We start from the raw sequence: 112,768 nt of genomic DNA, 5'->3' as shown, positions 1-112,768 counted from the left end.
GGGCTGCGCGGGAACGGCGCGAGGTCTGCACGGAACCCGCCCGACCCACTCCGCCCCCCGGCCGTTGGGCTTGGAGAAGACGCCGCTAGGGTCGAGCCGACCCGCCAGCGTTTTCGGTGGCTGCACTGGACGGTCGGCGTTGTGCTCGCGCTGGCCGTCGTGGTGGCGGTCCAGTGGCTGGTGGGCTGGGCCGAGATCTGGGCTGCCTGGCGCGGTGTGCCGCCGCAGCTGCTGGCGCTGGGGGGCGGGCTTGCGCTGCTGAGTTACAGCCTGCGCGCGATCCGCCTGGCCACCGTGGCCGGCGGGCTCGAGGCCCGGGCCACGCCGCTATCCTGGTTTCGGATCACCGCATTGCACCTGGCGGCGATCAACCTCGTGCCGGCCCGTGCCGGCGAGGCAGCTCTCCCGCTGCTGATGCGCCGCCATTGCGATGTTCCGCTCGGGCGTGGCGTGGCCCTACTGGTCGCGATCCGTCTGCACGACCTCGTCGCGATGGCGACGCTGGGGCTCGCGGCCCTGACATGGTTGCTGTACGGCCCCGCGCTGGCGGCGCTGGTGCTCGCGGCCCTCGCTGCGGCCGGGTGGGCGGGGCTTGCTGTCGCGCCCCGGGTGCTGTTGCCGTGGGCGGCTGGCGGTGCCGCCTGGCTGAGGGCGGTGAGCTGGCCGCTGCGGCTGCTGCCGTCCCGGCTGGGGCGGGTGTACCTGCTGACGCTGGCGGCCTGGAGCGCCAAATGGCTTTCGCTGGCAGTCATTGCCGGCGCCGTCGCCGGCCTCGAACCGCTGCAAGCGCTGGTGGCGATCGGAGCCGCCGAGATCGCGGCCCTGTCGCCGATTCAGGGGGTGGCCGGTGCCGGCACCTTCGAGGCGGCGGTGGCCGCGGCACTTGCGTTTACCGGGCTGGATGCCGCAGCGGCGCTGCACGCGGCCGTGGTGCTGCATCTGTTTCTGCTGGGCGTGTCGGTGCTGCTCGGCGCGGTGGCCGCGCTGTTGCCGCACCGCGGGGTCCGATCGTCGCCCAGCGAGTCCTCCCTGTAGCGGTCGGCTGCGTATAATCGGCGGTTCCTCCACGCCGAACCCCTGCGCATGTCCGAACCCGTCCCACCGCCAGCGCCTTTCCTGTCCGTGATCGTGCCGTTCTTCAACGAGGCGGAGAATGCCGAGAAACTGGTGGAAGAAGTGACCACGGTGCTCGGCGACTACCGCGGTATGTGGGAGTTGCTGTGCGTCGACGACGGCAGCGACGACGGTACCGCGGAGCGGCTGGAACGCAAGGCGGCAACAGTGCCGGAGCGCATCCGGGTGTTGCGGCTGCGCCGCAACTTCGGCCAGACGGCCGCCCTGCAGGCCGGAATCGACGCCAGCCGGGGCGAATTGATCGCGATGCTGGACGGCGATCTGCAAAACGATCCGGCCGACCTGCCGCGCATGGTGGACGAACTGCTGGAACGCGACTTGGACCTGCTGACGGGTTGGCGCCGCAACCGTCAGGATGGGTATTTCCTCAGGTTGCTGCCCTCGAAGATCGCCAACGCGCTGATCCGTCGGGTGACCGGGGTGCGTATCCGCGACTATGGCTGTGGCACGAAGGTCTTTCGCGGCGAAGTGCTGCGGCGGATCCGCCTGTTCGGCGAGATGCACCGCTTCATTCCGGTCTGGATCGCGGGCGTGACTGCGCCGTCGCGAATCGGCGAGACCCCGGTCCATCACCGCCCGCGCACCGGCGGGCGTTCCAAGTACGGGCTCTCGCGCGCCTTCCGCGTGCTGCCCGACCTGCTGGCCGTTTTCTTTTTCCTGCGCTACCGCGCACGTCCCGGCCATTTCTTCGGGTCGATCGGCATCGCTTTCGGGGTGATCGGCACTGCGATCATGGCCTGGCTGCTGATCGCGAAGCTCGGTTTCGGGCAGGACATCGGTGATCGGCCGCTGCTGCTGTTCGGGGTGCTGGCACTGGTGTTCAGTATCCAGTTTCTGACCACCGGGGTTCTTGCCGAGCTGCTGGCGCGAACCTATTTCGAGTCGCCCCGTGCCCCGTCGTACCTGCTGGCCCCGGGCAGCGAGCCCCCCGGCCAACACGGCGAGCGGCCTTCCAGCGGCGGCGGCAGCCCGCCGGGTGCGGCCGATGCCTGAGCGCCGGCGGCTGCCGGCCCTGCCCGGCGAGGTGGGGTGGTGGCTGGCGGTGGCCGCTGCGATCCTGCTGGCATTCTTTTTTCGCCTCGGGGCCTGGCCGCTGTTCGACCTCGACGAGGGAGCCTTTGCGCAGGCCACTCGCGAGATGATGGCGAGTGGCAATTACCTCGCGACCTGGCTCGACGGACGCCCGCGCTACGACAAGCCGATCTTCAGTTACTGGATGCAGGCACTCGCGGTGCAGCTGTTCGGCGCGCGGGAGTTCGCGTTCCGCCTGCCGTCCGCGCTCGCCGCCTCCATCTGGGTCGTCGCGGTCTTCGCGTTTGCCCGGGGCCGGCTCGGCACGCCGGGTGCCGCTGCCGCGGCACTGCTCATTGCGCTCGCCGCCGGTTCCATGGTCATCGGCCGTGCCGCAACGGCCGATGCCTGGCTGAACCTGTGGCTGGCGCTGACCTTCCTGGAGATTGCCCGCTGGCAGGAGGCTCCGCGCCGTTCGATCCTGCTGCGTGCCTACCTCTGGATGGGCCTGGGCTTCCTCACCAAGGGCCCGGTCGCAGTCGTGATCCCGCTGCTGGCGAGCCTGGCATTCTTCGCATCCGAAGGTCGGTGGCGGGAGTGGCTGCGCGCCGCGTTCGACTTGCGCGGGTGGGCGGTGTTCCTGGTGGTCGCGCTGCCCTGGTATCTGCTGATCCTCGCGCAGGAAGGTGCCGACTTCTTCTACGGTTTTTTCGTGGAACACAATCTGCTGCGCTTCCTCGAGACCCGCGAGGGCCATGGCGGCAGTGTGTTCTACTATCTAGTGGTGCTGCCGCTGGTGCTGTCCCCGTTCGCCGGCTGGATGATCTCGGCGCTGCGCCGCTGGCGTCAGCGGCCCCGGGGCCTGGAACGCCTCGCCTGGATCTGGTTCGGCGTCGTATTCGTTCTGTTCTCGCTTTCCAGCACCCAGTTACCGCATTACATCCTCTATGGAGTCACGCCGCTGTTGCTGGTGCTCGCGATGCACCGGGACCAGCTGCGCAGCCAGTGGCTGGCGTTCCTGCCCGCACTCCTGCTGTTCGCGCTGATGCTCGCCATGCCCTGGATGCTGGCATTCGCCGCCGGGCAACTGGACCGGGCTTACGAGGTGGAACTCGCCGAGCGCGGGCTGGCGATTCTCGACGGGCGTTACCTGGTGTCGATTCTGGCGTTCACGGTGGCCGCGTTCACGATCGTCTGGGTGCGGCAGCTGCAGATATGGCACCGATTGATTGCGATTGCGGCGCTGCAGGCGCTCGCGTTGACCACGACCTTCATTCCCGCGGTGGCCGCGATCCAACAGGGTCCAGTGCGCGAAGCGGCAGAGATCGCGCGCGACCTGCAGGCCGACGTGGTGGCCTACAGCATCAACATGCCGAGCTTCAGCGTGTACCGTGGCATGGCCACCGAGCGCCGGATGCCCGTACCCGGCGAGGTCGCGGTGACGCGGTCGCACGCGGTGGCCGACATTGCCGCGGCATATCCGGATTGTGAGCTGGACATTCTGTATCACGAGGGCGGGATCGTGCTGCTGAAAGTGCTTCGGGAAGGAGGGCGCTGTGACGGCGCATGACGTTCGCGGAATCGAGCGCATGCGTCGGGAACTGGACCGCCTGTGGCCCGAACCAGGCGGCATGCGGTCGGCGTCCGGAGACCGCTGGTTGCTCGGTGGCGGGGCGGTGGCCATCGCGCTCGCGGCGGTGATCTGGTACCTGGGCGGCCCCTTCGCAGGTTTCCTGTTCCTGAACGGGGCGCTGGAGTGGTTGCCCGACGCCTTCTGGGGGCTGCTCAGCAGCGCCGGGGATGGACTGGTGCTGGGGGTGCTGGTGCTGTTCGTCGCGCGGCGTCACCCGCAGATCCTCTGGGTTTTCTTCCTGGGCGTGATTGTGGCCGGCATCCTTACCCACGTGCCAAAGGGGCTGCTCGACCTGCCGCGTCCGGCCGCGCTGCTCGAATCCGGCAGCTTCCGACTGATCGGGCCCGAACTGCACTCCCAGGGACCGCCGTCCGGGCACGCGCTGGCGGTGTTTCTGGTCGCCGGTGTCGCCATGTATTTCCTGCGCTCCGGGCTTCTGCGCCTTATGGTGCTGGCGGGCGCGGCACTGGTGGCGATCAGCCGCGTCGCTGTCGGTGCCCATTGGCCGCTCGACGTAGTGCTGGGCAGCGGCCTCGGCCTCGTGGGCGCATGGTTGTCGATCCGGATCGCCGAGCGGTTTCCCTGGGGGCGCCATCCGTGGGTCTACCTGGCCACGCTGGCATTCTTCGTGGGTGCAGCCGGGGTATTGCTCGTCGTTTTCGATCCGGGGTATCCGCTGGGGCGGGAACTGAGTGTGTTCGTGGCCGCGAGTACCCTGGTCGTTGTCGTCCGGCATCACTTGCTCGAGCCTGCATTGCTTGGAGCCGGAGTGCCCAGGGGTCCGCACGGGCCATCGGCTTAGGCACAGCAGCCCCTGGCTGCAGGCGCCTCGACGGGAACTGCTGCCGCAGGAACCGGGGACCTGGATCGCGGGGAATCTGGGCCGGGGGGCATCAACGCCCCTGGCGAGAGAAACACGGACCAGTGTTGCCAGATCAGCACTCGGTACGTTCTGCCATCTTCAGCGCGTCATCCACCTTGATGCCAAGATACCGGGCTGTATCTTCAAGCCTTTCTGTGACCCATCGGGAGTTGTACGGCCCGCAGGTTCTGGGTCCTGCGGTAGACCAGTGTCGCCTTGGCCCGGCCTCTGCATGGTCGGGTGGGAAGGTCGCGCCTCCTGCACCATAGACTCTGGTCACGACGGTTCCGGCAGCCTGGTGATGATCCCGTCCGGAATGGTCTCGCTGGCCGACGGAGCGGCACTCAAGGAGGGACTCCCGGCCACCGGCACGTTCAGCAGCAACGCGGACGCGCCCCCCGAACCGTAGCTGCGGTAAGTTGACGGGGACCACTCGAGGGGTGGCGCTCCACGCGCCGCCCCTTGTGCGTTACGGATTTCGGCAGCCGCCTCAGCGGGTTTGCTCGCCGTATGCCTAAGCCGTGGGTCGGTAACCCGAGTCCGATCCCGAGCTCTCAAATCCACTCGAAACGACGAAGAACCTCCTTACACGACCTGCATTTCATGCACCCTCTACGCACAGTGTGCGCATGGCGCAAATCATGGCTCATGCTGCGGGCGCAACTCTCAATCTGCACCGTCGTCGGCCCGTCGCATACCGGTCAGATCACTTTGGGCGTCACGTACGCGCTCAGTCGGAGTCCCTCACTCATCCGGAACGCGCTGCTCCTCAGGGCCGTTGGCTGTCTCTACCCGACCCTGAGCGGCCTCCCCGGAGCTCGGTGTGAGCGGCTGAAGTCCACCCAGGCCAGTCAGCGGTGATGGGAGAGTGGCTGGAGTCGGACGTAAATCTGACGTTCGGAACCAGTTCTCTGGATCTATATGCGGTCCTGCCGGACCTGCCGTGGAGCCATACGGATGATTGCCTGCATCGAGGATCTGACGGTGATCGAAGAGATCTTTCACCCATCTCGATGCGAAAGCCCTGAAGCTGGACGCTTTGATACGCCCTCCCTGCTGGCTGCCGTCTATTGGGCCGACCGGGTTTCCCAACGATCACCTCAAGGCTCCGATGCCGGCGGCGCGGCCACGGGTTCGACTGGCCACGGTGCCGGCATGCACCGAAGAACAGCGCGGCGAACACGCGGGTTCGCGGGATTCGTGCCTGGTGCGACGCTCCGTGGGGCGTCTCAGACCAGATCGACGCCCGACCGGACGGGCCAAGGCATGCTAGAACCGACTGGCAGGGCCGGACTTGCGCCGAGCCAAAAGGCGATCCATTCTTCCTATACTCCGCATTGCGGTAGATATCGAAGTGCGCCTCGAGGAGCGCATTGCCGGGGCGCCCCGTCAAGGCGACCACGCAGCACATTGACGAATGCGCCGGCGTATTCTCCAGGGAAGCCTTGCCGTAGGGGTCAGCCGCCGGCTTCGTCGCCCCAGATTTCTTCAAGGCGATCGTCGCGACCGCAGCGCCAGCGATAGAACTTGTAGCGCACCGGGTTTTTCCGGTAGTAGCCCTGGTGGTAGTCCTCGGCCGCGTAAAAGTTCTCGAACTCGAGAATCGGTGTAACGATGGCTTGGTCAAAGCGCCCGGACTGCTCGAATCTTTCGAGTGAGCCGCGGGCCTGTTTCATCTGCTCATCGCTGTGGGCGAAGATGGCGGTACGGTAGGCATCGCCGCGGTCGCAGAACTGGCCACCATCATCGAACGGGTCCACGTTTCGCCAGAAGACGTGCAGCAGCTCGGCGTAGTCGATGACCTCGGGATCGAAGACGACCTGCACCACTTCCCGATGCCCGGTGCCGCCTCGGACCACGTCCTCGTAGGCTGGGTTCGATACGTGCCCGCCGCTGAAGCCCGAGATGGTTTCGACGACACCACCGAGGTCGTCGTAGGGCGGTTCCATGCACCAGAAGCAGCCGCCGGCAAACGTCGCCCGCGCCAGGTTGTCCTCGGCGTCATTGGCTGCGCCGGCGAGCGACGCCGCGAGAAGAAGTGAGCCGGCGAGGGCGGCCAGGACAATGACGCGATGGCCCAAGCGAACGGTTGCGAGATGAAACAGGGTTGGCATCATTACTGCGTCTCGACGTGGGTTGGTGTCAATTTCAGTCGAGGCGACAGCGCTTTCCGGAGCGCCCGGCGCAAGCGCCATCAGGCCTCGCGAAGCTCCGGCAGGGGGTTGCCCTTGGGGACGAAGTTCAGCGCCACGCCGTTGTTGCACCAGCGCTGGCCGGTCGGATCGGGCCCGTCGTTGAAGACATGGCCCTGGTGCCCGCCGCAATGCGCGCAGTGATACTCGGTGCGCGGAATGATCAGCTTGAAATCACGTTGGGTGCCGAGGTGCTCGTCATTGATCGGCTGCCAGAAACTCGGCCAGCCGGTGCCGGAATCATACTTGTGAGCGCTGGCGAACAGCGCCAGGTTGCAGCCGGCGCACACGTAGGTGCCGTCGCGCCACTCCTTGTCCAGCGGGCTGGAGAAGGCCGGTTCGGTGCCGTCGCGGCGCAGTACGCGGTATTGCTCCGGGGTAAGGATCTCGCGCCATTGCCGGTCGCTCAGATCCAGCGGCTCGAAGGGGCGGTTGTCTTGCGCGCCGACCGGCTCTCTCCGACAGCCGCCCAACCATAACGCTGGCAGGGCAAGGGACAGTCCTGCCAGCAGGCGGCGGCGCGACAACGCAGGGTAACGGTTTTTCATACCTCTATTGGAGCAGGTTTCGCGGCGTTGGTTCGTGAACACGCTTGCCTGGCCGGGCACGAAGCAGTGGGCGAGTGCGGCGGGGTCGTGAGTTCCGACCAAAAGGGTTCGCTGGTGCCCGGGAAGCTCGCCGACCTCGTGATTCTCTCGGAGGATCCGACGGCGATGGACCCTGAAACCCTCGACCAACTCACCGTCGTCGAGACGATCAAGGAAGGCAGGACAATCTACAACGCGGGGGAATTCGGAAATACGGACGGTCTCGCTTTTCGTCCCCCCCGCGACGGGTCCGATCCGTTCGCCGCCTTCCTCCGCCAGGCCGCCGTTGCGCGCGACATGGAGGGCGCCGGCAACGGTCCGATGATCCGCGCCATGCGCCGGATGGCGGCCGAGGCCCCGCATGATGGGACGCGCGGTGCGTCGCAGACGTGCTGGTCTCGGCCGTGGCGCGGATGTCCGAGGCACGATGACGACTGTCGCGTGGCGACCCTGAGCCGTCCGACGGACGTGAGTCGTCAGCGACCGGACAAGATCAAACTCCGGACGGGATTCGCGCGCATGCGTTTCCCAGGGGGCAATGGCCAGTCCTGAGACGACCAAGCTTCCGGCAGTACATTAGACGGACGTCATAGTCATGCTCGCTATCGCGTTATCACCGTCCATGTCCGGATGGCTTGGGAGTGGACACTAGAAAGCAAGGGTGCCACACTTTGTCAAGCGTGGAACATAAGGAATGCATATGGCAGTCGCTGAGAACGAGGTTCAGGTTGGCGCCCAGGGCCGGATCGTGATACCGGCCGGCCTGCGCAAGGCGCTGAAGCTGAAGCCCGGAGACCGATTGGTCGCCCGAACGGTCGGTGAAAGTCTGGTACTGGAGCGTCGAGAGACCGTCGAAAAGAGATTGCGCGACCGGTTTCGGCACATACCTGGGGATGTTCGACTGGCGGAGGAACTGATCGCCGAACGGCGTGCGGAAGCAGCGCGGGAAGTCCGGGAGCAGTGAGCGCGGTTCTCGATGCCTCGGCTCTTCTGGCGTTCCTGCATGATGAACCGGGTGGGGAGGAGGTCTCTCCAGCTCTGGAGGGCGCCCGCGTCTCTGCCGTGAATTGGTCGGAGGTCCTGCAGAAATCGCTACAACGGGGCGTGGATGTCGCAGGGATGCGGCAGGAATTCACCGAGGTGGGGGTGAGCTTCGAGCCCTTCACGCCGCAGCAGGCCGAGACGGCTGCATGGCTCTGGTCCCATACCCGGAATCATGGGCTGTCGCTTGCCGATCGGGCCTGTTTGGCGCTGGCGATGGACAAGGGGTTGCCGGTGATCACCGCCGACCGGGCGTGGGTCCGGCTCAATCTCGATATCGAGATTCGGGTTCTTCGGTAGGAAGTGCCGGTAAGATCCAGGGCAATCCCGCGCACTGCGCCTGCGGGGCACAGCTGCGGCGGAGCCGCCCCGGCCATCGCGAGCCCGGCGACTAACATCGCGGCCCCGGTTCAGGTCTCGGGCGAGACGACGATGTCCCGGGCAACCGATTTCGTGGCGCGCTGCGCGGTGTCGCCACAGTGCCGCGGGGGGGCGCGTTCGAGCAGGTTGCGGACAGAACCGTGCGCGCGGTTGTTGCCCGCTATGAGCCGACCCCTGCCAGTGGCTGTCTCTTGGCGACCCAAACCGGGCAGTCGCCGAGGAGGGATCGGAGGCGGCAATCAGGCGCCAAGCCGACCGGTTTCCCTCAATCGGTGTCCGATGGCATCCATTGCGTCCACGGGAACGGGCGCTCATCGGACTCGCCGGTGAGGAAGCGGGCCGTCACCGCCAGCCAATGTGCGATGCCCTGACCGAAGCGGGCGATAGCGGCGTTCCGCTCCTTCGCGAACAGCATCCAGAGGAACTGGAGGATTGCGCAGATCCCCAGCACGGTCTGCGCGAGATTCACCAGCATCACGAGAACCAGCATGATCAGGCCATGCAGCCAAAGCTTTTCCGGGCGCGGCAGCGCGGGGTGTTGGGTCGAATTCATCGGTCTTGCTCCTGGGCGCGAAGGGCAGGGAAGCGGCGCATACCTGTGCCAACGGTAGTCCAGCGGCGAAGTGGTGTTCCAGGAAGATCTGGTCCAGAGGTGGCAAGTACATCCTCGCATCTAGGATCTGCTGTCGCCTGCAGGGGGTGAGGCACCAACGCAGGAATGCGCCGGGATGTGTCGCGATTCACCCCGCGTTCCCTGATAGGCTTGGCAACATGGCGATCGAGGTTCGACCCGCGACCATGCAAGAGCAGGGCAGCGCTTTGCCCGGACCAATGGGTGTGTTGTCTGCGAGTTGAGATCCCCGGCCGCGCTGATCGTCCCCGCTGGGATCGACTGGTAACAGTTGGAGGCCACTATGAATCCGCTCAAGAACGCGTGTTTGGGAGCGCGTGTGCTTCGGGCCGTCGCGGTTCTGCTCCTGTTGCTGCCGGCGCATCTGTCCCTCGCAGGCGAAGAACGGGAAATCGCCTGGCGGGAGGCCTTCGTGACCGTTGATGCGTCACTCGAGCCGATCGAAGGGCATGATGGCCATGCCGTTGGGCTGATGCGCCAGCGTGGCTTCGCGTTCTATGACGACGGTGACCTCGCGACGGTGAGCGCATGTATCACTTTAGCTGCCTGAAAAAAGTGGCACAGGGGGCTGGCGTCACGGCGCATCTGCTGGTAGCGTGTGGTGCCCATGGGACAGAGCGACAGGGTGCTGCTGCGTTACCGAGGCCGCGATGTGCGTGCCGAGGATCTCGCGACGATTCGCGCGCAGATCGCGCAGGCGGCCACGGCACAGGGAGCGGCCCGCGGTCGCAGCGCGATCGCCCGACGACTGTGTGAGGGGTGGGACTGGCGGCAGGCGAACGGGGCGCTCAAGGAATACGCCGCGCGGGATCTGCTGCTGCGCCTGGAAGAGGCCGGGCACATCCAGTTGCCGCCGCGGCTGCAAGAGAAGAACAATCACGCGGTCCCGGATTATCGGCAACGGCCGCTGTTCGAGGAGCGGCCGCTGGCCGGGCGGGTGGATGCCTATGGGGTGCTCGAGATCCGCACGGCTGAGGGACCTGAGCGCTACCTCTGGGATTATCTGGTTCATCACCACCATTACCTGGGGCGTCCCAAGCTAGTGGGCGCGTACCTCAAGCAATTGGTGTGGCTCGACGGGCAGGTGGTGGCCTGCCTGGGTTGGCCAGTGCCGCCTGGAAGGTCGATTGTCGGGACCGCTGGATCGGCTGGACGCCCGAGCTGCGGCGCCAGCGTCTGGTCGGGGTGGTGAACAACGTCCGCTTTCTGATCCTGCCGTGGGTGCGTGTAGAGCATCTGGCCTCGAAGGTGCTGGGGCAGTCGCTGCGCGGGCTTGCCGCCGCGTGGCAGGCCCGGGTGGGGCAACGCATCGTGCTGGCGGAGACCTTCGTCGATCCGGCGCGCTTTGCCGGCACCTGCTATCGGGCGGCCAACTGGCAGTGCCTGGGCCAGACCCGGGCCATGCCAAGCGCGGCAATGCCTACCGGGCACATGCCGTGTCCAAGGACGTCTGGGTGCGGCCGCTGACGCGCCGCTGGCGGCCGGCGCTGCTGGAACCATGACCCGCGAGGAGGCCTGTGCGCTGCTCGACGGGCCGCGCGAGGTGGCCGTGGCCAAGATCCTCGAACTCGCGCACAAGGCCGAGCAGTGGGACCGGCAGTCGGCCCCCGACGCAGACCCGCTGCAACCCTCGGCGACGATCGCCTCGTTCCAGAAGCCGGCGGCGCCACGGCGCCGACGCAAGCCCGGGCGCAAGGCGGGTCATCACGGGGCTTGCCGGCCGGTACCGCAGACCATCGACGCGCAGGTGGAACACCGGCTCGAGACCTGTCCTGACTGCGGACACCCGGTCGGGCCCGCCGTCCGCTCCCACACCCGCCTCATCGAGGATCTGGAACCGGGAACCGTCAAGACCCATGCGCACACCGTCCACGGCCACTGGTGTGGTCACTGCCGCAAGATCGTCACGCCCACGGTCACTGCGGCGCTGCCGCGCGCGACGCTCGGCCTGAACCTCGTCATCTACAGCGCCTGGCTGCATTACCGTCTCGGCATCAGCGTGGGCAACTTGGTCACCATTCTCCAGCAGCTGTTCGGGCTGCGCGTCAGTGCCGGCGGACTCACCCAGTCCTGGATCCGGCTCGGGGAGACCCTGGCGCCCTACGGGGTGCAGCTGGAGCAGGCCATCCGCCAGGCCGGTGTTCTGCACGCCGACGAAACCGGCTGGCGGGTCAACGGCACCACCCACTGGCTCTGGGCCTTCTGCACCGAAGACCTGGCCTATTTCCGGATCGAACGCCGGCGCAATGCCGCGGTGGTCTTGGCCGTTCTGGGCGAAATCTTCGACGGTTTGCTGGTCTGTGACTTCTACGCCGCCTACAACGCGGTCGAGACCTGGGCCAAACAACGCTGCCTGTTCCACTTGTTCGCCGAACTGCGCCGGGTCGATCAACGCAATACCTCGATTCCCTGGCGCGACACCCGGCGCCGCATCCAACGCCTGTTCCAGGATGCGATCCGGCTGAAGCTGCGCCGCCCCGAACTGGAACCGAGCGTCTACCAACGCCGCAAACGACGCCTGCACCAACGCCTCGACGAACTGATCGCCACCTCGTTCCAGGATAAAGATGCCATGCGCTTGGTCAAACGCCTGGGCAACTTCCGCGGCGAACTGCTGACCTTCCTGGATCATGATGACCTGCCGCCCACCAACAACCGCGGCGAGCAAGAGATGCGCAAGCCCGTGCTCACCCGCAAGGTCTGCCAGCAGAACCGCTCCGAAGCGGGTGCCGAAACGCACGCCCTGCTGCTGTCCCTGTTCCGCACCGGCGAACTGCAAGGACACGAGCCGCTTGCCTTCGTGCGCCGTCTGACCGAGGCTGCCATCGCTGGGAAACCCCTCGAACTCGTCCGGCCCGCACCGGCCGCCCAGGCCGCCTGAGACACCCCACCCCTCGGCGCATCCGGCGCCAACCGTTTCAGGCAGCTAAAGTCATACGAACGCATGGATCACGTTCGAGCGAAGCGGCACCGAAACGCACTACCGCGGATACGCGGTCTACCGGTTTCCTGATGGCACCACCAAGGTCGGACGATTCACCGGTGGCGGCGACCCGGCGGGACGCCAGACCGGTGAGTTCATACTCGAGGCCGGTACCGGGCGGTATCAGGGTATTGCCGGCAGTGGCACCTTTGTCGGCCAGGGATTCCCGCCCCATGGTGACATCGTCCTCGACGTCAGCGGGACCTACTCAATCGCGAAATGATTCGGGTGCGTGTTGGTCGGGTGGCCGCCGGACGAAGCTTTGCGCCGGGTCGCGGAAAGGCGCGTGATGCGAGGGTCTTGAGTCGACCCAGAGCGGACGGGTGCCGTGGGGCGCATGTGGGTCGGCTGTCGAGCGGGTGGCCGCCATCCGCATGCCATTATCCAGTAGGTCTCCCCGCCGGCTCGGAGAAGACTCTTGCTTGCGATGCGAACCGGTTGGGAGCGTACGGGGATCTATTGACTTGCCGGTAACGCCTGCCGTGGCGATACTGCCGCTCGGAAACCACATAGGCAGCGCGCCGGGTCCAGCGAATGGCGATCAGCGAGCAACGGCGCCAGAAGAAACTGGCGAACAAGAAAAAGAAACGGAAGCTGACGGCCCGACCCGCGGGGGATGTTGCAGCCGCGATGCCGGTGGCGTCGAGTTACGCCCAGTTCCCCGTGCACGAATGCCTGGTGCCTGACGCTTTGTTCGATACCGGTTTGGGCTCCGTCATTTGGGCGCGACGGACACCAGAGGGAATGATCGCAGCCAGCGTGTTCCTTGTCGATGTCTTCTGCCTGGGAGTGAAAGACGCGTTATTCGACGTCAGGAGCGCGCTCGACTACGAACGCAGGCTGAAGTCCAGGTTCATCGAAATAAACGGGCTCCAGGAGTTCGAAAGCCTGCACCCGGCGTGTGTTCGAAAGCTGATCGAGGGCGCCGTGCGCTATGCCGATACGCTGGGGTTTTCTCCCCATGCCGACTATCGGAACGCGAAGGGAATCTTTTGCGACGTCGATGCCCAAGCCTGCCCGACAGCGTTCGCCTATGGACAGCATGGGAAGCCCTTCTATATTCGTGGGCCGAGCGAGTCGGTTCCGCAGGCGACGCGCATCGTCAAGCAGCTCGACCGGGTATGCGGCACCGGAAACTTCAATTTTCTTGTGGCATCCGATGAGTAAGAACACGGTAACGTTTCGTTTGCGCTCTGCGTCGCTTTCGACGACTCCAACCCCTCGGGCGGTGACGTGACGGAGGTAGATACCCTGCTGGAAGGGATGCTCGTCGATGCTCATGGCGACGATGAGCAGCTATGGGCGTTGCGTGAAGGCATTGAGGAGGGCCTTAATCTGCCGATGGATGTTCACGTCGTCGGGGAGCCGCTCTCGCTCATCGCCGTCGACTACGATGGCAATCCCCGCCGGGGTCTGACTGCCCGCTGCCTTCGCGAGGACGGCACCGAGCATCGCGTCACCTTTGCCGATATCCAGCTCGCACCCGACGCCGCCGGCTATCCCTATTTTGCTGCGTACTGCGCCTGGCTCGGTGTGCAGCCAGCCGGGGCCCAGCAGCCAGCAAGCGGCTCAGGGTTGAAAGTGCGGCGCCACAAGGCGAGCGACGAGGACATCGACCTCGCGAAGCCCGTGGATCTGGTCGTGGTTGCGGTGAAAGAGCGGGCTGCGCGCTGCCGGCTTATCGGGAGCGAACGGGTGATCACCCTGCGCGTGGGATCCCTGTACGGGGTGGTGCCCGGCCAGGTCGTCACGGTGCAGGCGAACAAGTACTGGCGCCACAACGGCCACCCGTACCTGTCCGGGAAGATCATTTCCGCTCGCATCGACGCCGCCGCTCTGGGCCTCATTCCCCTTGCGCTGAACGACTTCGGAGCCTGGAACCCAGCCGAAGCGTACTGGGGCGAGGGAGACCAGCCCATCGACGACTGGGCCAAGCCGATCATCGCGCGCGGACCGCGACCGATGTTTGAGATGGAGCAGGTGCTGCCGGGCCGCAATCCGGATGACTTGGACTCCGACCCGATCCTTGCGGCGAATGACCTGAAGCAGGCGGGCGACACGGCCGGAGCGCAGGACATTCTCGCCCATCTGCTCGAGGTGGATCTTCGCTGCCTCGACGCCCATGCGCATCTGGGCAACCTGCATTTCCAGAGCAGTCCTGACTGGGCGATCAACCACTACGAGGTCGGTGTTCGCATCGGCGAGGCGTCGTTGGGCGCGGACTTCGACGGTGTGCTCGCCTGGGGCCTCATCGACAATCGGCCCTTCCTGCGCTGCATGCAGGGCTACGGGCTATGCCTTTGGCGGCTCAAGCGCTGGGAAGAGACCGAGCAGGTGTTCGAGCGCCTGCTCTGGATGAACCCGTCGGACAACCAGGGCATCCGTTTCCTCCTGCCCGACGTCCGCGCGCGCTCGGCATGGGTAATTGATGAAGACTGAACTCTGGCTGCGTTGCCCATGACCAGGAAGATGAAGCCGACCGCCAAGAAGGCCGCCACACGCCGGCCCATCGCCGACCGGCTCATCAGGAAGATGCGCGGCTACGCTGGAGCGAAAGTCGTCGATCTCAGTGCCGTAAGGGAAGGCAGTAAGAACGCCGAGGCCCTGCAGAAGACCGTCGCGAGTCGTGAGACGCTGGCTGACTACCATCCTGCCCACGCGATCTACGTGTACGCCCAGAATCAGACCTCGGTGATGGCAGAACAACTCATGATGCTGCCCGAGATGGACCGTTTCGCCCGGCTATTCGAAAACGCCCAGGACGAGTACGCGCCGAGCGGCCCACCGATGAGCCCGCTCACCCTCTCGTTCTTCACCTGCTGGGCGTTCTTCGACGCCGGTATCGGGCTGGGCCGGGAGACCCTCGGGACGACGACCATGGCGGTCGGGAAGATGTTCGGCATGCACGAGGATCTGCTGCGGGTGATCGGCCTCATGCAGGACTCCCGGATGGCGGTATACGTCCACGAGGGTCTCGACAACGACAAGATTCTCCTGCGCGAGCTGGTGACCAACCGCATCTGCAAGGCTATCTGTCCGTCGGGTTATCAGGGACGGTTTGGGGAACTCTGGTATGCGCGTGTGTTCCCGCCCCCGTTTGCCGGCTTGGACGAACACGTCGTCTTCACGACTCCCTACGTGTTGATCGACCCGGGCGAGCGCGACTGGCTGGCCTACTTTGAGCGGACGTTGCCGCACGAAACGGCCGAGAAGCGGACCGCCGCCTACGAACGGCACATGAAGTGGGGTCCCGCGCGAGACTACTGGCCCGAGTTCGTGTTCGAGGCGTACGTCAACCACCGCCACGATGTGATCTTCCTCAGGGGCTTGCCAGATGTGCCCGAGAGCCGACCACACTCCGAGGCAAACAGCTGACAGGCGTGTAATTTCGGTGGTCGCCGTGTCGCCTTGCCCCGTATGACGACGCGGGCGCTGGTATCCGCGTGCCGGCACCTATGTGATGCAAGAAGGGGTCTCTATGACCTCTCCGAGCTGGTTTAGTCGATAGGGCGCGACGCGGCGGAACCGACCCACACCGGACGGTCGCCGGGGACGCCCGAGTGCCCCCTTTCCAGCGGAGAGCAGACCGCTACGGCGTATCGTCTTCATAGACGGCAGGGGCAAACCCGCCGTCCCGGCCCCCATCGCCCAAGCGCACGGGCCTTCGGGTTGGTCCGAGGATTCGGGATCGCCATCGACGTCGAGGCATGCTCCGCCGGCAAACCCTACGCCCAGCCCGCGCCGGAGTACGAGTACGACCAGTGCTGGTAAGGGGTCTCCGATGGATTCTGTCCGGACATCGGCTCGCTCGGGACACCGTTCGTGGCAGCGGGGATCGGGTTCCCCCTGTATGACGGCTTAAGAGCGGTCCAGGCGCAACGATCCGTTGCCACCCTGTGCTCGCGAACCTCCAGGGGCGCGGCTGCGGCGCGCTGCCACGGCAAGGAGCGACGGTCCCATTCCCTCTCCCCTGCCGAACACAGTTCGTCTGGGCTCAGTCCCTGGGCCTGCGGGCGAGTGCAGGCGCCGCGCGATCGGGTCCATTCCCACCGGAAGCGTTCACCACCAGGTGTAGCGCGCGTTGACCCCTGCAGGCCGAGAGCGGATGCGTCATGGAGGCCGTCGAACGCGTTCCCGGACGGGCCTCGCAGGTTCCCGATGGTGCCGTTGCCGGAGGCGCGGCCGCGAAGCGTTGGTTCGCACTGCGAAATCTCGCTTCTGAGGACAAATCTTTCAGGAAATCCGGGGCTTAATCGGGACAGCCGCGAACAGGCGGGACACGAGAGCCCTGCCCGCCATTTCGTGGAAGATGGTAACTGATTGTTTGTACAGAAAAAGCCATCCTGGCGCGCTGATTGCTTGAACCTTGGGCACGGGGCGCAACCGATTGCGTACCGCGGCAGAAGAATTCACCCGGGAGGAAGCACTGATGACGACATTGAAAGAGCAACTCACGGCGCGAGTCGACGAATACACCAAGTGGGAGAACCGCCGTCAGTATGGAGCCGAGGGGCCCAACATGCGGCGCCTCTGGGTGCTTGCCTGCATGGACGAACGTTTGCCCGTCGACGAGGCGCTGGGAATACGCGCCGACACGCCGGTCGGTGGCGGAGATGCGCATTTGTTTCGCAACGCCGGTGGCATCGTGACCGGTGATGCCATCCGCTCCGCGATGCTGACGATCAATTTCTTCGGCACCAGGGAGATCGTGGTCCTGCAGCACACGGGGTGCGGAATGCTCTCGGCCAACGGCAATGACCTTGTAGCGGCACTGCAGGCCAAGGGGATCGATGTCGACAGCGTGCCGGTCGACCCGTCCCTGCCCGAACTGAGCCTGGCACCGGGAGCGTTCGGAAAGTGGATCGGCATGATGGACGACGTCGATGAGACCTGTCTGAAAACGGTCGAATACCTCAAGAACCATCCGCTGATTCCGGACGACATCGTGATCAGCGGCTGGGTCTGGGAGACCGAGTTCCGGCGGCTGCGCGCACCCACCACCGACAAGGAGGCAAGGGCGCGCACCCAGTACTCGACCGGCACCATGGGGGTCCAGGGCGCACAGCCGCCACGCTGGGCCTGAACCACGTTCCCATTGTCCGGCCCGGCGCCTCGCGCGACCGGGCCGTCCGGTCGACGAACCGCCTGTGGGAGGGCTGCTGATGCCGACCTACGACTATCAATGTTCAACCTGCGGGAATCGTCTCGAGGCCACGCACGCCATCCTGGCGCCCGCCCCGCCTTGTCCGCTGTGCGGGTCGAGAACCGGGCGTGTCATTTTGGCCGCGCCGGCTGTACACGGTGCCATGGCACGTGGCCGAGAGCGGGCGGCCCGGTCCTTGCCGCAGTGTGGCAAGGGCTGCCGCTGCTGCCCCTGACCGATGGCGGCTCTCGCCGTCGACGACAGAAACCATGAGGGAGAATGTTCGTGACTATACTCGTAAGCGAAACGTTGCAACGCCGACCGTGGGACCTGGCCGGTATCGGCGCATCCACGCTGTGTGTGTTGCACTGCTTGGTGACCCCGGCACTGGTGGTCTTCCTGCCAGTACTCGGGGCTCTCGAAGAGCCGACGCACGCCCTGCTCGCGCTGGCGATCCTTGGCATTGGCCTGTTGGCCTTCTGGCCCGGGTATCTGCGACATCGGCGGTGGCAAGTGGTCGCGACGGCCATCGCGGGTTTCGTGCTGATTTCACTGGGGGTGACCACGCCTGACGGTCTGTTGAGTGAATCTGCCGAGATCATCGCAACTGTTGCGGGCGGGGTGGTTCTGGTTGCCGCCCATTCCGCGAACGCCTACTTCTGTCGCTATTGTCGACACTGCGGTGAAAACGGCTGCACGACCAGCTGAGATCGGCTTTCCGCGCGCCTGCACGGGGTCGGATGCGGCAGGTGTTCTGTAGATCGAGGGTCTTCTCGAAGCGAGGTCAGGAACGTGCCGAAGCAGAACTCGCCGACGCTCAGCCCGGTCGGTTTTCTCCAGATGTTTGTCACCCAAAGCCTGCGGACCGCAGGCCAGATGGGTTGCCGTGAATGTGAGACCAGCGTGGGCTACGTCGAGTCGCTGGGGCTGACGGCGGGGCCCTGCCTCGAGCAGATCTGTCGCCAACAGCTCGGCCTTGATGGCCCGATCGACTTCGACGGGTACACCGACATTATCCTCGGCATCAAGAACCAGATCGGCGGCAACTTCTCGCGGGCGTCCGGCGATCCGGGCATGGTGCGCGTCGTCAATTCGCGCTGTCCATTCGGTACCACGGTTCAGAATGCCCCGGAGCTGTGCCGCATGACTGCGAGCGTTTTCGGTGGAATCGCTGCACGGAACTTCGGCTACGCCAAGGTGGACCTGCGCCGTCGGATCGCCGTCGGTGATTCGCACTGCGAGGTCTGCATCCATGTCGATCCGACCCGGTCGGCCGACATCGAAGGCGACGAGTATCGGTACGAGGAAGGGGTTCTGGTCAGTCGACCCAGGAGCGGCAAAGCCCGCGTCCAGGCCACCGCCCATGCCGCGCAGACCTGGTGTGCCACCACCTCTGCGGAGCAGCCTCGGACGGATGCTCGTGGCCAGCAGATCGTCGCCGAGAGCGCGGCGATGCAGCGCGCGATCGACGTCGCTGAACTGGTCGCGCCCACGCTGGCGACGGTCCTGATCAGCGGCGAGACCGGTGTCGGCAAAGAGGTGATCGCGCGCCTGGTGCACACGCTGAGCGACCGGAACGCCCATGAACTCGTTGCCGTCAATTGCGGCGCCATTCCGCAGGAGCTGATCGAAAGCGCGTTGTTCGGACACGAGAAAGGGGCCTTCACTGGAGCATACGATGTCCACCACGGCTATTTCGAGCGTGCGGAGGGGGGTACGCTGTTCCTCGACGAGATTGACAGCCTGCCGATCTCCGCACAGGCGAAGCTGCTGAGGGTTCTGCAGGGGAACGAGTTCGAACGTGTCGGCGGCCGACACACGATGCGCGCGAACGTACGTATCGTCGCGGCATCGAACCAGGAACTCGCCGATCGCGTGGCCGCTGGCCAGTTCCGGCAGGACCTGTATTACCGGTTGAACGTGGTGCCCATCGTCATTCCCCCGTTACGAGACCGGCGTGACGACCTGACGGCACTGACGCAGAGTTTCCTGCGGCGCCTGGCGGCGCGCTATGGCGGAACCCGCAAGATCCTGGGGGAGCGGGCCTGGACACAGATGATGGTGCATCCATGGCCGGGCAACGTACGTGAACTGGAAAACGTTCTGGAGCGCAGCTTTCTGTTCTCCCGGGGTCGCGTGATCGAGTCCCTGGCGCTCGATGGACAGCCGGCACGCCGTCGCTCGCAAGGTGCAGCCCAGGTGGTCAGTCTGAGAGACGTTACGAAGCAGGCAGCCATGCATACCGAGGGGCAGCTGATCCGGCTGGCACTCGAGGAAAATGGCGGAAACGTCAGCGCAGTCGCGCGGCAGATTGGAATCAGTCCTCGTGCAGTGCATCAGAAGCTGAAGAAGCACGGAATCGATCCGCAAAGGTTCCGCGTCGGCCGCGATTGACGTGACAAAACCCGTGTCGCGTGCCGGGTAACCCGTACGGAAGAGCGCAGCGTCATCCGCCACGCGGCGTTCGCGCCTCCCGGCGCCTGCGGAAACCCCGGCGCCGGATGGCGGATGGCGGCCTGCGGCCCCTTCCGCTGCAGCGGACTGGTGGTCTCGAGCATCGCCGGCCGCACGATGCCGTCGCCGAAATCGGTGATTCGGCTGTAGCTGTTCTTGGCCACACCGGCGATTCGCCCAGCCGAGCGTCCACAGCAGACCCAAACACAGTTCGTCGAGGTCGGGGGGCGCCATGCCGCCGGGGACCTTTCTGTACCAAGATACCCCTGTGGGGGACCCCGGTAGATCCAGGACCTTGGGACAGCATCGGACCCCGAGCGGGCAATTAGCCTAGACGGTTGAGCGGCTGCAGCCCAATACAAAGTGGACCGCCATGATCGGGTCGAGAGCCGGCGTTTCGCTCGAGCGTGATGGTGCCACTGGGGCAGGTCCGATGACCAGAGGCTTTCTGGATCTCGGCGAAGTGCCGTGTTTTAGGTGGCCACATTACCCAATACCGCTTCACGTCCCTGGGATCATTCAGCGGTGCCTCTTTCGGGCGCTCGATCGTCTAGGATTCGAGTCAGACAAGGCCAGAAAACGAGAGGGGATTCCCATCATGCGCCGCTTATTCCTATGCCTCGTTGTTCTGTTCATGCCGTGTGCCCCAGCGATGGCCGATGAGGTTGCGGATGCGCTGCGCTCCGCGCTTGAGGCATACGAAGCGGGTGACGTCCCCGCTGCGCGCGCGGATGCCGAATACGCTGTGCAATTCGTCGCCCAACAGAAGGCGGCCGGGACGTTTCTCAGGGTGGCGCTGCAAGACGCCGGGATCGACGGTGCAGACAAACAGGCCAGGTTTGCGCGGTTGTTCCAGCAGCATCGGGCCTTGACACCGGAGTTTCTGGCGGTCCTGGAGCAGGCCCCCACTTTCGAGGTCGCAGAGGTTGCGGACCTGTGCGCCTCAAATCAACTGGCTGACTTGACGCGGGGAGACTTCTCCGTGGTCAGAATGATCAAGGAGGTGTTCAATGTCCGCCGGCCGGAGGATATCCGCACGCTCACCAAGCGCAGCACGCACGAACGAGTGGATCTGGTCCAGCGCAAGCACCAAGCGCGCGAAGTGACACTCCCGCTTGACCTCAAGGATCCGACCGGAACGGAGGTCCCGGAGGCAGAGATCTCCGCGAAGATGCTGGAGCGCCAGTTTCGCGAGGCGTTCCCCACAGCGGCTTTCGCCGGCGGGCTTGAGCGGGCGCTGGCCAATGAACAGGTTCGTGGCATCAGGCATGCCAAGGAACTGGGACGAATAATCGAAAAGCAAGCGGAGTTCGACCTGCTGCGCACATCGGTGGACGAGTTTCTGAGCGAACGCGAGGATGAGTTTGGTTCGCTCGCGAAGGATCCGTCCTTCCGGACCGAACTCAAGGCGGTCCAGCGTGTCTTCAGGCTGACCCTCACTTTCGAGGCGACCGATGCCTTGCTGGCCGACGGTCTGCACTCGGCAAAGATGGTCTACCGGCTTGGTGAGCGACGAATTCGTCCGCCGGTATGGTAAGGAGCAAGGGTTCACCCCGGAAGCTGCGCGCGCGGCTTGGAATCGCGCCGCCAACACCCATGCCGCCGGGTTGGCACAGTTCCTTCCGGAAGCGCTTCCGGAGTGGACCCGAACGCTCGGTGAAACCCAGACACACGCGGCGATGATGTTTGGCGGCGGCATGACCGCCGAAGCAACGTACGCCAGCCCGGACGGGGTGCAGGTCGACATCCAACTGCTGGCGGAAAGTCCGATGGCGGCGATGTTCGCGAATCCCGCGTTGACGGGGATGATGGGCCAGGTGCGCCGGATCAACCGAGTCAACTTTGCAGTTAGCCCGGATGGGGAGATTCAGGGCATGGTGGGCGGCGTACTGGTGCAGGTCTCGGGATCGGCAGCCGAGGTCGAGAAGATCGCCTATCTGGAGAAGATGGACCTGCGCGGGCTGGCCGCCTTCTAGGGAAAGACTGACATATGAACCATCGTTGTTACGAGTGGCGGGCATCCTGCCCGGAAATCGCTGTCGCGCTTCAGTGCTATGCTGAATCGGCCGCTCAGACAATCGGCCGCGCGAGCACTGTTACCAATACTGACGACGCGGGCTAATATGCCGTTGGGCCTAACGACATGACAGGCACCTTTTATTGCGGCAAATGCGGCGACCTTCTTTTCGATTCAGAGGGAGACACCCGTCGTTTCGTGGCCGCAGAGCACCAACCATGTCCGTCCTGCGGCGGCTCTGGCATTCGCGCCGAGGTTACCGTTGAGAAGAAGGTTACCTGTTTTGACCAAATGTCGATGAAGGCAAAAGATGCAAGGGGAACCAGCTCAACTATGAAGGTGGGCGGGAGCCTGAGCGTAGACGGAACGGTTGCTCATATCGAGCAAGTGGTTGATAAACGTGCAAGGACCTACAAGAAAAAGGTGACACTTACCGACGGCACTGTGGTTAAAGACGTCGAGGGCCCTCTTGACGATCAAAGCCTCCATGGTCCGCAGAAGAAAGATGATTAGGCCCAACAACGCGCACCGGCGGGACGGCCTCTACGCGGCCGCCCCTGAGCGCGAGCGTTATGCGGAAGCGCGGGATGAATTGGACGGTTGAAACCGCGATCAAATTTGGTTCGTGGGCTGCTTTGGGCGTGTCCGGAACGGTATTCGGACCGGTCGCTCAGGATGAGGGGCTGGGCGGCGGCTCAGGACCGCCAGCGGTCAGCGGGTGTCTCGACCCGCCCCGAAGGGGGCGGTCAGTGGGAATGGAGGGGTGGCTGGAGTCGGTCGCAAACCTGACGTCCGAAGTCGGTCTTAGGCATCGACATCCAGTCCTGCGCAGCCTGCGGCGGTGCGGTGCGGATCATCGCCTGTATCGAGGATCCCGACGTCATCGAGACGATCCTCACCCACATGGAGAAGAACACGACCGAAGCCAACGGCCCATGGCGGCCGCCTTGTCGGGCGCCGCCGCAATCTAGTTTGTTCGATTGACGGGATGATCCCGCCCTCAGGAGTGTGGCACGCATTCTGTGCGCCGGACCAAGGCGACACTCCTCTACCGGCGTACGAAAAACTTGCGCGCCGTGCAACTCCTGCTTGGTCACCGCAAACTTGAGAGTACCGTCAGATACCTTGGCGCCGAGGTGGATGACGCGCTCGAGAGGCCCGCGCGTACCGAGTGCTGATCCACCAACGCCGGTCGCCCTGTCAGCCAGTCGTGATCCTGCCGCCGATCCATTCACTGCTTGCGGCATGCCCTACGACGCGGCATTACCTAAATCGTCTCCACAGGCTCCGCGGCGAATATCCGCGGGTTTCCGTCAGAACCTACACGGATGGCTGGCCCATCGCCTTCCTTGCATTGGCCCTATATCCAGACGAGAAACGCGCGTTCTTTTGTTCTATGCTTTCGGTAAACGGTTCAGTCTGGGTTTCCACCCCGGCGGCTCGGCTGCACGATGGCTGGTTTCTAGCGTGTCAACCATGGAACGGCCCCGGTTGACCACCTCAATGTCTCCATAACATTGGTTCTGGGGAAGGTATCCATCGGACCCGAAAGCATCCCAGCGAGTTGAATAGGATTCAAGGAATCGAGACCTGGGTCCCGGGAACGTGACCGCGAAGTCCGGGCCAACGCTATAAAACGTTCATCTTACAACGAAATCACCGATGACGGTCAGGCGGAATAAAATGTCGTGTTGGCGCGGAATATGCCACTGTCCCGATCGAGGCGATTCCACTTATCGGAGTGATAAAAATGGTCTGGAAATGGATTAAGGAAAACATAATTGATACAGGGAATAGTATTGTCAACGGTATAATTAATTTGTTTAAGAATGATCCTAAATGCGGTATTTTCCTCACGAGTCCAAATTTTTGGCGGGTAGTAACCTTACTTGTATTGGCGAGAGAGCGCGGATTAATAACAAGCGGCCAAGACTGTCTGTCCAAGCGTCAATGGGCCTCCGAGAACTTGCCGGGCATGAGTCAGATCCCGTTAAGTACGCAGATGTTCCAGTGCGCATGTGATTTGCGCGTTTTCAGGAGATTTTAGTTCTGATCTAGTTCCGATCGCAGCAGCCGCTGCGGGTCTCTCAGTTGCTGAGAGGGAGCCATTGTATACAGCGATCTGGAGCGAGAGGCGCGGCCGAGACTATGCGATCTACGGATGGACGCGGGACGACTTTTGGTCTAAATATCTTGAGCTTCGCGAAAAAAGTATGCGATTACAAATTGTCCAGGCTCACATTTCGCGGTTTGGGGGGGGGGAGCAATGGACGGCAGTGTGGCGTCCGGGAACCTGGAGAGAAACTGCCGTTTTTGGATGGGAACGAAAGGATTTTTTGGCAAGGGATGCAGAGTTAAGGTCTGGGGATATGCGGTTACATCTTCTTCAAGCCTACCGTGCTCCTGATGGGAGGGAACTTTGGAACGCTGTTTGGCGGGGAAGCAAAGTCGAGGAATACGGTGTATTTGCCTGGAAGCGAGACGATTTCTTTGCAAAGGACACGGAACTACGTACAAAGACCTGGCGACTGCACTTGCTTCAAGCCTATATGCATCCTAATGGTGGCGAGCTGTGGAATGCGGTCTGGCGAAAAAGCGCTGTCGCCGAGGATCGTGTTTTCGGATGGACGTATAACGATTTTCGAGAAAAGTATGGGCAGCTATGGGAACAAGGTTGGCGCGTCCATTTACTACAAGCATACGTAGAGCAAGATCGGATATTATTTAATGGAGTTTTTAGGATAGGCAGGCATCAAGAGTTTGGTATTTATAACTGGGAGGGAAGCGATTTCGAAAGAAAGAGTGAAGAAATTCGAAAGGAAAGGAGGATGTGGCTTCAGAGCCTGTCTATTTATTGAGGCTCCTCGTCATCGGGAGTGGAAATTGATCAGTTGCTGACCCATGCTCGGCACCGTCGTCTGGAGCGCGATCCTTACCTGTCGCTCGCGAATCACGTTCGAGTGACAGCTCAGGGCCGACTACTGCCATCGGCGGTCATCGGGTGTCTCAACCCGACCCGAAGCGGGCAGCCAGCGTGCGCCGACGAGGGTCTGCTGCAATGTGAGGAGCCGCCACCCCTTGGCAACCCTCTTGCTCAGCGTTGATCTTGCCCTGGAGAGGCTGGATACGCGGGGTCCAATATCCCGCGTGAGCGCACCGTCCTGTCCTCGGAAGAAGGTCCTGCTACGGCAGGCGCAGCAGGCGTTCGCTGCGCCAAACCCTGACGATACGGACTGATTCCTGATCCCTCCGGTAGACGATTCGAACCGGTGGGCGGATCAGTTCGCGCAGAAAGGGTTGGCCGAACTCCGGAACCACACGCCCGGCATCGGGGTGGTCGGCAAGCACCTCGATTTGCTCGAGGATATCGCGGACCAACCGGTGGCCGACGTCGGGGACGTTCTGTTCAACATGCCAATCGATGATTCCATGCAAGTCGTCCAACGCCGATTCGGCGAGGTGGATGCTGGCCGCGGCCATACAGCTATGGCAACCCCAGTCTGTTTCTGGCCTCCGCCAGGGATACTTCGCGTCCCGTATCCAGATCCGCCAATCCCGCAACCACGGCCCGCATGAAGGCGCGTTCCTCCTCTGCCAGTTCGTAGTCGCTGATGGACTGAACGACCGCCACACCGCGGCCACGACTGGTGAGGAGCAGTGGGCGGCGTGCCTCGTTGACGTGTTTGATTACACGACCCGGGTTGACCTTGAGATCGGTCAAAGGAACCACGTCCTCGGAGAATTTCACGCGCATCAGGAGACGACTCCGTGCTGTTTCGACCAGACCAGAGTACCACTTAATCGACCTGACAACAGTGCGCGTTCAATCTGCACCGTCCCCTGCCCAGCCCCTGAAGACTGTCGATGCTAAACGCGCAGGAAGCTAGTCGTGGTCGCCCATCGAATCCCCGTCCCGAACCTGCTGTGACAGTGGAACGGACCGCGGTCGACCCCTTGCGGCCCCGTGTCGTGGGGCGCAGAGCCGACGTTCCCCACGGGTACGCTGACGACATCGAATCCTGCCCAATCTGTACCCGATGTCGATTCCCCCGATTTCCGTTCGTCTACAGTTCAAAGGGACTGGTTGACCGGTCCCGTGCGCCCCATCCAGCCACAGGAGATATCGTCATGGCCGCCAACCCAGTCGTCTGGTTCGAAATTCCGACGCAGGACATCGCCCGCGCCCGCGCGTTCTACCCAGCCGTGTTGGGCGTGACGCTCACGCGCGCCGATACCAGCGCCTTCGCGCCAACCGCCGAGGTTTGGATGTTTGCGATGGACGAAGAGCTGCCCGAGTGCGCCGGTGCGCTGGTGCAGGGGCCGGAGAACCCGGTCGGCCCCGGCGGCAGCATGGTCTACTTCGCCTGCGACGACTGTGGGGTCGAGGCCGAACGCGTCGCCGGCGCCGGCGGCTCGATCGAGACTCCAAAGGAAGCGATCGGAGAATACGGCTTCTGCGTCGTCGCGCGCGATCCGGACGGCAATCGCTTTGGCCTGCATTCGATGCGCTGAGGACACCCCCGATGAATTTCCTGCTGCTGATCCTCGAAGAACACAACGACCGCGACGCCCGCAGCGAAGCGGAAGGCCAGGCGCTGTACGCCGAAATGCTCGCCTTCGGCGCTGAACTCGACGCCCGTGGCCAGTTGCTCGCCAGCGAATCGCTGCGCCCCGACCGCCACGGTGTGCGCGTCCGCAGCCGCGAGGCCAAGACCCGCTTCATCGACGGTCCGTTCGTCGAATCCCGGGAGATGATCGGTGGGTTCTTCCTGATCGACTGCGCCGACCGCAACGAAGCCATCGAGTGGGCCGCGCGCTGCCCGGCTGCACGTTTCGCGACGGTCGAGGTGCGCGAATGCGCGCCCTGCCACCTGCGCTGAAGGCTGTGCCGTGATCGCTCCCGTCCGTCATCCGAACCCGGAGGAAATCTGTCATGTCTACTGGCACCACTGATCGCAGCGTCCGCCTTCATCGCATTCTGCGCGCGCCGCCCGAGCGCGTGTATCGCGCCTTTCTCGAACCCGACGCCTCGCGGAATTCTCCGACGCAACTCACGGCAGGCCCCCGCGCCAACCGCCCGAGTGACCAAGCCGCCCGCACGGCGCCCTGTACCCGCGATCAATCATTGGGACAAGGAGCAAGACGATGACCGAGATGCAGCAAAAGATCATCCCACACCTCTGGTTTGACCAGGAAGCCCGGGAAGCCGTCGGCTTCTATTGCTCGGTCTTTCCCGATTCCGGTATTGCGAACGTCACCACTTTGCATGACACACCGTCCGGAGATTGCGACGTGGTGTCGTTCAGCCTGCGGGGATACGCGTTCATGGCGATCAGCGCGGGACCCCTGTTCCGCTTCAACCCGTCGATTTCGTTCATGGTCAACTTCGATCCTGCACAAGACGACGACGCGGGAACACGTATCGACGAGGTCTGGGCGAGGCTCTCCGAGGGTGGGAAGGTATTGATGCCACTCGACCGGTATCCGTTCAGCGAGCGCTACGGCTGGATTCAGGACAGATTCGGGCTATCGTGGCAACTCGTTCTCACCAACCCGGAGGGCGAGGAACGGCCACCGATCATTCCGTCGCTGCTGTTTGTCGGGGATGTCTATGGCCACGCGGAGGCAGCCTCCGAGTTCTACCTCTCGCTGTTCGGGAATTCGCGCCGAGGGCAGATCGTTCGCTACCCCGCCGGCGCGGAGCCAGACCGGGAGGGCGCGGTGATGTTCACCGACTTCATGCTTGAGGACCAGTGGTTCGCCGCCATGGACAGCGCCCACAAGCACGATTTCGCCTTCAACGAGGCCATTTCGTTCGTGGTGAACTGTGCCGATCAGAACGAGATCGATGCGCTCTGGGAAAGGCTTTCGGCCGTCCCGGAGGCCGAAGAGTGCGGATGGCTCAAGGATCGATACGGGCTTTCCTGGCAGATCGTTCCTGAGGAACTATCCACCATGATGCAGGACCCGGATCAGGAGCGGGTGAACCGGGTGACCCAGGCCGTTCTCGAAATGAAGAAGTGCGATCTCGCTGCCCTGCGAGGTGCCTACGATGGCCGGTAGGCAGGCCAGCAACGCCGTTCGACGCCCGGCGCTGTTCTGGGGCGGTTTCGGAGTACAGGTGGAGCGGTGACCGGCAGCGACCACATCGATCCTCCCGGCGATTCCTCCCACGATCCGATTGGCGTGCACCAGCTCCGCCGCCGGATCGAGGCGATCTGGCGTCTGGATGCGGGCCGCATCGTTACGGCGCTCGTGCGCTGGACCGGCGACTTCCAGCGCGCCGAGGACGCCGCCCAGGACGCACTGATCGCCGCGCTGGAACACTGGCCAACGCGCGGGGTGCCCGAGCATCCGACGGCGTGGCTGCTGCGCACGGCGCGCAACCGTGCGATCGACCACCTGCGCCGCGAACACCGGGGCGACGCACTGATCGGCGACTACGGCCGCGAGATCGCCCGCAGCCATATCGCCCGCTCGACTCCACAGTTCAACGACGACGCCCGCCACGATGCGCTGGCCCTGCTGTTCATTGCCTGCCACCCGGTCCTCTCCGCCGACACCCGTTGCGCACTGGCCTTGCGCACCATCGGTGGGTTCAACAACGCCGCGCTGGCGCGCGCCTTTCTGGTTCCCGAAGCGACCATCGCGCAGCGTATCGTGCGCGGCAAGCGCAAGCTCGCCGAGGCGAACATCCGTTTCGAAAAACCGTCCGTCGCCGAATGCCGCGAGCGCCTCGGCTCGGTACGCGAGGTCATCTACCTGATTTTCACGGAGGGCCACGTGGCCAGCCAGCGCGACGACTGGATGCGGCCCGACCTTTGCCATGTGGCCCGGCGCATGGCGCGCGTATTGGCGCAGGCCGCTGCGGATGACGCCGAGACACAGGCGCTGCTCGCCTTGATCGAACTTCACGGTGCGAGGCTGGCCGCGCGCATGGACGAACACGGTCACCCGGTGCTGCTGAAGGATCAGGATCGCCGAAAATGGGATCGTGGCGGGATTCGCCGTGGCCTCGCCGCACTGGCGCGGGCCAACACGCTCGCCCTGGCCCAGGATTCCGGGCCGGATGCCGTGCCGGGGCCGTTTCGCCTGGAGGCCGCGATCGCCGCCTGTCATGCGACTGCGCCGACGTTCGCTGACACCGACTGGCGCCAGATTGCGGCGCACTACGCGACGTTGTTCGCGACCACCGGATCATTGGCCGCGCGTATCCACGAAGCCCAGGCGGCCGCCCAGTTCGACGATCCGGCTCGGGTGCTGGCCGCCCTAGACGACGCCGTCAACGCCCAGAAACTCGACAGCTACGTACCGTTGCACGCGGTGCGCGGCGACCTGCTGGAACGTTGTGGCAAGCGGGCGGCTGCTGCGACCGCGTTCCGACTGGCCGCCGAACATTCCGGTAACGGGGCCGAACAGCGCCTGCTGCTCGCCCGCGCGCGACGGGTAGGGGCGGGACCAGATTCACACAACGGTAGCCTGCCAGGGTGACCGACTCGATCGCGGGGGGCAAGCGCGCGCTCCGTAGATGACTCGGGTCGCCCCGGCGCAGCCGGCAAAAACATGGGCCCGGAAGTCCGCAACCCGCCGGTCTGCCGACACCTAATGGCAGCCGCACAGGACGGGGAAGGTGCCGCTGCACACTTGTGACATGGTTCTCGAGAAGCGACCACGCAACCTCACCTTCGTGGGCATCTACGCCGTCCGCGATGCCGTGGGGCTCCGACCAGCCTGAGCTGCCCCCCCATTCCGTGCGCACGTCGCACAAACGCAAAGCGGTTGGGCGTTACCCGCTGTCGATTTCTCCGACTCCCCTTCGTCTACTTGATAGGTCCGAGGCGAGCCGGCAAGGCGGTCGGTAGCCCGGGACTGCAGAGCTGGTTGAATGGAGACCTGAGATGAGAAGGATCATAGCGGCGCTGGTTGTGTCGGTGGACGGATTGATCGAGGGACCGAACGGAGATTTGGATTGGATAGAGACATGGGAGGATCCCTTTGATCTTCTCCCTCAGATCGACACGTGCATCCTGGGCCGCAGGATGTACCCAGGTTATGAGCAATACTGGCGGGCCATTCTTGCCGACCCCGCGGGCGTGTTGCCCCTGACCGGCCGGGTGGCTACGAAGGGCGAGATCGAGTATGCGCAGTTTGCCGAGCAGACACCCCATATCGTCCTGTCCCGGACATTGGACCGGGTCGATTGGAAGAACACGCGAATCGTTCGGGACGTGGAGGAAATCCGCAAGATGAAGCAACAGCCTGGCAAGGATATGCATGCCGTCGGCGGTGCGACCCTGGTTTCCAGCCTGATGAACGCAGGGATGGTCGATGAGATCCGGCTAGTCGTAACGCCCATTGTTCTGGGGGAAGGAAAGGCGCTATTCAAGGCCGTAAAAGAGCGTCATGCGCTGAAGTTCATTGAAGCCAAGCCGCTGAAATCGGGCATGGTTCGTCTGACCTACGTAACGTAGCCCGGCTTCTCGATGCCGCCCAACAATGGCCTGCTAGGGACGGCGCGGCGCGCTGCCGTTGAGTCTGAGCGTGGGCGGCCGATCCGGGAGGACAGCACGCGTCCTCGGGACGCGGTCTCCACTTCTCCAGAGGAATAACGCAATGTCGAAGGTTGTAGCAATCATGTCCATGTCGATCGACGGTTATGTTGCCGACCTCAACGATGGCGTGGCCGAAGTGTTCGACTGGTACTTCCACTCGGGAGACATCGAGCTCGCGACAGGAGGGTCTGACCCCATGACATTCAAGGTGTCCGGGCCGAGCGCCCAGCACCTTCGCGATCTCTGGGCCGAACTGGGTTCCGTTCTCACCGGTCGACGCACGTTCGAGATCGCCCAAGGCTGGAACGGAAATCACACCTGGGGGCCAGCATTCGTACTTACTCACCAGATCCCCGACGGATGGCCCCGACCCAACTCAACGGTCCACTTCGTGACTGACGGCGTCGAAAGCGCCGTGAGCCAAGCCAAAGCCGCCGCTGGCGGAAAGTCGGTTGGCGTCCATGGGGCGGACGTTATCCAGCAGTTGCTGAATGCTGGACTCCTCGATGAACTCTCCATCGACATTGGGGCGGTTCTTCTTGGTTCGGGAGTCCGACTCTTCGACCACCTCGCCGGCGGGCCAGCCCTTCTCGGCAACCCGACAGTGACCGCAGGCGTCGGGGTTACACACTTGCGGTACCCAGTACGCAAGGCGTAGCCCAACCCCCTTTCCTCGCACACAGGATTACGAGGAGCCTTTTATTGTTGCGGCGTCGCTTTCACCAAGAGAGCTGCGCGTGTTGGCGGCGTTATGCCGGCGCGGGATAGGTGGGGCGGTTGAATCCGTGAGGGAATGTCGTTCGTTGGCTGCTTTGGGTGCCCGGAGTTTGGACTAGCCGCTTAGCATTAAGGGCTGGCTGGCCGTTCAGGGCCGTTATGCAAAGTCCTCGATTATGGAAAGTGGGTGCCGCGGTAGCGACTCGGAGCGCGGCAGGAAGCGGGATCGGCGGCAGTAGGTCGGCGGAGAGCTTGACATAATTTTGGGGGTCTTCTGGAAGGGTAGTTGAACCTCGGGAGACCCTCATGAGCAGAGATATTGAATGGCCTGACTCGGCCGATCGTCCGCCGGCGTATCGATCCGCCATGTCGACGAAGAACTGGAGCACTACGACACGTACCTCCGGGACCTGCGTGGGCTGTCGCCGGGTAGTCGGCAGGGCAGCCTGGGTGTGGTGCGCCCACTCTTGCGGCAGAAGTTTGGAGATGGCGGCGTCGACATGGCCCGACTGCAACCAGACGATGTGCGCCAGTTTCTGGCCGACCAACTGGCCGCACGTCGAACGCCTTCCAACGCATCCCGTTTGGCCGCGGGGCTGCGCAGCTATCTCCGTTATCGAAGCATGTGCGGCGATGCCGTCAGTCCAGTCCACTGGCCGCTGTCATTTCGTCACCCGCGCACTGGAAGCTCGCGGTTTTGCCGCGTGTGTTGACGGTGGAAGAGGTCGAGCAGCTCCTGAGCTCCTTCAGGTTTGCCCCACGGTGGCCGAAGCGCGGGTATGCCATGGTTCGCTGCGCGCTGGATTTGGGGTTGCGGTCTGGAGAGATCGCCTGCCTGAAGATCGACGCCATTGACTGGCAGGCTGGGATGGTAACACTGAGGGGCACGAAGTCGTTTCGGCAGGACATTCTTCCCCTGCCGGTCGAGACCGGGCAAGCGCTTGCGGACTATCTGCAGCACGAGCGTCCTCCGAGCGCGAGTTCGGCTATCTTTGTCAGCCCTCAAGCGCCACGCGGTGGGCCCTGTACGGCGAACGCGGTGCGGAAGATCATCATGCGAGCGTATCGGCGATCCGGGATCCCACATTCGGGGTCGCATGCACTTCGACACTATCTACCCTTCCTGACTATGTCTTGTGAAGCGCGCGCGGCCTGCCGTAGCGCGATTCCGTTGGTTGCGCCGCCCAGATGCCGCGCGCTCACCCGACATAGTTGGGCGGGGTCTACAGCCTGTTGAGAAAGTCCACGAACTGCAGGACTTGGCGGGAATTCACCTCGCCGAGTACCCGGTGGTATCCAGCGATGCAGCAAACCGGCCCAGATACGGAGCAACCGGCTCTTCCGGAGCTCGTGATAGGACGACTTGGCTGTTGATGACGACCCTCATGGCGGACCTCCTTGCCCCAGCGGGGCTGTGCGAAGGGTCCAAGACTATGTCGAGCATCTCACGCGCAAGTCCGCTCAACACGCGGCCGGCGGCCGTGTGCAAGACATAGTCAGGAAGGGTAGATAGTGTCGACTATGTCGCTGAAGACATAGTCGGCATACCACAGCCATGCACCTCTTGCAGGCCGGTGTCGACATCAGCGTCATCGCTCTCTGGCTGGGCCACGAGAGCCCGGTGCCGACCCATCAATACGTCGAGGCCGACCTGGCCATGAAGGAACGTGCCTTGGCCAGGATCCACGAACCCGACGCCAGAATCCAACGCTACCGGGCCCCTGACTCACTCATCGACTTCCTCAAGACCCTGTGATTATGAAAAGGCCACCCCGTACGCCAGCCGCTCTGCTCCAGCGGTTGGCGCGCGGTGTCTCCCGCCACTTTCCATAATCGAGGACTTTGCATAACGACCCAGACCGGGCCGTCGCCGGGGATGCCGGAGTGCCCCCTTTCCAACCGAGAGTAGACCGTCACGGCGTATCGTCTTCATAGACAGCAGGTGCGAACCCGCCGTCCCGGCCCCATCGCCCAAGCGCACCGGCCTTCGGGTTGGTCCGAGGATTCGGTATCGGCATCGACGCCGAGGTATGCTCCGCCGGCAGACCCTGCGCTTAGCCCGCGCCGGAGTACGAGTACGAGTCGGGTAGCAGGGCGACGTTGCCGCCGCCCCGCCCCCTAAGAACCGTGCTTGCAACTTTCATCGCACACGGCTCCAGCCTTGATAAGGCGCCGTGAGGCACCCGGCCGTGAGGGAGAATGGTGGTCGTTGTCACCGGACATTGGCCAACCCATCGTGGCTCGGATACGCGCGGTTTGCCGCGCGCCGTTGCCGGAAATAATCCGCGTCCTGCGGATCGTACGGGTTGGTTCCGGAACGCACGAGCACATGCCGCCGAATGGGGATGTAGCCGAGCGAGACCAGAGTGTGACAGCCGTCGTTGAAGATCCACCGCCGCGAGCCTTGGCGGGGGAAGTATCGTTTCCGGATCCACTCGTGGTTCTTCTGTGGATGCCGGCGACGCGCCCAGTTCCAGGTCAGGCGCCAGATGCGTTGGTCGAGTCCCAGAAGGACCGCTTTGCTGGCCACGTTCCGGTAATAGTTTCCCCACCCCCGGAGAACGGGGTTGAGGGTTCGGATGATCTCCGACTGCGGCCATTGCTGGCCGGTTTGGAGGATCGTCTTCACTTTCCCGTGAATGTGGCTGATGCTGGCACGTGACGGCTTGATCAGAAGCTTTCCACCGTACTTGCGGAAGCGGAACCCGAGGAAGTCGAACCCGTCGTCGATATGGACGATGCGGGTCTTTTCCGGAGCGAGGACCAGTCCGCGTTCGTGCAGAAATTCCGTGACCAATGGCGTGACATCGTTTTCGAGGATCGCCCGGCTTTCGCCGGTGATCACGAAGTCATCCGCGAACCGGATCAGGTTGACCTTGCCGCGCCGCTTGAAGCGGGCGCGGATGCGGCCTTCCAATCCGTCCAGAACCATGTTCGCGACCGTCGGGGAAATGATGCCCCCTTGGGCCGTGCCCCGTTCCGTGGGGAAGATGCGTCTCTGCTCCATGAACCCGGATTTCAGCCATGCCCGGAGTCGTCCTTGATCGGTTGGGGTGTGCTCGATGAGCCAGTCGTGATCGAAGGCATCGAAGCACGCCCGGATGTCCCCTTCCAGAATCCATTCCGCGCTGGAACGTTTCGCCAGTGACAGGAAGCATCGCTGCATCGCGTCCTTTGGGGTTCGTTCTTTCCGGAAGCCGTAAGAGCACGAATCCGCGAGGGTTTCCGACACCGGGTCCAGTGCCAGCAGATCGAGAGCCTGTTCGGCCCGGTCCGATTGCGCCGGGATACCGAGGGCTCTTTTCTTTCCATTCTTCTTGGGGATGTAGATCCGTCTGACGGGCAGGGGCCGATAGTCTGGATGGTGTAACGCTTGGGCTTGCTGCCACTTCTGAGCTGGAGTTTTCAGGACGATGCCGTCGATCCCAGCCGTATTCTTCCCTTGATTGGAGGTCACCCGCCGAACGGCCAATAACTTGGCCCCGAGCGACCTCCGAAGCAGGCGCTGTAGCGACCGAACCCGGTGCCACCGGCCTGCGCGCACCGCCTTCACGATACGGGCTTGTAATCGGCTGACGTTCCGACGTACCGTGTCCCAGTTGATCCGGTTCCACGGTAGCGGGGCGTCCAGAGGGCCTTCAATGAAGCCGATGGCGTTCATCGTCTAAGAAACCCTCGGGTGTAGCCTTTCCTCGGCCTTTCTCGTGATCCAAGACCCGCCGGAAGTGGGCGCTCTTTCGAGTGGGGCAAAGTCGGAACCCCTATCCGCCCGGTTACGGGGCGGCATTCGCTTTCTCCGGCATCCTTTACCCCCGCGAGCACCGGCGACCCTCGCGGGTCACGTTCCACGGTCCCTGTGGGCTCGTTGGGGCTTACCACGTTCCACACGCTTACCACTCCTGCGAGGTGTAGGCTCCGTCTTTCCGCCGGCAGTGCGATGTCAGCGCGGGGCGACACTAGAACGACCCGACCGGACTGCGTACCTTTTGGTTCATGCCTAGACAGCCCCTTTGGCATGTTGGACATAACGACGGTTGAACGACGGTTCACCTGGGTTAGCCGTGCCTCGCACCCCTAGCTCCTGATCGCCTTGGGGCTGGCAGTCATCACCTGGCCTCGCGGTTTGGTGACCCGTCCGAGGACGGCGGCTACGTTGTCTCGGGAGCTCCGCACCCCGGGGTTACCCCCAGCGCACGTCCCGATAGGGGACTGATGGCTGAACATCAGATCTATCTCCATGATAAATAAGCGTGCGACTTCGTGTCGCACCCAGCGGGTGTCCTGGTAAAGCAGCCCCCCTGGGCTGCCGGCCCCGCCGTTGCCCGCTTTCCACAACCCAACCCATCGCCCACCGGAAAAACCGTCTCGCCACCCCTTGGCGGGCCGATTTCGGCCGGATGGGCTGCCGACGCTGCTCCGACGGGGCTTCGTTGCGACTTGACAGGCCCCCGGGGCGAAGGGATATTGCGGCGAAGGCGGTTGGATTTCCTATCCTTCTTTCAACGCGCTGGCGGGAGGCGGCAGCTTTCTGACGCTGCCGGCATTGGTCTTCGTGGGTGTCCCGCCGGTTGCGGCGAACGCGACCGGAACGGCCGCGCTGCTGCCCGGCTACATCGCCAGCGCATGGAGTTACCGCGACCTGATGCGGGCGCCGGTGGGCCTGTCGCTGGCCGCGGTCCTCGTGCTCGGGACGGTCGGTGGGGCTGCCGGCGCGGCGCTGCTTCTGGCCACCAGCGACGCCGCGTTCCGGGGCATCATCCCATGGCTGCTGCTGTTCGCGACCCTGTTGTTTGCGCTCGGTCCCGCGCTGCAGCGGTGGCTGCCGCGGGGCAGCGGCGCGGGGGGTGCCCGCGCGCGGGCCGGAGTCGTGGCCGTATGCGCGTACGGCGGCTACTTCAACGGCGGCATGGGCATCGTGATGCTGGCGCTGTTCCGGCTGCTGGGCGTCGACGATCTGCGCATCGCCAACGGCCTCAAGAACCTGCTGTCGGCGGTGCTCACACTGATCGCGGTGTCGGTCTACGCGGTCGGCGGGATCATCGACTGGGCCGCGGTGTGGCCGATGGCGCTGGGCGCCACGGCGGGAGGGCTGGCCGGGGCAGGCGTCGGCCGCAGGCTGCCACCGCCGGTGCTGCGCAACCTGATCGTGGCCGTCGGTGCCATTACCACGCTGCTGTTCTTCCTTCACGGTTGACGGGGCCGGCGCGACGGCGCGGGTGATGGCCGCCGGCCGATGCAGGATCGGGGTTGCATCGCCGGGGGGCCTTGACTGCGACGGGTGATCTGAAATGCCGGTGTAGTCGAATCGCCATCAGTCGATCATTTTCCAGGGATAGGCTCGCGGGGTCTTTAACCCCCCTCCCTCTGACCCTGGAGAGACACGATGAGCAGGAACCTTGTACGCGGGCAACCGATCGATCATGGCGATGGCGACGAGCCCATGAGCAACCCGAGCCAGGCGCCCCACTTCCAGCAGATCCTGACCGCTCGCATGAACCGTCGGACAGTCCTGAAGGGCAGTCTCTCAGCGGCGATCGCCGGGCTGTTCGGTTCGGCCGCGCTCCAGGGCTGCGGATCCGGATCGAGTTCGGGTGCAGGCCGCGAGTCGCCGATGCTGCTCGGCTTTGAAGCCATCCCGGTCAGCGAGGACGACACGGTGCATGTGGCCCCTGGGTACAGCACTCAGGTGCTTGCCGAGTGGGGACGTTCGGTCAGCAACCCGGGGATCCTCTACGATCTGCCGCTGACCGGGGCACAGCAGGGCGATGCCATCGGATCGCACCACGACGGCATGCACTTTTTCCCGATCGAGGCCACGGATCCCTACGAGGGCAGTTCCACGGATGGCCTGCTGGTGATGAACCACGAGTATGTCGAACCGCGCTACATGCACGCGTCGGCGATCGGTCAGGAGTTGACCCGGAGTCAGGTTCCGACCTACATGGATGGGGGCTCGGTCCGGCGCGTGGCGGATGAAGTGCTGACGGAAATGAACGGCCACGGCGTCTCCGTGCTGCGCGTCCAGAAGCAGGTGAACGGAACCTGGGCCGTCGTGGCCGACGCGCGCAACCGCCGCGTGACGGCGCTGACGCCGATGGAAATTCGCGGGCCGGTGCGCGGCACCGATTTCGTGCGAACCAAATTCAGCCCCGACGGGACGATGACCCGCGGCACCATCAACAACTGCGCGCACGGCGTGACTCCCTGGAACACCTACCTGACCTGTGAGGAGAACTGGGCCGGGTACTTCCGCAACCGGGACAACAGTGGCGACGATCAACCGCGCGAGCACCAGCGCTACGGCGTGCGCGCTGGCATCAGTCGCTACGGCTGGGAGCTGGCCGATGCCGATCCGGCCAGCAACCAGGAGGCCTACGCGCGGTTCAATGCCGCCCCGCTCGCTGCCTCGGCAAGCGACGATTATCGCAACGAGCCGAACGCCTTCGGCTGGGTCGTCGAAATCGATCCGTTCGGTCCGTCCAGCGTCCCGATCAAGCGCACCCACCTTGGCCGCTTCGCCCACGAGGGCGTAGTGTTCCAGCCGGCAGTGGAAGGGCAGCCCGTCGTGCTCTACTCCGGTGACGACGCGCGCAACGAGTACATCTACAAGTTCGTCTCCGCCCAGCCATATCACCGCGCCACTGCCGGCGGCCATCTGCTCGATTCGGGGACGCTGTATGTGGCCAGGTTCCACGAGGACGGTACCGGCGAATGGCTGCCGCTGATCTGGGGTCAGGGTCTGTTGGTTCCTCAGCCGATCAACCAGGGCGAGGATCCGGACTGCACCTGTTTCCACAGCCAGGCCGATGTGCTGGTCAACACCCGCCTTGCCGCGGACCGGGTCGGTGCGACTCCGATGGATCGTCCGGAATGGGGGGCGGTGGATCCCAACAGCGGTGAGGTCTACTTTACGTTGACCAACAACACGAGCCGCAGCGAAGGCCAGACCGACTCGGCCAACCCCCGCGGCCCGAACCCCCACGGCCACATCATTCGCTGGCGCGAGGACGACAACAACCCCGCGGCCACTACCTTTACCTGGGATATCTTCGCGATGGCAGGGGATGCTTCGGGTGATCCGATTTCCGGTGGCGTGGATGGCGCGGGCAACCCGTTGACCGGAGACAACATCTTCAGCTCGCCCGATGGCCTCTGGATCGATCCGGACAGCCGTATCTGGATCCAGATGGACATGAGCGAGTCGGTCATGAACGTCAGCCCGGTCTATGCCATGATGGGCAATAACGGCATGCTGGCCGCGAACCCGTTCACCGGCGAGATCCGCCGCTTCCTGACCGGCAGCCTGGGCCAGGAAATCACCGGCGTGATTTCGACGTCGGATCAGCGCACCCTGTTCATCAACCAGCAGCATCCGGGTGCGACGGTCTCGGCCGCTGATTTCGCCAGCGGCGATATTGCGGGCAAGGGCAACTGGCCGCTCGGCGGCAATCACTACGGCCGTTCGGCCACGGTCGTGATCACGAAGGATGACGGTGGCGTGATCGGTACCTGACCCCGCGTCGAGGTTCTGTTTTGGAAGCGCTGGCCATTGCGCGTTTCCTCAGCGACGTCATCCATCGAGGTGAAACAGGCGGCCCCGTGGGTATCATCGGGGCCGCTTTTTTTCGGTGCGCCCTGCCGGGCGCACTCACTTGTTGACGCGAGGGTGAGCGACTCGCCTAGTTCGCATCGTCGATATGTTGCTCAATTGCAACAAATGTTGTTTTTTTATCAAAACTTCTTAGGATCGTAACTTCAGAGCAACTCCGGACCTTCAGTCTACGGCCCTGTCGAGAACGTCATCGGTGCTTGACAGCGCCTCCCTCACAGACTGGAGAATTGAAAATGAATCGCAAGAAGATCCTTATTGGCATGTTGGCCGCGGGCTTGACTGTCCCCACTATCGTTGCCGCTGACTGGACGATCTATGGTCGTGCAAACGTGTCGGTCGATTTCCTGGACGATGGCAACGATTTCAGCGAAATCGACGTTGTGAGCCGTTCCAGCCGCCTGGGCTTCAAGGGTGAGCGTGAATGGAGCGATCAGTTCGTGGGGATCTTTCAGATCGAGCAGCAAATCGATTTCGACTCCAGTGAGGGCGAGACCTTCACGACCCGGGACACCTTCGTGGGCTTCAAGGGCTCGGACTGGGGCATGCTACGCGTTGGCCGCTTCGATACCCCATTCAAGCGCGCCCGTGGCCCGGTGAATTTCTTCGGGGACCAGGTCGGGGACCTTCGTAACATTACGCGTACGCGCCAGCATGGACGCTTCGATGAGCGCTTCCGCAACAGTCTCCACTACCGGACCCCCAGCCTCGGCGGTCTGAGATGGGATGTGCAATATTCCACTGACCGTGGCCAACAGGACACGCGTGCCGATGCGGATGACGGATTCAGCACGGCCCTTACCTTTAGGCAAGGTGGCTTCACGGGCGCGCTTGCGTATGAGCAACAACGCAATGACGCTAGTGATAACGTCGACGCGGTGCGCTTGGTGCTGGCGTATAAGGTCTCACCGACCTTCGAAATCGGCGCGCTGTATCAGAACACCGAAGCCGACGGTCGTGACGAGGCAGATGCCTTTGGTCTGGCGGCGCAATTCCAGTTCGCTCCGGACTGGTACATCCGTGGGCATGTCTTTCATCTGGACTCCGATGCACAGGATTCCGATGCAACGCTGTACGCTTTTGGACTTGAACGTCGCATAGACAGGGATCTGCGGATCCAGCTCAATCTGGGTGTGATGAACAACGATGACAACTCGGCGTTGAACCCCTGGATGCAGGGCGGCGGTCCGAGCCAAGGAAATCCCATTGGCGAGACTGCGACCGCATTGCAGCTGGGTATCCGCTACGACTTCTAGATCCTTACCCCTCCAACAGGTTTTGCGCACCGATCACAAAGTCTCCCAGGACTCGACATCGGTGGTTCCCGGGCGCATTCGCGCCCGGTTTTTTTGGTTGGTCACAGCGGGCTTTGCCCGCCCTGGGAGGGCGTTGTGGATGTGGCCCGCCAGCGCCCTCGCACATCCGCTCTCGCCTGAACTCTCGGCGCAATCAGTTCGGTTGGGGCCAGCTCTACCAGCCGATCGCGTCAGGCAGCCAGAGCGCGATGCCGGGAAACACGATCAGCAGCGCCAATGCGGCCAGCTGGATGATCACGAACGGGATTGCGCCGCGGTAGATCTCGGTGGTCCGGATGCCCGGGGGTGCAACCCCCTTCATGAAGATCAGCGACCAGCCGAAGGGTGGGGTGAGGAACGACGTCTGCAGGTTCATGGCGATCAGGATCGCGATCCAGACCATCGAGAATTCGGGGTAGCCGGCCAGAAAGGGGAGGAACAGCGGCACTGCGATGTAGGTGATCTGGATCCACTCGAGAAAGAAGCCGAGCAGGAAGATCAACAGCAGCATGAACAGCAGCGTGCCGTAGGCTCCGCCCGGCACCCAGTCGAACATTGCCTCGATCAGGAACTCGCCGTCGAGGCCGCGGAACGCCAGTGCGAACACCTGCGAGGCGCTCAGCACGAAAAACACCATCGCGGTGATGCGCACGGTCGACAGCACCGCGTCGCTGAACACCGGCCAGCTCAGCCGGCGCATGATCATCGCCACCACGATGGCCCCGACCGCGCCGACTGCCGCCGCCTCGGTCGGTGCGGCGATGCCCGCGATGATCGACCCGAGCACCGCGGCAACCAGGATCCCGGGGGGAAGCACCGCGGTAAACAGATCCTTCCAGAGTTGCTCGCGGCTCATCTGCGCCCTTTCGGCCGCGTCGATCGCGGGCACGTCGGCGCTGGAAAGCCAGGCGAGCACCAGCAGGTAGACAACGTACAGCGTGGCCTGCATCAGTCCGGGGAATCAGCGCCGCGGCGAACAGGCTGCCGACCGACAGGTTCATCGTGTCGGCCAGCATCAGCAGCACCAAGCTCGGCGGGATGATCTGCCCGAGCGTGCCCGATGCGCAGATCGTGCCGCAGGCGGGCGGTGTTCGCGCGCAGGCGTTCGGGCACCGTCGCGCGCTTCCGGCTGCGTTCGGCCGCGGCGTGCAGCGACCGCAGCGCCAGGCGCACCGCGCGCGGGTCGTACTCCGGCCCCGTCGGGTCGACCCATTCGCCGAGACCGAGCGCCTCGGCCAGTGCGTCGTTCATCAGACCGTGCGCGGCAACGAACTCGCGGTGGCCGCCGAGCGGCACCAGCATTCGGAGCAGCCAGAGACGGACGATGGGGAGCAGGTCGCCTGGCGGTGCGGATGAGCGAGAAAGTCGGCGGCGGCGCATGGGGATCTCCTTCGGGGGTGGAGATCATTCTCCGGGTCGGTGCGTCAAAATGGTTCGCAGCGGGGACACCCCCTACGACTGCGATGCGACGCCCCATGCAAACCCGACACACTCTGACGTGAGACCCCGTGGGCAGGAGGCACAGCCACCCGCCCGGAGGGCAGAAATAACCGGCGCCGGAATGCCCGCTCAGGTCCAGAGCACGCGGGTAACCGCACACACCGGGAAGCCACCGAGGTACGCACGTATCCGGATTCGACTCTTCACGACCCGAACCGGTCGCCCGGCACGCGGCGACGAGGGGCCGCTATGGATCGGTTGCCAGCCTCTGGATTTCGCCATCTTCGGAATGCTCGTAGTTCTCTCCGGCATCAGCCCATAAGTGCAGCCCTCAGAACTCCTTGAAGGCTGGTCAGGTCAACGGGCAATTCAAGAGGACTACGCCCACAGAGGTGCTACGCGTGATCTCCAGCGCCATCAACGAATTTCGATCAGCGTCTCGCCGCCCTCCAGGGCGGCCAAAACCCGAGGCAATAGAATTTCCATGCGCGCCAGCAATTCCGACCGGCGAGTGTTGCCCATTCTGAGCCACACGACCCGTGGCGTCCCGGCACTGGAGGTGATTCGCCAGATGGCGAAGTCTTCATCCTTGGTGACAATCGTCACACTCTCTTGTGCTGCCCACTCCCAAATCACTCGATCCGGGGATTCTGCCATCCCGAGGTCGGCGACGTGGTCGGCTGGACAGCCCTGGGCGCTCAGCCACCGAGCAAGGGCCGGCGGCAGTTGCGCGTCCACCAGAAAGCGCATCAGGCAACAACGGACAGCACAGGATGGTCACTCTGGCGGGCGGCGTACTCCAGAACGGCAACAATGTCTTCCGGTTCAAGATAGGGGTAATCCTGAAGCACCTCCTCGTGTGAGGCGCCGGAAGCCAGAAGGTCCAGGACACCGAATGCGTAGACCCCGCAGGCATGGGCGTCCTCCGCAGACGTCGGGATCGATCGTGATTCGGTGCAATTCGCTCACTTGAGTCACCATCATGTCCATCTCCACCTCAGAGTAGAAGATCACCGTGGCGGGGACAAGCGCCACCGCTGCCACCATCACCGGCTCCTGGGGCGGCCGGCAGCGTGCCGGTTACGAGCCTCTGGCTCACAGTAGCCAATGGCGACTCAGGGTCGAGATCCCAGCCCCACAAACATGGCACTGGCAGAAGCCGACCCTTACCCGTCCCCCAGGCTGCGGCAGCGAGCCACCGCAATCTGATCGAAAGCGGTCACCCATACACAGACAGTTGCACGCGCAAGGGTGGCCTGCCCGCTACAACGCGAGACCTGCCCCCTTGCGTGGGGACCCGGTGCTGCGCGCGCAGGCCAAGCCCGCCGAGTGCCGGCCGCTGCTGGCAGAGGCTGGAGCTGGTAGTCAAGAGCCACGCGGGACCGATACGGCACACGACGTGACTCTTCTTGCCGTTCGCAGGCGTGTAAAACTGACATTGTTCATGATGGGACAGCCTATGAGCAGGCCGCCGATGTGTATGGAGTCTGAAACCCCGCTATTGTGGGCGGGGATAACCAAATCTTCTGGCTGAGTGTGGATTCGATGGCGGATCACGGTGAATTGGCCGCATTGCAGGTCGAGAACGCCCGACTGATTGCGTTGCTGGAAGCCCACGGCATTGAATGGCGTTTGCCGTGGGCACCCATTACAGCGGTTCGAGAGCCAGAATCGTCCAAATTTTCCACCGCTGAAAAAGTCGCACTGTTCCGGCGCCTATTCCGTGGGCGCACGGACGTCTACCCCATCCGTTGGGAGAGCAAGACCAGCGACAAGGCCGGGTACGCGCCCGCCTGCGCGAATGAGTGGCGAGCTGGGGTCTGCGAAAAGCCACGCATCAAGTGCGGAAACTGCAGCAATCGTTTGTTGATCCCACTTTCCGATGCCGTAATCTACGACCATCTGGCCGGTGAGCACACGGTCGGCGTCTATCCACTGCTGGAAGACGACACCTGCTACTTCTTGGCGGCCGATTTTGACGAAGCCGATTGGCGCGATGATGCCCGCGCCTTCGTGCAGTCTTGCGAAGAACTGGGTGTGCCGACTGCGTTGGAGATTTCCAGATCAGGCGACGGTGCGCACGCGTGGGTGTTCTTCGCCAGTCGCGTCGCAGCACGCGATGCTCGGCGCTTGGGCACGGCCATCATCAGCCACACCTGCTCGCGCACCCGACAACTGAAGCTGAAGTCCTATGACCGGCTATTCCCGAATCAAGACACGATGCCCAAGGGCGGGTTCGGCAACCTGATCGCCCTGCCACTGCAGAAGCAACCTCGCGAAAACGGCTGCAGCGTATTCGTCGATGCCGATCTGCGCCCGTATGCCAATCAATGGGGCTTTCTGGCGGGCATCCAACTGATGGCGGCGCACGACATCGAACCCACGATCCTGCGGGCCACCGGTGGCATTCATCCATTGGACGTCACCTTCATCGACGATGAGGACTTGGCCACGCCGTGGAAGCGGGGTTCGTCTCCCAAGAAGCTGGGGGGCACTATGCCCACCTCGCTGACCGTGACGCTGGCCAATCTCGTCTACTTCGAAAAGGCCCAACTGCCGCAGGTACTGGCCAACCGCCTGGTCCGTCTGGCCGCCTTCCAGAACCCCGAGTTCTACAAGGCCCAGGCCATGCGGATATCGGTGTGGGATAAACCGCGCGTGATTGGCTGCGCGGAGAACTATCCGCAGCATATCGCCTTACCACGTGGCTGCCTCGACGCCGCATTAGACCTCCTGCGTGAGAACAGCATTTCCTGTGATCTCCGCGACGAGCGCTTTGGTGGTGAAGCCATTGCAGTGAGTTTCCTCGGAACCCTGCGACTCGATCAGGAGGCTGCCGTCTCGGCCATGCTGCAGCATGATACCGGCGTGCTGTGCGCTCCGATCGCCTTTGGCAAGACAGTCACCGCCGCCGCGATGGTCGCGCGCCGGGGCGTCAACACGCTGGTGCTGGTGCACCGCACCGAGCTGCTCAAGCAGTGGCAGGCGCGCCTGCAGGTTTTTCTAGGCCAGGGCAAGGGGGTGGTCGGTACCATCAGCGGCGGGAAGGCCAAACCCGCCGGCAAGATCGACATAGCCGTGATGCAGTCGCTATCCCGGCAGGGCGAGGTCAACTCCTTGGTTGAAAACTATGGCCAAGTCATTGTGGATGAGTGTCACCACGTTGGCGCCGTCTCCTTCGATGCCATCCTGAAGCGAACGAAGGCGAAGTATGTGCTCGGCCTTACCGCAACACCCATCCGCCGAGATGGGCAACAGCCGATCATCTTCATGCAATGTGGGCCGATTCGATACACCGCCGCCCAACCACTTGGAGCGCCTCACGACCTGAAGGTTCTTCCACACTCACGGTGCACCCGGATCGAACTGCCGGCCACGGCCGGTATTCAGGACGTGTTCCGGTATCTTGCTAACGATCAGGCGCGGACTGATGCCATTGCAATTGTAATCAAAGAAGCGTTTGAGCAGGGTCGTAAGGTGTTGGTGTTAACCGAGCGCACCGACCACCTAGCCGCAATTATGGCTGCTTTGGCGTGTCAAATCCCTGAACCGTTCATGCTGCACGGCCGGATGTCAAAGAAACAGCGGGCCGCCCTCATCGCCGATCTGAACGCACTGCCTCCCGATGCACCGCGCGTCCTTTTGGCTACCGGAAAACTGGTCGGGGAGGGATTTGACCACCCACCGCTCGATACACTGGTGCTGGCCATGCCAGTTTCCTGGAAGGGTACGTTGCAGCAATACGCTGGGCGCCTCCACCGGGAGCACGCCAGCAAGACGGACGTGCGGATTATCGACGTCGTGGATACCGGCCACCCGGCGGTGCTGCGGATGTGGGACAAGCGCCAGCGGGGGTACCGGGCAATGGGTTACCGAATTGCTGCGGAGGCCGTTGTGTCATGAGCCGACGATTACGACCGACTTTGCTCCGTGCCTTGCGCCAATTCGCAGGGCCGGACTGAAGGCGGCGTCGAGTCTTAGAGCTTCAACGGCGAAGCGCGTTGCGGTGCCCCTGCAAGGGCATATTTCCTTCCCTCACAGCCCGGCATGCGTCTGACTCCTCAGCCAACGATCCTCGCCATCGATGCGGCATGGACTGCTGCGCGGCGCAGCGGCGTGGCCTTCGTCCAGCAGCGAGGAGGCTGTTGGCACTGCATCGTGCTCGACTGGTCCGCCAGTCGTTTTCCGGGAACTCAGCAGCCGCTGGTGCGCCGGCCACTCGCCGACCCTGGCACGCCCGGGCCGCTGGGCGCTCGAATCTCAGACGCGCTGTCCGCGGCTGGTTTCGAGCTGGCGACGCCGGCAACGCCATCGCCCGTTGGTCGGCAGTTCCTCGAGGTGTACCCGCATCCGGCTCTGTTGTCGTTGCTCACGCGTTCGCAACGGGTGCCGTAGAAAGTCAGCAAGTCCAGGAAATACTGGCTAGGCGAACCGGTGCCGGGTCGGATCCGGAACCTGCTGATCGAGTTCACCGCCATTCGCGACGCGCTGGCCCAGGTGTTCGAGGGGCTGAGTCTCGAGCTTCCGGAGCCGACCATCATCAAGAGCCTATCGGCGCTGAAGCGGTACGAGGATGCACTGGATGCGCTTGTCTGCGCGCGGGTAGGCGTCGAGTGCCGTGCGGGACGCACCGTGGCCCTCGGCGGTGACGATACGGCGATCTGGTGTCCAGGGGACGTCGTGTGAGTTCGCGATGAGGCACAACTCACTGGCTGAAGCCGCCCCTGAGCGACCGCCGAGCCATTGCTCACGAACGACTCCCCACTGGTGCGCTGCGGACGGCCGGAAACCTCCATCGCGGGCATCGTTTTCGACGGCCGGCGCGGCAAGAGGGGTGATATCAGAGCCGGGAAGTTCTGAGAAAGGTAGCCTGACCCATGAAAACCCCGCCTCCGGAAACCTCGGGGTGGTTCACCCCCGGCTGGCGAGGCATGCACGCTTCTGAATCGTGGGCAGGACCCGATTTCGCCAAATGCTGCGCGGGGCATGGCGCGAAGCTTGGTACCTGACCTACCGAAGCCTTGGCAGAGACAAAACGCGCGACAGCACTCTTTTTGGACATCGCAATTCGTGTACTGAAAGTACCCATAATCGTGCAAGTCCGAAGCAGACTTGCCGTAATCTTCGATTCTTCTCCATCATGTGTACCATGAGTGCACAAAAATCGGACACGCTGAAGAGCGTCTTGGAAGCTGTTCCCGCCGGCTTTGTGGTGGATGCGCGCTGGCTGGAGAACCACGGCGTCAGCCGGTTCCTCACCCGGAAATACGTAGATCGCGGCTGGCTGGAGCGGCTGGAGCGCGGTGTCTTCCGTCGCCCCTCGCCGCAGTCAGTCCCTCCGGACTGGAAGAGCTGCATCCTATCTCTCCAGAAAATCATGGGTTACCAAGTCCATGTCGGCGGCATGTCCGCCCTTGACCTCCAGGGTTACCGCCACTATCTCCCGCTGGGCGCGCATCCGCCCGTGTGGATCTACGGCAGCGACACACCAACGTGGCTGTCGCGCCTCACCCTCGACGCACCGCTCATAAGCCGCCCCCTGTCCCTGTTCGATGACCCGTCGCTCGGTCTGACGGAATACAGCAACGGCAATGCCCCGACTCTGCCCTGGGGCTGGACGCTCCGAATATCCTCGCCGGAGCGCGCGATCCTCGAAGCACTTGACGAACTGCCCGCGCATGAGAGTTTTCATAACCTCGACATGGTTTTCGAGGGGCTGGCGACGATGCGGCCTCGCCAGCTCGCGGCGCTGCTGCAGAGCTGCCGCACGATCAAGCTCAGACGTCTGTTCTTCGTTTTCGCCGACCGCCACAAACATGCCTGGCGCGAGCGCCTTGACCCCGACGACTTCAACCTCGGTACGGGTGACCGCGCCCTGATCACGGGCGGCAAGATCCATCCGCGCTACCGCATCATGGTCCCCCCGGAATTCGTCGACGCCTCAACGGGAGATACCGATGGCCCGTGACGTCTATGGTGCACAGGTAGCGCTTTTGATGCGTCTGCTGCCCTTCATCGAGGCGGAACCCGTGTTCGCGCTCAAGGGCGGCACTGCCATCAACCTGTTCTACCGCGACATGCCGCGCCTGTCGGTAGATATCGACCTGACCTACCTGCCGGTCAAAGACCGAGCGGAAAGTCTGAGGGAGATCAACGAGACGCTCGACAGGATCATGAAGGCGGCCAACGCCGGCATTCCGCGTCTCCGCGCGCAACGCATCGAAGGCGGCGGTGGCGGCGCCACCCGTATCCGAGCCCGGCTCGACGGCGCCGAAGTCAAGATTGAAATCTCACCTGTCATGCGCGGCGTCGTGCACGATCCTGAACGCCGCGCCGTATCCCCAACGGTCGAAGATGAATTCGGCTATGCCGCCGTCCAGGTCGTGTCATTTGAGGATTTGTTCGGTGGCAAACTCCATGCGGCGGTCGATCGCCAGCACCCGCGCGACCTGTTCGACATCAAGCTGCTCTACGAACACGAAGGGCTGACCGACGCGCTGTTCCGCACCTTCCTAGTCCTGCCCTATACCCACATCTAGTGCTGGACAAACGCCTGCCGGCCGGGTACCGTGCCGGGCATGTGGGAGCAGAGCCAGATCAAGCGCACGTTGAGCGCGCCGGCGAACCTGGCTCGGGTGCAGGCGCTGATCCGGGAAGCGCCGGAACTGCACCGCACCGCGCTGGCGGATCAGATCTGTACCACCTGGGGCTTCTTCGATGCGCGTGGGCGGCCGCAGCGGGCGGGCTGCTTGAAGGCGCTGCGGGCGCTGGAGCGCGCGGGCCGGATTACGCTGCCGCCTGCGTGCAGCAGCCCGGGGCGCGGGGGCCAGGGCCGGCGCCTGGGGGTGGCGGTGCCGGCACCCCAGGGAGTGGGCCGCGAGGTCACCGAGCTGGAGGGCCTGGCGCTGGTACGGGTGGACACGGCCGAGCACCGGGCGCTCTGGAATGAGCTGATGGCGCGCGAGCACCCGCGCGGCATGGGGCCGCTGGTGGGCGCGCAGCTGCGGTATCTGGTGGGTTCGGCGCAGGGCTGGCTGGGGGCGCTGGGGTTTGCGGCGTCGGCGTTGCAGTTGGCCGCACGCGATGCCTGGATCGGCTGGGATCCGGCGCTGCGGGAACGCCACCGACACCGTGTGGTGGGACTGAACCGGTTCCTGTTGCGTCCGGGCGTTTCCTGCCGGAACCTCGCGTCGTGGACGCTGGGTCGGGCGTTGCGGCGGCTGGGGGCTGACTTCGAGGCCTGCCATGGGTATCGTCCCTGGCTGGTGGAGACCTTCATCGAGCCTCCGCACACCGGGGTCAGCCTGCGGGCGTCGAACTGGCGTTTTGTGGGCGAGACCGGCGGGCGGGGGCGCCAGGACCGGGGCCACGCCGCGGCCGAGACCCGCAAGGCGATCTATCTCTATGAACTCGAACCCGATTGGCGCGCACGCTTGGGGTGGGTCCGGCACCGGCACGGGGCGACACACCGCTGGAACCCGCCGAGGGTCTGGATGCGCAGCAGTGGGCTGAACACGAGTTCGGGGGTGCGCCCTTGGGGGACAAGCGATTGACGAAACGGCTGGTGGACAGCGCCCGGCGCCAGGGGGAGGATCCGCTGCGCGCCTTTACCGCGGTGGCCCGCGACGACTGGGCGGCGGTGAAGGGCTACTACCGGCTGATCGACCAGCCGGAGGACTCCGACGTGACGCCGGAGCATATCCTGGCGCCGCATCGGGCGTGCACGCAGCGCCGGATGCAGGCGCAGGCAACGGTGCTGTGCCTGCAGGATGGCACCGATCTGAACTTCACCACCCGCCCGCAGACGCGCGGCGTCGGGGTCATCGGCCGCAACCAAACCGGTGCCGAGAGTCTGGGGCTGCATCTGCACTCGACGCTGGCGGTCAACGCCGACGGGCTGCCGCTGGGCGTGCTGCAAGCGCAGTTCGAGGCGCCGCAGCCGCGGGGCGACGCGGAACCGGCGCAGGAAGAGAAAAAGAGCTTCCGCTGGATCGCCGGTCTGCGCGATGCAGCGGCACTGGCGGCGACCCTCCCCAATACCCGGGTGATCAGTGTCGCCGACCGGGAGGCCGATGCGTTCGAGCTCTATGTCGAGCAGCAGCGTCACCCCGCGGTGGAGCTGGTGATCCGCGCCCAGCACAACCGCCGGCTTGCCGACGGGCGGCGCCTGTTCGAGGTCGCCCGGGCGACGGCGAGCCGCGGCTCGGTCGAACTCCCGGTCGATGGCCAGAGCCTGCGCACCAAGACCAGCAAGCGCCCCGAGCGCCTGGGCCGAGCGGCACGGACCGCGGAACTGGAACTGCGCTACACCCCGATCACGCTCCGTGGCACACCCGCCGATGCCGATCAGCCGGTCACCCTGGAACTGACCGTGGTGCACGCGCTGGAACGGGATCCGCCGAAAGGGGAAAAGCCGCTTGAGTGGTTCGTGCTCACCACCCTGACCGTCGCCTCGGCCGAACAGGCCGCCGAGATTCTGCGCTGGTACCGCCTGCGCTGGCGCATCGAGGACTGGCACCGGGTGCTGAAATCGGGTTGCAAGATCGACGAACTCGGCCATCACAGCGTCGAGCGCCTGGAACGCGCCATCGCGATCCGGCTGGTCATCGCCTGGCGGGTGATGCTGATGACCCTGCTGGGACGGGAGGCCCCGGAGCTGCCACCGGAACTGCTGTTCTCGGACGTCGAATTGCGGGTGCTCGGCGACTACGCCCAGTCCCGGCGCCGGCCTCGCCCCAGCAGCCTCCGGGCAGCTGTCCGCGAAGTCGCCATCCTCGGTGGGTACACCAACCGCAATCACGATCCGCCGCCTGGCCACCAGCTGATGTGGCACGGCTACGCCAAACTCACCACCATGTCCTTTGCCTACGCTTTACGAGATGAAATCGAATGACACCGCCCCGTATCGACTGGTCTGCGCAACTTGTGGGTAAAGGGCAGGCCTAGTCCGTAAGCTCTTCGCTTCACCGGGGTTGAAACGTTTCATGGTTCCGACCTTGCCCGATGCGTTGCGCCATTGCGTTAGATACTCCGGTGAGCGGGGATCCCGTTTGTACCCTTGTTCGCACTGGTATACCTGAGCCCGTATCTGGTCACGTCGCTTCTTTGGCATCGATGGCTTGGCGGCGTTGACGTTGAGACCCGTCACCTCCATCCGGCTTCGTCCAGTCGCTATCTTGTGCTTCGCTCTCTTGGGCGCGAACTCGCCAGACGCGAGCATGCCATAGATGCCCGAAATGATATTGGTCAGTTGTGTCTTACTTAGCGGATATGGCGCAGAGACGGTAACGTCGTCCATGAAGCGGCTGTAGGCGAGCCCCTGGCGATGAAGGCGTGCCACGAAATCCGGTTCCCGTCTCCATAGAGCGAGGTTGGCCAGGTAGCCGCTGGTTTTCCAACCCTGGGGTAAGGCGCCCTCATAGATGGTAAGCCGGGTCAGTAGTTCTGCGACGTCCGGATGGAAGTTGAAAAGCCGCTGCCAGATCTCCTGCACTACCTCTGCGGTAGTGCTGGGGAAGAAGTCCTGGATGTCCTCGCTGATCAGGATTTTTTTCTTGGCGTGAAGGGCGGCGTGCCTGGAGTAGTCGCGGGTGGTCAGCTTGTCTGAGATGCCGCCAAGGAGGTAACCGGGATAGTCCACCTGTCTAAGGAGGCGGTTCTTGATACGCTCGTGAACGACCTTCAGCGCTTTACGCGCGTCATGGGTGGGGCGGGGCGTGCCGTCCTTTTTCCTGAGGACCTTGCCCGGCTTCCACAGAGAAGGGACGTTTTCGGAAAGCGCGATTAACTCAGACGGGGTTGTCGAGAGGATGCTGGCCAGTGCCTTGACATGCGCAATGGGACCAACCTTAGAACAGGTTTTGTTGCTTTCTGGTGCCATCCATAAGTTCCAGAATTCCAGTTGAAATGGTATCAAGCTGGTCTTGGTTCAGCTCGGGTATTTCTTCTTTTTCTGCCGCTATGAAAACAAGTACGGAAAGCGGGGTCTTAAGTGCCTTGGAGATGGACTCGATGGTCGCGATGCTAGGATCGCGCTTATTCTTCTCGATCAGGCACAGATGGGATACCGATACGTCCGACAGCTCAGCCAGCTTGGACTGAGTGAGGCCGCGCAGTTTTCGACAGGATTTTATGGCCGCGCCAAGATTCATCGTCGTATCAGTCTCGAATTAGAAAAGGGGTTCGCTGTGCTTATCTGGACAGGAGTTGGAGGAGGGCGACGATACTGGGGAGTTTTTCAAGCACCTTACCGAGCGCCGACAGCACGGCGTGCTTCATGCCGGCGTCACGGTAGCCAGTGTCGATGAATCCCTGTATCAGTTCGATCGCCTCGTCCAGTTGTTCAGTAGCACTGGTGTCCGCTGCATCGTGCATCGATGCTTTCACGTCCAATAGGACGATCAGCACCTTCTTCAAAGGCTCTTCGTTCATCACGAAATCTCCTGTGTTGATGATTCCAAACGGTGCAAATCGCACCAGTCGCCAACACGATCAGACCGATTGGAATGCAGCAAACACCACGAACCCAATTTCCAGCCGAAGGCCCAGTCGCCCCAGTGGTTCGGGAGCGCCGGTCGCCTGCCACGCGGTTACGGGCAGATGACGCCTTGGAAGGACGTTGACACCAACGTCGGCTACTTCGCGATCGAAGCGGCCCGGTTCAAGCCTGATCTCAGGAGGAGTCTGTTAAAGAGCACACGGAGTGGTAGCACTCCGCCATGGGGAGAATAGTACACGATTATTTGCTGTGTGCAAACGTTTTGCCCAGGGCAAATATTTTTGGGGCAAACAGGGGGCGCACCACGATTTGGGCCCCCGCCCGGGACGGCCTTGCCGGCGCTTGTCCCCTCCCGCCGGCTTCCCGGACAGCCGACGCCGTTGCCATGCCGCTGACGGCACAGCCCAAAGGAGGTCATCGTGGGGTTACCCCGTCTCGTCCAACAGCCGCCGCTGCGGTGGCGCGCGGGAGGGCGGCTGCCTCGGGGCTTAGGGCGCCGACGCTTTCGCATCCGGGTGGGCGAGGATTGTCTGAATCACTACGGGACCTCGATGCAGGCAATGACCCGTTTCACTCTGCAGCAGGTCCGGCAGGCGTGATATCGACCTCAGAAACCGGCTCCGAACGTCAGGTTTACGTCCCACTCTAGCCTTTTCACCATCCACGCTGACTGCCCGCTCAGGGCCGTGAAGGGCCACCGGGGTTGCGGGGTCGGGCATTCAGCAGTGAAGCGCGCCCCGCGTGCGCACGGGCCGTCTGGGCGCCAACACGGAGATCGACAACCGGTTAAACCTGCCCGAGTGCCGGTGGTTACGCCGGGATATCCGGATCGGGTCGTCCCGAAGCCGGGTCATGAAGCGGATCCGAAGAATCGCACCCTGATCAACCGGTACAACCAGCGGCCGGCCTGTCTGGATCACGCCCACCGGGTTCTGGAGGAAGCGGTGGCCGCGGCCTACGGATGGACCGATTGCACGCCCGATAAGCCGGGGCCGGAGATTCTGTCCCGGCTGCTGGCGCTGAACCTCGAGCGATCGGGCGACCAGTGGTAGCCATCCGGCGCTGATAATCGGGCGTTGGCTGATCCTGCGGGACCGGCCCGAGTAACCGGCTGCCGCCAGTCCCGCCGAGCCTAACGACCCCGGTCGCTGGGCCGGGGTTTTTTCGTGGGTGGGGGTTGGTGGTGCCACCGCCAGAGCCGCGGACTTCTCGAAAGTGCTTACATGGTGCTTACACGGGAACCCCAGTATCTGGCTGGAGGTTTCGGTGGGCAATGTAAGGCATTGAAAATATTGGTGGGCCCGGCAGGACTCGAACCTGCAACCAAGAGATTATGAGTCTCCTGCTCTGACCATTGAGCTACAGGCCCGGAACGCGATACGGCCCCCACCCCCGGCGCGGACCACCGGGAGCGGAGCGGTGCTTACTCGATGTCCATGTAGGTGCGTAGTAGCTCCGCGCGGGTCGGGTGGCGCAGTTTGCGCAGGGCCTTTGCCTCGATCTGCCGGATGCGCTCGCGGGTCACATCGAACTGCTTGCCGACCTCTTCCAGCGTGTGGTCGGTGTTCATGTCGATGCCGAAGCGCATGCGCAGTACCTTGGCTTCGCGCGGGGTCAGCGTGGCCAGGATCTCGCGTGTTGCCTCGGAGAGCTTCGCGCGGGCCGCCGATTCGACCGGGGTCATCACCTTCTCGTCCTCGATGAAGTCGCCCAGATGCGAATCCTCGTCGTCGCCAATCGGCGTCTCCATCGAGATCGGTTCCTTGGAGATCTTCATCACCTTGCGGATTTTGTCCTCGGGCATTTCCATGCGCTCGGCGAGTTCCTCGGGGGTTGCCTCGCGTCCCATCTCCTGCAGCATCTGCCGGGAGACGCGGTTCAGCTTGTTGATGGTCTCGATCATGTGCACCGGGATCCGTATGGTGCGCGCCTGGTCCGCGATCGAGCGGGTAATCGCCTGCCGGATCCACCAGGTCGCGTAGGTCGAGAACTTGTAGCCGCGCCGGTATTCGAACTTGTCCACCGCTTTCATCAGGCCGATGTTGCCCTCCTGGATCAGGTCCAGGAACTGCAGGCCGCGGTTGGTGTATTTCTTCGCAATCGAGATGACCAGGCGCAGGTTGGCTTCGACCATCTCCTTCTTCGCGCGTCGCGCCTTGGCCTCGCCGATCGACATCCGGCGGTTGATGTCCTTGATCTCGGCGATGCTGAGGTTCGCCTGCTTCTCGATCTCGAGCAGCTTCTTCTGCAGGCGCACGACCTCGTCGGCCACCTCGGCCAACTGCTCGGTATACTTCCCCTTGCCCTTCTGTGCCTGTTCGATCCAGTCGAGGTTGGTTTCGTTCTTCGGGAACGAGTCGAGAAAGGTTTTGCGTGGCATGCGTGCCTGCGCAACGACCAGTTGCATGATCTGCCGCTCGTAGCGCCGGATCTGGGCAATGGTCGCGTGGAGGTTCGACGTCAGTTCATCGACCACCCGCGGCACCAGCTTGAACTCCATGAAGTAGCGCGCGGTTTCCTCGCGTGCCCGGGCATACGCTTCGTAATCCTTGCGCTGGCACGCCTCCTGTGCGGCGTTGTGCAGTTCCGCCAGCCGCGCGAAGCGCACGCGCGCTTCTTCGGGATCCGGCCCCGTGTCCTCGACTTCCTCGTCGGAGTCGTCCGCGTCGGAGTCGTCCGAGTCTTCGTCGCTGGTTTGCGCCGTGGCGGTGGGTGGACTCTCGGTCGCCGTGCCTGGTTCGGCCAATCCACGCGCAACCGCCTCTCCATCTCCCGCTTCCGGGCTGATGAAGGATACGACCAGATCCGTCAGGCGGGTGTTGTTCTCGATCAGGCGCTGGTACTGCTCCAGCAGCTGGCTGATCGCACTCGGATGATGCGCGAGCGCGAACAGAACCTGCATCAGGCCCTCCTCGATCCGCTTGGCAATGCGGATTTCGCCCTCTCGGGTCAGCAGTTCTACTGTGCCCATCTCGCGCATGTACATGCGCACTGGGTCCGTGGTGCGGCCGAAATCGCTGTCCACGGCCGCGAGCGCGGCTACCGCGTCCTCGGCATCCTCGTCCGAGGAGACGCTGCCATCGGAGAGCAGCAGGGTGTCTGCGTCGGGGGCCTGTTCGTGCACCGCGATGCCCATGTCGTTGATCATCGCGATGATGTCTTCGATCTGGTCGGAGTCGATGATCGAGTCCGGAAGGTGGTCGTTCACCTCGGTGTACGTCAGGTAGCCCTGCTCCTTGCCCCTGGCAATGAGCTCTTTGAGCTGTGACTGTTGTTCTTCCCGATTCATCGCGTCTGTGCTCCGAGGTAAATCGTCCAAAATCGAATAAGACAGTATAGCAGAGAATACTGATTTTGCAGTTGCCGCGTCATGTGGTATGAGAACACTTGGGCTGCTATACCCTGGCGCCATCGGCGCTACACATCCGCCCTCACGCTCACGATCATCGCGATACGCGCCGCCCCGACAGGCGAGAATCGTTCGCGTAACGGGGCCGTTGCCTCTGCCCGGACCCCGCCAGCGGGAGGGGGTCAGCGCTGTGCTGCGCGCGATTTCCTCGTCAACGCGTCCACACCTGGATAGTTGGGGGAGACGCATGGTATTTCAAGCTTGTTCCCGTGGCCGACTGCCTCAGCCTGGCCGGTCGGCGCTGTCCCGCTGCACCAGCCATTGTTGGAGACGTCGCAACTCGGCCAGTTGTTCCGATTCCAGCGGGCGTCCCGTTGTGGCCAGTGCGCGGATGCGCGCCCGGCAATGTTCCTCGAACAGGCGTTCCGCGCTATCGAGCGCAATCCGGCGGGAAAGTTCCGGATCCTCGCCGTCCAGGGGCACGCCTGCGAGTGCCGCCAAACGCGGAAAGAACGTCTCGTCCCGGAAATGCTCGAGCAGTCGGGCGGTTGAAATCGCCGGGGACTCGCCGATCCGACGGATCATGGCCTCCAGGATCCCCGCGGCCCGGGTGTTGGTTCCGGCCAGGCGCCGGACCTCCGGTGCGTCCCAGCCCTGTTGCGGCAGCTGCAGGATCCGGGCCAGCAGTGCCGCCCACAGCTGTCTGGACCCCGACGCCGGTTCTGCCTGCTCCGGGCGGGTCTGGGGCGGCCGGGCGGCGGCGGGCGCGGACGGGTGCCCGCGGTCTTCGGGCCCGGCTGCCAGCATCGACTCGATCTGGTCGCGGTCGGTCTGCGTCCGTTCGGCCAGGAGTTCGAGCAGCTGGCGCTGGAAGAGCGGATCCTTCACCGTCCGGATCAGTGCGATGCCCGCGTGTGCACACTGGCTGCGGCCCTCGGCGGTCTCCAGCGGGTGGCGTTCCGAGAGCAGCTGCAGGAACGTCTCCGATAGCATCACGGCCGCGTCGAGGCGTTGCTGCCAGCCGGTCAGGCCTTCCCGGCGGACCAGGCTGTCCGGGTCATCGCCTTCAGGCAGGAACAGCACGCGTATCTCGCGCAGGCCCCGGATTACGGGCAATGCCTGCTCGATCGATCGCCAGGCCGCGCGCCGACCGGCGTCGTCACCGTCGAAACACAGAACCAGACGCGGTACCTGCCGGAACAGGAGGTCCAGGTGGTCGCGGGTCAGGGCCGTCCCCATGCAGGCCACGGCTCGCCGGAAGCCAGCGCGGGCCAGGCCGACCACGTCCATGTAACCCTCGGTCACGACCAGTTCGGACAGCCGCGTCTCGGCCTTGCGGGCCTCGAAGAGCCCGTAGACGGTATGCCCCTTGTGAAAGACCGCCGATTCAGGGCTGTTCAGGTATTTCGGCTCCCCCGCAGCGATCAGCCGCGCGCCGAAGCCGGTCACCCGGCCGCGGCGATCCCGGATCGGGAACATGATCCGTGCGCGGAAGCGGTCGCGCAGGCGGCCATCGTCGCGGCGCGAGACCAGGCCGGCGGCCACCAGGGTGTCGTTGTCGAAGCGCCCGCGCAGGGCTTGGGCAAGGCTGTTGCCATCCCCCGGTGCCCAGCCGAGCGCGTAATCCCGCGCGGTTGCGCCGTCGATGCCACGGCCCTCCAGATAGTCGATCGCTGCGCGGCTGGCTTTCAACTGTTCGCGGTAGAACGTTGCGGCTGCCTCCAGCGCATCCAGCAGATGGCGGGTGGGGTCGCGGCCTGCCGGATCGGCATCGCGCGGGACCTCCAGGCCGGTCCATTCGGCGAGCTGACCGACCGCTTCGGGAAAGCTGAGGTTCTCGTGTTCCATCAGGAAGCTGATCGCGGTGCCGTGGGCCCCGCAGCCGAAGCAGTGATAGAACTGCTTGCGCGGAGACACATAGAACGAAGGCGTCTTCTCGCTGTGGAACGGGCAGCAGGCTGCAAACTCGCTGCCGGCCTTCTTCAGGGGCACGTAGCGCTGGATCAGCTCGACCACGTCGGTGCGTTCGAGCAAATCGTCGATAAAAGCCTGTGGAATCAGTCCTGCCATGGCTGTCGGGGGTTCGTCGCTACGCTCTGGAGGGGCATCAGTAAGGCCCGCCCATGATCGCACGGTCCAGCACCCGTTGGGGGTGTCGGATGCACCGGCCCAACCGCTGACCTGGGGTACGGCTTCGCCCCGGCGGCAGACCTCGCCTATACCCCTCAGCTCGGGCGGCCGGACACGGTCGCGGCCCCAGGGAATGCAGTTCCGGGCCTCGTTCCCCATCACCCACGCTGCGGGCGGCGGGCCCTGGCAGGGGCGCGGCATCGATGTTGGACTTGCCGCGGCCTCCCCCCTATACTCCGCCGCGCTGCATACCCGTGCTGGCGCTTCGTCCGGCGCGCGGGTATCGGCAAGCACGTTTCGGGTGCCCCGGTGAGCGAACCGGGGTTAAACGGGAAACAGGTGCCGGAACCACGCGTTCCGAAGGCCTGTGCTGCCCCCGCAACGGTAAGCGTCTGGCTCCCGCATCACACGGCCACTGTCCACCTCGGGGATGGGAAGGCGATGCGGGACGGCCTGAAGATTCAGGCAACGGCGCGAGCCCGGATACCGGCCCGAACGACATCCACGAAACCATCACCGAATGCGTGCGGGCGGCGCGCAGGAGCCATGATCATGAAAATCCGCAGACTTCCGGTCGCCACCGTGCTGGCCGGCGTAACCTTCATTTCTCCCGTCCACCTGGCGCTGGCCACCGAACTCGAACCGATCATCGTGACGGCCACGCGCACTGCGCAGACCGTGGACGAATCGCTGTCGGCAGTCACCGTGATCGAGCGCGAGGAAATCGAGCGCCTGCAGCCGGCGCAATTCGTCGACCTGCTGCGCAATCGCGCCGGCATCAGCGTGGCGGACACCGGCCCGTTCGGAAAGGCGACCGGCGTGTTCCTGCGCGGGACCAACTCCGACCACACCCTGTTGCTGGTCGATGGCGTGCGCATGGGATCGGCCACGATGGGGAGCGCGTCCTGGCAGTTCCTGCCACCATCGGAGATCGAGCGCATCGAGATCGTGCGCGGTCCCCGCGCCAGCACCTACGGCGCCGATGCGATCGGCGGCGTGATCCAGGTGTTCACCCGCAAGGGCGCGGAGGGCCCGGCGCGCTTCAACGCCTACAGCCGTATCGGCTCGTTCAACACCCGCGAAGCCGGTGTCGGGTTGCAGGGCGGCAACAGGAGCACGCGCTTCTCGCTGTCCGCCGACCATCAGCAAACCGATGGCATCAATGTGCGCGACGAGGTCGGCGACAACGACCGGGACGGCTTTCGCAACACCTCGCTGGCCAGCCAGTTGAGCCACCGGTTCGACAATGGGCTGGAACTGTTCGGCAATCTGCTGCGTTCGCAGGGGCGCACGGAATTCGACGGTTTCGAGGATGAAACCGACTTCGTGCATCAAGCGCTGCGCGCCGGCGTACGCGGCGACCTGGCCGAGACCTGGCACAGCGAACTGACGATCGGCCAGAGCCGCGACGAGAACGATAATTTCGGGCAGGGGCAGTTCTCCTCGCGTTTCGATACCCGCCGCGACATGGCCGACTGGCGCAATGACCTGCTGCTGGGGGAATCGCTGCTATGGACCGTCGGGCTCGACTGGCAGCAGGATCGCGTCGAGAGTACCGTCGACTTCGACGAGACTCGCCGCTACAACCGCGCTATCTACCAGGTCCTGCAGGCCGAACTGGGACGGCACGATCTGCAGGGCAGCCTGCGCCACGACGACAACGAGGCTTATGGCGGCAATACCACCGGGCAGGTGGCTTGGGGCTTCAGGCTGACCGAAAACCTGCAAAGCCGGGCCTCCTACGGCACGGCCTTCAAGGCGCCCACGTTCAACCAGCTGTACTGGCCCGGTGACGGCAATCCCGATCTCGATCCCGAGAAGTCCGAGACCCTCGAGGGCGGGCTGCGGTATGCGCACCAGGCGCTGTACTGGGAGGCGTCGCTCTTCCAGACCGATGTCCGCAACCTGATCAGCGGCTGGCCGCCTGCCAACATCGACAAGGCTCGAATCCGGGGCCTGGAATTCGAAACCGGTCTGCATCGCAGCGACTGGCACGCCGCAGCGGCGCTCACGCTTCTCGATGCCGAGGATCGCGATACTGGCAACGAGCTGGCGCGTCGTCCACGCGCCACCCTGAGGCTGGATCTCGACCGCCAAATGGGCGACTTCAGCGTCGGCGGCACCGTGATCGCGCGCGGCCGCAGCTTCGACTATGACTGGATGGGCAACGCCGAACGCCTGGCCGGCCACGCGCTGCTGAACCTGCGTGCGTCCTGGCAGCTGGCTCCGCAGTGGACCCTGCGTGCGACGGTGGACAACGTCACGGACAAGGACTACCAGACCGCAGCCGGCTTCAACCAGCCGGGTCGTGCGGCGTACCTGTCCGTCCACTTCCAGCAGTAGGGGGCCGGAATGCTCGGCAGACACCGATACCTTCCGCAGCTGCTGGTGGTGGTCGCACTGCTGCTCGGGGCCGGGCCGGCCCCGGCGGCGGCCGAGCCGGACTGCCCGCGCATGGTCAGCCAGTCGCCCTATATCACGCACACGCTGCGCTGGCTGGGCCTGGACCACTGCATCGTCGGCGCCAGCCGCTACGATCGCGGCGACTGGGCCGATACCGGCGGCATCCTGGACCCGGATATCGCCGCGATTCGCGCGCTGGCGCCGGACCTGGCGATCACCTCGCCCTGGACCGATCCCGACCTGTGGCGCACTCTCGAACCGGAGATCGCCCGGGCGATGATTGTGGACGGATTCGGCAGCATGGCCGGCATCGCCGACAACCTGCGCCGGATCGCCGAGGCCGCAAACCTGCCCGACCCCGATGGCATCGCCGCGGACTTTGATGCCCAATGGCGCGACGCCGCCGCCCAGGTGCGGGGCGAGCATGTGCGTGTGCTGCTGCTCGCGTCCTGCAGCGGGCAGCCGTATGCCTTCGGCAGGGGCAGCTGGCAGCACGAGGTGTTCACCACGGCTGGCTTCGACGTGATCAGTGCCGGCGATCGCGTGCACCACATCCCGGTTACCGACCGGAAGGACCGGCTCGCTGCACTGATCGATGCCGAACGCCCGGACGTGCTCTTCGTGTTCGCCAGCGAGAACGCCGAGGCCTGTCGTGTGATCAACGCCTCGCGCCGCGTCCCCGTCGTGCCGCTGCCCGGCGCGTTTTTCCACCACGCAGCCCCGGTCATCATCGAGGGACTGTACCGGCTGCGTGACCTGCGCGACGCCTGGCAGCCGCAGGACGGCAATCGTTTCACCTCACCGGAACAGGATCGACCGACATGACCCAAGACGACCGCGACCAGCGCCATCGCCAGCGCATGGAGCGCAAGAAGACCGTGATCGACGAGCAGATCAGCAAGGCCACCGACGAGCGCGGCCTGCTGCTCGTGCTCACCGGAAATGGCAAGGGCAAGTCCAGCTCCGCCTTCGGCATGGTGGCCCGCGCCCTGGGCCATGGCCTGAAGGTCGGTGTCTGCCAGTTCCTGAAAAGCCGCCGAGATACCGGCGAAGAAGCCTATTTCAACCGTGATCCGGGCGTCGCCTGGCATGTGCTCGGTGACGGTTTCACCTGGGATACCCAGGACCGCAGCCAGGATATCGCCACCGCCGAGCGCGGCTGGGCAGTCGCCGAGGCCATGCTGTCCGACTCCGGTTGTCAACTGGTGGTGCTGGACGAGCTGACCTACCTGCTGAGCTATCGCTACCTGGACAGCGACAAGGTACTCGAGGCCATTCGCCGGCGTCCGCCGATGCAGCATGTGGTCGTGACCGGCCGTGGCGCCTCCGACGCGCTGATCGAACTGGCCGATACCGTCACCGAGATGCGCGATGTCAAACATGCCTTTCGCGCCGGGGTCAAGGCGCAGCCGGGCGTCGATCTCTGATCCATGCTGCTGCTCTGGCTCTCGACTGTCGCGGCGGTGCTGCTCGATGGCCGGTGGGGTGAGCCGGGGCGGCTCCATCCGCTGGTCGGGTTCGGCCGGCTGGGCGGCTGGTTCGAAGCCCGGCTGAACCGCTCCGGGGCATCCCGACGGTTCCGGCAGGCCCGGGGCGGACTGGCGGTGGTGCTGCTGGTCGTGCCGGCCACGGCCCTGACCTTCTGGCTGGCCGGCCTGCCCATCATCGGGCCACTGTTCGGCATCCTGGTGCTGTACCTGGCACTGGGTCACCGCAGCCTGGCCGAGCATGCCCGGCCGGTAGCCGAGGCCCTGGCTCACGGCGACGAAGCCGCCGCCCGTCAACAGGCCGGCATGCTGGTCAGCCGTGACCTCGAGGCGATCGACCCGGCGCCTGCCACCATCGAATCGGTGCTGGAAAACGGCCACGATGCGGTCTTCGGCGCCTTGTTCTGGTTCGTGCTGCTGGGGCCCGCCGGCGCGGTGCTGTTCCGGCTGGGCAATACGCTGGATGCGCTCTGGGGCTATCGCACCTCCCGCTACCGCGACTTCGGACGGATCGCCGCCCGCCTCGACGATCTCCTGGGTTATCTGCCGGCCCGCCTGACGGCCCTGAGCTACGCCCTGGTCGGAAATACCCGCCAGGCCCTGCGCTGCTGGCGAACTCAGGGGGAGCGGTGGAAAAGCCCGAATGCCGGCCCGGTGATGGCCGCCGGGGCAGGGGCGTTGGGCCTGCAGCTCGGCGGGCCCGCGCGCTACCAGGGCCAATGGCAGCGGCGTGCCGATCTCGGCGAGGGCCGCCGGCCCGACGGACCCGACATCGAACGGGCGCTCGGGCTGGTCCGCCACGCCCTGCTGCTGTGGCTGGCGGCACTGACGTTCGCGACACTGCTGGTCGAGGTGGGCGGTCATGTCGGGAATGCCTGAGGCCACGCGTCTCCACCACGGCGGCAGACTGCGGGAGGCCGCGATCCGTTACCGCCTGGCACCGGAACGCTGGCTGGATCTGTCCACGGGCATCAATCCCAACGGCTGGCCGGTGCCGTCGATTCCGCCGGAATGCTGGTTGCGCCTGCCCGAGGACGAGGACGGGCTGATCGAGATCGCCGCCGGCTATTACGGCGCCGATCCCGGACATCTGCTGGCGGTGGCCGGCTCGCAGGCGGCCATTCAGACGCTGCCGCGGCTGCGGCCGGCCTGCCGGGTCGGGATCCCGATCCCCGGCTATGCCGAGCACGCCCATGCCTGGCGCGCCTGCGGTCACCAGATCCAGCCCCTGGCACCCGAAAACCCGGCCGACGCACTCGACCGGCTCGATGTCCTCCTGCTCATTCATCCCAACAATCCGACCGGTACCACCTACCGCCGCGAACACCTATTGGACTGGCAGGCGCGACTCGCCGAGCGCGGCGGCTGGCTGGTGGTGGACGAGGCGTTCATCGACGCCGACCCGCGCCAGAGCCTGGCGCCCGACACCGGCCGGCCGGGCCTGTTCGTACTGCGCTCGCTGGGCAAATTCTTCGGTCTGGCCGGCCTGCGCGTGGGGGTCGTAATGGGCGAGAAGCCTGTATTGCAACGACTCGATGCCTTGCTGGGCCCCTGGGACGTGTCCCATCCGGCCCGTCATGTCGCCCGCCTGGCCCTGGGCGACGAGGCCTGGCAGCGCGGCAATCGGCGGCGTCTGGCCGAGCAGGGCGCGCGCCTCGCCCGGCTTCTCGCGCAACACCAGCTCGCCCCGGCAGGCGGCACCGCGCTGTTTCAGTGGGTTTGCGATGAGCATGCGGTCGCGCTGCACGAGGCGCTGGCCTGCCGCGGGATCCTCACCCGGCGGTTCGATGCGCCATGCAGCCTGCGTTTCGGGCTGCCGCCCGACGAGGCGGGCTGGCGACGCCTGGCGACGGCGCTGGACGAGGTCGCCGCGCGTGCATGACGGGACTCGCCACGCAGGTGCCGCGGGCTCGCGTGCGGCGTTCCGTGCAGCCCAACGCAACACGGTGTCCGCGGGTGGCCCAACGAGCGGCGGCCACCTGATGATCCAGGGCACGCATTCGGATGCCGGCAAGAGCATGCTGGTAACCGCGCTGTGTCGCGCGCTGCATCGGCGCGGTCTGAAGGTGGCGCCGTTCAAACCCCAGAACATGGCGCTCAACAGCGCGGTCACCGTCGACGGCGGCGAGATCGGCCGCGCGCAGGCGGCCCAGGCCCGCGCCTGCGGTCTCGAACCGCACAGCGACATGAACCCGGTGCTGCTCAAGCCCACCACCGACCGGGCCGCGCAGGTCATCCTGCGCGGCCAGGCCATCGGCACGCTGGATGCGGTCGCCTACCACGACTACAAGCGTCGGGCCCGCGAGGCGGTACTCGCCGCCTGGGCCAGCCTGACCAGCCGGTTCGATCACCTGATCGTCGAAGGCGCGGGCTCGCCGGCCGAGATCAATCTGCGCGAGCACGACATCGCGAACATGGGTTTTGCCGAGGCGGTGGATTGCCCGGTGATCCTGCTGGCAGACATCGACCGCGGCGGCGTCTTTGCGCACGTCGTGGGCACGCTCGCCCTGCTATCCGGCAGCGAGCGGGAGCGCATCGTCGGGGTTGTGATCAATCGCTTCCGGGGCGATCGGTCGCTGCTGCAACCGGGGCTGGACTGGCTGGAGAACGAGACCGGCAAGCCGGTACTGGGCGTGCTGCCCTACCTGCAGGATCTCCACCTCGAGGCCGAGGATGCCCTGCCGGCGCGGAACAGCCCAGCCGATGCCGCCGCCGGCCCGACGCTGCGGGTCGCGGTGCCGGTACTGCCGCGCATCAGCAACCATACCGACCTCGATCCACTGCGCCTGCATCCGGCCGTCGAACTCGTCTGGGTACGGCCGGGCAGGCCCCTGCCACCGGCGGACCTGCTGATCCTGCTCGGCTCCAAGGCCGTTCGTGCCGATCTCGCGGCGTTGCGCGAACAGCGCTGGGACCGGGATCTGCTGCGTCATCTGCGCTATGGCGGCAAGCTGATCGGAATCTGTGGCGGCTACCAGATGCTGGGCCGGACGATCCGCGACCCCGAAGGCATCGAGGGCGTTCCAGGCTCCAGTCCGGGCCTGAACCTGCTGCCGCTGGACACCACGCTGACGCCGGAAAAGCGGCTTCGCCGTGTCCGGGGCAGGCTCGCGCTGCGCGATGCGCCCCTGGAAGGCTACGAGATCCATGCGGGCGTCACCACGGTGCTGGCGCCGGGTCAGCCGGCGGCCGAGCTGGCCCATGGGCCCGACGGGCTGATCAGCGCCGACGATCAGATTCTGGGCAGCTATGTCCACGGCCTTCTCGACCATCCGCAGGCCTGCGCCGCACTGCTCGACTGGGCCCGATCGCAGCCAACGGATCGGGCTCAGCCGATCGCCGGTACCGGGTGCGCGCCGGATATCCGCGCGGTGCGCGAGCGCGATCTGGAGCGGCTGGCCGACATGGCCGAGGCCCACCTGGACATGTCGACAATCCTTTCACTTCTGGAGGTCCGATGAGAACCCTGGTACTGGGCGGTGCCCGCAGCGGCAAGAGTGCCCTGGCCGAACGCATCGCCGCCGATTCCGGCCTGCCGGTGACGGTGATCGTGACCGCGGAGATCCACGATCCGGAGATGGCCGAACGCGTCGCCCGCCACCGCGCAGACCGCCCCGGGCACTGGCAGACGATCGAGGCGCCGCGTGCGCTGGCTGCGGCGCTCGAGGCGCATGCGCGCGAGGATCGGCTTCTGGTCATCGACTGCCTGACCCTCTGGTTGAGCAATCTGATGCTGGATCATGACACGCGCCGCGTCGATGTCGAACGCGACGCGCTGCTGGCGGTTCTGACCGATCTGCCCGGCCGGATCGTGTTCGTCGCCAACGAAGTCGGCCTGGGAATCGTGCCCGAGCATCCGCTTGCCCGGCAGTTTCGCGACCAGGCCGGGCGTCTCAACCAGGCGCTGGCGGCCCGTTGCGACGAGGTGTTGTTCGTCGCCGCCGGCTTGTCGCTGACGCTCAAGGGCCAGGGGGCGGGCTCATGAAACCCGCCGGCAAAGACCTCGAGGCCCTGGAAGCCGCGCGCCAGCGCCAGTGCCGCCTGACCAAGCCGCGCGGCGCGCTGGGTGAGCTCGAGCAGATCGCGATTCGGCTGGCCGGCATCCAGGGCCGTGAATGCCCTGAGATCCACCGTCCCTGGATCACGGTATTCGCTGGCGACCACGGGGTGGTGGCAGAAGGCGTCTCCGCATTCCCGCAGGCAGTGACGGGCCAGATGATCGTCAATTTCGCGCAGGGTGGCGCGGCCATCTCGGTACTGGCCGAGCAGACCGGTTCCCGGCTGGAAGTGGTCGATGTCGGCAGCCTGCTGCCCGACGGCGAGTACCTCGGCGTGCGCCGCGAGCGGGCTGGCCCCGGAACCGCCAACTTCACCCGGGAGCCGGCGATGACCGCAACCCAGCTGGGCCAGGCGCTGGCCAGCGGCGGGCGCGCGGTCCACCGTGCCCGGGAGGCCGGGGCAGACCTGTTCGTGGCCGGTGAAATGGGCATCGGCAATACCACGGCGGCCACCGCCTTGGCCTGCGCCCTGCTCGACCACCCCCCCGAGGTGCTGACCGGCCCCGGCACCGGCCTGGACGCACCCGGCGTGGCGCACAAGGCCGAGGTGATCCGACGTGCGCTGTTCCGGCACCGCGACGCGCTGACCGATCCCCGGGAAATCCTGCGCCACCTGGGCGGATTCGAGATCGCGGCGATGACCGGTGCCTATCTCGCCTGCGCGGAACGGCGCATGCCGGCGGTGATCGACGGGCTGATCAGCAGCGTCGCCGCGCTGATCGCCGAACGCATTTCCCCCGGTGCCAGCCAGTGCTGGCTGCTGGGTCACCGGTCCGCAGAACCCGCCCATCGCGATGTGCTCGATGCCCTTGGTGGCCGCCCGCTGCTGGACCTCGGCATGCGCCTGGGCGAGGGCTCCGGCGCTGCCGCCGCGATTCCCCTGATCCAAATGGCCTGTGCCCTGCATCGGGACATGGCGACTTTCGACGAAGCCGGCGTGGCCAGCGGCAGATGAACGTGACCCTGCTCCGCCATGGCGCGACCGCACGCCCCGGGATCTATGCCGGGCGGCTCGATGTGCCCCTTGCCGCGGCCGGCCGGGCGGCGATGTGGCAGGCCACCCGGGGGCTGCAGGTCCAGCGCGTCGTCAGTTCACCCCTGTCGCGCTGCCGGCTTTTCGCCGAGGCCCTCGCGGAGCGGCACGGTTTGGCCCTGACCGTCGAACCGGCGTGGCAGGAGATGGATTTCGGAGACTGGGAAGGCCGGACCGCAGCCGAGATTCTCGCGCAGGCACCCGAGACACTGGAGGCCTTCTGGCGCGACCCCGAGACCCACGCCCCGCCCGGCGGCGAAGGGCTGGCGGACCTGCGCCGCCGCGTGCTCTCCGCCTGGGAGCGCCGGCCGCGTGATGCCGACCTGCTGATCATCACCCATGGCGGACCGATGCGCCTGCTGTTCCAGCACCTGCTGGGCCTGCCCGGCGAGTCCCTGTGGCGGCTGGAACTGCACCCGGCGGCGAGAATCGATTTCGTGCTCGACGAAGGCGGGCCACGCCTGACGCAGTTCCATTTCGGGAAGGGGCATTGAACGATGGTCCGGGGTGCAGAACGGGCGGGGGGCTGCGGCTCGGAACCGCTGTTCGGAGCCGGTTGCAAGCCGCGCATGGCCCTGGTATCCGCCGTGTGTCTCCCGCGTCTGCGCGCGGTCGAGCGCTGGGCTATCGGCGTGCGTCGGGCGCAAGTGGCGCACCGCGGCCGGCGAGCGCGGCGATGAGCCCTCTGGTCCGCGAGGCCCGCCGGCTGGTGCTGGCGAGCCAGTTCCTGACCCGGCTGCCGGCCCCCCGGCTCCGGAGCATATCCGAAGCCGAACTGCTCGCGAGCACCCACTGGTTCCCGCTGGTGGGGCTGGTCATCGGCGCGCTGATGGCGGCGGCGGGGTTCGCGGGCAGCATGCTCGATCCCTGGCTGGGCGCGCTGGCCGTGCTGACGCTGGGTGTCTGGATCACCGGCGCCCTGCACCTGGACGGCCTGGCCGACGTGACCGATGGACTCGGCGCCGCCCACGGTCGTCCGGAGCGCCAACTGGAGGCGATGCGTGATCCGCACATCGGCAGCCTGGGGGCGGTCGCGATGGCGCTGCTGCTGGCTGGCAAGCTGGTGCTGCTGATGCTGTTGCTGCGCGAAGGCCAATGGCTGGCACTGCTGCTGGTACCCGCCTGGGCACGGCTGGGCACGCTGTACTGGGCGGCCACGGTGCCCCCGCTGGCCACAGGCATGGGCGAGCGCTTCGCGTGGCGCTCGCGGCGGCTGCCGATGCTGGCCTGGCTGATTCTGCTGGCGCCCCTGTCGTGGTGGCTGTCCCCCTGGCTGCTGCTCGCGCCCGGGGTCATGCTGGCCTGGGCGGCTTTCCTGCGCCACCGCGTCGGCGGCATGACCGGGGACGGTCTGGGCGCTGGCGTGGAACTGACCGAGGCGGCCCTGTTGCTGATTCTCGTCGTGGGGGCATTGTGGTGAGATTCGTCCGCAGGCTGGTCGTCGCTCTGCTGGTGTTGTGGGCGAGCCCGGCCGTGCTGGCGGCCGATCACTGTGCCACCGGGGTCGACGGCGACCGGCTCTGCCTGTCGGCACCGGCGCAGCGGGTCGTGAGCCTGGCGCCGCATCTTACCGAGATGCTGTTCGCGGTCGGTGCCGGCGAGCGGGTCGTCGGCGCGGTGGCCTATAGCGACTATCCCGAGGCCGCCCGGGAGATCCCGGAGATCGGCGGCTACCGCGGACTGGACCTGGAGCGCATCGTCCGCCTGAAGCCGGACCTGGTCGTGGCCTGGGCCGATGGCAATCCCCGCGCCGAACTCGAAAGGCTGGAGCGCTTGGGCCTGGCGGTCTTCGCGACCCCGGGGCGCAGCTTCGACGACGTGCCGAAGACCCTGCGCCAGTTGGGCCGGCTGACCGGTCGGGAGTCGCAGGCCGACGCCGCAGCGGCCGATTTCGTGACACGGCTGGAGTATTGGACCGCCCGCTACCGGCACCAGCCCCGGCTGAAGGGATTCTTCGAGATCTGGCCGAGCCCGCTGGTGACCGTCGGCCCCCGGCATTACATCAGCGAGGCGATGGGTCGCTGCGGTATCGACAATATCGTCACCGACGGACTGGGCGATACCCCGACCTGGAGCGAGGAAGCGGTGATCCGTGCAGCGCCGGATCTGATCATCACCTCGCCTCCGGCCCGCGACTTCGATCGCTGGCGTCGCTGGCAGGACCTCCCCGCTGCCCGGTTCGACGGCCTGCTCGTGCTGCCCGCCGACGTGCTGATGCGCGCGGGCCCGCGGCTGGTCGACGGCCTGCAGGCCCTGTGCGAGATGGCCGACCGGGTGCGGGAACGGCGGCCATGAACACCACGCGGCAGCGCCTGGTTGGTGTGCTCCTGCTCGCCTCCATCGCCGGGTGCCTGCTGGCGGTCAACCTGGTATGGGGGAGTTCCGGCTGGGTCTGGCCGCTGGGCCCCGACGCGGCACTGGAACGCGTGATCCTGGTGGAACTGCGCCTGCCGCGGGCATTGGCGGCGCTGGCCGCCGGCGGGCTGCTGGGACTGGCCGGTGCCCTGGTCCAGGTGCTGACCCGCAACCCGCTGGCCGACCCGTTCATCCTCGGCATCTCCGGCGGGGCCGCGGTCGGGGCCCTGCTGGCGATCCTGCTGGGCGGGCCGCTGCTGGCCCAGCATCTGGGCGCGGCGGCCGGTGCCTTTGCCGCATTGGCACTGGTGCTCGGCCTGGCGCGCGGCGAGCATGCCTGGACGGGCCACCGCCTGCTGCTGACGGGGGTCGTGCTGGCCTCGGCGCTGGGCGCCGTCGTCACCCTGCTGCTGGCGATCGCGCCGGACAGGGCCCTGCGCGGAATGCTGTTCTGGCTGATGGGGGACCTGTCCGTCGCACCGGGGCCGTGGATCGCGCTGGTCGGGCTGGCCGTGCTGGCCCTGCTGACCCTGCCGATGGCTCGCGATCTGAACATCCTGACGCGCGGCGAACTGGCAGCCGCCTCGCTGGGGGTCAGCGTCGGCAGCCTGCGCTATCTGGCCTATCTGGGCGCGGCGGTGGCGACCGCGCTGGCGGTGATCACGGCCGGTACCATTGGTTTCGTGGGCCTGTTGGCCCCCCACCTGGCGCGGCTGATCGTGGGCGCCGACCACAGGGCGGCGCTGCCGGCAGCCGTATTGCTCGGCGGCAGCCTGGTGTTGCTCGCCGACCTGATCGCGCGCGCGGTGATCGCGCCGCAGCAGCTGCCGGCCGGCTCCGTGCTGGCGCTGATCGGTGCGCCGATCTTCCTGTACCTGCTGCACCGGGCCCAGCGTCCATGACCGGGTCGGCCTGCCTGACCCTGCGCGACCTGGTGGTCGACATCCCGGGCCGCGCCGATTCGTCGCCGTTGGACCTGCATGTGTTCCCGGGTGAATGCTGGGCCATCCTGGGTCCCAACGGCACGGGCAAGACCACGCTGCTGCACACGCTGGCCGGGTTGAAGGCGCCGCGGGCCGGCGAGGTGCAGCTGTTCGGCCGGAGCATCGGCCAACTGCCCCGCCGCCTGGTGGCGCGCCGGCTTGGACTGGTGTTCCAGCAGCGCCAGGACGAGTTTCCCGCCACCGTGCTGGAACTGACGCTGATGGGACGGCATCCCTATCTTTCGCGCTGGCAGGTGGAGTCGCCGCAGGACGTGGAACTGGCGCGCCAGGCGCTGGCCCGGATCGGTCTCGCCGGCATGGAACAGCGGGCGGTGGCAACGCTCTCGGGAGGCGAACGCCAGCGGCTGGCGATCGCGACGGTGCTCGCCCAGGATCCGGCAGTGTTGCTGCTGGACGAACCGACCAACCACCTGGACCTGCACCACCAGATCGCGGTGCTGGATCTGATCCGCGAAAAGCAGCGGCAGGAGCGCGGCATCGTGCTCACGCTGCACGATGTCAATCTGGCGGTGCGTTACTGCAGCCACCTGCTGCTGCAGTATCCCAACGGCCAGGCCTGCTGGGGTCCGACCGCCGGGATGCTGGTGCCGGAGGCGCTCGAGAAACTCTACAACCAGCCGCTGACCCGCGGCGAGATCGACGGCTACCCGGTGTTCCTGCCGCGCCTCGCGCGCGGATCGGGCGCGATCTGAGGCGCGGCCCGGGTCGTCGCGGGCTTCCGGTCCCGATTTCCCGCGCACCCTCAGCGCTGGCTGTCCTGTACCGAGCCCAGCGAGCGGATCCAGGGCTGATCCGCACGTACCGCCGCGGGCAGATTGCGAAGCGCGTTCTCGGCCGCAGCCCGATCCGCGAAGCTTCCGGCCAGCGCGACCACGAAGTTGCGCCCGCCGGAACGGGTCTCGATGTAGCGGATCCCGGAGAGCTCGTACCTGGTCACGTAGTTCCGGGCCGCCGCGAGATCCGATGCCGCGACCAGCTGGATGGTGACATGGGATCGGTTCTGGCGGCCGAGCCATTCGCGGTCGGCGGCGAGGCCGGTGGGCTCTGCGGGTGGCGCAGGCACCACCTCGGGTCGCGGTTCCGGAGCGGTTTCCGGGACTGGTGCGGGGGTGGGCGGCGGAGCGGGTTCCGGGGTGGGTGCGGGTTCAGGTTCCGCAGTGGGTGCAGCTTCGGGAGTCGGCGCCGGCGCCGGTGGCTCTGCCTCGCGCGAGGGGAGCGCGGCGGTGGGGCGGTCGTCGAACGGCACGTCGATTACCCCGGGAGGCTGCGCCTGGCTGCCGACGGCATCGTCGCGCTCGGGCGTGGCGGCCCGAGGCGGGGTGGGCAGCGGCAGTTCCACCGTGCTGCCCTCCGGCGGCGCCGGGGTGACGAAGATATGGCGGGCGAACGGTGCCAGGATCAGGATCGCCACGACCAGCGCCACCGCGGGAACGAACCAGCTGCGGTTCCAGAACGGTACTGCGGCATCCCGGCGCCCGCGTTCGGACTCGCGCCGGTAGGACCGCGGACCCCGATCGTCGTCCGCGCGCAGGGGCGTGCCGGAGCCGGCCTCGTCGCCGGCGCGCGGCGGCGGGGCAGGGTCCGGGTGCCCGTACGCGGGAGCGCCAGATTCGGTTGCCCCGTCGGTGCGCGGCGGCACGGCGGGTTCGGGCTGCCCGTGCACCGGCGGGTCGGGCGCGGGCTCGTCCTCCCGGTCTGCCGCCAGGCCCCGGGCCTGCGGCTGCGGGGGCGCGTCGGCAGGGAACGGCTCGGAGGCGGCAGGTTTGTCGGCCGGCGCTGGGCCGGTTCCGGAGTCCGGTAGCCGGGGTTCGGTTTTCAACTCCGCATCGGCATCAGTTGCCAGACCGGACGCGGTGAAGGCGGCCGCGGCGGGCTCGGGCTGCGGGGAATCCGGCATCGACACGGGCAGGGTCGGCGCGGGTCGGCCGTCGCGTGTGCGGCAGTAGCGCTCCAGCCACTCGTTGGCGTGGGTGTTCAGCGCTCCGGGCAGCCCCCGGCTGCGGGCCTGCAGGTCGGCGATGTCGTCGTCGCTCAGGAGTGTGTCCGGATCCAGCCGGCCGGCCGCGCGCAGCCGGTGGCGCAGATAGGCGCCCGTTTGCTCGAGGCTGAACGGGCGCAGGCTGATCCGCACCACCTGGTCTTCATCCACCGGCCGCAGGTGCAGGCGGCGGCGCAGCAGCACCGGATCGCCGGTCAGGATCAGGCGTGGTCCGCGCCCCTCGGCGATCAGGATCTCGCTGCGCATGCGCAGCAGCTGGTCGACGATGTCGGTACCCAGGAGGTGGGCATCGTCGACCGCGATCACCGGATCCGAACCCTCGCGGATGCGTTCGGCCAGCAAGTCGGTCAGCGCCCGGTCGGGGTCGTCGTGCCCTGCTGCACGCAGGTGGTTGCGGATCGTGAAGTCGACCGCCTCGAACTTGGTGTTGGGGCGGGCGCGGAACGCGATCAGCTCGTAGTTGTCGGGCAGCACCCCGAGCAGGCGCATCAGCTGCATGCTCCGGCCGGATCCGCCCGGGCCAGTCAGCAGCAGGATCGCGCCCGGGGATGCCAGGGCGTCGCCGGCGGTGGCGATCATTTCCTCGAGGAGCACGTCGCTGTAGACGAATTCTTCGTTCGGAAGGGTGTCGAAGGGGGCATGTTCGAGCCCCAGTTCGGCGAGGCAGTCGGGGTGCAGGGCCATGGTCGCGGACTCAGATCAGGGTGCGCAGGTCGAAGATCCGGTGATGCTCGCGGATCGCGTGGCGGTCGGTCATGCCCGCGATGTAGTCCGCAATGCCTCGGGCGAAACCATGTTCGTCGCTGGCCGACAGCCGTTTCGCATGGGCCTGGAAATGCTCCGGCAACAGCTGGCGGTCTTCCATGAATGCGCTGAACAGGTCATGCACGATGCGTCGGGCCTTCACGGTCATCCGGTAGACTCGATGATGATGGTACAGGTTTTGCCGCAGAAAGCGCTTCAGTTCACGGTTCTGGTGCGCCATCTCGGGGCTGAAACGGATCAGCGGCTCCGGCTCGCGGCGCACCGCCTCCGGATCGTTCATGCCGGCGTCGAGGATCGCCGTCCGGCTGGTCACGATCAGGTCGGAGACCAGCGCATCGATCATGCGCCGGACCGTTTCGTGCTGAACACGCCGGTCGTCCAGTCCGGGGTACAGCGCGCGCACCTGATCGTGGCGCTCCCGGAACAGTTCGACCGCGCGCAGCTGGTCCATCGTCAGCAGGCCTGCACGCAGGCCGTCGTCGATGTCGTGATTGTTGTAGGCCACCTCGTCGGCGACGTTCGTCAGCTGCGCCTCCAGGCTCGGCTGGCCGCCGCACAGAAAGCGCTCGGCGACCGGACCGAGGCGCCGGGCATTCTCCTGCGAGCAGTGTTTCAGGATGCCCTCGCGCGTCTCGAAGGTCAGGTTCAAGCCGTCGAACCCCGCGTAGCGCTGTTCCAGCAGATCGACGATGCGCAGCGACTGCAGATTGTGCTCGAAACCGCCGCGGTCGCGCATGCACTGGTTCAATGCGTGCTGCCCGGCGTGTCCGAACGGGGTGTGCCCGAGGTCGTGCGACAGCGCGATCGCCTCGGTGAGATCCTCGTTCAGGCCCAGCGCCCGCGCGCTCGAGCGTGCAATCTGCGCGACTTCGAGCGAGTGCGTCAGGCGGTTGCGGAACAGGTCACCCTCGTGACTGACGAAGACCTGGGTCTTGTACTTCAGTCGCCGGAACGCGGTCGAATGCACGATACGGTCGCGGTCGCGCTGGAACTCGCTGCGGTAGGCAGGCGGTGGCTCCGGGTGCAGCCGTCCGCGCGAGCGTTCCGCCCTTGCGGCATAGGCTGCGAGCCGGGGCCCGTACTGCGTTTCTGTTTCGGGGTCAGCCGACACCGCGGTCGCGGACCTCGGAGTCGTGGACCTCGGATTGGGGCAGGGTCGCGTCGAGCGCGTCGGGCGGAAAATCGCCGGTGACCACGGCGGAACCGATCGCGTGCAGCAGCACCAGGCGCAGGCGGCCATCCATCACCTTCTTGTCGATCGCCATCAGCTCGTGGAAGCGTTCCGCGGTGAGTTCGGGCGGTGGCGACAGGGCCAGCCCCGCGCGCTCGATCAGCTTTTCGGCGCGTTCGCGTTCTGCTGGCTGCAGCCAGCCCATCTGCTCGGACATCCGCGCCGCCATCGCCATGCCGGTGCCGACCGCCTCGCCGTGGAGCCACTGTCCGTAGCCCATCCCGGCCTCGATCGCATGCCCGAAGGTGTGGCCCAGGTTCAGCAGCGCGCGCTGGCCGGACTCGCGCTCGTCGGCCGCGACCACCTCGGCCTTGCACGCGCAGGACCGGTAGATCGCCTCGGTGGTTACCTGTGAATCCAGTGCCAGCAGCGCCTCGATGTGGTTTTCCAGCCAGGCAAAGAAATCAACATCCTGGATCAGCCCGTACTTGATGATCTCGGCCACCCCGGCGCGCAGTTCGCGCAGCGGCAGCGTCGCCAGGGTGTCGGTGTCGATGATCACCGCACGCGGCTGGTGGAAGGCGCCGATCATGTTCTTGCCCAGCGGATGGTTCACGCCGGTCTTGCCGCCTACCGACGAATCGACCTGCGACAGCAACGTCGTCGGCACCTGGATGAAGTCGATGCCGCGCTGGTAGATCGCCGCGGCGAACCCGGCGATATCGCCGACCACCCCGCCGCCGAACGCGATCAGCGTGCTCCCGCGGTCCAGCCGGGCTTCGAGCATTCGGGTCAGGATCGACTCGACCGAAGCCAGCGTCTTGTACGCCTCGCCATCCGGGAGTTCGATCCAGGTGACGGCGTGGCCGTCGAGCAGCGCCCGCAGGCGATCGCCGTGCAGCGGGGCGACGGTCTCGTTGGTGACCACGACCAGGCGCTGCCCGCGCAGGTGGGGCGCCAGAAGATCCGGGCGCCCCAGCAGGCCGGAGCCGATGTGGATCGGGTAGCTGCGCGGGCCCAGTTCGACGTCGAGCGTTCTCATGGCGGCATCATACCGTGACCGGCGCGCGCGCCGTAAGCCGCGGCCGGATCCGGTCGGGCTTTTGCTTTGGATTGTGATGGACTACCATAACGGGTTCCGTTTGGCGCGCGGCATCCGCGCGCGCCCGGGTTCGACGTCCACTGTCCAGAATGGAGATTGTATGCCCCACGTTCGAGTACGCGAAAACGAGCCCTTTGAAGTCGCACTGCGGCGCTTCAAGCGCACCTGCGAGAAGGCGGGTGTGGTGTCCGAGGTCCGTCGCCGCGAGTTCTACGAAAAGCCGACCGCCGAGCGCAAGCGCAAGGCCGCGGCGGCCGTCAAGCGCCAGCTCAAGCGCAACTCCCGGGACGTGACCCGCCGCGTGCGGATGTACTGAACCCGTTCCAGGCAACCCCCCGATGCAGCTGAAGACCCGGATCGCTGAAGCGGTCAAGACCGCGATGCGCGCCCGCGACAGGGAGCGACTCGCCACCCTGCGGCTGATCCAGTCCGAGATCAAGCAGTTCGAGGTCGACGAGCGCCGCGAACCCGACGATCCGGCGGTACTCGCGATCCTGAATCGCATGCTGAAGCAGCGCCGCGACTCGATCGAGCAGTACCGCCAGGGCGGCCGCGAGGATCTCGCGCAGCGCGAAGAGGCGGAAGTTGCCGTGCTCCGTGAATTCCTGCCCGAGCCCCTGTCGCCCGCCGAGGTGGCAGCGCGGATCGACGAAGCCATCGCCGCGACCGGCGCGTCGGGGATCAAGGACATGGGGCGGGTGATGGCGGAGCTGAAGCCGCAACTGCTCGGGCGGGCCGATCTGGCCGAAGTCAGCCGCCACGTCCAGACCGCCCTGGCCCAACGCGGCGGCGGTCGACCCGGATAGGCGGGGCGGATCCGCTAACTTTCATGGCCAGCGGACACCCTGCAACATGAAAAGGCGAGCCACAGAAAGCGCGGACAGACACGGAAAAAAGGGTTTGAGCCGTTTCATCTTCCGTGACTTCCGTGTTCCTCCATGGCTCGATTTTCACGCTAACTGTCATGGCGCGGGCAGCCACCCCCGATGATGAAAGAGGCGTAGGGCGGAAGAGGCCGAAGGCCGTCATCCGCCAGCCGGCGTTGGGGATGCTGCGGGCGCCTGGGCACTGCGAACGCCATGTGGCGGATGACGCTGCGCTCTTCCGCCCTACGGGTCGCCAGGGACACGAGACAGGCCGTGACTTTCACGCTAATCACAGCAACCGGAAGATGAACCGATGACAACGCCGCTGGCCAACGACCGATTCCTCCGCGCCCTGTTCCGGGAGCCCGTGGACCGTACCCCGATCTGGATCATGCGGCAGGCCGGGCGCTACCTGCCGGAATACCGGGCGACGCGTTCGAAAGCCGGCAGCTTTCTGGATCTGTGCCAGACCCCGGAGCTCGCCTGCGAGGTGACCCTGCAGCCTTTGCGGCGGTTCCCGCTCGATGCCGCGATCCTGTTCTCGGATATTCTGACGGTGCCCGACGCGATGGGGCTGGGGCTGTACTTCGAGTCCGGCGAGGGGCCCGGTTTCCGGGAGCCGGTGCGTTCGCTGTCCGCGATTGAACGCCTGCCGATCCCCGACCCGGAACAGGAGCTGCGCTACGTGATGGACGCGGTCCGCCTGATCCGGCGCGAACTCGACGGCAGCGTACCGCTGATCGGGTTCTCCGGAAGTCCCTGGACCCTTGCGACCTACATGGTGGAGGGCGCGGGCTCGCGCGATTTCCCGGAAACCAAGCGCCTGCTCTACGGCGAGCCCCAGGCAATGCATGCATTGCTGCAGAAGGTCTCCACGGCCGTCACGGCCTACCTGAATGCGCAGATCCGGGCCGGGGCGCAGGCGGTGATGATCTTCGACACCTGGGGCGGCTCGCTGACACCGCGGCTGTACCGGGAGTTCTCGCTTGCCTACATGCAACGCATCGTCGCTGAACTTGACCGCGAGCGCGACGACCGGCGGGTGCCGGTGGTGCTGTTCACCAAGGGGGGCGGCGCGTGGCTGGAATGGCAGGCGGATGCCGGCGCCGACGCCCTCGGGCTCGACTGGACGATCGAGATCGGCGAGGCGGCGGCTCGCGTCGGCGACCGCGTGGCGCTGCAGGGCAACCTCGATCCCGCTGTGCTCTACGCCAGCGACCAGGTGGTCCGCACCGAGGCGCGGCGCGTCCTCGACGGCTTCGGCCGCTCGACGGGCCACGTATTCAACCTGGGGCACGGCATCCATCCGGGCATCGATCCGGATCGGGTCGCGACCCTGGTCGAGACGGTACACGCCTACCCGGTCTCCTGAGACCGGGGCATTCTCGCGTCGCGGCCTGCGCAGAGATGCCCCTTGCGCGGCGGGCCAGGCCGGCCCGTCAATCCGCCGAGGCCGGGTCGTTCGCCTCGCTCTCCGCGATCAGTTCCCGCACTCCGGCCAGTCCCAGCCGCCGCATCGGCCGGCCGTCGATCGGGGAGGGGGGCGCCTGGCGGATGCCGTCGGTCGGGAACACGGTCAGTTCGATCTCCGTGTCGTCGGGCCCGCGGAAGCTGAGGTAGGGCACGCGCAGGCCGGCCCCGCCGCCGCGGTACTGCCGTTCGCCGGTGTGGCAGGCAATGCCGCGATCACCCAGCCGGATGATGACCTCCTCGACCGTCTCCGCGAAACCGTGCAGGTTGATCACCGCCTGCGGCTGAAGTACCCCCAGCAGCAGCGGCCCCACCAGGCGCGGCTCGAACTCGGACAGGCGTTCCATCACCAGTGCCGCGGCGCGCAGCCGGTCTCGGTACTCGCGCCGGGTGTCCGCCGTCGCGAACAGCCGGCTGCGTTCGAGCAGCGCGCTCTCGACCTCGGTATTGGCGGGGAGGTCGCGCCGCGCGTCGACCCCCAGGTGCTCCGCGGCCTTGCGTTTGGCGAGGCCGTAGTCCCGCACCCCCTCCTCGAGGATGATTCGGGCGGCCTCCTCGGCCAGCAGTTGTCGGGTACGCGATTCCGGTGTGGCCATCGTCGTGCTCAGAAGATGAACTCGGGCTGGGCCCCGATTGTGGGCGCGGTTCCGTCTTCGGTCGCGGGTTCGGCCGGGTCCGGGGCCCAGGTGCCATGCTCGGGGATCTGCGCCGGCAGCAGCCATTCGCGTTGTCCGCGCGGGTCGTCGTCGCGCGCACGCTGTCCGGTCTCCGGCAGCAGGACTACCTCGACCAGATCGTCGGGCCGCGATACCGGGGCCTCGGGTCGCCCCGCCAGCGCCTGCTCCATGAACCCCATCCAGATCGGCAGCGCGGCCCGGCCGCCGCTTTCTCCGGAGCCGAGCTCCCGGTTGTCGTCGAAGCCGATCCACGCGGTCCCGACGATGTCGGCGTTGAAACCGGCGAACCAGGCATCCCGGTAGGAGTTCGTGGTGCCGGTCTTGCCGCCCAGGTCGGCGCGCCCCAGTTCCTGGGCTCGGCGGCCGGTGCCGGACCGGATCACGCCCTTCAGCATCTCGCTCATCTGCCAGGCCACACCCGGGTCCAGCATCGGTACCGGCTCTGCGAAACGAAGGGCGCCATGGCTCGTGGCCAGTTCCAGATTCTGGCCCGCGGGCTGCGCGCACGGCTCGGGGCAGGTGCGCGGCGTCGCCGCCTGGTACAGCAGGCTGCCGTCGCCGTCCTCGATGCGCCCGATCAGCCACGGCGTGGTCAGCTTGCCGCCGTTGGCAAACAGCGCGTAGGCGTTGTTCAGTTCCACCGGCGTCAGCGTGCCGGTGCCCAGCGCCATCGACAGGTTCCGGGGGTGCTGTTCCAGGTCCAGGCCGAACCGAACCAGATCGTCGTGCACCCCGTTCACCCCCAGGCTGTTCAGCAGCCGGATCGAGGCCAGGTTGCGCGAACTCGCCAACGCTTCGCGCATCGGCGTCGGGCCGCGGAAGCTGCGCGAATAGTTTTCCGGTCGCCATTCCGCGCCCAATGCCGGGTCGCTGAGCACCAGCGGCGCATCCACCAGGGTGCTGGTCGGGGGCATGCCCTGCTGCAGGGCCAGCGCATAGATGATCGGCTTGAACGCGGATCCGGGCTGGCGCTCGGCCTGCAGTGCACGGTCGAATCGATTCTCGAAGAAATCGAAACCGCCCGCGAGCGCGAGAATCGCGCCGTCCTGCGGTGCCTGGGCCACCAGTGCGCCGGAGACTTCGGGGCGCTGGCTCAGGCGCCAGCCATCGTCCCCGGTGCGTTCGATCCGGATCACGTCGCCGCGCCGGAACCGGTCGGATACTCGCCCCTGCTGCCTAATCGCCCAGCTCAGCGCGTCCCGGCCCAGCCGGATCGTGCCGCGTCCGAGCGCGTCCACCTCGAGGCCCTGGCCGTCCGCCTGCAGGACGATTGCGGGTACCAGCCTGCGGCCGCTGACGCCGAGGCCGCGCAGGGTTTCCATGCGCGCGCCGGCATCGGCGGTCACGGTCTCGTCGAGGCGCATCTCCGGGCCGCGGTACCCGTGGCGCCGGTCGTAGGCCACCAGGCCCTCGCGCAACGCGCGGTTCGCCGCCTCCTGGGCCTCGGGGTCGATCGTTGTGTAGACCTTCAGGCCGCGAGTATAGGCCTCGTCGCCCCACAGGTTCACCACGACCTGACGCGCGGTCTCGGCCACCCAGTGGGCATCGACCTCGACCGCTGTGACGTGGCGCTGTGACAGCACTGGCCGGGCGTGCGCCGCGGCGTGTTCCTCGGGCGTGATCAGCTCGAGATCCAGCATGCGCCGCAGCACGTAATTGCGCCGGATCGTCGCGCGCTCCGGGCTGGTCACCGGGTTGGTCGTCGACGGTGCCTTCGGCAGGCCGGCCAGGATCGCGATCTGGTCGAGTTCGAGTTCCTCCAGCGGTCGGTCAAAATAGACGCGCGCCGCCGCGGCAACCCCGTAGGCCCGCTGTCCGAGATAGATCTTGTTCAGATAGAGTTCGAGGATCTGTTCCTTCGAAAGCTCCCGTTCGATCTGCACCGCGAGGAAGATCTCGCGGATCTTGCGCTCGTAGGTGCGTTCACGGGTCAGAAAGAAGTTGCGGGCCAGCTGCATCGTGATCGTGCTGCCGCCCTGCGTGCGCTCGCCGGTGCTGAAAAGGTTGATCCCGGCGCGCAGCAGCCCGACCGGATCGACCCCGTGGTGGCGGTGGAATCGTTCGTCCTCGGCGGCCACGAAGGCCTGCAGCAGGCGCTCGGGCATGTCTTCGATCGGCACCGGCTCGCGCCGCTGCTCGGCGAATTCGCCGAGCAGCGTGCCGTCGTCGGTATAGATCCGAAGAGGCGTCTGAAGCCGGACTTCGCGCAGCGAATCGACCGCAGGAAGAGTGGGTGCATAGTAAAGATATAGACCGAACAGAGCCGCGGCGGCGGCGCTCGCGCCGCCTATTGCAAGGGCCAGCAGGGCCAGAATCACTCGAATGACAACGGGCATGATTTGGAGATTGCTTCGTTAGGGAATGTGCTGCGGATAAAGTCGCTTGCAGCGACCTCTTCGAGCGAACTATGATCCACTGAAAGATTAGGCGGATGGTAGAACCGTACCGTATTATAACCGGTACGATACGCGAATAACCGGGGGGCAGTGTGCTCGGTCTGGGGAAAAAGCACCAGGCTCTGCTCGGCGTCGACTTCAGCGCAGCATCAATCAAGGTGCTGGAACTGAGTCGCAGCGGCAGCGGCTACAAGGTGGAGGCGTTCGCGGTCGAGCCGTTGCCGGAAGGCGCCGTCGTCGACAAGGAATGCCGGGATACCGAGGCGATCGGGACAGCGCTGGTTCGTGCGATCAAGCGCTCAGGCACCCACCTTCGCCAATGCGCGATGGCCGTGCCCTCGTCCACGATCATTACCCGGACGCTGCGCCTGTCGAGCAAGCTCTCCGAGTCGGAACTCGAGGGGCAGGTGAGCGTCGAGGCCGACCAGTACATCCCCTATAACCTCGACGAGGTCAGCCTCGACTTCCAGGTGCTCGGGAAGAATGCTGGCAACCCGGAACTGACTGACGTGCTGGTAGTGGCCTCGCGCCGCGAACACGTCGAATCCAGAGTCGCGATTGCCGAGGCCGCCAGGCTGACCCCCGAAGTGGTTGATGTCGAGGCCTATGCGGTCGAACACGCCACCGGCCTGATGCTCGAACAGTTGCCGGACCGGGACGAGAAACCGATCGTTGCGGTCATCGACGTCGGATCGTCGGTCACCACTGTTTACGTGATCAGCCAGGAGCAGGGCGTGATCTACACGCGCGAGCAGGACTTCGGCGGCCGCCTGCTCACCGAGGAAATCATGCGCCGCTACGACATGGACATGCAGCAGGCGGGCAATGCCAAGATCCACGGGGATCTTCCGCCCGACTACGCCGCGGGCGTGCTCGAGCCCTTCAAGCAGAGCATGATGGACCAGGTGCAGCGCCTGCTGCAGTACTTCTACGTGACCCGCCCCCACGATTCGATCGACCAGATCTTCCTGGGCGGCGGCTGTGCCGCGATCCCGGGGATCGACGAAATGCTCGAGGAAGTCACCGGTACCCCGGTCGTGATCGCTAACCCGTTCCGGAAAATGCCCCTGGCGCGGCGCATCAATCAGCAGCGCTTCCTGAACGACGCGCCGGCCACCCTGACCGCCTGCGGGTTGGCACTGCGGGGGTTCGCGGGATGATCTATGTCAACCTGCTCCCCTGGCGGGAAAAGCGTCGCGCGCTGCGCCAGAAGCGGTTCTATGCGTTGGCCGGGGGCGCCGCGCTGGTGGGGATATTGCTGGTGTTCGCCGCGCACCTGTACATGAACGCACGCATTGAGCACCAGCAGAACCGGAACCAGTTGCTGCAGTCCGAGATCCGCACATTGGACCGGCAGATCGCCCGGATCCGGGAACTGGACCGCCAGCGTCAGAACCTGGTGGACCGGATCGAGGTGATCCAGACTCTCCAGGCGAGTCGGCCCGAGGCCGTGCACTTGTTCGATGAGTTGGTGCTGACCCTTCCGGAAGGCACCTTCTACCGCGAGCTGAGGCAGGAACGCAGCCGCCTGCGCATGGTCGGGCGCGCCGAATCGAACGCGCGGATATCCGCGCTGATGCGACGCGTCGACGCCTCGTCCTGGCTCAGCGACTCGACGCTGCAGATCATCGAGACACGGCAGGAAGGCCGCCTGCAGGTCCGCGACTTCCGGCTCGAGGCGACGCAGACCCGGCCGAGCGCCGATGCGGAGCAGGGAGAGGGGGCATCCTGATGGACCTCAAGTCGATCAATGAGATCGATTTCCGCAACCTTGGCGAGGCGCCGGTCGTCGTCAAAGTGGCCATCATCGCGCTGATTGTCGCGGTGCTGGCCGGGGCCGGGTTCTGGTACTTCATCAAGGACCAGGTCGAGACACTCGACCGCGAGGAGCGCCGGGAGGTGCAGCTGCGCGTCGAATTCGAAGAGAAACAGGAGCGCGCGGCCAACCTGGCAGCCTACGAGGAGCAGTTGGCCGAGATGGAGCGCATGTTCGCGTCGCTGGTGCAGCTGCTTCCCAGCACGGCGGAGATCCCCAGCCTGCTCGTGGACATCTCCCAGACCGCGCTGTCGGTGGGGCTCGAGATCGAGCTGTTCCAGCCAAGAGGCGAGGCCAACCGCACGTTCTACGCAGAGGTGCCGATCCAGTTGCGGGTGCGCGGCAACTACGAGCAACTCGCCGAGTTCGTCAGCGGTATCTCCGCGATGCCGCGCATCGTCACCGTGCACGACGCCTTCATCCGGCCTGGTTCGTCCGACGACGACCTGCTGATGGATGCCATCGCCCGGACCTACCGCTACCTGGAGGGAACCTGATGCGTCTGGCCGCGCGCGCCTGGCCCCTGCTGTTGGCCGTCGGGCTGGTGCTGCCGGTATTGTCGGGCTGTCAGCGCGACATGTCCGATCTGCACGAGTACATCGCCAAGATCAACGCCCGGCCCGGAGGGGATATCGAACCGATTCCAACCATCGACCCGCACGAACCGTACCTGTACCCGGGGCACGAGCGCTCGCCGTTCGACTCCTCGGTGATCGAACGGCCACTGCCACCCCCGCCGACCGGGGTCCCGGGAGAAGTCGACATCGATTTCGACCGCCCGCGCGAACCGCTGGAAAGTTTCCCGCTGGATTCGCTGCGCATGGTGGGCTCGCTGGAACAGGAGGGCGTGCGCTACGCGTTGGTGCGGACCCCGGACCGCACCATCCAGACCGTTCGGCCCGGCAATCACATGGGCCAGAACTTCGGACGCGTGGTCGAGATCACGACGCGGGAGATCCTCCTGATCGAGGTCGTACCGGACGCCTTCGGCGGCTACGTGGAACGCGAGAACACCATCTCGCTGTCGGAATGAGCACCCTGGGAGAACCCGCCATGCATTTCGAACCCCATCCGAATTCCGACGCCGGAAATGTTGCAGGCCATTGGCACCGGAGCCTGGCCCGCAGCGTGGCCGTCTGGCTCGCGGCCTTCTGCCTGCTGCTGGCAGGCCCGCTGCCGGCGCAGGAATTGCTCGACATCCGCGGCGCGAACCTGGGCGCCGAGCAGGTGCAGCTGAGCCTGCGCTTCTCGGAACCGCCGCCCGAAGCGCGCATCTTCGTGATCGACTCGCCCCCGCGCATCGCACTCGACCTGCCCGGCGTTTCGAACCACATGCGCGACCGCACCACCGAGATCAATATCGGGCCGCTGCTGTCGGCCACCGCAGTCGAGGCGGGCGACCGCACCCGCGTGATCCTGAACCTCGCGCGCAGCTCCGACTACCAGAGCCGGGTCGAGGGCAACGAACTCGTGCTGACCGTCGGGCGCGGCGCCGGTGAGGTGGATCGCGTTGCCCGGGCGCCGGAGGCACCGGCCGTGGCGCCCGAACGGGCGGCGCCGGCGGTGAGGCGCCTCCCGCCCGCCCGCCCGGCGTGCGCAGTGCCCGGCCGCCCGAGATCGTCGACGTCGACTTCCGCCGCGGCGAGGACGGCCAGGGGCGCGTGCTGGTCGAGCTGTCGCGCCCCGGAGTCACCGTCGACGTGCAGGAACAGGCCGGCCGGGTCGAGCTGGTGTTCCCGCGCGTGCGGATCGACGACCGCCTCGAGCGGCGGCTGGACGTGGTCGACTTCGCGACCCCGGTGACCCACATCGACACCCAGCGCGAGCGCGACGACCGCGTGCGCATGACCGTGTATGGCGCCGGCGAGTACGACGTCCTGTCGTACCAGACCGACCGTACCTACGTGCTCGAACTGGCCCCCCTGACCGAAGAGGAGCGCGAGGCGCTGCGCATTGAGCGCGAGGAGTTCGTCGGCGAGCGGCTGTCGCTGAACTTCCAGGACATCGAAGTCCGGTCGGTATTGCAGTTGCTGGCCGATTTCACCGACATCAACATCGTCGTCAGCGACAGCGTGACCGGCAACATCACGCTGCGCCTGAACAACGTGCCCTGGGACCAGGCGCTCGAGATCATCCTGCAGACCCGGGGGCTGGACAAGCGCGTCACCGGCAACGTGATGTACGTCGCGCCCACCCAGGAGATCGCGGCGCGCGAGCGGCTGATCCTCGAGGCCCAGCGCGACCGGCGCGAGCTCGAGCCGCTGCGTACCGAGTATATTCGGTTGAATTTTGCTCGAGCCGCTGATTTGCGGGATCTCATGCAGACGGGTAGAGGTGACCGGGATCAGCGCCTTGGTGTCCTTTCAGATCGTGGGAGCGTCGCAGTGGACGCAGGAACGAATACCCTGATCGTTCAAGATGTCTCGGACCAGATCGCTGATGTGCGTCGTCTCGTCGCTGAGCTTGATCAGCCCCTTCGTCAGGTATTGATTGAGACGCGTATCGTGATCGCGTCCGACACGTACCGGCGAGATCTTGGCGCCCGGTTCGGCGTCGCCGCAGGCACCCGGCAGGGTCGCTCCAATATCGGTTTGGGAAGCGGTATCGAAGACTCTTCTGGCATCGCGGAAGGCATAGCGGATGGAGAGCGTTTTCGGCCGGATTTCTTGAACGTGGCGTTACCGGCATTGGGGGGCGGTGCCCCCAGTGTGGGCCTGAGCATCCTGCGGCCCAACATCCTCCTCGACCTCGAACTGAGTGCGTTGCAGGCGGAGGGCCGCGGTGAGGTCGTATCCAACCCGAGGCTGATCACCGCAACCGGGACCACGGCTGTTATCAAGCAGGGGGCTGAGATTCCATTCGAAACGACGCGGGACGGTGACCGTCAGGTTGAGTTCAAGGATGCCCTTCTGATGACAGAAGTCACGCCGCGGATTACGCCGGATGGCAACGTCATTATGGACATCAAGGTTACCAGGGATGAGCCGGATTTCAGCCAAACAGTGTTGGGACAGCCTTTGATCAGCAAACGGGAGGTGGACACCCAAGTCATGGTCGCGAGCGGTGAGACCGTGGTCCTCGGTGGGGTGTACGAGATTTCGAGTGCCACTTCACGAAACATGGTCCCGTTTCTCGGCGAGGTGCCTTTTCTTGGGGCTTTCTTCCGGGAGCGAACAAATACTAACGAGAAGGCTGAACTCCTGATCTTCGTGACCCCGCGGGTACTCGACTAGCGTCGCATGACGAACCCGGAAACCGACATCAAGAACTCAGAGGGAACTTCGATGCTGCCTGTACGCGCCGTAGTGAGCGTTTTCTGGATCGTCCTGCTGTCGCGTGTCGTGGCCTTCTGCGGCATGGGCGGCGGTATTCGGGGAGATGGGGCATCGGTGTGTAGTCGTGGAAACGTTCCGCCGCCAGTGCCGGCCAATGCGTACAGCGAGGTGAACAAAGTGTTTGGAACCTTTGGGGAGCTGAAACGGTTTTGGTGGGGTGCCGCGCTTGTTGTGCTGGCTAGCTTCTCGCTTTCGGCATGTGGAGGGGGGGGAGGCGCATCGCCTTTCATGGAAGCCCCCGTGGTATCGATCAACGTCACGGAAGTGACGGTTTCCCCGGGCGGCTCGGTTCGGATGGGGGTATTGCTCGACAGGCCCGCACCGAACCGAATCTCCATCGGACTGGTGGCTCCCGGGGCGGGCGATGACTTCGTGTTGCCAGCATCCGTTTCGGTCTCGGCCGGCAGCAGTTCGGCGCAGTTCACGGTGGAGGCAGCGGCCGATGCAATGGACAAGGCTGTGCAGATCGTGCTTTCGTCGGGTACCGGCTACACGCTGGGCGCCCCTACGGAAGCCACGGTGACGGCCAGTCCCGAACTGTTGCCTGAGGTGGAGTTGGCGGGAGGGAACACGGAACTGTTCCCCGGGGCCTCCACGGTCTATGCACTCCGTCTTCCGGCACCCGCAGCCGAAGATATTGCCGTCAATTTGCTAACGGTCGGTAACTCGGAACAGTTTTCCGTGCCCGGCGCGGTGATTATTCCGCGGGGGCAAAGTGCCGCGGCCTTCCGCGTGGAGGCGTCGCCGAGTGCACAGCTCGGAGCCAGTGTTGAGCTGAGTATTGCATCCGGCGCGCGCTACAACGTGGGAATACCCTCCAGCGCCACACTGACCATCGGTCCGGGGCTGGCCCCCGTGGCCCGGCTGGAGGGCGGCGCCAGCACTCTGGCCCCCGGCAGCGAGACCCGCTATGTCGTTGCGCTGAATCAGCCGGCGGCGACGGACATCACGCTGAACCTCGCAACCACCGGCGCCCTCGCGCAGTTCCAGGTGCCGGAAAACGTCGTGATCCCGGCCGGCCAGAGCGCTGCCGGCTTTTCGGTCGAGGCGATTCCGAACGCGCTGCTGGGCGCAGCGATCCAGATCAACCTCGTGGCCGGAGGCGGCTACACGGTGGGGACTCCGCTCAGTGCGAATGTCACGGTAGGTTCTGATCTGTTGCCGGAGGTCTCGCTGGTCGGCGGCGACAGTAGTCTCGCACCAGGGAGTGAGACGCGTTACGCGGTCGAACTGGACCAGCCGGCGCCCAGCGCCGTCACCGTGAACCTGGTACTGACCGGTGACAGCGGCGAGTTCACTGCCCCGGCATCGGTCGTCATACCCGCGGGCCGCAGTGCCGAGAGTTTTGTCGTGAGCGCATCCATGGACGCGCAGGTGGGAGCCTCCGTTCAGCTCACCATCGTTCCGGGTGCCACGTACCGGGTGGGAGCACCGAACAGCGCGACGATCTCAATCGTTGCCGATCAGCTTCCGGAAGCGACGCTTCTGGGCGGCAACGCCAACATCGCGCCAGGAGGCGGCGCGACCTACGTCGTCGAGCTGAGTCGCCCGGCACAACGCGAGTTGCCGGTGAACCTCGCCGTCTCGGGAGACACCGGCCAGTTCGGGTTCCCGAGCTCGGTAACCGTGCCCGCGGGTGCGAGCTCGGCCAGTTTCCAGGTCACGGGAAACGCGGACGCGCTGCTCGGGGCCAGCATCGAGATCAACTTGGTGGCTGGGCCTGGATACATCGTCGGCTCGCCGAGTTCTGGGAGCGTCACGATCGGCGAGGGCCTCGCGGTGGTGGCCTCGCTGGTCGGCGGCGACAGCACCCTGTCACCCGGTGCCCAGACGCAGTACGTGATCTTGTTGAACCAGCGTGCCGCGAGTTCCGTCACGGTGAACTTGACGACGTCCGGCGACAGTGGCCAGTTCGATGTTCCCGCCTCGGTCACGATACCGGCCGGTGCCAGTTCCGGAGCATTTTCGGTCTCGGCGTCCGACACCGCGACGGCCGGTGCCGCGGTCCAGATCAATCTTGCACCAGGTGAGGATTACACAATCGGCACACCCGCGACCGCGACCGTGACCGTCGGGACGCAAGTATTGCCGCAGGTGAGTTTGGTCGGGGGTAACGTGACGATCGCGCCCGGGGATTCCACCACCTATCTGTTGCTCCTCGACCAGCCGACTGCGACTGATATCAGCGTGAACCTCGCGGTGGCGGGTGCGACCGACCGCTTTACGGTCCCGGCAACGGTTCCCATCGACGCCGGCGAGAGTTCGGCGACGTTTCTCGTGGAAGCCGGGCCGGATGCGGAGGGTCAGTCGATCGAGATACTCTTGGCGGCCGGGGTGGGTTACACGGTGGGAGCGCCGTCCAGCGTGACCGTGACCGGCGGCCCGGCCGTGGGGCCGGTGGAGCCGGTGGGCAGCGTGGTCCTGCTGGCCAGCAGTCCGCAGCTGTCCTCGTCGGGGCAGGATACGGTCACGTTGACGGCATTCGTGCGCAACGCGAACAACGTGCTGATGGAGGGGGTGCCGGTCAGCTTTGCTGCGGACAACGACGGGACGCTGTTGGTGACCCGTGCGGTGACCGACGCCTCCGGTACGGCCCAGGCCGAGCTGTCCACCGCGGGCAACAAGACCAACCGCACGATCACCGCGACGGCGACCGCCGACGGCATCAGTGACAGCGTCGAGGTGCGCGTGGTCGGGACGACCATCGCGATCAGCGGTCCCAGCGTAGCCGGCGTCGGCGACAACGTGGAGCTGACCCTGACCCTACGCGACTCGGCCGGGACGGCAATCGGCGGTGTTCCGCTGTCCGTTTCGTTCCCGGACGGCAATATTCTGAGCGACCCGAACCCCGTGACCGCCGCCAACGGCCAAGCGACCGTGACGTTGGGGCTGACCACGGAGGGAGAGAACACGGTTACCGTGAGCGGCGCCGGGGCGCAGGCAACGGCGACCATCACCGTGTCACCGGATTCGCTCGTATTCGTGACCCCGGATCCACACGCGGAGATCCCGCTCGGCACCAGCGAGCCGGTGACGGTGCGGCTCGAGAGCAACGGCGTACCCACTTCAGGCGTCGAGGTTACCTTTGTCGCCACCCGGGGTGGCTTCATACCGTCGACGATGGTTACGGACGGCGCGGGAGAGGCGACGGTGTCGATCTCCGCCAACAACGCCGGGCCATCGGTGATCACGGCCACTGCCGCGACCGGAGCCAGCGCGCAACGGGAGATTCTGTTTGTCGCGACCGTCGCGGACTCGATCACGTTGCAGGCGGAACCCGCCGTCATCGGTACCAACCTGCCGGGCGAGACCAGCGAGCAGAGCGAGATTCTGGCGGTGGTCCGCGATCCCGACGGTAACCTGGTGAAGGGCAAGACGGTCAACTTCAACTTGACCGACATCACCGGCGGCACGATCTCGCCGGCCTCGGTTGTGACCGACGTGTTCGGCCGGGCGATTACAACGTATACGGCCGGCTCAACCGCGAGCGCCCAGAATGGGGTGCGCGTCGATGCGATGGTCGCGGACACGCCCTCGGTGAACGCCTTCGTCGAGCTGACCGTGGCCCAGAAGTCTTTGTTCATCACGCTGGGAACGGGGAACGTGATCGAGCGTGACGATGTCCGCTTCTTCAAGCCGTATGGCGTCCTGATTACCGATGCCGCCGGTAACCCTGTCCCGAACGCGGAAGTCACGATAGAAGTGTTTCCTGTTGCCTATCGCAAGGGATCTTGGCAGCGAACCCCACCTGCTCCATGGGAACTCGTCGATACGCTGGATCCGTCGAATCCATCGAACGTGCTCAACCTGGGACCCAGTCATCCGCTGGATGGACGGCTGGGCTGTCTGAACGAGGACTTCACAGACCGGAACGGCATCTTTGATCCCAGTAAGGACTTCAATGGAAACGGGGTGCTCGATCCCGGCAACGTGGTCACGGTGTCGGAAGCGAACCTGACCACCGATGCCACGGGGTTCGCGGATTTCGACGTGGTGTATTTCCAGGTCTTTGCCAACTGGGTGGACGTCGAGTTGACGGCCCGGGCGCTGGTTGCCGGCAGCGAAGCGACCAAGCGCGTGTATTTCGAGCTCCCGATTGCGGCGGCGGACCTCACTTCCGGTGCTGGTCCGGCCGGGAATCCCAGTCCGTTCGGAACCTCCGATAGCTGCGCGAACCCGCTATGAGGCGGGGCGGCCCGTCAGGTTCAGTGGTGTGAACCGCTGGATCTGATGGGGATCGGAAGGCCCAGCTGGGTATCGGCACTCGTGGTCGAGCTCCTGGGACTGGCCGTATTCGGCGCTGCGGCGATGCCATCGTGCATAGGGGCGCGGCTGTGGCTTTCCAACACGCTGTTCCCGGCGTAGGCTTGCGCGCCATGGAGAACGTGGTGTTGGTGGGTCCGATGGGGGCCGGGAAAAGCACGATCGCGCGCGGCCTGGCGGCCGTGCTGAAGCGCAGTTTCGTCGACGCGGACGCGGAGATCGAAAGGCGCACGGGGGTCGATATCCCGACGATCTTCGAGTTCGAAGGCGAGGAGGGCTTCCGCCAGCGCGAGACCGAGATGCTGCGGGAACTGCTCGAACGCGAGAACATCGTGCTCGCGACCGGCGGCGGGGTCGTGATGCGGCCGGAGAACCGCGAACTCCTGAAACAGCACTGCGTGCTCTACCTGCGCGTGCCGGTGGCCGAGCAGTTCCGGCGCACGCGCAAGAGCCGCCGCCGGCCGTTGCTGAACGCCGCGGGTGACCCGCGCCAGCGCCTCGAGGAACTGTTCCGGATCCGGGACCCGCTCTACCAGGAAGTCGCGACCATCGTGCTGCAGGGCCGCAACCAGCGCGTTCGCGACGCGGTCCGCGCGGCCTGCGAAGCGCTGCAGGCCCGGCGCCCCGATCTCTGTCCGTTACAGACGCGGCGGGACGAGCAGGCCTGACCCGCCCACCGAGAGCGGGCGTCCCGACGCCCCCGAGACGTCATCCATGGTCCGCACCGAGGGTTCGTAGTAGCGTGAGCGTGGAGAGAGAGCGGGATGAGCGAACCCGACAACCTGGCTCTCGGGCAGTTGCGTCTGATGGACGGCAAGCTTGATGACCTACGCGAGCGGGTGGAGCACCTCGAAACACGCATGACGGCGCAGGAGCAGCACCTCGCTTCGCTGGTCGTGTCGCCCCCCAGAGCCTTTGATCAACTGCAGTCCCTGCGGGCCAGAATCGATCGCATCGAACAGCGCTTGGAACTCATCGAACCGGAGTAGGCACGGCCGATACGGACGCGTAGGGCGGATGACGGCCTTCGACCTGTTTCGCCCTACGCTTCTCTCAGGTTCGGGGAACGCCGGTCGCACTGACCCGGTGGATCGCTCAGCGCTTCCCCGGGACAACGGTCCTATCCGGGGTGCGTTCAGTGCAGACCCGCGGATTCGAGCGCCGGCGGCGGCGACGGATCGGGCGCGCCGTGGTGCAGCACCATCTGCCATCCCTCGGCGGTCTGGCGGTAGGCGTTGGTGGCCAGGATCACGCCGCGGCGCTGCCCGTCGACGAACAACTGCTCGCGAACATGGTGCAGCACCAGCTGGCCGTGCCCGAGCACGACCACGTCGGTGGCGCGGATTACCACGTCCTGCATCGCGGCGAGAATCTCGGCCCAGCTCTCCAGCACCGCCTCGCGTCCCTGCAGCCGCTCGCCGCCGGGATGGACGCAGACGATGTCCGGGTCGTCGGCCCAGACGCTGGTCATCAGGGACATGCTGCCTGCCTCGAAGGCCTGGTAGAACGCCTGTTCTGCTGCCTGCGCCGATTCGTACCCCGCCATCGTTCACCCCGGACGTTGTGGCTTCCCTGCATTGTACGGCGACGGCTTCGAAATGCCGATGTTCCCGCTAGAATGCGCAGGACTCCCGGCTTGGAGCAGATATTGGCACGCATTCTCGTCACCGGCATCGTTACGCTCGATCACACGCTGGACGTGGCCGAGTACCCGCCGGAGGATGCCGAGATCCGTGCGCTCGCGAGCAGCAGCCAGCCAGGCGGCAACGCCGCCAATACCGCGACGCTGCTCACGCAGGCCGGTCACCGGGTCGAGCTGGCTGCGGTGGTCGCGCAAGGCCCGGAAGGGGACGGCCTGTTGCGGGCGCTGCAGCAACGCGGGGTGTATACCGACGCTTGCGTGCGTCGGCGCGGGCACACGCCGACCTCGCATATCCTGCGTTCGCGAGCCACCGGCAGCCGCACTATCGTGCACTACCGCGACCTGCCGGAGTTCGAAGCCGCGGATTTCCGGCGCCTGGAACTCTCCGGCTACGACTGGTTCCATTTCGAGGGCCGCAACCCGGTGGAACTGCCGGCGATGCTGCGCGCCGCGCGGGCAGCGGCGACCGACCAGCCGCTTTCGCTGGAACTGGAGAAGCCGCGCGACGGGCTGGCGGCGGCGCTGCCGCTGGCGGATGTCCTGATGTTTTCCCGGGGCTGGGTTACGGGCGGTGAGCCGGAACGTTTCATCGCCGAGGCCGCGCGCGAGCGCCCCGATGCGGTGCAGACGCTGACGTGGGGGCGACGCGGCGCGTGGTTGGCGCACCGTTCGGAGGTCACCCGGTGCCCGGCATCGCCTGGTGTCGTGGTCCGCGACAGCGTCGGCGCGGGCGACAGCTTCAACGCCGGCCTGATCCACGCGCTGGTTTCCGGCCAGCCGCCGGAACGCGCGCTGGCCGACGCGGTGCAGCTCGCGGAGCGCAAGCTCGCGCAAGCCGGACTGGACGGTCTGTTCGGGGGCGTGGAGCCGGGAGCGCCTTCCGACTGACGGTCAGGCGTGCCCGGCCGGGGTATCGGTCGCCGAGTGGAAGTATTCGCTGTCCCGGCTGAGTTCATCGACCAGTTCGCGCAATACCGCCAGGCGGCTCTCCGGGTCGCTGAACGGCGCGCAGGACTCGCAGAAGGCGTCGCCGCAGGGCTGCCGGCTGTACAGCCAGAAGTGGATGGCACCGGCCAGCAGGCCATCGGCGACCTCGTTGACATCCGGGGAATGGCCGTCCGAGGAGAGCGTGTTCGCCAGGTCGATGAGTTTCTGCGCCGCGTTGTTGTAGGTTTCTTCGGTGATGTCGTTCATCGCGGGCCTCGCATGCCGTGCGTCCAGGCGGGCATTTTACCGCGACTGGGCGCGTGGGGCCTGTTCCCCTATGCCACCCCGGAAGTCCACAGGCACAGGGGAATCCGGCGCTCGGCCGGCGACCGCCCGCCATGTGCACCGTGGAAAACCGGGCCGGGATCGTCGCCGGTGGGATCGACGAGGTAGCTGTCGTCGTCCGGAAGCAGCAGGTAGTCGCCCGCGCGAGCAATCAATTCGGGATGCTGCGCTCCGGGGCCGAAGGCATCGGCATCGATCCAGTCCTGCATCGATACGACCTCCACCCGGGGCCCGAAATGGTCCTGCAGGGCGCGCCGGAACTGGCGGTGCCGCCCGGACCGGACATGGGCCAGCGCTGCCCGCGGCTCGCCGGTCAGCGGGTGCCGCAGGCAGGCGCGGGCGGGACCGGCCGTGCGCAGGTCCAGGCGCCGGCTCACCGGGCGCATGCCGTGGTCGGTGCTGGTCAGCAGCAGGGTGTCGGTGCCCGCCAGCGCCTCGCGCAGCGCACGGTACACGGTGTCGATCTCGCCGAGGTGTGCGCGGACCTCGGCGCTGGCGGGCCCGTGTTCGTGCCCGAGATGGTCGAGGAGCGACCAGTACAGGTAGGTGTAATGCGGCGCCCTGGCGGTGGCCCGGACATGGGCGCCGATCAGCGCGGGCAGTTGTTCGAGGCGCTCGTACGCCAGCACCCGTGCCGTTCCGCTCATCAGCCGGTTGTAGGCAGAGTACGCGATCGCGGCTGGTGACACGAAGGTAGTGGCACGCTCCAGCCGGTCGGCCAGCAGCCGCGGGCGGATGCGTTCCCCCAGCCGCTGCCGGCTTAGTTCCACGGAGCGCCCGGCGGCATCGGTTTCCCGACCCGGCAGGACCGTGAGGGTCGCGTTGCCCGCCGGCAGGTACGTGCGCCACCCCAGCAGGCCGTGTTGTGCCGGGCTCAGGCCGGTCAGCACGCTGGTGATGGCGGTGGCCGTGGTGCTCGGGAACAGTGACTCGAGTTCCAGCCCGAGGTCGGCCCGCAGTGCGGGCGCGTGGGCCAGGTAGTCGAGCGCAAAGCCGTCGATCAACCAGAACACCACGTGGCGGTGGGCCGCGATCCGTTCCGGGGGCAGTGCCGCGAGCGCGGGTTCCGGGTTCAGCGGTTCCCGGCAGCCGAGACCCCGCTCGAGGCTCGCGAGCAAGTGGAGAAACCCGGGCGCAGGCGGGTTCCCCGGCGGTGCTGCCGCCGGGTGGCCGCTTGGGGCACTCAGGACTTGCCGCCTCCCAGGCAGGGCGGGGAGGCGGCCACCTTCCCGGCGCGTTCGAACCATTGGTCCGGGTCGAGCGTGTGCAGCGCCAGCGCGTGGATCCCACCGGCGAGCTCCTCGGCGAGCGCCTGGTTCACCAGCCGGTGGCGGGCCACGAGTTTCTGGCCGGCGAAGGCCTCGCTGACGATCGTGACCTTGAAATGCGACTCGGAACCCGGCGGCACGTTGTGCATGTGGCTCTCGTTCACCACTTCCAAATGTACCGGGTTGAATTGGCGTTCGAGTTTCTCGGTGATGCGCTGTTGCTGCGTCATGATGCGTTCGTTTCCGTGTGGACCGTACCAGGCAACAGCATGGCGCTCTCGCCGCCCGCACGCAATTTGTCCGCTGCCGCGGATGCACTTGGCGCTCGTCCACCGGGATCGCCGCTGGCAGGCCACCAGCGGGGCGATCCCGTTGACGTGAAAATACAGCCACGGAAGGCACGGACAAGGGGCGAAAGGCGTTCTTTGCCACGGATGCACACGGATGTTTTTTGGTTGAAACCCTATCCGTGTGCATCCGTGGCTAACCTTTTTCATCGTTCGGGGTGGCCCGGAGCCATGGCAGTTAGCGTGAAATGACAGCCACGGAAATCACGGAAGATAAAACGGATCAAATCTTATTTCCCTGTCTGTCCGTGCTTTCCGTGGCTCGCCTTTTCATCTTGCAGGGTGGCGGGGGGCCATGACAGTTAGCCGGTGCCGGTGCTTTGCTGCGCGGAGGCGACGTCGGGCAGGCCGTAGAAGGCCCGGGCGTTAGCGCTGGTCTGCGCGGCAAGGGCAGGCGGTGCGGTTTCCCGAAGCCGGGCGACGTGCTCGCCGACATGGGGCAGGAACGCGGGCTCGTTACGCCGGCCGTGCGGCAGCCCTTTCGGCAGCGTGCGCGGCAGCAGGTAGGGCGCGTCGGTTTCGAGCAGCAGCCGGTTGTCCGGAATCCGCGGAACCAGTTCCTGCAGATCTTGCCCGCGGCGCTCGTCGCAGACCCAGCCGGTAATGCCGATATGGCAGTCCATTTCCAGGTAGCGGTCCAGCGCGGCCGCGTCGCTGGTGAAACAGTGCACGACCGCCGCCGGCAGCCGGTCCCGGTAGCGCTGCAGAATGTCGCCGAATTCGCGACTCGCCTCGCGCTCGTGCAGGAAGACCGGAAACCCGAGGTCGACGGCCAGCTCCAGCTGTGCCTCGAATGCCCGGCGCTGCTGGGCCGGCGTCGAGTGGTTGCGGTAGTAGTCGAGCCCCATCTCGCCCATGGCAACGACCAGCGGGTGCGAGGCGTCTTCCTCGAAGCGGTACGCGGTCTGCTCGCGCCACTGGCTGGCGTGATGCGGGTGTACGCCGAGCGTCGCGCGCATCCGCTCCGGGTATTGTTCCGCGAGTTCGATGCAGCGGCGGCTCTCGGTCTCGTCCGCGCCGGTGACCAGCAGCCAGCGGACGCCGGCCTCTGCCGCCCGTTCGATCACCGCGACCCGGTCGCGCTTGAAGCTCTCGTGCGTGAGATTCACACAGATGTCGATCCATTCCATCCCGCTATGCTAACCCGCGCGCGGTGCCGCCGACACCACCTCGGGGCGCCGCGCGTGGGTGCGTCGTTCCGGCCCGGCGCGCGGGTCCCGGGCCACGGAAAGGTCGAACGCCGGCGCATCGCGTTGCATCATGTGCCCCGGAATGCGCGAGCGCCGCGGGCGACCTGCCGCGGGCCCGCAGGAGTCGCTGCCGGGAACCCCGGGGGCGCAGCGTTGCCCATTACCACTATCCGCGATGATCCGCGTTGACGACGAAGGAACCCGGCATGAAGGATGCGACACCCAGGATGATCCTGCTGAGCGACTACCAGCCGCCCGACTGGCGCGTCGAGGCATTGGAACTGCGGTTCGAACTCGATCCCGAGGATACGCGCGCGCACTCCCGGCTGCGGGTGCGCCGCCGGGACGGCAGTGCGCCCGGTGCGCCGCTCAGGCTCCATGGGCGGGATCTGCAGCGGCTGAGCATCGCGGTGAACGGCGCCGAGCCGTCCCCCGGCGGTTGCGTGGAGGACCGCGAAGGGCTGTTGCTGAGCGGGTTGCCCGACGTCGCCGAGATCGCGATCGAGACGCGCATCCGGCCCGATGCGAACACCGCACTGGAAGGCCTGTACGTGTCCGGCGGCAGCCTCTGCACCCAGTGCGAGCCCGAGGGTTTCCGGCGCATCACGTATTTCCCGGACCGGCCGGACGTGCTCACCCGCTACCGCGTGCGCCTGGAGGCCGATGCCGCGCGCTATCCGGTGCTGCTCGCCAACGGCAACCGCGTCGATGCCGGCAGCCTGCCTGAAGGCCGCCACTATGCGGTTTGGGAAGACCCGTTCCCGAAGCCCAGCTACCTGTTCGCGCTGGTCGCCGGCGATCTCGCCTGTGTCGCGGATCGGTTCACGACCCGGTCGGGTCGCGAGGTCGCGCTGGAGATCTACGTCGAGCACCACAACCGCGAGCGTTGCGCCCACGCGCTGGCCTCGCTGCAGCGCGCGATGCGCTACGACGAGGAGGCGTTCGGACGCGAGTACGACCTGGACGTCTACATGATCGTCGCGGTCGACGACTTCAACATGGGCGCGATGGAGAACAAGGGCCTGAATCTGTTCAACGCGAAATACGTGCTCGCGAGCCCAGACACCGCCACCGACGACGACTACGTGCACATCGAGAGCGTGATCGCGCACGAGTACTTCCACAACTGGTCGGGTAACCGCGTGACCTGCCGGGACTGGTTCCAGCTATCGCTGAAGGAAGGACTCACGGTCTTTCGCGACCAGGAGTTCACGACCGACTGCACCTTGTTCGGCGTGAAGCGCGTCGATGACGTTCAGCGTCTGCGCGCGTTTCAGTTCCCCGAGGACGCCGGTCCGCTGGCGCATCCGGTGCGGCCCGATCGCTACGCCGAGATCAACAACTTCTACACGATGACCGTGTACGAGAAGGGCGCCGAGCTGATCCGGATGCTGCGCACCCTGATCGGGCGCGACGCGTTCCGGCGCGGGCTGGACCGGTATTTCCAGCGCTTCGACGGCCAGGCGGTGACCACCGACGATTTCGTCACGGTGATGGCCGAGGTCTCGGGCCGTGACCTGGCGCAATTTCAGCGCTGGTACACGCAGGCGGGTACTCCGCAGGTGACCGCGCGCACGCGCTTTGACGCACAGGCCGGCGTGTTGCAGCTCGATCTCGCCCAGCGCACGCCCCCGACACCCGGGCAGCACGAGAAGGATCCGCTGCAGGTGCCGGTTCGCGTCGCGTTGCTCGGCCGTGACGGGCGGCGGCTGTCCGCGCGGCTGGGCGGTGCTCCCGAGGCCGCCGAGTGGGTGCTGGAGCTGACCGCGGGCGAGCAGTCGTTCCAGCTCCGGGGTCTTCGCGAGCCCCCGGCCGCGGTGTCCTGGCTGCGTGGATTCTCGGCGCCGGTGTTGCTGGAGGCAGGGCAGGGCACCGATGAACTCGCGCACCTGGTCGCGAACGATGACGATGCCTTCGCCCGCTGGGATGCGGCGCAGACGCTGCTGCGGCGGGCGGTGATCGCGCGCGTCGAGGACGCCGTGGACCCCACGCTGGAGGCGGCGCTGACCACGGCCATGGCGGCGTTGCTCGAGGATTCCGCGGTCGAACCGGTGCTGCTGGCGGCGCTGCTCGAGCTGCCTGCGCATCGCGAGTTGATGGAGAGCTTCGAACGGGCCGACCCGGTCGCCGTCGACCAGGCCCGTCGTGCGGTCGAACAGTCGCTGTTCGCGCCCTTGGCCGAGCGTCTCTCGGCCCGCGCTCCGGAGCGGGCCCGCTGGGACGACGGCGCGTTCACCGCCGAAGCGATGGGCGAGCGGCGCCTGTTGAACCGTCTGCTCGCGGTTCGGGTGGCCGCCGGCGCCGAGGGCGCGCTGCAAGAGGCGGCACGGCAGTACCATGAGGCTCGCAGCCAGACGCTGGCCATGGGCGCGCTGGCGGCGGTGAACGAGAGCGCGGAATGCGTGCGCGGCGAGCTGCTGGCGGATCTCGAGCATCGCTACCGCCACGATCCGCTGGTGCTGGACAAGTGGTTCGCGCTGGAGTCCGCAAGCCAGGTGGGCGATGGCTTCGCAAGGCTCGAGCGCCTGCTCGAGCATCCCGGGTTCCGCTGGTCCAACCCGAACCGGGTGCGCGCGGTGCTGGGGCCGTTCATGGCGCAGAACCACCGACACTTTCACCGGGTGGACGGGGCAGGTTACCAGCGCATCGCCGGCTACCTGGAGCGTCTCGACGCCCTGAACCCGCAGACGGCCGCGCGCCTCGTGATACCGCTGACGCGCTGGCGGCGCCTGGACGAAGCCCGCTCGGCGCGGATGCGGGCATCGCTCGAAGAGCTCGCCGGCAAGGGCCTTTCGAAAGACCTCGCCGACGTCGTCGAACGCGGCCTGGCGAGCTAGCGTGAAAGTCACCGCCTGTCTCGTGTCCCGGGCGACCTGTAGGGCGGAATAGCGCAGCGTCATCCGCCGTACGGCGTTCGCGCCTCCCCGGCGCCTGCGGCAATCCGGGCGCCAGCTGGCGGATGACGGCCTTCGGCCTTTTCCGCCCTACGCCTCTTTCATCATCGGGGGTGGCCGCTGGCCATGACAGTTAGCACTGCTTGCGAGCGGTCGGGGGCTCGGCCGGCCGCGCTTGAGTCGCGGGCATCGGCAGCTCGGGAGTCCTCACCGCAGCAGCATGTATAGTCCAGCGAGCATCAGCACGCCGGCGAACGCTCGGCGCAGCATCAGCACGGGCAGGTGGTGGGCGAGCCAGACGCCACCGCGCACGCTGATCGCGGCACCCAGTGCGATCCCGGCGACGGCCGGCAGGTACAGGTAGCCGAGGCTCCAGGCCGGTGCCTCCAGGGCGGGATCGAGCAGTGCCGGCAACAGGTAGACCAGGCTGCCGGCGATCGCGATCGGGATTCCCAGCGCGGCCGCCGAGCCGATCGCCTGGCGGATGGCCCGACCCTGGCGGAGCAGGAAGGGCGTGGTGAGCGTGCCGCCGGCGATGCCGATCAGAGCGGAGACGGCACCGATGCCGGTACCGGCTGCAAACCAGACCGCGCGTCCGGCCTCGGGTCGCGTCGGCGGGCGGACGGCTGCCAACAGCCACAGCGCGATCGCGATCTCGAATACGCCGAAGATGCGCGCGAGCGCGCGGCCGTCGATCTGGATCGCGAGCCAGGCGCCGAGCGTCGCGCCGACGACGATCGGCAGGAGCAGGCGGCGCACCGAGGGTACGTGTACGCCGCCCTTCAGGCAGTGTCCGCGGGCCGAGGCCATCGCGGTCGGCACGATCGCCCCGAGTGAAGTCCCGATCGCGGCCTGCACCACGAACTGGCTGTCGAAGCCCATCCAGGTGAACAGCCAGACCAGCGCCGGCACCAGCACCAGGCCGCCGCCGATGCCGAACATTCCGGCGGGAATGCCGGTCACCAGTCCCAGCAGCAGGAAGACGGCCAATAGAAACAGGGGACCGCTATCGATCAGCAAGGCACCCATCGAGTTCTATCGGCCCGGGCGTGGGGCGTGTGCATGGGGCCCCGCCCAGAGCCCCGGCCCCGTTTCGGGTGGAGGGCTTTTTCCCGCTCCCGCTTGCGGAAGAGGGGAGCGGGAGGCCCTCTCGGCTCGGTTCACCTCAGAGGCTTTTCAGTACCTCACGGGCCGCCGACACGGTCTGGTCGATGTCGGCGTCGCTGTGGGCGCTGGACAGGAAGCCGGCCTCGAAGGCGCTGGGCGCGAGGTAGACGCCCGCATCCAGCATCCCGTGGAAGAAGCGTTTGAACGCGGCCAGGTCGCACTGGGTCGCCTGGGCGTAGTCGGTCACGGTTTGGTCGGTGAAGAATAGGCCGAACATGCCGGGCACCTGGTTCGCGGTCATCGGCACGCCGGCTTCGCGCGCCGCGTCCAGGATGCCGGAGACGAGCCGCTGCGTCTTCGCCTCCAGCGCCTGGTGAAAGCCGGGTTGGCTCAGGATCTCGAGCGTCTGCAGGCCGGCGGTCATCGCGATCGGGTTGCCGGACAGCGTGCCGGCCTGGTAGACGGGACCGACCGGGGCCAGGTGCTCCATGATCTCGCGCCGGCCGCCGAAGGCCCCGACCGGCATCCCGCCACCGATGATCTTGCCCAGCGTCGTCATGTCCGGGGCGACGCCATACAGCGCCTGGGCGCAGCCGGCCGCGACCCGGAAGCCGGTCATCACCTCGTCGAAGATGAGCACGGCGCCGGACTGGTCGCAGACCTTGCGCAGGGTTTCGAGGAAACCGGGCTGCGGCGGGATGCAGTTCATGTTGCCCGCGATCGGTTCAACGATCACGCAGGCGGTCTCTTCGCCATGCTCGGCGAACCAGGCGCGCACGCCGTCGGCATCGTTGTAGTTCAGCGTGGTCGTGAGCATCGCCAGCGCGGCCGGTACCCCGGGAGAGGACGGCTGGCCCAGCGTCAGCGCGCCGGAGCCGGCCTTTACCAGCAGCGCGTCGCCGTGGCCGTGGTAGTTGCCCTCGAATTTCACGATCCGCTCGCGCCCGGTGAAGCCGCGGGCCAGGCGGATCGCGCTCATCGTCGCCTCGGTGCCGGAACTGGTCATGCGCACCATGTCGATCGACGGGACCAGATCGCAGACCATGTCCGCCATTGCGACTTCGAGGCTGGTCGGGCAGCCGAACGACAGGCCGCTCAGGCAGGCCTCGCGCACCGCGTCGATCACCTGCGGGTGCGCGTGTCCCGCGACCATCGGGCCCCAGGAGCCGATGTAGTCAATGTAGCGCTTGCCGTCGGCGTCGTACATGTAGGCGCCTTCGGCACGTTCCATGAATACCGGGGTGCCGCCGACACCCTTGAATGCGCGTACCGGCGAGTTCACCCCGCCGGGGATGTGGACCTGGGCGGCGGCGAAGAGGCGTTCGGATTCCTGCATGGTGGTTGTCCTGTTCTTGGGATGAGCGTTCGGCAAATGCGGGAGTGTAGTCCGCCGGCGCGGCAACACAAACCCGGAAAATCCCGCAGGGTGGCCCACCGCAGACCATCCAGCGCCGGATGGTCTGCATTCGGCCACGACCTACGGGGTGGTGTGGGCGGCGGTTTGGGCGAACAGCGCCTGCAGCGCGCGGGCGGCGGCCTCGGGGTTGGGGGCCTCCGAGATGGCCTGGATCACTGCGATCATGTCCGCACCGGCGGCGATTATTGGCGCCGCGTTGTCCGGGGTGATCCCACCGATTGCGCAGATCGGGGCGCTCAGTTCCCCGCGGGCCGCGCGCAGCAGACCGGGATTCGCCCGACGGGCGGCGGGCTTGGTCGGGGACGGGTAGACCGAGCCGAACGCGACGTAGTCCGCCCCGGCCGCAAGGGCCCGGCGCGCGCGGTCGAGGTCGTTGTAGCACGACGCCCCGATCACGCGGTTCGGCCCGAGTCGGGTCCGCGCGTCGGCAATGCCGGCGTCGTCCTCGCCCAGATGGACGCCATCGGCTCCGGCAGCCAGGCAGAGTTCGATGTCGTCGTTGATCAGCAACAGCGCGCCGGCTTTCCGGCAGAGCGCGAGCAGTTCCCGCGCCTCGGGAAGGCCAGCCATCCCGGTTCCGGACTTGTCGCGGTACTGGATGATCCGGGCGCCGCCCCGCAGCGCGGCAGCGACCAGCGCAATGCGTCCAGAGGCCCGGTCGGGGGTCACGAAGTAGAGGCCGCGCAAGCGCGGCCTCGTCGTAGGATCCGTCATCCGGCCTGTGGGCACAGGCGGTTCGGCACGTGCTGGCCGCGGCCCGGTGCATAGCCCGTCGCGATCGCTTCGGTCATGAATCCCTGGGCCTCGATGATCGCAGGTTCGAGGTCGCGTCCCCGGGCGAGGAAGGCCGCGATCGCGGCGGCCAGGGTGCAGCCCGAGCCGTGGAAGCTCGGTGGCAGCCGGGGCAGTTCGAAGCGGCGCATGTGCCCGTCCTCCCGGTAGAGCACGTTCACGATCGGCGGCAAAGACTGGCGGTTGGCCTCCGCGTCGGCCGGCGCGTCGCCGCCGGTGATTAGCACGTTGCGTGCGCCAAGGGCCCGCAGGGTCTCGCCCCAGCGCCTGGCGTCGTCGTGCCCGCTGAGGCGCGCCGCTTCCGGGGTGTTCGGGGTCACCACTGTCGCGCGCGGCAGCAGGCGTTCGCGGGTCAGGTCGACCACTGCCCGGGTCGCCAGTTCGCTGCCGCCGCCGGCCACCATCACCGGGTCGAGTACCACCGGGATGTGCGGATGGGCGGCCAGGATCGCGGCGACGGTCTCGACGTTCTCCGCCGAGCCGAGCATACCGATCTTGATCGCGGCTACCGGCAGATCGGCCAGCGTGATCTCGATCTGGTCGGCAAGCCGCCGGGCCGGCAGCACGTCGAAGTCTGCAACGTCGCGCGTGTCCTGCACCGTGATCGCGGTGATCGCGGTGGCACCGTGCACGCCGAGGCGGGTAAAGGTGGTCAGGTCGGCCTGGAGGCCAGCCCCTCCACCCGGGTCGGAGCCGGCGATGGTCAGGGCGATGGTCGGGCGGTGCATGTGGCGGGTTCCTCCCTGCAGGGCTGCGGTCCGGTCCCCTCCTATGGCTGGGGCCGGGCCGGTGCGCCGGTCCGGTCAGCCGGCCTGGGAACGCGGGACGACCACGGGCTGACGGAGCGAGATCTGCGGCCAGCCGTGACCGCGCGCGTGCTCGGCCAGCACCGGGTCGGCGTCCACCGCGACCGGTTCCCGAACCTGCTCGAGCAGCGGGATGTCGTTGCGAGAGTCGCTGTAAAAACTCGCCCGGGCGATGACGTCCTCGGGTTGTCCGCGCTTGTTCAGCCAGAGCTTCAGCCGCTCGACCTTGCCTTCCTGGAAGCAGGGGATACCGTCCAGTTCGCCGGTGTAGCGTCCTTCCCGGAACTCCGGCTCGGTTGCGAGCAGGTGTTCCACGCCGAGCATGTCCGCGATCGGGCGGGTGACGAAGCTGTTGGTCGCGGTGATGATCAGCAGCGTATCTCCGGCGCCGCGGTGCCGCTCCAGCAGTTCGCCGGCAGCGGGTGCGATCATCGGCTGGATCCGCTCGCGAAGGAATTCGTCGCGCCAGCGTTGCAGCTGCTCCAGCGGGTGGTGGGCCAGCGGGCGGAATACGAAGCGGCAGAACTCGTAGATGTCCAGCGTTCCGGCCAGGTATTGCGCATAGAAGTCATCGTTCGCGCGGGTGTAGCTCTCGGCATCCACCGCGCCCACCTCGGCGAGGAATTCTCCCCAGGCGTGATCGCTGTCGCCAGCGAGCAGCGTGTTGTCCAGGTCGAATATGGCGAGTTGCATGGCCTTGAGTGGATTCCGGTGTGGTCTCGACGGCTCAGGATTGTACGTGTCGGGGATCGGGCACGCGAGTGCGACCGTCCGGAGCCGCGGTTTCCTGGGGGTTTTGCCGATTCCCTGTGCCTGTGGAACAATGCGGGTAACGAAGATCCAGCTGGTTCATGCAAGTGATTGATTGTGATGGCTACCGACCCAACGTAGGCATCATCCTGTGTAACGGCGAGCAGCAGTTGTTCTGGGGCAAGCGCGTAGGCCAGGATGCCTGGCAGTTCCCGCAGGGCGGCATCCGGCAGGATGAGGCGCCCGAGGATGCGCTGTTCCGGGAATTGCGCGAGGAGACCGGCCTGCTGCCGGAGCATGTGCGCATCCTCGGGGTGACCCGCAACTGGCTGCGTTACCGGCTGCCGTCGCGCATGGTTCGGCGCAGGCACCGGCCGGTCTGCGTGGGGCAGAAACAGCGCTGGTTTCTGCTGCAGTTGACCGGGACCGACGCCGATTTCCGCCTCGATCTGGGCGAGCCGCCGGAGTTCGATGCCTGGCGCTGGATCGACTACTGGCGGCCGGTGCACGAGGTCGTTTATTTCAAGCGCGACGTCTACCGGCGCGCGCTGTGCGAGCTCGTGCCGCTGATGTTTCCCGAACTTGCGCGTGACCCCGGATGCCCGCGTACGGCGGCGCCGCGCCGGGTGGGTTCGTGACAACGGCAGCGACGCTGTCGATGCTGGGTGTGCTGCGCCGGGTGGTGCAGGAGGTCAATGGTGCCGCGGATTTCTTCGAGGCGCTGCACATCATCGTCACGAGGGTACGTGCGGCGCTGGATATCGACGTCTGCTCCATCTACCTGAAATCGCCCCGCAGCGGCCGGCTGGTGCTGATGGCTTCCGAGGGTCTGCGCGAGGAATCGGTCGGCGAGGTCGAGATGGACGTGTCCGAGGGCCTGGTGGGGCTGGTCGCGTCGCGCGCCGAGCCGATCAACCTGGAGAACGCCCCCGACCACCCGCGGTACCGGTATTTCCCGGAGACCGGCGAGGAGCGGTTCCTGTCCTTCCTGGGCGTTCCGATCATCCAGCAGCGCAAGCTGCTCGGGGTGCTGGTGGTGCAGCATCACGAGGCCCGCCGGTTCGACGATGAGCACGTATCTTTCCTGATCACGCTGGGCGCACAGCTCGCCGGCGCGATCACCCAGGCCGAGTTCACCGACGAGATCGCGAGCGAGACTCCGCAGATCAGCCACGTGAACGTCGAGGCCACCGGGATCGCCGGTGCACCCGGAGTCGCGATCGGTCGGGCGGTCGTGGCGTACCGGCTGGCACAGCTGGACTCGATCCCGGACCGGGAGGCCCGGGATATCGACCAGGAACTGGCACGCTTCACCGCGGCAGTGACGGCCACGCGCGGCGAGATCGAGGATCTGAAACGGCGCACGGAACAGGTGTTGCCGGCCGAGGAGCGGATCCTTTTCGATGCCTACCTGATGCTGCTCGGCTCCGACTCGCTGGTGCATCGAACCGAGGCCCGGATTCGGGCCGGGCAGTGGGCGGCCGGGGCGTTGCGCGACACCGTGCGCGAGAGCGTGCGCGTGTTCGAAGACATGGAGGATGCTTACCTGCGCGAGCGCGCCGCGGACATCCGCGACCTGGGCCGGAGGGTGCTGTCCCATTTGCTGCCCGACGAGGGCAGCGACCAGGAGTTCCCGGACGGCGGCATTCTGGTCGGCGAGGATCTCACGGCGTCCCATCTCGCAGAGGTTCCGATCGAGCGGCTCGGTGCGATCGTGTCGGCGCGCGGAACCGGTTCCTCGCATATCGCGATCCTGGCGCGGGCTCTGAGCGTACCCGCGGTGATGGGTGTGGCGGACCTTCCGGTCAGCCGTCTCGAGGATCGCGAGGTGCTGGTGGACGGCTACCGGGGCCGGCTGTATGTGAACCCCGGCCCTGAGCTGCGCGCGGAGTTCCGGCGCCTGGTGCGCGAGGAGCGTGAACTCGAGGAGGGGTTGCGCGAGCTTGCGCTGGAGCCTGCTGCCACCCGCGACGGACGGGCCGTCCCGGTGCTCGCGAACAGCGGCCTGCTGGCAGACATCAAGCCCTCATTGAATTCCGGGGCCGAGGGCGTCGGGCTGTATCGCACCGAGGTGCCGTTCATGATCCGCGACCGGTTCCCCGGTGAGGAGGAGCAGGTCGAGATCTACCGGCAGATCCTCGCGTCCTTCGATCCGATGCCGGTCACGCTGCGCACGCTGGATGTGGGCGGAGACAAGGCGCTGCCCTATTTCCCGGTGCAGGAGGACAACCCTTTCCTGGGCTGGCGCGGGATCCGCCTGACCCTGGACCATCCCGAGATCTTCCTGACCCAGCTGCGGGCGATGCTGAAGGCGAGCCGGGAGCACCCGAACCTCCAGATCCTGTTCCCGATGATCACCACGCTGGAGGAGCTAAAGGAGGCGCTGGTCCTGCTCAACCGCGCGCGGGACGAGCTCCTCGACGAGGGCTTCCTGATTCCGATGCCGCGGGTCGGGGCGATGGTCGAGGTGCCGGCCGCGGTGTATCTGGTCGAGACGCTGGCGCGCCGGGTTGACTTCCTGTCGGTGGGTACCAACGACCTCGTTCAGTACCTGCTCGCGGTCGACCGGAACAACGCTCGGGTCGCCAACCTGTACGACACCCTGCATCCCGCATCGATCCGGGCGCTCGAGCTGATCGCCGAGGGTGCTCGCCGTGCCGGGAAGCCAGTCAGCGTTTGCGGCGAGATGGCTTCGGATCCGGCCGCGATCATCCTGCTGCTCGGCATGGGCATCGACAGTCTGAGCGTCAGCGTCTCGGCGATTGCGCGGGTCAAGTGGGTGATCCGCAGCTTCTCCACCGATCGGGCCGAGGCACTGCTTGCACAGTGCCGTTTGCTCGAGAACCCCGGTCAGATCCGATCGCTGCTCAACAACGCGCTGGTGCAGGCGGGCCTCGGGGGGCTGGTGCGGGCCGGCAAGAACTGATCCGCCCCGTACCAGCGGGGTGGGTATCTCAGGACCGCCAGCGTTCGAGCAGGCGCTCGATCCGGTCGAAGTCCGGGTGCCCGAGCGCGCGGTAGGCGACCCGCCCCTCCGGCGAGATCAGGATGGTGGTCGGGGTTCCGCGAATCGGGCCGAAGGCCTCGGCGGCCATGTCCTGCGTGTCGTGAATCACCACGTAGGGGATTCCGAGGTGCTCGACGACACCCCGGATCCGTTCGCGCCGGTCGTATCCGAGCGCGATCGCCAGCAGCGCGAGGCCACGGGCCTCGTGCCGTGCATGGAGGTCGATCAGCGTCGGGATTTCGTCGATGCAGGTCACGCAGGTGGTGGCCCAGAACGACAGCAGCACGGGGCGCCCCAGGAGCTCGGCGAGTTCCAGCGGATGGCCGTCGATGTCCTCGGCATGGTAGGCCGGTGCCGGTACCCACGCCTCTGCCGGTCCCGGTCGTGACAGCCAGATGGCCGACAGTCCCACGACCAGAAGCGCCGCCAGCACGGCGACCGATGCAAGCGTCACGCGCTTCACGCCTGTCTCCACGTCACGGTCCCTCCTTCCGCTCCTCCAGACCCGCGGACGGCCGTCGGGTTCCCGGGGCTAACTGTCATGCCGTCGGGCGCGAGGCACCCCTATTCATGAAAAGATCGTTAAGAATCATTGGTATGAGATTATTGGCCGGTGGATTTTCACGCTAACTTTCATGGCCAGAGGCCACCCATGAAAAATGAAAACGCGAGTCACGGAAAGCACGGACAGACACGGAAAAATGGTTTAATCCGTTTCATCTTCCGTGATTTCCGTGTTCGTCCGTGGCTGGATGTTCACGCTATCGGCAGGGCGCGTGAACGCCCGGGTGCTCCGAACGGGCGTGACAGGGTATCATCGCCGCCCACGAGACCAGATCCATGGGACATCGATGATTTCAGTCGGTATTGTCGGCGCGACGGGGTATACCGGGGTGGAGCTGCTGCGGCTGCTTGCGGACCACCCGGGGGTGCGCATTCGGGCCGTGACTTCACGCGGCGATGCGGGTACCGCGGTCGCCGGAATGTTCCCCAGCCTGCGCGGGAGGGTCGATCTGGATTTCGTCGAGCCGGCGCAGGCCCGTCTGGACCAATGCGACGCGGTGTTCTTTGCCACGCCGCATGGTGTTGCGCATGCGATGGCCGGGCCACTGCTCGACGCCGGTGTGCGCGTGATCGACCTTTCGGCGGATTTCCGGCTGCGCGATGCCGAACTCTGGGCGCGCTGGTACGGGCAGCCGCACGGTGCGCCGCAGTGGCTCGGCGAGGCGGTCTACGGGTTGCCGGAACTCAACCGCGAGCGGATCCGGTCGACCCGTCTGCTCGCGGTGCCCGGCTGCTATCCGACCGCGGTCAGTCTCGGCTTGCTGCCGTTGCTGCAGGCCGGCGCGATCGATCCCGACGACATCATCGCGGACGCGAAGAGCGGCGTCAGCGGGGCCGGCCGCAAGGCCCAGGTCGGCGGCCTGTTCGCGGAGGTCGGCGAGAACTTCAAGGCTTACGGGAGCGCCGGTCACCGGCACTGGCCCGAGATCCGGCAGACGCTGGCCGAGGTCGCCGGGCGCCCGGTCGGACTGGTGTTCCAGCCGCATCTCGTGCCGATGATCCGGGGGATTCATGCAACCCTGTACGTGCGCCCTGCCGGTACGGAGAGGGACTTCCAGGCGCTGTTCGAGGAGTTCTACCGGGATGAACCGTTCGTGGACGTGTTGGGCCCCGGAGCGCATCCGGAGACTGCATCGGTGCGCGGCACGAACGTATGCCGCATCGCGCTGGCGCGGCCGGTGGAATCGGGCCGGCTGGTGGCGCTCTCGGTGATCGACAACCTCGTCAAGGGCGCCGCCGGGCAGGCAGTGCAGGGCATGAACCTGATGTTCGGGATCCCGGAGGAGACCGGGCTGGGTGCGGCCCCGGTCTTCCCCTGATTCCGTCGGGTGTCGCTGGCCGCGGATAGCGTGTATTCTTGACTCTCGCCATCGGACTTCATAGCGTATGCTCAGAATGCATACAGGAGAGACCTGATCATGGCCGAAACGATGACCGCCAGCGCCGACGCCGACTTCGAGATGCCGAGTCCGCTGATCTTTACCGACGCGGCCGCAACCAAGGTGAAGAGCCTGATCGACGAGGAGGAAAACCCGAACCTGAAGCTGCGCGTGTTCGTCAGTGGCGGTGGCTGCTCGGGTTTCCAGTACGGGTTCACCTTCGACGAAACCGTTGGTGACGGTGACACCGTGGTCGAGAACGGCGGCGTAACCCTGCTGATCGATCCGATGAGCTTCCAGTACCTCGCGGGGGCCGAGATCGACTACACGGAAGGACTGGAAGGCGCCCAGTTCGTGATCCGCAACCCGAACGCGACCACCACCTGCGGCTGCGGCTCCAGCTTCTCGCCCTGATCCTCCCCCCCTCCCCCTCAATTCAGAGGCGAGATCCCAGGGGCCGGACCGGCTAACCGCTCGTCCGGCCCCTGCTGTTTGGGGGCGGCGGGAAAGTCGCGACCATGCCCGCGACCCGTGGGGGAGCGTGCCTTGCACGCGAACGCACCGCAGGCGCGCCCGGCGTGAATCCACACGGCTTGTCTCGGGGGCAACGTGTAGCGCGGAAGGGCGCAGCGTCATCCGCCTTGCGGCGTTCGCACCGCCCCGGTGCCCGCGGCAGGCCCGGCGTGGGTACGGCAGATGATGGCCCTCGGTCTCTTCCGCGCTGCGCTTCTTTCGCATGGCCGCGGGTGCTCGCCGCGCACCAGGGCATCTAGCGGACCGCTACAGGTGGCGGGGTACGGCCGGGGATGACGCAGCCGAGGATGCGCGGGCCGGATGCGCCGGTCACCTCCGGCAGGTTTCCGGCACGCGCGCCGATCGTCTGCCGCGCCAGCCACGCGAAGGCCGCGGCCTCCACCTGTTCCGCCGGCAGACCCAGCGCGCCGGTTTCGGTCACCGGGATGTCACCGAGCCGATGCTGCAGTTGCCGCACCAGCGTGGCGTTGCGGACCCCGCCGCCGCAGATCAGCACCTCGCTTGCGCGTTCGCGCGGGCGCCCGGCATGCACTGCATCGGCAATGGTACTGGCCGTCAGCTCGGTCAGCGTCGCTTGGACGTCGGCGGGCGCGAGCGGCCCGAGTCGTGCCAGCCGCGCTGCCAGCCAGTCCGGCGAAAAGTACTCCGGACCGGTGGTCTTCGGGGGCGGGGCCGCGAAGAACGGATCCTCCCGCAGCCCTTTGAGCAACTCCGGGTGGGTGCGGCCCTCGGCCGCCCAGCGCCCGCCGGCGTCGAAGAGCAGCCCCCGGTGTCTGCGAATCCAGGCGTCGAGCAGCGTGTTGCCCGGGCCGCAGTCGTAGCCGAGCACTGGCTGCCCGGGCCGCAGCCAGGTGATGTTGCTGATCCCGCCGATATTCACCACCGCTCGTGCCCGGGTGTCGTGACTGAAGCACGCGGCGTGCAGACCGCAGGCCAGCGGCGCGCCTTCGCCCCCGGCCGCGATGTCGCGGTGGCGGAACAGGGCCACGGTGTCGATGCCGGTGCGCTCGGCGATGCGGAACGGGTCGCCGATCTGCCAGGTGAACGCAGGGCTGGCGTCGGGGGCGTGATGCAGCGTCTGGCCGTGGCTGCCGATCGCCCGTACCTGTTCCCGGCTCACGGATGCCTCTCGCAGCAGTGCGATCGCGGCTTCGGCGAACACCTCGCCGATTTTCGCGTCCAGTTCGCCGAGTTCCCGGTAGCCAGCCCGCGCCGCCAGCGTAAGGCGCGTCAGTTCGGTGGCGACCGCGTCGGGGTAGGGGTGATGGCGGTGAGCGCGGACCTCCCAGCCGATCGGCCCTCGTGCGACGGCGAGGGCGGCCTCGATGCCGTCACGGCTCGTGCCGGAAATCAGGCCGAGGTAGAGTTCCGACACTAGTGGCTGCCGGCGCCCGGCGGGCCCTCCGCCAGCTGGGTCTCGCGCAGCGTGTCGATTGCGGCCAGCAGCGGTGCCGTTTCTTTCCGGAAAGCCTCGAGCTGCCCCTTCGGCAGGGGATCCCCGCGGGGCAGGTCAACGGTCACCGGGTTCACCGGCTCCCCGTGCAGGTGGAACTCGTAGTGAAGGTGGGGGCCGGTGGCGAGTCCGGTCATACCGACGTAACCGATGATCTCGCCCTGGCGCACACGCGAGCCGACCGACTGCCCCGAACGGAACCCGTTCATGTGTGCGTACAAGGTTTTGCGGTTATTGCCGTGGTCGATGACCACGGTCTTGCCGTAGCCACCCCGGTTTCCGCGATGCACGATCCGCCCGTTGCCGGCTGCGCGGATCGGGGTGCCGGTGGGGGCGGCATAGTCGACGCCCTGGTGCTGGCGTGTATAACCGAGGATCGGGTGGCGGCGCGGCCCGAAATGGGAACTGATCCTGCCCACGTCCACCGGGGTCCGGATGAAGGCCTGGCGCATGCTCTCGCCATCCGGCGTGAAGTAATCGGGACCCTGGCCCTCGGGTGCGTAGCGCAGCGCGCGCAGGGTGCGGCCGCGGTTCTGGAACTCGGCCGCGAGCACGGGTCCGTCGCGCAGGTATTCCCCGTCGCGGTAGATCCGCTCATAAATCACGCTCAGGCGGTCACCCTCGCGGATGTCCCAGGCGAAATCGATGTCCCAGCCGAAGACGTCGGCGATCTGCACCAGCGTGGCATCGGACAGGCCGGCCCGGGAACCGTCGAGGAACAGAGACTGTTCGATCAGCGCGTGGACCATCCGGCGCCGGGTTTCGACTTCGTGCGCGTGCCGGGTGGCGACGAACTCGCCATCGGTGGCATCCCGGGTGATCTCGACGAAGTGGTCCCCACGGGGTTCGTAGATTAGCGTTTCGAGTTGACCGTCTCGGGTTCCCGCGCGCAGTCGTTCGCCCGGATGCAGACGCTTCAGGTCCGCGGCGTCGCCCCCGATCGCGAGCACCGGCCGCAACTGGCTGTGGATGCCCAGTTCGCTGAAGATTCCGGAAAGGCTGTCGCCAGGGGCGACCACGTAATCTTCCCACGCCAGCCCATCGTCCATAGAGGCCGGTTCCGGCTCGGAACCCGCGATCTCGGGAGTCGGCGCCGCATCGGCGGCGATGCCCAGTGACAACGGTGCCGGCGCGTCGGGGACATGGGGGCGCGCGAGCTCGATGGGCGGTGCCTGCGCCGCTTCGGATGAACCGTGGTTGTGCTCGGCTTCGGGGAACATGTCCCTGGGCAGCTTGACCACGCCGGCCGGCGCTTCGCCGACCGTTGCCAGGGGTGCCGGCAGGGGCGCGATCTCGATCTGGGTTCTCTCGAGCGGCGCGCGAAGGGTATCATCCGCCGATTGCACTGGGGCCGACGCGGTCTGGGTGGGTTCGAGGTAGGCCGCGAAGCCCAGACCCAGGCCGCCGAGCATCAGGACGGAGACCAATAGTGGGATGCGCCTGTGACGCCGGGGTTCGCGGAAGCTGAGTCGGTTGGCACCGGTTTCCATGTAGATACGGCCACGACTGCGCAACATGCGATCCCCCTCCCCGGACACTGCCGCGACGATAGCCATGCCGGCGGCCGCAGTCAATCCACTCTTCCCGGTAGGGTGATGCGGGCGCCCGCACTTACGGTACAGCTTCAACTATAGAGACTAAATCATGGAACTGGAAGAGCAAATGGCGATCATCCGCCGCGGGGCTGACGAGATCCTCCTTGAGGGGGATCTGCGTACGCGCCTCGCCTCGGGGCGGCCCCTGCGCATCAAGGCCGGCTTCGACCCGACGGCCCCGGATCTGCACCTCGGACACACGGTGCTGCTTAACAAGCTCCGGCAGTTCCAGGATCTGGGGCATCACATCCTGTTCCTGATCGGCGATTTCACCGGGCGGATCGGGGATCCGACCGGCAAGAGCGCGACACGCCCGCCGCTGACCGAGGAAGATATCGTCGCGAACGCGGCCACCTATCGCGAGCAGGTGTTCCGGATCCTCGACCCCGAGCGCACCGAGGTGGTTTTCAACTCGGCCTGGATGGATGGGATCGGCGCGGCGGGCATGGTGCAACTGGCGGCCCGGCACACGGTGGCGCGCATGCTCGAGCGCGACGACTTCCACAAGCGCTATGTCGCTCAACAGCCGATCGCGATCCACGAGTTCCTATATCCGTTGATCCAGGGGTACGACTCGGTCGTGCTACGGGCGGACGTGGAACTCGGCGGGACGGACCAGAAGTTCAACCTGCTGGTGGGGCGCGAATTGCAGAAGCAATACGGTCAGCCATCCCAGGTGATTCTGACCATGCCGATCCTTGAGGGGCTGGACGGTGTGCAGAAGATGTCCAAATCACTGGGCAACTACATCGGCGTCCAGGAGCCGCCGAACGAAATGTTCGGCAAGATCATGTCGATCTCGGACGAACTGATGTGGCGCTACTACGAGCTCCTGAGCTGGCGCCCGCTCCCCGAGATTGCCGCGCTGCGCGCGGTAGCTGAATCCGGTGGC

At 66.0% G+C, this 112,768-nt stretch carries 102 protein-coding genes, 1 tRNA gene, 6 pseudogenes and 1 riboswitch (1 of these 110 cut by a window edge); of the genes and pseudogenes, 74 read left to right on the top strand and 35 right to left on the bottom strand.

Going from position 1 to position 112,768, the window contains the following annotated elements; translation table 11 throughout:
* Positions 1 to 141: 141 nt before the first annotated feature.
* Genes TVNIR_RS16810 through TVNIR_RS16795 form a run of 4 tightly spaced genes read left to right on the top strand, consistent with a single transcriptional unit; the run spans position 142 to position 4,580 of the window.
* The gene (locus tag TVNIR_RS16810) at positions 142 to 1,035 is read left to right on the top strand and encodes a lysylphosphatidylglycerol synthase domain-containing protein (protein ID WP_015260270.1); all 894 of its coding nucleotides are present in this window, start codon (positions 142 to 144) and stop codon (positions 1,033 to 1,035) included.
* Positions 1,036 to 1,083: 48 nt separating this feature from the next.
* Complete coding sequence (locus TVNIR_RS16805) at positions 1,084 to 2,127, top strand: glycosyltransferase family 2 protein (protein ID WP_015260269.1); 1,044 nt, start codon at positions 1,084 to 1,086, stop codon at positions 2,125 to 2,127.
* On the top strand, positions 2,120 to 3,715 hold the full coding sequence (locus TVNIR_RS16800) for an ArnT family glycosyltransferase (RefSeq protein WP_015260268.1): 1,596 nt from the start codon (positions 2,120 to 2,122) through the stop codon (positions 3,713 to 3,715). Before TVNIR_RS16805 ends, TVNIR_RS16800 begins: the two co-directional genes overlap by 8 nt.
* On the top strand, positions 3,702 to 4,580 hold the full coding sequence (locus tag TVNIR_RS16795; protein WP_237251678.1) for a phosphatase PAP2 family protein: 879 nt from the start codon (positions 3,702 to 3,704) through the stop codon (positions 4,578 to 4,580). Before TVNIR_RS16800 ends, TVNIR_RS16795 begins: the two co-directional genes overlap by 14 nt.
* A 1,517-nt stretch (positions 4,581 to 6,097) precedes the next feature.
* Here TVNIR_RS16795 and msrA read toward each other — a convergent pair.
* Together msrA and msrB are read right to left on the bottom strand one after the other, a co-directional pair.
* Positions 6,098 to 6,835, bottom strand: a complete 738-nt coding sequence (gene msrA, locus TVNIR_RS16790) for a peptide-methionine (S)-S-oxide reductase MsrA (protein ID WP_237251676.1) — start codon at positions 6,833 to 6,835, stop codon at positions 6,098 to 6,100.
* The gene (msrB, locus tag TVNIR_RS16785) at positions 6,835 to 7,380 is read right to left on the bottom strand and encodes a peptide-methionine (R)-S-oxide reductase MsrB (RefSeq protein WP_083499495.1); all 546 of its coding nucleotides are present in this window, start codon (positions 7,378 to 7,380) and stop codon (positions 6,835 to 6,837) included. The genes msrA and msrB overlap by 1 nt, the downstream gene beginning before the upstream one ends.
* A gap of 66 nt (positions 7,381 to 7,446) precedes the next feature.
* On the opposite strand from msrB, the gene TVNIR_RS16780 reads away from it, so the two are divergent.
* From TVNIR_RS16780 to TVNIR_RS16770, 3 genes are all read left to right on the top strand, one after another.
* Positions 7,447 to 7,971 carry an amidohydrolase family protein gene (locus tag TVNIR_RS16780; RefSeq protein ID WP_043739878.1) on the top strand — a complete coding sequence of 175 codons (525 nt, stop codon included), beginning with the start codon at positions 7,447 to 7,449 and terminating at the stop codon, positions 7,969 to 7,971.
* A 148-nt stretch (positions 7,972 to 8,119) separates the two neighbouring features.
* A complete protein-coding gene (locus tag TVNIR_RS16775; RefSeq protein WP_043739876.1) occupies positions 8,120 to 8,383 on the top strand; it encodes an AbrB/MazE/SpoVT family DNA-binding domain-containing protein in 264 nt (87 codons plus the stop codon).
* Positions 8,380 to 8,760: a PIN domain-containing protein gene (locus TVNIR_RS16770; RefSeq protein ID WP_043739875.1), complete on the top strand. Its 381-nt coding sequence runs from the start codon at positions 8,380 to 8,382 to the stop codon at positions 8,758 to 8,760. Before TVNIR_RS16775 ends, TVNIR_RS16770 begins: the two co-directional genes overlap by 4 nt.
* Positions 8,761 to 9,106: 346 nt before the next feature.
* Here the strand turns inward: TVNIR_RS16770 and TVNIR_RS16765 are convergent, their stop codons facing one another.
* On the bottom strand, positions 9,107 to 9,394 hold the full coding sequence (locus TVNIR_RS16765) for a DUF4389 domain-containing protein (protein ID WP_015260261.1): 288 nt from the start codon (positions 9,392 to 9,394) through the stop codon (positions 9,107 to 9,109).
* A 361-nt stretch (positions 9,395 to 9,755) separates the two neighbouring features.
* Between TVNIR_RS16765 and TVNIR_RS16760 the strand changes: the two genes are divergently transcribed.
* The 11 genes from TVNIR_RS16760 (at position 9,756) to TVNIR_RS16720 (ending at position 19,992) form a co-directional block, all read left to right on the top strand.
* Positions 9,756 to 10,022, top strand: coding sequence for a hypothetical protein (locus TVNIR_RS16760; RefSeq protein ID WP_043739874.1), 267 nt, complete (start codon positions 9,756 to 9,758; stop codon positions 10,020 to 10,022).
* A 57-nt stretch (positions 10,023 to 10,079) separates the two neighbouring features.
* Positions 10,080 to 10,664, top strand: coding sequence for a Druantia anti-phage system protein DruA (locus tag TVNIR_RS20895; protein WP_237251674.1), 585 nt, complete (start codon positions 10,080 to 10,082; stop codon positions 10,662 to 10,664).
* Entirely contained in the window at positions 10,574 to 10,939 is a 366-nt protein-coding gene (locus TVNIR_RS20890; RefSeq protein WP_237251673.1) for a Druantia anti-phage system protein DruA, read from the top strand. Before TVNIR_RS20895 ends, TVNIR_RS20890 begins: the two co-directional genes overlap by 91 nt.
* A 31-nt stretch (positions 10,940 to 10,970) precedes the next feature.
* Positions 10,971 to 12,353 carry an IS66 family transposase gene (tnpC, locus tag TVNIR_RS16750; protein WP_015260260.1) on the top strand — a complete coding sequence of 461 codons (1,383 nt, stop codon included), beginning with the start codon at positions 10,971 to 10,973 and terminating at the stop codon, positions 12,351 to 12,353.
* Between the two features lie 636 nt (positions 12,354 to 12,989).
* Complete coding sequence (locus tag TVNIR_RS16745; protein WP_043739872.1) at positions 12,990 to 13,622, top strand: hypothetical protein; 633 nt, start codon at positions 12,990 to 12,992, stop codon at positions 13,620 to 13,622.
* Between the two features lie 66 nt (positions 13,623 to 13,688).
* Positions 13,689 to 14,894 carry a tetratricopeptide repeat protein gene (locus TVNIR_RS16740; RefSeq protein ID WP_015260258.1) on the top strand — a complete coding sequence of 402 codons (1,206 nt, stop codon included), beginning with the start codon at positions 13,689 to 13,691 and terminating at the stop codon, positions 14,892 to 14,894.
* A 30-nt stretch (positions 14,895 to 14,924) separates the two neighbouring features.
* Complete coding sequence (locus TVNIR_RS16735) at positions 14,925 to 15,830, top strand: hypothetical protein (protein WP_043739871.1); 906 nt, start codon at positions 14,925 to 14,927, stop codon at positions 15,828 to 15,830.
* Between the two features lie 1,054 nt (positions 15,831 to 16,884).
* Positions 16,885 to 17,538, top strand: coding sequence for a beta-class carbonic anhydrase (locus tag TVNIR_RS16730; RefSeq protein ID WP_015260256.1), 654 nt, complete (start codon positions 16,885 to 16,887; stop codon positions 17,536 to 17,538).
* 79 nt (positions 17,539 to 17,617) lie between these two features.
* Positions 17,618 to 17,833 carry an FmdB family zinc ribbon protein gene (locus tag TVNIR_RS21345; protein WP_083499492.1) on the top strand — a complete coding sequence of 72 codons (216 nt, stop codon included), beginning with the start codon at positions 17,618 to 17,620 and terminating at the stop codon, positions 17,831 to 17,833.
* Positions 17,834 to 17,883: 50 nt separating this feature from the next.
* Positions 17,884 to 18,306 (top strand): MerC domain-containing protein, encoded by a 423-nt coding sequence (locus TVNIR_RS16725; RefSeq protein ID WP_169794305.1) that lies wholly within the window; start codon positions 17,884 to 17,886, stop codon positions 18,304 to 18,306.
* 84 nt (positions 18,307 to 18,390) lie between these two features.
* A complete protein-coding gene (locus TVNIR_RS16720; protein WP_211263127.1) occupies positions 18,391 to 19,992 on the top strand; it encodes a sigma-54 interaction domain-containing protein in 1,602 nt (533 codons plus the stop codon).
* Here TVNIR_RS16720 and TVNIR_RS19375 read toward each other — a convergent pair.
* A complete protein-coding gene (locus TVNIR_RS19375; protein ID WP_083499491.1) occupies positions 19,935 to 20,216 on the bottom strand; it encodes a hypothetical protein in 282 nt (93 codons plus the stop codon). The two genes, TVNIR_RS16720 and TVNIR_RS19375, sit on opposite strands and share 58 nt — an antisense overlap.
* Positions 20,217 to 20,704: 488 nt before the next feature.
* Here TVNIR_RS19375 and TVNIR_RS19910 point away from each other — a divergent pair, with 488 nt between their 5' ends.
* The 5 genes and pseudogenes from TVNIR_RS19910 to TVNIR_RS19900 all read left to right on the top strand — a co-directional run bounded on the left by TVNIR_RS19910 (position 20,705) and on the right by TVNIR_RS19900 (position 24,927).
* Positions 20,705 to 21,589: a hypothetical protein gene (locus tag TVNIR_RS19910; RefSeq protein ID WP_211263126.1), complete on the top strand. Its 885-nt coding sequence runs from the start codon at positions 20,705 to 20,707 to the stop codon at positions 21,587 to 21,589.
* A complete protein-coding gene (locus tag TVNIR_RS16705) occupies positions 21,558 to 22,028 on the top strand; it encodes a hypothetical protein (RefSeq protein ID WP_157092303.1) in 471 nt (156 codons plus the stop codon). Before TVNIR_RS19910 ends, TVNIR_RS16705 begins: the two co-directional genes overlap by 32 nt.
* Positions 22,029 to 22,195: 167 nt before the next feature.
* On the top strand, positions 22,196 to 22,582 hold the full coding sequence (locus tag TVNIR_RS19905) for a hypothetical protein (protein WP_157092302.1): 387 nt from the start codon (positions 22,196 to 22,198) through the stop codon (positions 22,580 to 22,582).
* A 506-nt stretch (positions 22,583 to 23,088) separates the two neighbouring features.
* A pseudogene (locus tag TVNIR_RS21065) lies at positions 23,089 to 23,247 on the top strand (integrase); the annotation flags it as partial.
* Positions 23,248 to 24,282: 1,035 nt separating this feature from the next.
* Positions 24,283 to 24,927 (top strand): hypothetical protein, encoded by a 645-nt coding sequence (locus TVNIR_RS19900; protein ID WP_157092301.1) that lies wholly within the window; start codon positions 24,283 to 24,285, stop codon positions 24,925 to 24,927.
* A 325-nt stretch (positions 24,928 to 25,252) separates the two neighbouring features.
* On the opposite strand, the gene TVNIR_RS16690 is transcribed toward TVNIR_RS19900, so the two are convergent.
* Together TVNIR_RS16690 and TVNIR_RS16685 are read right to left on the bottom strand one after the other, a co-directional pair.
* On the bottom strand, positions 25,253 to 25,549 hold the full coding sequence (locus tag TVNIR_RS16690; protein ID WP_015260249.1) for a type II toxin-antitoxin system RelE/ParE family toxin: 297 nt from the start codon (positions 25,547 to 25,549) through the stop codon (positions 25,253 to 25,255).
* A 4-nt stretch (positions 25,550 to 25,553) separates the two neighbouring features.
* Positions 25,554 to 25,823 carry a type II toxin-antitoxin system Phd/YefM family antitoxin gene (locus TVNIR_RS16685; protein WP_015260248.1) on the bottom strand — a complete coding sequence of 90 codons (270 nt, stop codon included), beginning with the start codon at positions 25,821 to 25,823 and terminating at the stop codon, positions 25,554 to 25,556.
* Positions 25,824 to 26,197: 374 nt separating this feature from the next.
* Between TVNIR_RS16685 and TVNIR_RS16680 the strand changes: the two genes are divergently transcribed.
* The 9 genes and pseudogenes from TVNIR_RS16680 to TVNIR_RS16650 form a co-directional block, all read left to right on the top strand.
* Positions 26,198 to 26,581, top strand: a complete 384-nt coding sequence (locus TVNIR_RS16680; protein WP_015260247.1) for a VOC family protein — start codon at positions 26,198 to 26,200, stop codon at positions 26,579 to 26,581.
* 11 nt (positions 26,582 to 26,592) lie between these two features.
* Positions 26,593 to 26,949 (top strand): YciI family protein, encoded by a 357-nt coding sequence (locus TVNIR_RS16675; protein ID WP_015260246.1) that lies wholly within the window; start codon positions 26,593 to 26,595, stop codon positions 26,947 to 26,949.
* A gap of 53 nt (positions 26,950 to 27,002) precedes the next feature.
* Positions 27,003 to 27,128, top strand: a pseudogene (locus tag TVNIR_RS21150) (polyketide cyclase); the annotation flags it as partial.
* A gap of 86 nt (positions 27,129 to 27,214) precedes the next feature.
* On the top strand, positions 27,215 to 28,132 hold the full coding sequence (locus TVNIR_RS16670; RefSeq protein ID WP_015260245.1) for a VOC family protein: 918 nt from the start codon (positions 27,215 to 27,217) through the stop codon (positions 28,130 to 28,132).
* A gap of 123 nt (positions 28,133 to 28,255) precedes the next feature.
* Complete coding sequence (locus TVNIR_RS16665; protein ID WP_043740834.1) at positions 28,256 to 29,560, top strand: RNA polymerase sigma factor; 1,305 nt, start codon at positions 28,256 to 28,258, stop codon at positions 29,558 to 29,560.
* A 407-nt stretch (positions 29,561 to 29,967) separates the two neighbouring features.
* A complete protein-coding gene (locus TVNIR_RS16660; RefSeq protein WP_015260243.1) occupies positions 29,968 to 30,540 on the top strand; it encodes a dihydrofolate reductase family protein in 573 nt (190 codons plus the stop codon).
* Positions 30,541 to 30,682: 142 nt separating this feature from the next.
* Complete coding sequence (locus tag TVNIR_RS16655; protein WP_043739866.1) at positions 30,683 to 31,279, top strand: dihydrofolate reductase family protein; 597 nt, start codon at positions 30,683 to 30,685, stop codon at positions 31,277 to 31,279.
* A 684-nt stretch (positions 31,280 to 31,963) separates the two neighbouring features.
* Positions 31,964 to 32,575 (top strand): tyrosine-type recombinase/integrase, encoded by a 612-nt coding sequence (locus TVNIR_RS21340; RefSeq protein ID WP_418081167.1) that lies wholly within the window; start codon positions 31,964 to 31,966, stop codon positions 32,573 to 32,575.
* 315 nt (positions 32,576 to 32,890) lie between these two features.
* Positions 32,891 to 33,094: pseudogene (locus TVNIR_RS16650) on the top strand (tyrosine-type recombinase/integrase); the annotation flags it as partial.
* Between the two features lie 456 nt (positions 33,095 to 33,550).
* On the opposite strand, the gene ltrA reads toward TVNIR_RS16650, so the two are convergent.
* Positions 33,551 to 34,999: a group II intron reverse transcriptase/maturase gene (gene ltrA, locus TVNIR_RS16645; protein WP_043739865.1), complete on the bottom strand. Its 1,449-nt coding sequence runs from the start codon at positions 34,997 to 34,999 to the stop codon at positions 33,551 to 33,553.
* 891 nt (positions 35,000 to 35,890) lie between these two features.
* Here ltrA and TVNIR_RS16640 point away from each other — a divergent pair.
* The 3 genes from TVNIR_RS16640 (at position 35,891) to TVNIR_RS16630 (ending at position 40,203) form a co-directional block, all read left to right on the top strand.
* Positions 35,891 to 36,532, top strand: a complete 642-nt coding sequence (locus TVNIR_RS16640) for a sulfite exporter TauE/SafE family protein (RefSeq protein ID WP_015260239.1) — start codon at positions 35,891 to 35,893, stop codon at positions 36,530 to 36,532.
* A gap of 189 nt (positions 36,533 to 36,721) precedes the next feature.
* Positions 36,722 to 38,851: a PhoX family protein gene (locus tag TVNIR_RS16635; RefSeq protein WP_015260238.1), complete on the top strand. Its 2,130-nt coding sequence runs from the start codon at positions 36,722 to 36,724 to the stop codon at positions 38,849 to 38,851.
* 332 nt (positions 38,852 to 39,183) lie between these two features.
* Positions 39,184 to 40,203 (top strand): porin, encoded by a 1,020-nt coding sequence (locus tag TVNIR_RS16630; RefSeq protein ID WP_015260237.1) that lies wholly within the window; start codon positions 39,184 to 39,186, stop codon positions 40,201 to 40,203.
* Positions 40,204 to 40,417: 214 nt separating this feature from the next.
* Here TVNIR_RS16630 and TVNIR_RS16625 read toward each other — a convergent pair whose 3' ends face one another.
* From TVNIR_RS16625 to TVNIR_RS19355, 3 genes and pseudogenes are all read right to left on the bottom strand, one after another.
* On the bottom strand, positions 40,418 to 41,191 hold the full coding sequence (locus TVNIR_RS16625; protein ID WP_250635766.1) for a TRAP transporter large permease subunit: 774 nt from the start codon (positions 41,189 to 41,191) through the stop codon (positions 40,418 to 40,420).
* Positions 41,192 to 42,099: 908 nt separating this feature from the next.
* Complete coding sequence (locus tag TVNIR_RS16615) at positions 42,100 to 42,432, bottom strand: DUF5615 family PIN-like protein (RefSeq protein ID WP_043739753.1); 333 nt, start codon at positions 42,430 to 42,432, stop codon at positions 42,100 to 42,102.
* Positions 42,432 to 42,651, bottom strand: a pseudogene (locus TVNIR_RS19355) (DUF433 domain-containing protein). The gene TVNIR_RS16615 and the pseudogene TVNIR_RS19355 overlap by 1 nt, the downstream one beginning before the upstream one ends.
* 576 nt (positions 42,652 to 43,227) lie before the next feature.
* Between TVNIR_RS19355 and TVNIR_RS16610 the strand changes: the two are divergent.
* The 6 genes from TVNIR_RS16610 (at position 43,228) to TVNIR_RS20880 (ending at position 50,575) form a co-directional block, all read left to right on the top strand.
* Positions 43,228 to 45,585: a TOTE conflict system archaeo-eukaryotic primase domain-containing protein gene (locus tag TVNIR_RS16610; RefSeq protein ID WP_043740832.1), complete on the top strand. Its 2,358-nt coding sequence runs from the start codon at positions 43,228 to 43,230 to the stop codon at positions 45,583 to 45,585.
* 531 nt (positions 45,586 to 46,116) lie between these two features.
* Positions 46,117 to 46,368: a hypothetical protein gene (locus TVNIR_RS16605; protein ID WP_015260233.1), complete on the top strand. Its 252-nt coding sequence runs from the start codon at positions 46,117 to 46,119 to the stop codon at positions 46,366 to 46,368.
* 463 nt (positions 46,369 to 46,831) lie between these two features.
* Entirely contained in the window at positions 46,832 to 47,650 is an 819-nt protein-coding gene (locus TVNIR_RS16600; protein WP_083499490.1) for a type IV toxin-antitoxin system AbiEi family antitoxin domain-containing protein, read from the top strand.
* Complete coding sequence (locus TVNIR_RS16595) at positions 47,640 to 48,221, top strand: nucleotidyl transferase AbiEii/AbiGii toxin family protein (RefSeq protein WP_237251671.1); 582 nt, start codon at positions 47,640 to 47,642, stop codon at positions 48,219 to 48,221. The genes TVNIR_RS16600 and TVNIR_RS16595 overlap by 11 nt, the downstream gene beginning before the upstream one ends.
* Positions 48,222 to 48,260: 39 nt before the next feature.
* Positions 48,261 to 49,235 carry a Druantia anti-phage system protein DruA gene (locus TVNIR_RS20885; RefSeq protein ID WP_015258465.1) on the top strand — a complete coding sequence of 325 codons (975 nt, stop codon included), beginning with the start codon at positions 48,261 to 48,263 and terminating at the stop codon, positions 49,233 to 49,235.
* Positions 49,232 to 50,575 (top strand): IS4 family transposase, encoded by a 1,344-nt coding sequence (locus TVNIR_RS20880; protein ID WP_052316628.1) that lies wholly within the window; start codon positions 49,232 to 49,234, stop codon positions 50,573 to 50,575. Before TVNIR_RS20885 ends, TVNIR_RS20880 begins: the two co-directional genes overlap by 4 nt.
* Here the strand turns inward: TVNIR_RS20880 and TVNIR_RS16580 are convergent.
* Genes TVNIR_RS16580 through TVNIR_RS16575 form a run of 3 tightly spaced genes read right to left on the bottom strand, consistent with a single transcriptional unit; the run spans position 50,555 to position 52,116 of the window.
* The gene (locus TVNIR_RS16580) at positions 50,555 to 51,562 is read right to left on the bottom strand and encodes a reverse transcriptase family protein (protein WP_052316651.1); all 1,008 of its coding nucleotides are present in this window, start codon (positions 51,560 to 51,562) and stop codon (positions 50,555 to 50,557) included. The genes TVNIR_RS20880 and TVNIR_RS16580 overlap by 21 nt on opposite strands.
* A complete protein-coding gene (locus tag TVNIR_RS19350; protein ID WP_083499489.1) occupies positions 51,531 to 51,833 on the bottom strand; it encodes a helix-turn-helix domain-containing protein in 303 nt (100 codons plus the stop codon). Before TVNIR_RS19350 ends, TVNIR_RS16580 begins: the two co-directional genes overlap by 32 nt.
* Positions 51,834 to 51,873: 40 nt before the next feature.
* Positions 51,874 to 52,116, bottom strand: coding sequence for a hypothetical protein (locus tag TVNIR_RS16575; RefSeq protein WP_211263123.1), 243 nt, complete (start codon positions 52,114 to 52,116; stop codon positions 51,874 to 51,876).
* An 870-nt stretch (positions 52,117 to 52,986) separates the two neighbouring features.
* On the opposite strand from TVNIR_RS16575, the gene TVNIR_RS16570 reads away from it, so the two are divergent.
* On the top strand, positions 52,987 to 53,232 hold the full coding sequence (locus TVNIR_RS16570; protein ID WP_237251669.1) for an adenine methyltransferase: 246 nt from the start codon (positions 52,987 to 52,989) through the stop codon (positions 53,230 to 53,232).
* Positions 53,233 to 53,473: 241 nt separating this feature from the next.
* Here the strand turns inward: TVNIR_RS16570 and TVNIR_RS16565 are convergent.
* From TVNIR_RS16565 to dnaG, 3 genes are all read right to left on the bottom strand, one after another.
* Positions 53,474 to 53,549 (bottom strand) — tRNA-Ile (locus TVNIR_RS16565).
* 54 nt (positions 53,550 to 53,603) lie between these two features.
* On the bottom strand, positions 53,604 to 55,469 hold the full coding sequence (gene rpoD, locus TVNIR_RS16560; RefSeq protein ID WP_015260228.1) for an RNA polymerase sigma factor RpoD: 1,866 nt from the start codon (positions 55,467 to 55,469) through the stop codon (positions 53,604 to 53,606).
* A gap of 342 nt (positions 55,470 to 55,811) precedes the next feature.
* Positions 55,812 to 57,599 carry a DNA primase gene (gene dnaG, locus TVNIR_RS16555; protein WP_015260227.1) on the bottom strand — a complete coding sequence of 596 codons (1,788 nt, stop codon included), beginning with the start codon at positions 57,597 to 57,599 and terminating at the stop codon, positions 55,812 to 55,814.
* 342 nt (positions 57,600 to 57,941) lie between these two features.
* A riboswitch (cobalamin riboswitch) is annotated at positions 57,942 to 58,168 on the top strand.
* A gap of 43 nt (positions 58,169 to 58,211) precedes the next feature.
* On the opposite strand from dnaG, the gene TVNIR_RS16550 reads away from it, so the two are divergent.
* From TVNIR_RS16550 to TVNIR_RS16490, 13 genes are all read left to right on the top strand, one after another.
* On the top strand, positions 58,212 to 60,002 hold the full coding sequence (locus TVNIR_RS16550; RefSeq protein ID WP_015260226.1) for a TonB-dependent receptor domain-containing protein: 1,791 nt from the start codon (positions 58,212 to 58,214) through the stop codon (positions 60,000 to 60,002).
* Between the two features lie 9 nt (positions 60,003 to 60,011).
* Positions 60,012 to 60,887, top strand: coding sequence for an ABC transporter substrate-binding protein (locus TVNIR_RS16545; RefSeq protein ID WP_015260225.1), 876 nt, complete (start codon positions 60,012 to 60,014; stop codon positions 60,885 to 60,887).
* On the top strand, positions 60,884 to 61,489 hold the full coding sequence (gene cobO / locus TVNIR_RS16540; RefSeq protein WP_015260224.1) for a cob(I)yrinic acid a,c-diamide adenosyltransferase: 606 nt from the start codon (positions 60,884 to 60,886) through the stop codon (positions 61,487 to 61,489). Before TVNIR_RS16545 ends, cobO begins: the two co-directional genes overlap by 4 nt.
* A gap of 3 nt (positions 61,490 to 61,492) precedes the next feature.
* Positions 61,493 to 62,428, top strand: coding sequence for an adenosylcobinamide-phosphate synthase CbiB (gene cbiB / locus TVNIR_RS16535; protein WP_015260223.1), 936 nt, complete (start codon positions 61,493 to 61,495; stop codon positions 62,426 to 62,428).
* Positions 62,412 to 63,431, top strand: coding sequence for a threonine-phosphate decarboxylase CobD (gene cobD / locus TVNIR_RS16530; RefSeq protein WP_015260222.1), 1,020 nt, complete (start codon positions 62,412 to 62,414; stop codon positions 63,429 to 63,431). Before cbiB ends, cobD begins: the two co-directional genes overlap by 17 nt.
* Before the next feature lie 100 nt (positions 63,432 to 63,531).
* Positions 63,532 to 65,010: a cobyric acid synthase gene (locus tag TVNIR_RS16525; RefSeq protein ID WP_015260221.1), complete on the top strand. Its 1,479-nt coding sequence runs from the start codon at positions 63,532 to 63,534 to the stop codon at positions 65,008 to 65,010.
* Positions 65,007 to 65,534, top strand: coding sequence for a bifunctional adenosylcobinamide kinase/adenosylcobinamide-phosphate guanylyltransferase (gene cobU / locus TVNIR_RS16520; protein WP_015260220.1), 528 nt, complete (start codon positions 65,007 to 65,009; stop codon positions 65,532 to 65,534). The genes TVNIR_RS16525 and cobU overlap by 4 nt, the downstream gene beginning before the upstream one ends.
* Complete coding sequence (gene cobT, locus TVNIR_RS16515; RefSeq protein WP_015260219.1) at positions 65,531 to 66,562, top strand: nicotinate-nucleotide--dimethylbenzimidazole phosphoribosyltransferase; 1,032 nt, start codon at positions 65,531 to 65,533, stop codon at positions 66,560 to 66,562. Before cobU ends, cobT begins: the two co-directional genes overlap by 4 nt.
* Positions 66,559 to 67,134, top strand: coding sequence for a histidine phosphatase family protein (locus TVNIR_RS16510; RefSeq protein WP_015260218.1), 576 nt, complete (start codon positions 66,559 to 66,561; stop codon positions 67,132 to 67,134). Before cobT ends, TVNIR_RS16510 begins: the two co-directional genes overlap by 4 nt.
* A gap of 182 nt (positions 67,135 to 67,316) precedes the next feature.
* Positions 67,317 to 68,060, top strand: coding sequence for an adenosylcobinamide-GDP ribazoletransferase (gene cobS / locus TVNIR_RS16505; RefSeq protein WP_015260217.1), 744 nt, complete (start codon positions 67,317 to 67,319; stop codon positions 68,058 to 68,060).
* Positions 68,054 to 68,935: a cobalamin-binding protein gene (locus TVNIR_RS16500; protein WP_237251667.1), complete on the top strand. Its 882-nt coding sequence runs from the start codon at positions 68,054 to 68,056 to the stop codon at positions 68,933 to 68,935. Before cobS ends, TVNIR_RS16500 begins: the two co-directional genes overlap by 7 nt.
* Positions 68,932 to 69,897, top strand: coding sequence for a FecCD family ABC transporter permease (locus TVNIR_RS16495; RefSeq protein ID WP_015260215.1), 966 nt, complete (start codon positions 68,932 to 68,934; stop codon positions 69,895 to 69,897). The genes TVNIR_RS16500 and TVNIR_RS16495 overlap by 4 nt, the downstream gene beginning before the upstream one ends.
* A complete protein-coding gene (locus tag TVNIR_RS16490; protein ID WP_015260214.1) occupies positions 69,894 to 70,691 on the top strand; it encodes an ABC transporter ATP-binding protein in 798 nt (265 codons plus the stop codon). The genes TVNIR_RS16495 and TVNIR_RS16490 overlap by 4 nt, the downstream gene beginning before the upstream one ends.
* Positions 70,692 to 70,741: 50 nt before the next feature.
* Here the strand turns inward: TVNIR_RS16490 and TVNIR_RS16485 are convergent, their stop codons facing one another.
* The 3 genes from TVNIR_RS16485 to aroB are packed head-to-tail and all read right to left on the bottom strand — an operon-like array spanning position 70,742 to position 74,976.
* Positions 70,742 to 72,682 carry an SPOR domain-containing protein gene (locus tag TVNIR_RS16485; RefSeq protein WP_015260213.1) on the bottom strand — a complete coding sequence of 647 codons (1,941 nt, stop codon included), beginning with the start codon at positions 72,680 to 72,682 and terminating at the stop codon, positions 70,742 to 70,744.
* A 10-nt stretch (positions 72,683 to 72,692) separates the two neighbouring features.
* Positions 72,693 to 73,874: a deoxyguanosinetriphosphate triphosphohydrolase gene (locus TVNIR_RS16480; protein WP_015260212.1), complete on the bottom strand. Its 1,182-nt coding sequence runs from the start codon at positions 73,872 to 73,874 to the stop codon at positions 72,693 to 72,695.
* Complete coding sequence (aroB, locus tag TVNIR_RS16475; RefSeq protein WP_015260211.1) at positions 73,864 to 74,976, bottom strand: 3-dehydroquinate synthase; 1,113 nt, start codon at positions 74,974 to 74,976, stop codon at positions 73,864 to 73,866. Before aroB ends, TVNIR_RS16480 begins: the two co-directional genes overlap by 11 nt.
* Before the next feature lie 160 nt (positions 74,977 to 75,136).
* Between aroB and rpsU the strand changes: the two genes are divergently transcribed.
* Both rpsU and TVNIR_RS16465 read left to right on the top strand, forming a co-directional pair.
* A complete protein-coding gene (gene rpsU, locus TVNIR_RS16470; RefSeq protein WP_006747100.1) occupies positions 75,137 to 75,352 on the top strand; it encodes a 30S ribosomal protein S21 in 216 nt (71 codons plus the stop codon).
* A gap of 22 nt (positions 75,353 to 75,374) precedes the next feature.
* On the top strand, positions 75,375 to 75,842 hold the full coding sequence (locus TVNIR_RS16465) for a GatB/YqeY domain-containing protein (protein WP_015260210.1): 468 nt from the start codon (positions 75,375 to 75,377) through the stop codon (positions 75,840 to 75,842).
* 149 nt (positions 75,843 to 75,991) lie between these two features.
* Here the strand turns inward: TVNIR_RS16465 and TVNIR_RS20875 are convergent, their stop codons facing one another.
* Positions 75,992 to 76,195: a hypothetical protein gene (locus TVNIR_RS20875; protein WP_083499488.1), complete on the bottom strand. Its 204-nt coding sequence runs from the start codon at positions 76,193 to 76,195 to the stop codon at positions 75,992 to 75,994.
* Positions 76,196 to 76,215: 20 nt separating this feature from the next.
* On the opposite strand from TVNIR_RS20875, the gene hemE reads away from it, so the two are divergent.
* Positions 76,216 to 77,274: a uroporphyrinogen decarboxylase gene (hemE, locus tag TVNIR_RS16460; RefSeq protein WP_015260209.1), complete on the top strand. Its 1,059-nt coding sequence runs from the start codon at positions 76,216 to 76,218 to the stop codon at positions 77,272 to 77,274.
* Between the two features lie 67 nt (positions 77,275 to 77,341).
* Here hemE and TVNIR_RS16455 read toward each other — a convergent pair whose 3' ends face one another.
* Together TVNIR_RS16455 and TVNIR_RS16450 are read right to left on the bottom strand one after the other, a co-directional pair.
* Positions 77,342 to 77,968 carry a hypothetical protein gene (locus TVNIR_RS16455; protein ID WP_015260208.1) on the bottom strand — a complete coding sequence of 209 codons (627 nt, stop codon included), beginning with the start codon at positions 77,966 to 77,968 and terminating at the stop codon, positions 77,342 to 77,344.
* Between the two features lie 8 nt (positions 77,969 to 77,976).
* Complete coding sequence (locus TVNIR_RS16450; RefSeq protein ID WP_015260207.1) at positions 77,977 to 80,385, bottom strand: penicillin-binding protein 1A; 2,409 nt, start codon at positions 80,383 to 80,385, stop codon at positions 77,977 to 77,979.
* A 152-nt stretch (positions 80,386 to 80,537) separates the two neighbouring features.
* Here TVNIR_RS16450 and TVNIR_RS16445 point away from each other — a divergent pair, with 152 nt between their 5' ends.
* From TVNIR_RS16445 to TVNIR_RS16410, 8 genes and pseudogenes are all read left to right on the top strand, one after another.
* A complete protein-coding gene (locus tag TVNIR_RS16445) occupies positions 80,538 to 81,605 on the top strand; it encodes a pilus assembly protein PilM (protein ID WP_015260206.1) in 1,068 nt (355 codons plus the stop codon).
* Positions 81,602 to 82,177: a PilN domain-containing protein gene (locus TVNIR_RS16440; RefSeq protein WP_015260205.1), complete on the top strand. Its 576-nt coding sequence runs from the start codon at positions 81,602 to 81,604 to the stop codon at positions 82,175 to 82,177. Before TVNIR_RS16445 ends, TVNIR_RS16440 begins: the two co-directional genes overlap by 4 nt.
* Positions 82,177 to 82,758 (top strand): type IV pilus inner membrane component PilO, encoded by a 582-nt coding sequence (locus TVNIR_RS16435; protein WP_015260204.1) that lies wholly within the window; start codon positions 82,177 to 82,179, stop codon positions 82,756 to 82,758. The genes TVNIR_RS16440 and TVNIR_RS16435 overlap by 1 nt, the downstream gene beginning before the upstream one ends.
* A complete protein-coding gene (locus tag TVNIR_RS16430; RefSeq protein WP_015260203.1) occupies positions 82,758 to 83,294 on the top strand; it encodes a pilus assembly protein PilP in 537 nt (178 codons plus the stop codon). Before TVNIR_RS16435 ends, TVNIR_RS16430 begins: the two co-directional genes overlap by 1 nt.
* A pseudogene (gene pilQ / locus TVNIR_RS21145) lies at positions 83,291 to 85,494 on the top strand (type IV pilus secretin PilQ). The gene TVNIR_RS16430 and the pseudogene pilQ overlap by 4 nt, the downstream one beginning before the upstream one ends.
* A 6-nt stretch (positions 85,495 to 85,500) precedes the next feature.
* A complete protein-coding gene (locus TVNIR_RS16420; protein WP_157092299.1) occupies positions 85,501 to 89,781 on the top strand; it encodes a beta strand repeat-containing protein in 4,281 nt (1,426 codons plus the stop codon).
* Between the two features lie 191 nt (positions 89,782 to 89,972).
* Positions 89,973 to 90,527, top strand: a complete 555-nt coding sequence (locus TVNIR_RS16415) for a shikimate kinase (protein ID WP_015260199.1) — start codon at positions 89,973 to 89,975, stop codon at positions 90,525 to 90,527.
* A gap of 96 nt (positions 90,528 to 90,623) precedes the next feature.
* A complete protein-coding gene (locus TVNIR_RS16410; RefSeq protein WP_015260198.1) occupies positions 90,624 to 90,848 on the top strand; it encodes a hypothetical protein in 225 nt (74 codons plus the stop codon).
* 146 nt (positions 90,849 to 90,994) lie between these two features.
* Here TVNIR_RS16410 and TVNIR_RS16405 read toward each other — a convergent pair whose 3' ends face one another.
* Complete coding sequence (locus tag TVNIR_RS16405) at positions 90,995 to 91,405, bottom strand: YybH family protein (protein ID WP_006747114.1); 411 nt, start codon at positions 91,403 to 91,405, stop codon at positions 90,995 to 90,997.
* A gap of 102 nt (positions 91,406 to 91,507) precedes the next feature.
* On the opposite strand from TVNIR_RS16405, the gene TVNIR_RS16400 reads away from it, so the two are divergent.
* A complete protein-coding gene (locus TVNIR_RS16400; protein ID WP_015260197.1) occupies positions 91,508 to 92,389 on the top strand; it encodes a PfkB family carbohydrate kinase in 882 nt (293 codons plus the stop codon).
* 3 nt (positions 92,390 to 92,392) lie between these two features.
* Here the strand turns inward: TVNIR_RS16400 and TVNIR_RS16395 are convergent, their stop codons facing one another.
* The 4 genes from TVNIR_RS16395 to TVNIR_RS16380 all read right to left on the bottom strand — a co-directional run bounded on the left by TVNIR_RS16395 (position 92,393) and on the right by TVNIR_RS16380 (position 95,518).
* Complete coding sequence (locus tag TVNIR_RS16395; protein WP_015260196.1) at positions 92,393 to 92,695, bottom strand: hypothetical protein; 303 nt, start codon at positions 92,693 to 92,695, stop codon at positions 92,393 to 92,395.
* Between the two features lie 68 nt (positions 92,696 to 92,763).
* Positions 92,764 to 93,891, bottom strand: a complete 1,128-nt coding sequence (locus TVNIR_RS16390; protein ID WP_015260195.1) for an alkaline phosphatase family protein — start codon at positions 93,889 to 93,891, stop codon at positions 92,764 to 92,766.
* Between the two features lie 65 nt (positions 93,892 to 93,956).
* Positions 93,957 to 94,271: a BolA family protein gene (locus TVNIR_RS16385; protein WP_015260194.1), complete on the bottom strand. Its 315-nt coding sequence runs from the start codon at positions 94,269 to 94,271 to the stop codon at positions 93,957 to 93,959.
* A gap of 419 nt (positions 94,272 to 94,690) precedes the next feature.
* On the bottom strand, positions 94,691 to 95,518 hold the full coding sequence (locus TVNIR_RS16380) for a TatD family hydrolase (RefSeq protein ID WP_015260193.1): 828 nt from the start codon (positions 95,516 to 95,518) through the stop codon (positions 94,691 to 94,693).
* 266 nt (positions 95,519 to 95,784) lie between these two features.
* Here TVNIR_RS16380 and pepN point away from each other — a divergent pair, with 266 nt between their 5' ends.
* Positions 95,785 to 98,415, top strand: coding sequence for an aminopeptidase N (pepN, locus tag TVNIR_RS16375; protein ID WP_043739860.1), 2,631 nt, complete (start codon positions 95,785 to 95,787; stop codon positions 98,413 to 98,415).
* A 1-nt stretch (position 98,416) separates the two neighbouring features.
* Positions 98,417 to 98,609, top strand: a pseudogene (locus tag TVNIR_RS20860) (hypothetical protein).
* A gap of 70 nt (positions 98,610 to 98,679) precedes the next feature.
* On the opposite strand, the gene TVNIR_RS16370 reads toward TVNIR_RS20860, so the two are convergent.
* From TVNIR_RS16370 to TVNIR_RS16350, 5 genes are all read right to left on the bottom strand, one after another.
* Positions 98,680 to 99,501 (bottom strand): sulfite exporter TauE/SafE family protein, encoded by an 822-nt coding sequence (locus TVNIR_RS16370; protein ID WP_015260190.1) that lies wholly within the window; start codon positions 99,499 to 99,501, stop codon positions 98,680 to 98,682.
* A 136-nt stretch (positions 99,502 to 99,637) separates the two neighbouring features.
* Positions 99,638 to 100,915 (bottom strand): glutamate-1-semialdehyde 2,1-aminomutase, encoded by a 1,278-nt coding sequence (hemL, locus tag TVNIR_RS16365; RefSeq protein ID WP_015260189.1) that lies wholly within the window; start codon positions 100,913 to 100,915, stop codon positions 99,638 to 99,640.
* Positions 100,916 to 101,056: 141 nt separating this feature from the next.
* Complete coding sequence (thiE, locus tag TVNIR_RS16360) at positions 101,057 to 101,710, bottom strand: thiamine phosphate synthase (protein WP_043739858.1); 654 nt, start codon at positions 101,708 to 101,710, stop codon at positions 101,057 to 101,059.
* Positions 101,707 to 102,516 carry a bifunctional hydroxymethylpyrimidine kinase/phosphomethylpyrimidine kinase gene (gene thiD / locus TVNIR_RS16355; RefSeq protein WP_015260187.1) on the bottom strand — a complete coding sequence of 270 codons (810 nt, stop codon included), beginning with the start codon at positions 102,514 to 102,516 and terminating at the stop codon, positions 101,707 to 101,709. The genes thiE and thiD overlap by 4 nt, the downstream gene beginning before the upstream one ends.
* A 75-nt stretch (positions 102,517 to 102,591) precedes the next feature.
* Positions 102,592 to 103,287 carry a histidinol-phosphatase gene (locus TVNIR_RS16350; RefSeq protein WP_015260185.1) on the bottom strand — a complete coding sequence of 232 codons (696 nt, stop codon included), beginning with the start codon at positions 103,285 to 103,287 and terminating at the stop codon, positions 102,592 to 102,594.
* A gap of 158 nt (positions 103,288 to 103,445) precedes the next feature.
* On the opposite strand from TVNIR_RS16350, the gene TVNIR_RS16345 reads away from it, so the two are divergent.
* A complete protein-coding gene (locus TVNIR_RS16345; protein ID WP_015260184.1) occupies positions 103,446 to 103,982 on the top strand; it encodes an RNA pyrophosphohydrolase in 537 nt (178 codons plus the stop codon).
* 20 nt (positions 103,983 to 104,002) lie between these two features.
* A complete protein-coding gene (gene ptsP, locus TVNIR_RS16340) occupies positions 104,003 to 106,270 on the top strand; it encodes a phosphoenolpyruvate--protein phosphotransferase (RefSeq protein WP_043740819.1) in 2,268 nt (755 codons plus the stop codon).
* A gap of 28 nt (positions 106,271 to 106,298) precedes the next feature.
* Here the strand turns inward: ptsP and TVNIR_RS16335 are convergent, their stop codons facing one another.
* Entirely contained in the window at positions 106,299 to 106,826 is a 528-nt protein-coding gene (locus TVNIR_RS16335) for a TlpA family protein disulfide reductase (RefSeq protein ID WP_052316650.1), read from the bottom strand.
* 376 nt (positions 106,827 to 107,202) lie between these two features.
* Between TVNIR_RS16335 and argC the strand changes: the two genes are divergently transcribed.
* Positions 107,203 to 108,234, top strand: coding sequence for an N-acetyl-gamma-glutamyl-phosphate reductase (gene argC / locus TVNIR_RS16330; protein WP_043739857.1), 1,032 nt, complete (start codon positions 107,203 to 107,205; stop codon positions 108,232 to 108,234).
* Positions 108,235 to 108,333: 99 nt separating this feature from the next.
* Positions 108,334 to 108,708: an iron-sulfur cluster insertion protein ErpA gene (gene erpA / locus TVNIR_RS16325; RefSeq protein ID WP_015260180.1), complete on the top strand. Its 375-nt coding sequence runs from the start codon at positions 108,334 to 108,336 to the stop codon at positions 108,706 to 108,708.
* A 355-nt stretch (positions 108,709 to 109,063) separates the two neighbouring features.
* Here the strand turns inward: erpA and TVNIR_RS16320 are convergent, their stop codons facing one another.
* Entirely contained in the window at positions 109,064 to 110,203 is a 1,140-nt protein-coding gene (locus TVNIR_RS16320) for an anhydro-N-acetylmuramic acid kinase (RefSeq protein WP_015260179.1), read from the bottom strand.
* Positions 110,203 to 111,798: a peptidoglycan DD-metalloendopeptidase family protein gene (locus TVNIR_RS16315; protein ID WP_157092298.1), complete on the bottom strand. Its 1,596-nt coding sequence runs from the start codon at positions 111,796 to 111,798 to the stop codon at positions 110,203 to 110,205. The genes TVNIR_RS16320 and TVNIR_RS16315 overlap by 1 nt, the downstream gene beginning before the upstream one ends.
* A 127-nt stretch (positions 111,799 to 111,925) precedes the next feature.
* Here TVNIR_RS16315 and tyrS point away from each other — a divergent pair, with 127 nt between their 5' ends.
* Positions 111,926 to 112,768, top strand: the 5' portion of a protein-coding gene (tyrS, locus tag TVNIR_RS16310; protein WP_015260177.1) for a tyrosine--tRNA ligase. It continues 357 nt past the right edge of the window; only the first 843 of its 1,200 coding nucleotides appear in the window; the start codon lies at positions 111,926 to 111,928; its stop codon lies beyond the right edge, outside the window.

It is taken from the genome of Thioalkalivibrio nitratireducens DSM 14787 (assembly GCF_000321415.2).
Classification (GTDB): Bacteria; Pseudomonadota; Gammaproteobacteria; order Ectothiorhodospirales; family Ectothiorhodospiraceae; genus Thioalkalivibrio; species Thioalkalivibrio nitratireducens.
This window is presented reverse-complemented; position numbering and strand designations above follow the sequence as displayed.

Excerpts from the sequence above, each read along its gene's own strand:
- TVNIR_RS16805 (WP_015260269.1), top strand. The coding sequence starts at position 1,084 with ATGTCCGAACCCGTCCCACCGCCAGCGCCTTTCCTGTCCGTGATCGTG.
- TVNIR_RS16800 (WP_015260268.1), top strand. The coding sequence starts at position 2,120 with ATGCCTGAGCGCCGGCGGCTGCCGGCCCTGCCCGGCGAGGTGGGGTGG.
- msrA (WP_237251676.1), bottom strand. The coding sequence starts at position 6,835 with ATGGCGCTTGCGCCGGGCGCTCCGGAAAGCGCTGTCGCCTCGACTGAA.
- msrB (WP_083499495.1), bottom strand. The coding sequence starts at position 7,380 with ATGAAAAACCGTTACCCTGCGTTGTCGCGCCGCCGCCTGCTGGCAGGA.
- TVNIR_RS16775 (WP_043739876.1), top strand. The coding sequence starts at position 8,120 with ATGGCAGTCGCTGAGAACGAGGTTCAGGTTGGCGCCCAGGGCCGGATC.
- TVNIR_RS16765 (WP_015260261.1), bottom strand. The coding sequence starts at position 9,394 with ATGAATTCGACCCAACACCCCGCGCTGCCGCGCCCGGAAAAGCTTTGG.
- TVNIR_RS16760 (WP_043739874.1), top strand. The coding sequence starts at position 9,756 with ATGAATCCGCTCAAGAACGCGTGTTTGGGAGCGCGTGTGCTTCGGGCC.
- TVNIR_RS20895 (WP_237251674.1), top strand. The coding sequence starts at position 10,080 with ATGGGACAGAGCGACAGGGTGCTGCTGCGTTACCGAGGCCGCGATGTG.
- tnpC (WP_015260260.1), top strand. The coding sequence starts at position 10,971 with ATGACCCGCGAGGAGGCCTGTGCGCTGCTCGACGGGCCGCGCGAGGTG.
- TVNIR_RS16745 (WP_043739872.1), top strand. The coding sequence starts at position 12,990 with ATGGCGATCAGCGAGCAACGGCGCCAGAAGAAACTGGCGAACAAGAAA.
- TVNIR_RS16735 (WP_043739871.1), top strand. The coding sequence starts at position 14,925 with ATGAAGCCGACCGCCAAGAAGGCCGCCACACGCCGGCCCATCGCCGAC.
- TVNIR_RS16730 (WP_015260256.1), top strand. The coding sequence starts at position 16,885 with ATGACGACATTGAAAGAGCAACTCACGGCGCGAGTCGACGAATACACC.
- TVNIR_RS21345 (WP_083499492.1), top strand. The coding sequence starts at position 17,618 with ATGCCGACCTACGACTATCAATGTTCAACCTGCGGGAATCGTCTCGAG.
- TVNIR_RS19910 (WP_211263126.1), top strand. The coding sequence starts at position 20,705 with ATGGCCGATGAGGTTGCGGATGCGCTGCGCTCCGCGCTTGAGGCATAC.
- TVNIR_RS19905 (WP_157092302.1), top strand. The coding sequence starts at position 22,196 with ATGACAGGCACCTTTTATTGCGGCAAATGCGGCGACCTTCTTTTCGAT.
- TVNIR_RS19900 (WP_157092301.1), top strand. The coding sequence starts at position 24,283 with ATGCGATTACAAATTGTCCAGGCTCACATTTCGCGGTTTGGGGGGGGG.
- TVNIR_RS16690 (WP_015260249.1), bottom strand. The coding sequence starts at position 25,549 with ATGGCCGCGGCCAGCATCCACCTCGCCGAATCGGCGTTGGACGACTTG.
- TVNIR_RS16685 (WP_015260248.1), bottom strand. The coding sequence starts at position 25,823 with ATGCGCGTGAAATTCTCCGAGGACGTGGTTCCTTTGACCGATCTCAAG.
- TVNIR_RS16680 (WP_015260247.1), top strand. The coding sequence starts at position 26,198 with ATGGCCGCCAACCCAGTCGTCTGGTTCGAAATTCCGACGCAGGACATC.
- TVNIR_RS16675 (WP_015260246.1), top strand. The coding sequence starts at position 26,593 with ATGAATTTCCTGCTGCTGATCCTCGAAGAACACAACGACCGCGACGCC.
- TVNIR_RS16670 (WP_015260245.1), top strand. The coding sequence starts at position 27,215 with ATGACCGAGATGCAGCAAAAGATCATCCCACACCTCTGGTTTGACCAG.
- TVNIR_RS16660 (WP_015260243.1), top strand. The coding sequence starts at position 29,968 with ATGAGAAGGATCATAGCGGCGCTGGTTGTGTCGGTGGACGGATTGATC.
- TVNIR_RS16655 (WP_043739866.1), top strand. The coding sequence starts at position 30,683 with ATGTCGAAGGTTGTAGCAATCATGTCCATGTCGATCGACGGTTATGTT.
- ltrA (WP_043739865.1), bottom strand. The coding sequence starts at position 34,999 with ATGAACGCCATCGGCTTCATTGAAGGCCCTCTGGACGCCCCGCTACCG.
- TVNIR_RS16635 (WP_015260238.1), top strand. The coding sequence starts at position 36,722 with ATGAGCAGGAACCTTGTACGCGGGCAACCGATCGATCATGGCGATGGC.
- TVNIR_RS16630 (WP_015260237.1), top strand. The coding sequence starts at position 39,184 with ATGAATCGCAAGAAGATCCTTATTGGCATGTTGGCCGCGGGCTTGACT.
- TVNIR_RS16625 (WP_250635766.1), bottom strand. The coding sequence starts at position 41,191 with ATGCAGGCCACGCTGTACGTTGTCTACCTGCTGGTGCTCGCCTGGCTT.
- TVNIR_RS16615 (WP_043739753.1), bottom strand. The coding sequence starts at position 42,432 with ATGCGCTTTCTGGTGGACGCGCAACTGCCGCCGGCCCTTGCTCGGTGG.
- TVNIR_RS16610 (WP_043740832.1), top strand. The coding sequence starts at position 43,228 with ATGGCGGATCACGGTGAATTGGCCGCATTGCAGGTCGAGAACGCCCGA.
- TVNIR_RS16600 (WP_083499490.1), top strand. The coding sequence starts at position 46,832 with ATGAGTGCACAAAAATCGGACACGCTGAAGAGCGTCTTGGAAGCTGTT.
- TVNIR_RS16595 (WP_237251671.1), top strand. The coding sequence starts at position 47,640 with ATGGCCCGTGACGTCTATGGTGCACAGGTAGCGCTTTTGATGCGTCTG.
- TVNIR_RS20885 (WP_015258465.1), top strand. The coding sequence starts at position 48,261 with ATGTGGGAGCAGAGCCAGATCAAGCGCACGTTGAGCGCGCCGGCGAAC.
- TVNIR_RS16580 (WP_052316651.1), bottom strand. The coding sequence starts at position 51,562 with ATGGCACCAGAAAGCAACAAAACCTGTTCTAAGGTTGGTCCCATTGCG.
- TVNIR_RS19350 (WP_083499489.1), bottom strand. The coding sequence starts at position 51,833 with ATGAATCTTGGCGCGGCCATAAAATCCTGTCGAAAACTGCGCGGCCTC.
- rpoD (WP_015260228.1), bottom strand. The coding sequence starts at position 55,469 with ATGAATCGGGAAGAACAACAGTCACAGCTCAAAGAGCTCATTGCCAGG.
- dnaG (WP_015260227.1), bottom strand. The coding sequence starts at position 57,599 with ATGGCAGGACTGATTCCACAGGCTTTTATCGACGATTTGCTCGAACGC.
- TVNIR_RS16550 (WP_015260226.1), top strand. The coding sequence starts at position 58,212 with ATGAAAATCCGCAGACTTCCGGTCGCCACCGTGCTGGCCGGCGTAACC.
- TVNIR_RS16545 (WP_015260225.1), top strand. The coding sequence starts at position 60,012 with ATGCTCGGCAGACACCGATACCTTCCGCAGCTGCTGGTGGTGGTCGCA.
- cobO (WP_015260224.1), top strand. The coding sequence starts at position 60,884 with ATGACCCAAGACGACCGCGACCAGCGCCATCGCCAGCGCATGGAGCGC.
- cbiB (WP_015260223.1), top strand. The coding sequence starts at position 61,493 with ATGCTGCTGCTCTGGCTCTCGACTGTCGCGGCGGTGCTGCTCGATGGC.
- cobD (WP_015260222.1), top strand. The coding sequence starts at position 62,412 with ATGTCGGGAATGCCTGAGGCCACGCGTCTCCACCACGGCGGCAGACTG.
- TVNIR_RS16525 (WP_015260221.1), top strand. The coding sequence starts at position 63,532 with ATGATCCAGGGCACGCATTCGGATGCCGGCAAGAGCATGCTGGTAACC.
- cobU (WP_015260220.1), top strand. The coding sequence starts at position 65,007 with ATGAGAACCCTGGTACTGGGCGGTGCCCGCAGCGGCAAGAGTGCCCTG.
- cobT (WP_015260219.1), top strand. The coding sequence starts at position 65,531 with ATGAAACCCGCCGGCAAAGACCTCGAGGCCCTGGAAGCCGCGCGCCAG.
- TVNIR_RS16510 (WP_015260218.1), top strand. The coding sequence starts at position 66,559 with ATGAACGTGACCCTGCTCCGCCATGGCGCGACCGCACGCCCCGGGATC.
- cobS (WP_015260217.1), top strand. The coding sequence starts at position 67,317 with ATGAGCCCTCTGGTCCGCGAGGCCCGCCGGCTGGTGCTGGCGAGCCAG.
- TVNIR_RS16495 (WP_015260215.1), top strand. The coding sequence starts at position 68,932 with ATGAACACCACGCGGCAGCGCCTGGTTGGTGTGCTCCTGCTCGCCTCC.
- TVNIR_RS16490 (WP_015260214.1), top strand. The coding sequence starts at position 69,894 with ATGACCGGGTCGGCCTGCCTGACCCTGCGCGACCTGGTGGTCGACATC.
- TVNIR_RS16485 (WP_015260213.1), bottom strand. The coding sequence starts at position 72,682 with ATGGCCCTGCACCCCGACTGCCTCGCCGAACTGGGGCTCGAACATGCC.
- aroB (WP_015260211.1), bottom strand. The coding sequence starts at position 74,976 with ATGAGAACGCTCGACGTCGAACTGGGCCCGCGCAGCTACCCGATCCAC.
- rpsU (WP_006747100.1), top strand. The coding sequence starts at position 75,137 with ATGCCCCACGTTCGAGTACGCGAAAACGAGCCCTTTGAAGTCGCACTG.
- TVNIR_RS16465 (WP_015260210.1), top strand. The coding sequence starts at position 75,375 with ATGCAGCTGAAGACCCGGATCGCTGAAGCGGTCAAGACCGCGATGCGC.
- hemE (WP_015260209.1), top strand. The coding sequence starts at position 76,216 with ATGACAACGCCGCTGGCCAACGACCGATTCCTCCGCGCCCTGTTCCGG.
- TVNIR_RS16455 (WP_015260208.1), bottom strand. The coding sequence starts at position 77,968 with ATGGCCACACCGGAATCGCGTACCCGACAACTGCTGGCCGAGGAGGCC.
- TVNIR_RS16450 (WP_015260207.1), bottom strand. The coding sequence starts at position 80,385 with ATGCCCGTTGTCATTCGAGTGATTCTGGCCCTGCTGGCCCTTGCAATA.
- TVNIR_RS16440 (WP_015260205.1), top strand. The coding sequence starts at position 81,602 with ATGATCTATGTCAACCTGCTCCCCTGGCGGGAAAAGCGTCGCGCGCTG.
- TVNIR_RS16435 (WP_015260204.1), top strand. The coding sequence starts at position 82,177 with ATGGACCTCAAGTCGATCAATGAGATCGATTTCCGCAACCTTGGCGAG.
- TVNIR_RS16430 (WP_015260203.1), top strand. The coding sequence starts at position 82,758 with ATGCGTCTGGCCGCGCGCGCCTGGCCCCTGCTGTTGGCCGTCGGGCTG.
- TVNIR_RS16420 (WP_157092299.1), top strand. The coding sequence starts at position 85,501 with ATGACGAACCCGGAAACCGACATCAAGAACTCAGAGGGAACTTCGATG.
- TVNIR_RS16415 (WP_015260199.1), top strand. The coding sequence starts at position 89,973 with ATGGAGAACGTGGTGTTGGTGGGTCCGATGGGGGCCGGGAAAAGCACG.
- TVNIR_RS16410 (WP_015260198.1), top strand. The coding sequence starts at position 90,624 with ATGAGCGAACCCGACAACCTGGCTCTCGGGCAGTTGCGTCTGATGGAC.
- TVNIR_RS16405 (WP_006747114.1), bottom strand. The coding sequence starts at position 91,405 with ATGGCGGGGTACGAATCGGCGCAGGCAGCAGAACAGGCGTTCTACCAG.
- TVNIR_RS16395 (WP_015260196.1), bottom strand. The coding sequence starts at position 92,695 with ATGAACGACATCACCGAAGAAACCTACAACAACGCGGCGCAGAAACTC.
- TVNIR_RS16385 (WP_015260194.1), bottom strand. The coding sequence starts at position 94,271 with ATGACGCAGCAACAGCGCATCACCGAGAAACTCGAACGCCAATTCAAC.
- TVNIR_RS16380 (WP_015260193.1), bottom strand. The coding sequence starts at position 95,518 with ATGGAATGGATCGACATCTGTGTGAATCTCACGCACGAGAGCTTCAAG.
- pepN (WP_043739860.1), top strand. The coding sequence starts at position 95,785 with ATGAAGGATGCGACACCCAGGATGATCCTGCTGAGCGACTACCAGCCG.
- TVNIR_RS16370 (WP_015260190.1), bottom strand. The coding sequence starts at position 99,501 with ATGGGTGCCTTGCTGATCGATAGCGGTCCCCTGTTTCTATTGGCCGTC.
- hemL (WP_015260189.1), bottom strand. The coding sequence starts at position 100,915 with ATGCAGGAATCCGAACGCCTCTTCGCCGCCGCCCAGGTCCACATCCCC.
- thiE (WP_043739858.1), bottom strand. The coding sequence starts at position 101,710 with ATGACGGATCCTACGACGAGGCCGCGCTTGCGCGGCCTCTACTTCGTG.
- thiD (WP_015260187.1), bottom strand. The coding sequence starts at position 102,516 with ATGCACCGCCCGACCATCGCCCTGACCATCGCCGGCTCCGACCCGGGT.
- TVNIR_RS16350 (WP_015260185.1), bottom strand. The coding sequence starts at position 103,287 with ATGCAACTCGCCATATTCGACCTGGACAACACGCTGCTCGCTGGCGAC.
- TVNIR_RS16345 (WP_015260184.1), top strand. The coding sequence starts at position 103,446 with ATGCAAGTGATTGATTGTGATGGCTACCGACCCAACGTAGGCATCATC.
- ptsP (WP_043740819.1), top strand. The coding sequence starts at position 104,003 with ATGCTGGGTGTGCTGCGCCGGGTGGTGCAGGAGGTCAATGGTGCCGCG.
- argC (WP_043739857.1), top strand. The coding sequence starts at position 107,203 with ATGATTTCAGTCGGTATTGTCGGCGCGACGGGGTATACCGGGGTGGAG.
- erpA (WP_015260180.1), top strand. The coding sequence starts at position 108,334 with ATGGCCGAAACGATGACCGCCAGCGCCGACGCCGACTTCGAGATGCCG.
- TVNIR_RS16315 (WP_157092298.1), bottom strand. The coding sequence starts at position 111,798 with ATGTTGCGCAGTCGTGGCCGTATCTACATGGAAACCGGTGCCAACCGA.